Here is a 111,503-nt window from a genome sequence, read left to right on the forward strand (position 1 = left end):
GACCGAGCCGAACGCCGGCGGGTGACCCCTCTGAGGCCCTCCTCGGGCACACGGTGATCTGGATTACGGGCCGGGGTACTAAACGCCGCAAAATCGGGCATACGGCGGCCCGATCAGGTCTCATACGTCGGACCTCCACCAAGGTTGCCCTAAGGGTCCGACGTAGGCTCTGACGTGAGAAACGGAGCGGGCCGGGCCGGCGACGGACGGCCGGCGGCAGCAGCGCGTCGAGGAGGGCACGTGGCCGGGCAAGGCGAGGTCACCAACATGTTCAGCCGCCCCTGCGACGGCGCTGAGCGAAGCGAGGTGCGGGCGTGACCAAGCAGATCCGTCAGCTGGACCGGGTCGTCATCCGGTTCGCCGGTGACTCCGGCGACGGGATGCAGCTCACCGGTGACCGGTTCACGTCGGAGACGGCCCAGTTGGGCAACGACATCTCCACGTTGCCGAACTTCCCGGCGGAGATCCGCGCCCCCGCCGGGACCCTGCCGGGTGTGTCGAGTTTCCAGGTGCACTTCGCCGACTACGACATCCTGACCCCCGGCGACGCGCCGAACGTGCTGGTGGCGATGAACCCGGCGGCGTTGAAGGCGAACCTGGCGGACCTGCCGCGCGGGGCGGACATCATCGTCAACACCGACGAGTTCACCAAGCGGAACCTGGCCAAGGTGGGCTACACCACCAGCCCGCTGGAGGACGGCTCGCTCGACGGGTACGTGGTGCACCCGGCCGCGCTGACCTCGATGACGATCGGCGCGCTGGCCGAGCACGCGGTGTCCAAGAAGGACGCCGAACGGGCCAAGAACATGTTCGCGCTCGGTCTGCTGTCGTGGATGTACTCCCGCCCGTACGAGTCGACGCTGCGGTTCCTGGAGCGCAAGTTCGCCGCCCGCCCCGAGCTGGTCGCGGCGAACGTGGCCGCCTTCCGGGCCGGCTGGAACTTCGGCGAGACCACCGAGGACTTCTCGGTGCGGTACGAGGTGAAGCCGGCGAAGATGCTGCCGGGCACCTACCGGAACATCACCGGCAACGCGGCGCTCTCGCTGGGCCTGGTGGCCGCGGGCGTCCGCTCCGGGTTGCCGGTCTTCCTCGGGGCCTACCCGATCACTCCCGCCTCGGACATCCTGCACGAGCTGAGCAAGCACAAGAAGTTCGGCGTGATCACCATGCAGGCCGAGGACGAGATCGCGGCGGTCGGCGCGGCGCTCGGCGCCTCGTACGGCGGCTCGCTCGGCGTCACCACGACGAGTGGTCCGGGTGTGGCGTTGAAGGGTGAGACGATCTCGCTTGCGGTGGCTCTGGAGTTGCCGCTGGTGATCGTGGATGTGCAGCGGGCCGGCCCGTCCACCGGCATGCCGACCAAGACCGAGCAGGCGGATCTGAACATGGCCCTGTACGGCCGGCACGGCGAGGCTCCGGTCGCGGTGGTCGCGCCGAAGTCGCCGGCGGACTGCTTCTACGCGGCCCTGGAAGCCGCCCGGATCGCGCTGACCTACCGCACCCCGGTGATCCTGCTGTCGGACAACTACGTCGCCAACGGCTCGGAGCCGTGGCTACTGCCGGACATCGAGTCCCTGCCCGACCTGCGGGTGCAGTTCGCCACCGCGCCGAACGGGGAGGACGGGACCACCTTCCTGCCGTATCTGCGGGACCCGGAGACCCTCGCCCGCCCGTGGGCGATCCCGGGCACCCCAGGGTTGGAGCACCGCATCGGTGGCCTGGAGAAGGCGGACAAGACCGGCGACATCTCCTACGACCCGGCCAACCACGACCTGATGGTCCGCACCCGCGCCGCCCGGATCGACACCATCCCCGTCCCCGACGTGGAGGTGGAGGACCCCGACGGTGACGCGAAGGTTCTCGTGCTCGGGTGGGGGTCCACCTACGGGCCGATCGGCGCGGCCTGCCGGGGGCTGCGGCAGCGTGGTTTGAAGATCGCCCAGGCGCACCTGCGCCACCTGGCCCCGATGCCGGCCAACCTGGGCGAGGTGCTGCGCGCCTACGACCGGGTGGTCATCCCGGAGATGAACCTCGGTCAGCTCGCCCACGTGATCCGGGCGAAGTACCTGGTCGACGCGATCGGCTACAACCAGGTCCGCGGTCTGCCGTTCACCGCCGCCGAGCTGGAGACCATGCTGGAAGAGGTCGTGAAGAATGTCTAACCCCGTCCCGGTGAAGCTGACCGCGAAGGACTTCAAGTCCGACCAGGAAGTGCGCTGGTGCCCCGGCTGCGGCGACTACGCCATCCTGGCCGCCGTCCAGGGCTTCATGCCCGAACTCGGCATCCCTCGGGAGAACATCGTCTTCATCTCCGGGATCGGCTGCTCGTCACGGTTCCCGTACTACATGAACACCTACGGGATGCACTCCATCCACGGCCGCGCCCCCGCCATCGCCACCGGCCTGTCGGTCACCCGACCGGACCTGTCCGTGTGGGTCGTCACCGGCGACGGCGATGCCCTGTCCATCGGCGGCAACCACCTCATCCACGCCCTACGCCGCAACGTCAACCTCAAAATCCTGCTGTTCAACAACCGCATCTACGGCCTCACCAAGGGCCAGTACTCCCCCACCTCGGAGATCGGGAAGATCACCAAGTCGACGCCGGTCGGGTCCGCGGACGCCCCCTTCAACCCCCTGTCCCTCGCCCTCGGCGCGGAAGCCACCTTCGTCGCCCGCACCATCGACTCCGACCGCAAACACCTCCAGTCGGTGCTACGCGCGGCCGCCGCGCACCAGGGGTCGGCGTTCGTGGAGATCTACCAGAACTGCAACATCTTCAACGACGGCGCCTTCGACCAGTTGAAAGAACCCGCCACCCGGGACGACTACCTGATCCGGCTGGAACACGGCCAGCCGATCACGTTCGGCGCCGACGGCCAGTACTGCGTAGTCCACCCGCCGGGCGGGTTCGGCCTCGAAGTCCGCGACACCGCGGCCACCCCCGCCCAGGACATCGTCGTGCACGACGCCACCGTCACCGACCCCGCCTACGCGTTCGCCCTGTCCCGCCTGCCCGGGCTCGACCTGCGCAACACCCCCATCGGCGTATTCCGCAACGTCACCCGACCCTCCTACGACACCGTCGTGCAGGAACAGGTCACCACCGCCAAGGCCAAGGTCGACCAAACCCCGGAACAGCAACTCGCCGGCCTGCTCGCCAGCGGCGACACCTGGACCATCATGTAGCTGGACGGCGACAGCGAAAGGGCCCGCGACCGTGAGGTCGCGGGCCCTTTCCGTTCAGACGTGGTACGTCAGCCCGATCAGAAGACCAGGTTCATGGTGTTCCAGCCGACGATGGTCCAGCTGCTGCCGTTCCAGACATAGATGCCGGTGGAGATGACCTTGCCACTGGCGTTGATCCAGTTGCCCTTGCCGTCCGTGGTGTACATCCGCACCCGGTAGCTGCTGTCGACCCCGAGCATGTCCATCATGTTGTCGCCGTTCCAGTCGCCCGGCGTGATGATGTTCTTGAAGCCGCCCCAGCCGCTGCCGATCTGGGTGCCGGCCGGGTTGGTCCAGCCACCCTTGCCGTCCGTCTGGTACAGCCGCAGGTAGCCGGTGGAGGTACGACCGATGATGACCTCCAGCCCGTCACCCTTCCAGGCACCCGGGGTGAGGAACAGGTTGAACCCGTTCCAGCCGGTGCCGATCCGGGTGCCCGCCGGGTTGAGCCAGCCGCCCGCACCGTTGCTGGTGTAGCGCCAGAGCTCGCCGTTGGACTTGCGGACCATCAGGCTCGGCAGGTTGTTGCCCAGCCAGTTGTTGGTCACCATCAGGGCGGTGAAGTTGCCCCAGCCGGTGCCGATCTTCTTGGCGCCGCCGAGGAAGTTGCCCTTGCCGTCGGTGTTGTAGATGTACAGCTCGCCGAGGGTGTTGACCGCCATGATCGACGGCTTCTTGTCGCCGTTCCAGTTGTAGACCCGGAAGACGCGCTTGAAGCTGCCCCAACCCTTGTTGATGACCCGGGAGTCCCAGAAGCCGTTCAACCCGTCGTTCTCGAACCCGGTGCCCACGTGCAGCCACAGGTTGCCGCTTCCGTCCCGGGACATCAGGTCGGTGTGGCCGTCGCCGGTCCAGTCCGAGTTGACCAGCGGCGGACGGGTGAGGTCCGCCTTGATCGCGTTGGAGTAGTAGTTGATCTCCTCGTAGAAGCCCGGGTGCTCACTGCAGTAGTCGCCGTGACCCCAGTCGGTGATGCCGACCTGCTTGCCGTTCACCAGCAGCGGACCACCGGAGTCACCGAGGCAGGTGTCGGGGGCCGGCGACTGCATCGTGCCGCCGCCGGTTCCGGCGCAGAGCATCCGGCCGGCGTCGTATCCGATCGAGTCGGTGGCGGCGTCGGCGGCGCAGTCGGCATCGGACCGGATCGGCACCGAAGCCTTGCGGAGCTTACTGTCCTCCACCACCACGGGAATTCCGTCAGGCCCGGTCTCGTAGGCTTGGCCGTACCCGATGGCGTCCGCCATGTCGTTGACCGCGTACGCGGCCTCGCCCTGCCCGGCCAGGGTGACCGGGGTGTACGCCGAAGGCAGGTTCGTCTTCAGCGTCAGCACGGAGACGTCGTCGAGAATCGTGTTGGCGGTGCCGTCGTACTGGGCGGCGATGTTCCAGCCCTGGTGGGTCCAGGTGGAACCGACCTCGGCGATGTAGCCGACGTTGGTGATGAGGTTCTTGTTGTCGTCGAACAGCCGGTCGTGCCCGGCGACGACCCGGGTCGTACCCGGCCCGTCCCCGGTGCAGTGCGCGGCCGTCAGGATCTTGTTGGGGGCGATGACGGTGCCGGTGCACCAGTAGTAGCCGGCGTTGTTGTCCAGGTAGGTGACGACGCCGACGATCCACGGGTACTGCGAGGCGCTGACGGTGGTGCCCCCGACGACCCGCGGGGTCGCGCTGGTCGTGGTCGACTGGAACAGCGGGCCTTTCAGGCCCGGGGTGGGCGGGGTGAAGTTCCCCGCCTGGAAGTGCGGCAGCTTGGCCAACCGGTCGGCCCGGACGGTCGCCGTGTCGGACGTCCCGCCGGCCGGGGCGGCCTGACCGGCCGTGCCCGGCGCGACAGCCGCCGCACCACCGAGGGCGAGACCGGCAGCCAGGATTCCGGCCACCCGCCGCCGTCGGCTTCGTGCGATGTTTGCCTCTTCAGCCACTAGTTTTCCCGTCGTTCGGTTATCGAGGCACTCGAAATTGCCGATGTGACGGGGTGCCGCACAAGCTGACGACGAGATTCGAGGCGCGTGGCCTCGCGTGACAGTGGATCCCCCGTGTCGCAGCCAATCAGGAGGCGCCGGCGACAGATCGGGCACCGCGCCCATTGGCAATTCCAAGCGGCCTGACGGTAGCAAGCCTTGAGAAAGAATTAAAGATCCGAGCGGTCGATTCTTCGATGTCCGACCCGCAGCTCACCACCGTGCCGAACGGCCATGGTCGCTCGGCGACGGACAGTCACGGCAACGCGCTGGTCGTCGGCCGGTCGTCGCGGACGTGGACCAGCATGTCGCCGGTCTCGATCACCGCGCCGGCCCTGTCGTTCAGCGTGACCACCTTGCCCCGCCGGACCAGCGCGATGACCAGCGAGTCCAGCTCGCGCGGCGACCTGCCCACCTCGTCGCGCTCGGCCGAACGCATGGCCAACGCCATGCCCTGCCCCGGGGTGAGCAGGTCCTCGACCACATCGATCAGGGGCGGCGCGGAGGTGGAGAGTCCGAGCAGCCGACCGGCCGTCGCCGAGGAGACGATGACGTGGTGCGCCCCGCTCTGCTTGAGCAGCGGCGCGTTCTCCGCCTCGCGGACGGCCGCGATGATCCGGACCTGGCCGGCCGTCAACTGCCGGACGGTGAGGGCCACCAGCACCGAGGCGTCGTCGCTGTCGGTCGCGATGATCACCGCCTTGGCCGTCCGGACGTGCGCCTCCTCCAGCACGGACGAGCGGGTCGCCGAGCCCTCGATCGCGACCAGCCCGGCCGAGGTGGCCTGCCGCAGCGCGGCGCCGCTGCGCTCCACCACCACGATCCGGGACTTGTCCGCGCCGTTCTCCAGCAGGGCGGAGACGGCGCTGCGGCCCTTGGTGCCGTAGCCGCAGATGATGACGTGGTCCTTCACGGTCCTCCTCCACCGCGACAGGCGACGGCCGGTCCGGTACTGCTCGGTCAGGACTTCCAGGGTGGTGCCGACCAGGATGATCAGGAAGAGCACCCGGGCGGGGGTGACGAACAGGACGTTGACCAGGCGCGCCGAGGGGGCGGCCGGGGTGATGTCGCCGTATCCGGTGGTGGAGAGCGAGACCACCGCGTAGTAGAAGCAGTCGAGGAGGGTGAGGCCGTCCTCGTTGACGTCGCGGTAGCCGTCCCGGTCGAGCCAGACCACGGCCACCACGGCGAACACCAGGCCCAGGGCGGCGAGTAGGCGCAGACTCAGCGCGCCCAGCGGCCCCCGCCGTTGCGCGGGAAAATGGATCACCGTCGGACCTGCTCCGCCGCCGTCGCCTGCACGTGCACAACATAGCGGGTACGCCGCATCCCGACCTCCCGGGCCACGGTCGGGGTCGAACCATGCGCCAGCGGTAAGGATCTCGTCACATTCATCGGCGCCGTACCGGGCGAAACTCGGGGAATCTATCGTCCTGACGAGGGAGAGCCCGGATGCGGACACGTACGGCACTGGCCACGGGGGGCGTGGTCCTCGGGATGCTGCTGGCCGGCACCTCACCGGCGGTGGCGAGCCGCGCCGACGGCGGGCCGCTGCCCCGGCCTACCAAGACCATCCGGCCACCACGGCCCACGCCCTCCATCTCACCGACCGCCTCGCCGTCGCCGTCGCCGACCAGCGCGCCGTCGCCGACCGCCTCACCGTCACCGACCGGTACGCCGTCGCCCACCGGCACGCCGACGCCGACCACACCGGCCCCGATGCCGACGGCGGACCGGACCATCGTCGTACTGCCCGCGCTCGACGGCCTCAGCACCTCGGCGTCGGACGTCAACGGGCAGGGAGTGGTGGCCGGGTCGGCCCGGCTGGCCAGCGGGTACTGGCACGCGGTGCGCTGGGTGGACGGCCGGATCGAGGACCTGGGCACCCTCGGCGGGCTGAACAGCCAGGCCGAGGCGATCGACGAGCAGGGCCGCATCGTGGGCAGCAGCCAGGACGCCGAGGGCCGGAGCCACGCCGTCGCCTGGGTGGACGGGAAGATCCAGGATCTGGGCCTGACGGGCGGGATCTCCGCCATCGCGTACGACACGGCCGGTGACCGGGTGGTCGGTGTCTACCACGTCACCGACAGCTTCTCCGGCCGGCGGGCGTTCGTCCGGACCGGGAACACGGAGATCACCATTGACGTACCCCCCGGGGCGAGCGCGACCGCGGTGAACGAGGCGGGCCTGGTCGCGGGCACCTACGGCTGGCAGGACTGGGACGACCCGGCGCCCGACGACTACCAGGCGTTCGTCTGGCAGGACGGGGTGACCCGGCCGCTCGGCACCCTCGGCGGCGCCACCAGCACGGCGAACGGCATCAACGACCACGGCCAGGTGGTGGGCACCAGTTGGACCGCCGACGGCGCGTTCGCCGCCTTCTTCTGGGACGGCGCCGCCATGCACCGGCTGGCCACCACCGCCGTCTCCCCGACCGCACAGGCGGTCAACGACTCGGGCCTGGTGATCGGCACGGAGGGCCACGGGGACCGGGCGATGATCTGGCCCGACCCGTCGTCGACCTCGCAGCTGCTGCCCATGCCGGACGGCGCGGTGGGCAGCCGGGCGATCAACGTGAACGACCAGGGCCTGATCGTCGGCCAGGTGGACTACCTCTCGCCGAGTTGGCACAGCCGGGCGGTGGTCTGGCGCTGACCCAGGGTCGGCCCGGTCGGCGGCACGGGGGCCGACCGGGCCCGTCCCCGTCGCCGGGACGGGGCATGATGGGAACGTCCCGGGACGACGACCGCGAGGAGGCCCGCATGTCGTTGCTGCGACGGGTGATCGGCGGGGTGCTGCGCCGGGTACGGCTGCGGCAGGGCCGCACGCTGCGGGAGGTCGCCCAGGCGGCCGGGGTCTCGCTGCCGTACCTCTCGGAGGTGGAGCGTGGCCGCAAGGAGGCCTCCTCCGAGGTGCTGGCCGCGATCTGCCGGGCCCTCGGCATCCACCTCTCCGACCTGCTCGAGGAGGCCCGCGACGAGCTGCGCCGGGCCGAGCGCCGCACGCCGGTGACCTCGGGCTCGGGCCTGGTCCGGCTGGAGCGGGCACCCGCCGGCCGGGGGGACGTGCGCCTCCAGACCGGGTCGCGCCCGGGCCGGCCCCAGCCGCACGTGCTGCGCCGGCCGCGCCTCGGCGGAACGCCACTGCTCGGCACCCGCGGGACGATCATGGGCCTCGGGTTGCCGGCCGCCGGGCCGCTCGGCGCCGGGATCGGGTCCGCCCCGCCGGCGATGCTGGGCACGGGCACCCGGATCTGGCTGTTCCCCACCCCGCAGCCGGCCCGCCGCCGGCCGCGTACCGCCCGGTCGGTGGTGCGGCGGCGGACCGCCCGCGTCTGACGGAGCGGCCGCTGCCGGCGGCCCGTCGTCGCGCCGTATCGATCTCCCGCGCCAGTGTCCCGGCAGCTACCGTGTGTGCCATGACCGGCGTAGCGCCCCTCATCGACGCCCTCATCGGCTTGGGTCTCACCCAGTACGCCGCCCGTGCCTACCTGGCCCTGGTGGCCCGCGACCGGTACACCGCGGCGGAGCTGGCCCGCGCCTCCGGTGTCCCCCGGCAGCGGATCTACGACGTGCTCAACTCGCTGAGCGAGCGGGGTCTGGTCCGGGTGCGCCCCGGCCCGGTGGTGCGCTACGCGGCCGTGGACCCGCAGGCGGCGGTCAGCCGGATGATGGAGGTCCACCGCAGCGCGTACGAGCAACGGGAGCGGGCCGGCGCCGAGCTGATCGACCAGCTCGCTCCGCTGTGGACACGCGGGCGGTCCGAGGACGATCCGTTCGACTACGTCGAGGTCATCCGGGACCGGGAGCTGCTCGGCGAGCGCTTCGCCGAGCTCCAGTCGAGTGCCCGGCACCAGCTGCTGACGCTGGCCAAGATGCCGTACCTGGTGGTGGAGAACCCGGCTGGCATGGAGGCGGCCCGCCGGCTGGCCCGCGAGGGCGGGGACGTCCGCTGCGTCTACGAGCACGCGATGCTCGACGATCCGGCCCTGGTGGCCCACACCCAGGGGTTCGTGGACGCCGGCGAGCGCGCCCGGCTGGTCGCCGAGGTGCCGATGCGGCTCTGCATCGCCGACGGGGCCCGGGTGCTGATGTCGATGCGGGACCCGCGCGCGGACGGGGCGTCCAGCACGTCCCTGCTGATCGAGCACCCGGCGCTCGCCCAGCTGCTCATCCAGGCGTACGAGTCGATCTGGTCCAGCGGCGAGGAGTTCGCGACGGCGGCGCTGGCGGCCCGCTGACCCGCCGTGGCCGGCCGTGGGCTTCTGCCCAGGGCGGATCTGCCGCCGGCAGAATCCCTGGGCTGTCGGCCACCGCCCGCCGGACGCTGGAGATCGCCGGTTCCCGGGCGGCCCGTCGCCCGCCGGCGGCACGGAGGGTGGTCAGGTCATGGGGTACGGCATCTGGATGCTCGACGAGGGGCAACCGTCGTTCGGCGACCGGGTCTTCGAACGGCTGCTCAAGGAGCGCATCATCTTCCTCGGCACCGAGGTCACCGACGCCTCGGCCAACCAGATCTGCGCGCAGATCCTGCTGCTGGCCGCCGAGGACCCGGAACGGGACATCTTTCTCTACATCAACTCACCGGGCGGTTCGGTCAGCGCCGGGATGGCCGTCTACGACACCATGCGGTACGTCAAGAACGACGTCGGGACCCTGGCGCTCGGGCTGGCCGGCTCGATGGGGCAGTTCCTGCTCTGCGCCGGCACGGCCGGGAAGCGCTTCGCGCTCCCCCACTCGCGGATCATGATGCACCAGCCCTCCGGCGGGATGGGCGGCACGGCCGCCGACATCACCATCCAGGCGGAGAACATGCTGCACGTGAAGCGGACCATGCAGGAGCTGATCGCCCGGCACAGCGGGCGCACGCTCGACGAGATCCAGCAGGACTGGGACCGGGACCGCTGGTTCACCGCCGAGCAGGCCCGCGAGTACGGCCTGATCGACCGGGTGATCACCTCGACCGAGCAGCTCCCCGCCTGAGGGCGGCCGGAGACGGGGGCGGCCGGCGGGGTGCACCCGCCGGCCGCCGGTCGTCCGGAACCGTCAGGGCAGGTCGACGAACCCGGCGAGGAAGTCCCGGGCGGTGGGACTGTCCATCCGGTACGCCACGTTGGTGGCGTAGCAGGGGGAGTCGCCGGTGATGGTGGTGCCGGCGAGCACCAGCTTGCCGGCGAGGGTGACGAAGTTCGGGCCACCGGAGTCGCCGTAGCAGGCGCCGCCGTAGTCCCGGCTCTCGTTCATCGCCAGGCGTACCCAGGTGTTGTTGAGGGCGTCGAAGCCGAGTTCGGCCTTCATCCGGACGCCGCCACCCGGGTGGGTCTGGCCGCCGGGGCCGTTCAGCGCCTCCTCGGTGCCGTAGCCCATGACCTGCCACGTCGCCTCGTCGAGCGCGCGGGAGCCGAGGGCGTCGAGCTGCCCGGCGGTGGGCAGGTTGGCCGGGGTGAAGTCCCAGCGGTCGGCGAGCTCGGCGGCCTGGGCGGCGTTGAACTCGATGACCGCGATGTCGTGCGCGTCCGCCGAGTTGCCCGGGTATGCCGGGTCCCAGTGGGCCACGCCCTCGACGCCCACCCTCGCCGCGATCTCCTCCGGTGTCCCGCCTGCGGCGTTCGAGGCGTCGATGGCGGCCTGTACGTCCTGGTCGAGCGAGACGTAGAACCTGGCGCCGGCTGGCCGGTTGGCGGTGCAGTGAGCCGCGGTGAGGAAGATGTTTGCCGAGATCATGGTGCCCGAGCAACTCCACCGGACGACGTCGGGAGTGGCCGGGTTGCCGTCGCGGTCGTACTGGACCACGAGGGCGCCCACCTCCGTGCGCTCGGGCGCGGGCTGGGCGTTGTAGGTGTTGATGGCCGATGCCGGGGTGGCACCGGCCATGACCACCGCGACCGCGGCGGTGGTCAGGGATGCGAGTAGCGCGGAACGACGCAAAGGGTCCTCCGTGGTGAGAGCGGCTGTCGGGGACCGGCGACGGCCGGCGTCGGACGCGCCCCCTCGATCGCGTCCGTCGACCGCGTGGCGTGGCCGTGGACTGCCGGGCCTCGATGTAGGGGCGAGCCTATGACCGGCCGACCCACCGCGCACCGGGTGACGGGCGCAGCGCCTTCCGGCGATTTCTTGTTACATCACCGGCACGGGCCCGGCATCCCGGGTCAGGGGTAGCTGACCACCGGGCTGGTGCCGTACGAGCCGACCACCGGGGTGCCGGCCTCGTTGATCGTGCGTTCGATGCCGCCACTGCCGTCGAGGAAGACGGTGATCGCGTCGTGGAACCGGACGCCGGCCCGACGCGGCGCCTCGATCGCCCGGGCGCAGCGGATGTCCACGCCCTGGTTGAAGTACGAGTAGACGCCCAGCCCCCACGCCTCGTGCTCCCGCACGTGCGGGGCGACCTTGTAGGACGCCCAGCCGTTGCCGGTGGGGCTGCGCCAGGCCGCCTGGCTCGGCGGGTCGTACGGCAGCTCGCTCTGGTAGAAGACCGTCCGGCCGCGCTCGCCGTTCCACACCGTCTGCCAACGCTGGTAATGCTCGACGAAGAGCCCGTACGCGGTCACGTCGTCGCCGTTGACGATCACGCCGGTGCCGGCGGTGTTGACGGACCAGCCGATGGTGCCCGCCTTGCCGTGGTCGCCGCGCCAGGCCCAGATGTTGTCGATCAGGGTGTGCCGGCTGTTCACCACCAGGCTGGTGACCGCCTTGCCGACGTTCGGGCCGCCGATCCGGAAGAAGACGTCCTGGAGTGAGATCGGGTTGTCCGCGTGCGACCGGTGGCTGTGCGGCCTGCCGACCTCGACCAGTACCTCCGACTCCACCGGCCCGGCGTCGACCAGCACCCCGGCGATGCGGACACCGTCGACGTCCTCGATCCGCAGCGCGGCGTCGCCGGTGGTCGGCGCGAGGCTGGGCATGCCGAGGCCGAGCACCACGGTGTCCGGGTGCTTGACCCGCAGCGCCCGGTCCAGGTGGTAGACGCCGGGGGTGAGGAGCAGGTGCCGACCGCGGGACAGCTCCTGGTTGATCCGGGTGGCCGAGTCGGTGGGTTTGGCGACGAAGAAGTCGGCCAGCGGCAGCGAGGGCACCGTCCCGGCGCCCGCGCCCCAGGTGGTGCCGGCGGTGTCGTGCCGCAGCGCGGGCACCGCCACCCGCCAGCCACCCGCTGCGTCCACGAAGAGGTACGGCTTCTCCCGGGTCACCGGGCTGGTCGCCAGGGTGGTGTACGGCGGGTTCGGGAAGCCCTGCGCGGGCGCCCCGAGGACGCCGGAGAAGACCTGGTTCCAGACGCCGTTGGTCCAGTCGCCGCCGAGTTCGCTGTCCCGGGTCAGCCACTGCTGCTGGGAGCCGTTGATGGTGATGCCGTCCACCTTGGAGTCGGCGATGTAGCCGCCGCTGGAGTAGCCGCCGTTGCCGGGCTCCAGCCAGAGGATGCCCTTGATGTGCACCCGGCGCATCGGGGACGCCTGGGAGACCGCCCACTGGTTCGACCAGTCGGTCGGGGTGACGGCGAGGTTCTCCACCGAGCGCCAGAAGTTGGTGAGGGCGGAGATGCCGGCGGGCGAGTTCGGGTCGGGCTGGCCGACCACCCGGACCGCGCCGTGGATCTCCACGTCGTCGGGATGGGCGCCGAGGCCGGCCACGGTGGTGTAGTAGCCGAGCTTCGCGTTGACCTCGTACCGGCCGGGCTTGAAGAGCACGGCGTACCGGTCGGCGCCCATCTCGTTGTGTTCCTGGGCGGCGAAGATCCGGTCCAGGGTGGACTGGATCTCCTCGACGGGGGTGCTCGGGTCGTACACGAAGACGTTGGGGCCGAAGTCGGGCTCGACGGCGGTGTCGGGGCCGGCCGGGGACGCGGCGGCCGGCAGCGCGGGGAGCCCGAGGGCGGTCAGTGACGCCGCCGAGGCGGCGGTGACGGTGAGGAATCGGCGGCGGGAAGGGTCGAGTGGTCTCATCTGCCTGCCTGTCGGTGGTGGGGTACGGGGCGGCCACGAGGCGTGAGAGCGCTCTCTGGCCGGACGTCCTGTTCCTACCCCATCGACCCCGATCGCGCCAGAGTCCGCAGGTTCCGGAACCGTCAGCGGGCGTCGTAGCGGGCCCGGGCGGCCTCCACCTCGGCGAGGTGGTCGGTCGCCCACGCCTCCAGGCCGGCGACCAGGTCGAGCAGGCTCCGGCCGAGGTCGGTGAGCGCGTAGTCCACCCGGGGCGGCACGGTCGGGTGCACGGTACGGGTCACGATGCCGTCGCGCTCCAGCCCGCGCAGGGTCTGGGTGAGCATCTTCTGGCTGATCCCGTCGACCCGCTCGGCGATCTCGCCGTAGCGCCGGTCCCCGCCGGCCAGGGTGAGCACGATCAGCACGCTCCAGCGGTCGCCGATCCGGTCGAGGACCTTCCGGCTGCCGCAGTTCCGGTTGAACGGGTCCGCCTGCACGGGCTCACTCTCTTTCAGTGCGTATCGAACTTGAAGGTGCCTACTCTCCAACGGGAAGTAAGGCTGCGATGTTCCCGTTGCCGTGGGAGGACAGTTCATGACGCAACCACAGGGAGTCCTCATGTCCATCGTCGTCACCGGCGCCACCGGGCCGCTCGGCCGGCTGATCATCTCCTCGCTGCTCGACCGGGGCGTACCCGCCGACCAGATCGTGGCGGTCGGCCGCGACATCGACCGGCTCGCCGAACTCGCCGGGCGCGGCGTGGTGACCCAGCGCGCCGACTACGACGACCCCGAGTCGCTCCAGGCGGCCTTCGCGGGCGCCGAGAAGCTGATGTTCGTCTCCGGCAGCGAGGTCGGCAAGCGCGTGGTGCAGCACGGCAACGTGGTCACCGCCGCCAAGGAGGCCGGCGTCGGCCTGATCGTCTACACCAGCATCGCGAACGCCGACACCTCCAGCCTGGTGCTCGCCGCCGAGCACAAGGCCACCGAGCAGCTGATCAAGGACTCCGGGCTGCCGTACGTCTTCCTGCGCAACAGCTGGTACGTGGAGAACTACACCGCCCAGCTCCCGACGTACCTGCAGCACGGGGTGGCCGGCGCGGCGGGTGAGGGGCGGGTCAGCGCCGCCACCCGCGCCGACTACGCCGAGGCCGCCGCCGTGGTGCTCACCACGGAGGGTCAGGCCGGCAAGGTGTACGAGCTGGGCGGGGCGCCCTTCACCCTGACCGAGCTGGCCGCCGAGATCTCCCGGCAGACCGGCAACCCGGTCTCCTACCTCGACCTGCCCGTCGACAAGTACACCGAGCTGCTGGTCGCGGCCGGCCTGCCCGAGGGGTACGCGGCCGTGCTCGCCGACGGCGACCGCGGTCTCGCCCAGGGTGAGCTGGAGGTCGGCGACGACCTGGCCCGGCTGCTCGGCCGCACGCCGACCACGCTCGCCGAGGCGATCCGCGCGGCGCTCTGACGGCCACCGGCGCCGCCCCGGCCGGTCCGGGGCGGCGGCGGACCGGGTCAGCTCCGCTCGGCGCGCAGCTTCACCAGGTCGTCGACCAGGGCCTCCACGTAGTCGGCGGTCTCCTCCCACCGGGTGACGGCCACGCAGTGGATCCCCATGTCCTTGACCGGGTAGTCGTTGCCGCCCACGTCGAGCCGGTCGCCGACGAAGAGCACGTTGTCGATCTTCAGGTCGAGGCACTCCAGCAGCTTGCGCATGCCGTACGCCTTGTCCACGCCCTTGCGGGTCACGTCGATCGAGGTCGACCCACCGCCCCGGACCTCCAGGTCGGGCAGCTTCTCGGCGACCGCGTCCCGGAGCCGCTTCTTCTTGCTGCCGTCCGGGTCCCAGCCGTACTTCTCCGCCGGCGGGGCGGACTGGCCCAACGCGGAGAAGGTGATCTGGCTGCCCCGGTCCTCGATGATGTCGCCCCAGGTCTTCGACTCCCACAGACCCAGCGTTTGTGCCGACTCGGTGAGCGCCGCGACGACGCGGGCCTTGTCCGCCTCGCTGAGGTCCTCGGCGTAGACCTGCCGCCAGTCGCCGTCCCGCCAGCGGTAGTAACGGGTGCCGCAGGTGGGCATCAGGTGCAGTCGGCTCCGCTGCTCCTCGGTGAGGTCGAGGTGGCCCAGCACCTGCGCCTCGAACTGCTCGAACCGGCCCCCGGAGATGATCAGCACGTCCACCTCGGTGAGCAGGTGGCCGAGGAGTTCCGCCATCCGGCGATCGATCTGGGACTTGGAGACAGCCAGGGTGTCGTCCAGGTCGAACGCCACCACTCGAAGATCCTTCATCAAGTACCACCATGTCGTCGCGGGCAGGCCAGGACTTAGCAGGGTACCCACGGTGACCACCCGGCACCGGCCAGCCCCGATCGTCACACTGCCGCACTGCTCCCTCGCGGAGGGTAGCAACGTACGCCGAGCAGCACCGCGGGTTCGCGCACCGGCCCCGCGTCAGAAGTCGAACCGCATCACCACACGGCGCGGCGTCGGGTGGCTGACCTCGACGAACCCGGCGTCGGCGAAGATGCTCCGGCTGCCCACGTACAGCTCTCCCCAGCTGGCTTCCCGTCCGGGCGGCAGGATCATCGGATAGCCCTCCACGGCGCGGGCGCCACGGGACCGGGCGAAGTCGACGGCGGCCCGGGCGAGGGCCCGGCTCACGCCGCGGCGCCGGAAGCCCACCCGGGTGACGAAGCAGGTCACCGCCCAGACACCAGGGTCGTCCCGGTCCTCGTCCCGGCCGGTCCACGGCACCCGCGTGAACCGCAGGCGCGGGTACGCGGTGCGCGGCTCGACCGCACACCAGCCGACCGGCTCACCGTCCAGGTAGGCGACGAGGCCGCTGGTGTCGCCGGCACCGGGATCGCCACAGTCGGTCTGGTCCCGCAGCCGCTCGGCCCGCACCTCGACCGGGAGCGACGCCCAGTCCCGGTCCCGGACCTTGAACCATTGGCACTGGCAGCGGGCGGCCTCACCGCGCCTGCCGAAGACGGCCTGCAGGTCGTCCCAGCTCGCCTCGTTCGCCGGCATGACGACGATCGACATCAGGCGGTCCCCCCGCTCACCGGCCCGAGCCAGCCGGCCGTGCCCACGCACGCCTCGTTCCCCTCCGGGTCGGTCAGCACCCACCACGACGGGGCGTGCGAGTCGTCGACCAGGCGTCCGCCGGCCGCGAGCGCCGCCGCGATCCGGGCCTCGGCCCGGTCGTACGGGACCCAGACGTCGACGTGCATCCGGTTGCGCTGCGGTCGCGGCACGTCCATCCGCTGGAACCAGAACGCCGGCCCGCGCCCGTGCGGGTCGACCAGGTCCTCGGGACTGGCGGCGCGGTACTCGTACCCGAGCAGCGCCCGCCAGAACGGCGTGACCTCGGGCAGGCGCAGCGCGTCGATGCTCACCTGCACACTCTGCACGGCCGACGGGTCGGCCGGCACGCCCAGCTCGCGGGCCGCCGCCGAGATCTGCCGGGCCAGGGCCAGGTCCCGCCCGGTCAGGCCGTAGTGCTCGGCGGTCAACGTGACCAGGCGGACGGCCACCCCGTCGGGCCGCAGGTCGACGTCCGGCTGGTGGTCGTCGAGGCCGGGCAGCTCGCCGATCGCCCGTACCAGCCGCACCCCGGCCGCGAACGACCCGGTACGGAACCAGGCGCACGCCCCCTCGCCCAGCACCCGCCAGTCCGCCACCCCGTCGGCCGTGTGGAACTGCTCGGCCGTGATCCGCTCCGTCAACGTCACTCCCCTCGTCGGTACGGCCCAGTCTGCCGCCAGTTCCCGACACCCTCTGTCGTATATGTGGGCGATCATGGAGAGGTGCGAGCGTCCCGGATGATGACCCTGCTGCTCCAGCTCCAGGTGCGCGGCCAGGCCAGCGCGCGGGAGCTGGCCCGGCTGCTGGAGGTCAGCGAGCGTACGGTCCAGCGGGACGTCGAGGCGCTGGTCGGGGCCGGGATCCCGGTGCGGTCGGCCCGGGGTCCGGCGGGTGGCTACCGGCTGGACCGCGGCTACCGCACCCGGCTCACCGGGGTGGGGCTGGACGAGGCCGGGGCGCTGGCCTTCCTCGGGTTGGCCGGTCCGGCCGAGCAGCTCGGCCTCGGCGAGCTGCTGGAAGGCGCTCGGGTCAAGGTCTGGGCCAGCCTCACCGGGGAGGCGCGGGAACGCGCCGGCCGGACCGCCGAACGCTTCCACCTCGACCCGTCCCGCTGGTACGGCACCCCCGAGCCGGTGCCGTGCCTGCCCCAGCTCGCCGACGCGGTGTGGCGCGACCGCCGGGTACGCCTCGACTACGTCCGGGACGGGCGGGCGACCAGCCGCGAGGTGGATCCGCTGGGGCTGGTGCTCGCCGCCGGGGACTGGTATCTCGTGGCCCGGCGGGACGGGCAGCGGCGCACCTACCGGGTCTCCCGGGTGCGCGCGGTGGCGCCGCTGGACGAGCCGGTGACCCGCCCGCCCGGCTTCGACCTGGCCGGATCGTGGGCCGAGGCGCGCCGGGCGCTGGAGGACGAGGCGGTCGCCGTCGAGGTCACCGTACGCGTCCTGCCCCGGGCGCTGCCGCGCCTGCGTCGCCTGGTGCCGGTGCCCGGCAAGGACCGGGTGTCGGTCACCGCCACCGGGGAGGTCGAGCTGACCGTACCGTTCGAGAACGTCGGCTGGGCGGTGTCGGCGCTGCTCAGCCTCGGCTCCGCCGTGGAGGTGCTCACGCCGCCGGAGCTGCGGACGCGGGTGGCCGAGGAGGCGCGAGCGGTCGCCGACCGCTACTCCGACGTCCGTCCGGAACGTGGCGCGGCGCCGGAAATCGGTCGACAACGGTCAGATTCATGACCATCGTCGGCAGCATGCTGAGTCAGGAGGAACTCTGGGACGCCGCGACGGCCCAGCGCTATGACACACCCGGCAGCGGAATGTTCGCGCCCGAGGTCCTCGGGCCGACCGTGGACCGGCTCGCCGAGTTCGCCGGCAACGGGCGGGCGCTCGAGTTCGCCATCGGCACCGGCCGGGTGGCCGTCCCGCTCGCCGAGCGGGGCGTACCCGTCACCGGCATCGAGCTGTCCCGGCCGATGGTCGACAAGCTCCGGACGAAGGTCGACGCGGCCACCATCCCGGTGACCATCGGGGACATGGCGACCACCCTCGTCCCGGGCAGGTTCTCGCTCGTCTACCTGGTCTACAACACCATCTCCAACCTCCAGACCCAGGCCGAGCAGGTCGAATGCTTCCGCAACGCCGCCCGCCACCTCACCCCCGGCGGACGGTTCGTGATCGAACTCTGGGTGCCAGAGTTGCGCAAGCTCCCACCCGGCCAGCAGGCCACCGTCTGGCACGCCGAGCCCGGCTACATCGGCCTGGACACGTACGACGTGCTGCACCAACGCGCCGTGTCGTACCACTTCCATTTCGGGGAGGGCACCGAGGCCCAGCTCTTCCGCAGCCCGCACCGCTACATCTGGCCCGCCGAGCTGGACCTGATGGGACAGTTGGCCGGGTTCGAGCTGGAGTCCCGGCACGCCGACTGGTCCGGGTCGGAGTTCACCGCCGACTCGCGGTCGCACGTCTCGGTCTACCGCCTACCGCAGTAACCCGCTCGGGGCACCGGCCGCTGGATCGCCGTCCCCGGGGATCGCAGGAGCGCGCTGCCTCGGCCGGGTAGCCGCCGTGTCCCGATCGCCGGCGGTGGCGGCAATGCGGATCGGGTCGATGTTGACGCCGGCCGCGCCGCTCGTCGCCGTACGGCCCGCGTGATGGAGGCGGTGGCGGTCGGCGCCGGCGGTGCGGCAGCGGTCCTCGCGACCCGCATGGAAGAGAACCTTCGCCGCGAACGGCACGGGCAGCCGCTGGACGCGACAAAAAGTATGCTGCGCCCCGGACGGAAGCGAGGGATCAATGAGTGTGGCTGCTCGGATGCGCGGCGGGGCCTTTGTCGCGGGCGTCCTGGTGGTAGCGGGACTTGCCGGCTGCGTGAAACAGGCCGCCCCGCCACCACCCCCACCGCCGGTGAACCCCGCGCCATCGGCACCGGCCAACGAGCCCGAGGCCCTGATGGCGGCCCTTCGCGGGCTGGTCGAGCAGGCCGGTGTCGGCGACGACATCCGGGAGCGCGAGATCGAAGCCGGCGACGCGTACGAACCCTGCGACCTGCTCATCGCCGACCCCGACCAGGTGAAGGGGGGCGGGTTGGAGATCGATCAGGTGTGGGGCGCCGGCCTCGAGGTCAACCCCGTGTCGTCCTTCACCGACATCCAGCGCCCGACGACCCTCCTGGACGTCACAGTGATTGGTCTGCCCGATGCCGCCGCGGCCGTCGCGGCCGCCCGTGCGGCACGCACCGCACCGTGCCCGAGGGAGGCTTTCCGCCTCAACATCGGCATGGCGACTGCCCGGTGGGACGCACGCACGGTGACCATCGAGTCGACGAGCGCGCGGCTGACCACGGCGACGGTGAGCCGGGTGGACCCGGAAACCGCAGGCGGAATGACATTTCTGCCCGGCGATGCGCGGCTGATCTTCGCGCACGGCCGGCTGCTGATCAGCATCGAGGCGCTCACTTTCCGGCCACGCAAGCTGAACACCGCTGCGGAGGTCACCGCCATGGCTCAGGGAACGGTGACGTCCCTTGCCACGGCGATCGTGAAGACCCTCCCGACGGCAAGCGAGGGTTGAGCCGTGCGTCGCGGTTTGGGCTGGTGACAGCGTCCCATTCCTCGGCACGGGAGATCGCCTGCCCACATGTTCTGAGCGACGACGGGTCACGAGTCGGGCTCCACGACGCGGTCGCCACCCCGCGGCACTGCCCCTCCGACCTGGTCGCGACCTGCGAGAAGTAGCGGCTTCCGGTGGCCTACGGCTGCACAGGCCGATCGATCGAGCCCCGTGCATGTTGCCAGCTCAGGCAGCATTTTGAGGTGCCCCCGGCAGGATTCGAACCTGCGACACACGGTTTAGGAAACCGTTGCTCTATCCCCTGAGCTACGAGGGCGCGAGCGCTCAGTCTAGCGACCTGCGCATTGACCCAGGGTGGCAGGGACTGCCCCGCGTTGACGTGCACTGTCCCAGCCCACGGGGCCAGCCGATGACCACACCTCGACCACCCGGGTCGCGCCGGCGGCCGTGATCCCTGACCCGCGTTGACCAGGAGTGGCACCGGTTGACCCACGACCGCACCCGCTGGAGAACACACAACGCGCACATCGTCAAGATCAGCCGTCGCTGCTTCGGGCAGCGCAGCACGCCCGCCGTCGAACTGACCCTGAATCTTGCAGCGCAGTACGGGCTGACGATCTACGACCCGCAGGGCGATGAGGTGACCCGGCCTCACCGTTGATGTCTGAGCACGGGCGGCGCAGGTGGCTGTCGGATCGCGGATGTGGGGGTTGCCTCCGGATAGACGACGCCGAGAACGCCGATCAGCCAGGAGAGGTGCCCGGGCTTGCGGCCGGCACCCGGCGTTTGTGCGATTCTCGTCGGCGTCACCGGGCGATGCAGCCATCGACCCCTAGCTGCCGTGGGATGGCTGATCGGGCCCGTTCGGCAGCGGCTCGGGCGAGCTGAACAGCCGTCTACGGTCGTTTTCACTGACGACTGCGGCAAGTTAGCGCTCCGCTACTAGCCGCTACCGGGCCCTGCTGATAGTCCTCAAGGGACTCGCCGCAGTCCCGCTGAGAGGACTGCGGTCGCGACCGCCAGGAGAGGCAGGTCAGGCTGTGCAATCTGTCGACTTTCCCCAAGCCACCAGTCCCGCCGCCCCATCCCGTCGCCTCGCGAGGAGGCCTGGCATTGGAGCGAGGCTAGTCCGTCGACTCGTTGGCGCCGTCGCGCTGGCCATGGTCGTTGCCGTCGGCGTCGTACTACCCGTCTCGCCGGCCGCCGCTGAGGAAACCGTCTGCGGCCCCTGGTCGAATGAGCAGGACTTCGTCGACACCGTCGGCGAATGGTGCCGTAGTACCTGGCTTGTCGACCCTGGAAAGGGCAACCTGAACAGCCGCCAGCAGCTGCTCGACAACGCCGACCTGTACGCGGCGTACGGATTCTCCCGGCAATGGTTGTGGTACGCCCACGAACGAACCCTGGTGGTGCCGGCCGGCTCGTCGCAGGAGTGGGTGAGCTGCACACCCGGGCACGCCGGCCCGGTGTGCCCGATCGGCTCGCTCCAGCAGCCGCCGCATCGGATCCTCAGCAACTTCACCGGCGGGCCGGTGGAATTCCACGTGCTGGAGTTCGCAGGCTCCGTCATCGCCCGTGCCTGCGGCAACTTCTGGCACCCGCCGAACGTCACGGAGCCCGTCCCGTGGCTGACGGTAGACAAGTACGACGACCGCAACCGCAACGGCGTCCGGGACACCGGTGAAGGCCCCTTGTCGGGGTGGAGCTTCCGGATCAACCGCATCGGAAGCCGGGTCGGACAACCCAACGGCCCCGTCGGGAGCGTCGTCACTGGCGCCGACGGCCTGGCACGCTTCGACTTCGCCGGCTCCGGCCCAGGCACCTACCTGGTCGAGGAGGTCGGGCAGGACGGTTGGGCACCCACGACGCCGGCCACCCGGGTCGTCGAGGTCCCCGAGGGCATCGGGAACGCCCAGGTCGGCCACGTGCAGTTCGGCAACGCCGAAACACGCGCCGACCTGGTGAAGGCGGAGTTCGGGCTGGTGGATCCGCCGCAGCGGCTGGAGGCCGGGGAATCCACCGACCTAACCGTTCGCGCGCTGGTGCGCAACGACGGCCCCGCCGACGTCACCATCGACGACGCCATGACCGTCGAGGTGCCTGCCGACTGCGTTGCCGAGCCGGCGCAGGCCAACGTCAGCCGGCCGTTGGCCCGCGGGCAGTCGGTGACGCTCGACTTCCGGGTCCGAGTGCGTTGCACACAGCCGTCGTTCCATCCGATGACATTCACCGACCGGCTGACCGTGGCCACCGGAGGAGTCATCGATCCGGATCTCGGCAACAACACCGTGGCGTTCGAACATACCTTCCCGGTGTTCCACCGCGCCGACATCCAGCTCGGCGATACCGAGATCACCTGCGCGGAGCGGGCAGACGTCGGTGAGCAGTTCCAGTGCTCGATCACGGCAGTCGTCACCAATGCCGGCCCCTACGGCCCAGTCGATACCACCGTCAGCTTCGACCTGCGCCCGCCGGCCGACTGCGAGGCGACCAGCGACGACGCCAATACCCGCCTGACCTTGCCCGTCGCCCAGCCGCGCACGGTCACCTCAACATGGCGGCTGAGCTGCACCCAGCGCAGCTACCACCCCATCACAGCGGAAGCATCGGCCGCGCTCGAGCACCTTCATGTGGAAGACCCGATCACCGGCAACGCCGCCGCGACCGCGACGACCGTAACCGAGATATTCCAACCGGCCGACCTGTCCGTCGATGCCCTCGACGTGAGTTGCACCGAACGAGAGGCGAACACCAACGCCTCTGCCTGCACCGCCCGCGCGCTGATCCGCAACGCCGGCCCGGCCACCGCCGTCAATACCCGCACCGATCTCACCATCGACACCGCGAACGACTGCACCGCCCTCACCGAAAGCGCCGACAGCCACCTCGTCACCCTCGACGAAAGCGCGACGACGACGGTCACCACGGCCTGGCGGATCACCTGTACCGAGACCAACCGGCACAGCGTCTCGGTGACCGCCCGGATGACGACCGACGAACCACACGCCGAGGACCGGTCGCTGGCCAACAACACCACCACGACGGTGTGGAACCCGGTGGACGCCAAACCGCGGAGCCTGCCCAGCGCGGTCAACATCGGCAAGGAAGGACTACTGCCCTTCGCCGTCCTGTCCACCGCCGACGTCAACGCGCTCACCGACGTCGACCGCGACAGCCTCCGCTTCGGCCGAACCGGCACGGAGGACAGCGTCATCTCGTGTGCCCCGGAAGGCGAGGACGTCAACGACGACGGCCGCCTCGACCTGATCTGCCGGGCCGACACCCAACGCACCGGCATCACCTGCGACACCACCGTCGCCCTGCTCACCGGCCAGCTCACCACCGGCGCACGGCTCGCAGGCGAGGACGACATCAAGGTCGTCGGCTGCAAGAAATAAGCCCTGGCTCAACGACAGGACGGGCGGAGTTGCCAGGTACGGCAACTCCGCCCGTCCTCTCGCCTAGTTGTGCCGACCGGCTTCTGACCTGCGCCATCGTCGGGTCGTCCACCCGGCCCGGCGCGCCGTACGACTCCCCCGCGTCGGCTCTGGCCAGCCAGGCGGTGCCGGCGGTGCCGAGACTGCAGCGCCCACCGACGTAGCTGCTTGCGCTCTCGGTAGCGGGCCGACAACGTGGCATCCGGGCCCTCAGCGGTGACGGACGAGGCGACGCTTGACCAACCAGAGCATGACCGAAACGGTCGTCGATCCGGCTGGCCGGGTCGACCGGCTCGGGGTGGCCGATGCCGACGCGACCGGGACGGGCCCGGCGACCATCACCGCCGTCACTGCGGCCACGACGGCCGAGGGCGTAGCCTGCACGGGGCCGCCTCGTGGAGTACGGCCCCGTGCGTGTCGGTGCGTCAGTTGCGGCCCGCGCCCGGCCCAGACCGGTGCGGCGCGCCCGAAGCGAGCGCCAGGTCCTGCTGGAGCACGTGATACTGCGACTTGGGCTTCAGGGTCGCGTCGTACAACAGGGCGGCGCCCTCCTGCGGGTTGCGGAACCAGCCGGGGATCCAGGAGTACGTGTCGCCGAAGCCCCACGGGGTGAACGAGATGCACTCGCGCACCGCCAGGCAGGCCTGCAGGGCGCGGGACCAGTAGCTCTCCTGGGCGTACCGGGCCAGCGGGTTGGTCGGGGTGTTCTCGTTGGGCGGCGCCTGGGTGAAGGTACGGACGTCCACCTCGGTCTCGGCCACCTTCAGGCCGAGGTCCGCGAAGCGCTGCAGGTTGTTCTGCAGGTCGGGGAAGCCGTACTGGGTGGACAGGTGGCCCTGGAAGCCGACGCCGTCGACCGGCACGCCCTGGGCCTGCAGGGTCTGGACGAAGGCGTACACGGCGTTGCTCTTCGGGCCGGTGAACTCGAGGTTGTAGTCGTTGTAGAAAAGCAGGGCCTGCGGGTCGGCCTCGTGGGCCCAGCGGAAGGCGTCGGCGATGTAGCCCAGACCGCCCCACGCCTTGTACCAGATGGTCTGGCGTGGCTGCCCGTTGTCGTCGAACGCCTCGTTGACCACGTCCCACTGCCAGATGTCGCCCTTGAAATGGGTCACCTGATCCTGAATGTGCTTCTTGAGCAGGGCCTTCAGCTCGTCATTCGAGAGGGTGGTGGTGTAGCCGTCGGAGGAGAGCCAGGTGGGCAGCTGGCTGTGCCACACCAGCGTGTGGCCGCGGACCAGATGCTTGTTGTCCTTCGCGAAGGCGACCAGCCGGTCGGCCGGCGCCCAGTCGTATGCGCCGCGGGTGGGCTCCACCAGCTGCCACTTCATCACGTTCTCGGGAGTCACGCTGGAAAACTGCTCGGCCGTGATCCTGGTGTACTCGGCGTTGCTGCCGAGCTCGTCCATGTTCACGGCGGTGCCCGATCCGCAGACCGACCTGCGCACCGAGGGCGCGAAGCGAGTCCGCGGGGTAGTCGGTGGCCTGGGACTGCGCCGGGGCGGCGCCCGGTTCGGCCGAGGCCGAGCCGGCGAGAGCCATCCCGCCCAGCAGGGCCGTGGCGCCCACGAGGCCGATGGACAGTGGGGAACGACGCACAGGAACTCCTCGGGTTGGTCGCGAGGGGGTGCTTACGTACGGCGTCAGCCGCGGCGGGTGGGCAGCGAGAAGTGCCAGCCCTCCGCCCGGAGCGCGGGGATGACGGAGGCGACCGCGTCGACGGTCTGACTCCGGTCCCCGCCGCCGTCGTGCATCAGGACCACCGCGCCCGGGGTGATTCCCTCTTCCAGACGGCGGATAAGTTCGGCGGTGCCCGGCGGGTCCCAGTCGCCGATGGCCAGCCGCCAGCCCAGCGCCTGCATGCCGAGTTCGGCCGCGACGCTCGGCGTCGCCCCCCAACTGCCGTACGGGGCACGGAAGTACGGGATGTGCGCCCCAGGCACCGCCGCGCGGATGGCGGCGCTCGTCTCCAGCAGGTCGGCGCGGATCTGCTCCGCCGACCAGGTCGCCATGTCGTCGTGGTGCATGCTGTGGTTGCACAGGGTGTGCCCGTCGGCGGCGATCTGCCGGACGACCTCCGGGTACTGGCGCACGTGGTCGCCCCAGAGGCAGAAGACCGCCTTCACGTGGTGCTCGCGCAGCACGTCCAGCAGGCGCAGCGTATCGGCCGGGTTCGGGCCGTCGTCGAAGGTGAAGCTGACCGACTGCCCGCCGCTGCGGGTCGAGTCGACTACCGCCGGCGTCGGGTTGTCTGCCAGGGCTGGATGCGCCGTGCCGAGCACCAGGCCTGCCGCGGCCAGTGGGAGGGCGAGAAGACGTGACCGGCGTCGACGCCGGTTCCGGTTGACCACGATGACTCCTCGATCGACGGTGAGACCTTCTTCCGAAAGTTTCAGTGGCGTTACGGAAGCAATGCCGACCATAGGAAGCCGCCTGCCGCACGTCAAGGGTCACAACCTCTGGGAGTTACGGCAGCATGAGCCCTGCGGCGAGGAATCGGTGAACACCTATTGACGGACGTGTTCGCCCCTCCTACTTTGGAGCCAGCAGCAGCCTTTTCCGGAACTTTTCGGTGACTCGTGTCTTCCATCGAGAAGGGACACGGTTGTGAGAAGTGGCCTGGCAAGCAGGATCACCGCCGCGTTGCTGGCGGTGGTCGCCATGATCAGCACAGGGGCGAAACCGGCATCGGCGGCGCCGGAACGCTCCGCGACGGTGACCGCCGACGTCTCGATCCCCGTGGTGCTGTACCACGTCGTCACGACCAACCCGACCGGCCGGTACCAGCACGACCTCGCGAAGTTCACGGCGGAGATGGCCTACCTGCACGACAACGGCTACACGCCGTTGAGCGCGGACGAGTACCACAGCGTGATGACGTCGCGGACCGCGCCGCCGGCGAAGCCGATCCTGCTGACCTTCGACGACAGCACCGCCGACTTCGCGAGCAACGTCGTGCCGGTGCTCCAGCGGTACGGCTTCCCGTCCATCCAGTTCGCGGTCTCCGACTGGGTCGACACCGCCGGGCATCTCACCTCGGCACAGCTGGCCACCCTGAGCAACCAGCGGGTCGCCATCGAGAACCACACGAAGGACCACCAGGACCTGTCGACGCAGACCTACGACCAGGCGTACGCGTCCATCGTCGCCTGCGACACGTTCATCACCGCGGTCACCGGCCGCAAGCCGACGTTCCTGGCCTACCCGTACGGGCGCACGGACGCCGACGCGCAGGCGGCAGCCCGCGCGGCTGGGGTCACGATGGCGTTCACCGTCGCCAGCGGCAAGACGACGCCGGCCGACAACTTCCTCGCCCTGAACCGGATCCTGATCACCAGCAGCGACACGGTCGACACGTTCGCGAAGAAGATCGGCTGAGACGAGGGGCGCGGAATCCATCGCGCCCCTCACCCACCACGGCCATCCGGAAGTAAGGAGTCACCCGTGCGACGCTCGACGATCCGCAGACTCCCGGTCGTTCTCCTGCTCCTGCCCCTGCTGGCCATCTTCACCCCGACACCGGCTCAGGCCGGTATCGCAACCGGCCCAAAGTTCCTCGGCAACGTCATCAACGGGGGGACCGCCCCCGCCACGTTCACCACGTATTGGAACCAGGTGACACCGGAGAACGACGGCAAATGGGGCGTCGTCGAGGCCACCCGGGGCACGATGAACTGGGCCAACCTCGACGCGATCTACGACTACGCCGGGACCAACAACCTCCCGGTACGCTTCCACACCCTGGTCTGGGGGCAACAGCAGCCGGCCTGGCTCAGCGCCCTGCCGGCCGCAGACCAGCAGGCGGAGGTCACCGACTGGATAGCGCAGGCCGGCGCCCGCTACGGATCGCGCACCGCCTTCGTCGACGTGGTCAACGAACCCCTGCACAACCCGCCGGCCTACGCCGCCGCCATCGGCGGCACCGGCAGCACCGGCTGGGACTGGGTGATCTGGTCCTTCGCGCAGGCCCGTGCGGCGTTCCCGAACGCCAAGCTCCAGCTCAACGAATACGGCATCATCAACGACCCGAACGCCACCGGCAAGTACGTCCAGCTCGCCAACCTGCTCAAGGCACGCGGCCTGATCGACTCCATCGGCATCCAGTGCCACTACTTCAACCTCGAACGCGCCTCGGTGAGCACGATGCGGACCGTCCTCGATCAACTCGCCACGACCGGCCTGCCGATCTACGTCACCGAGTTGGACCTCACCGGCACCGACAACACCCAACTGAGCAAGTACCAGGACAAGTTCCCGGTGCTCTGGACACATCCGGCCGTCGCGGGCGTCACCCTCTGGGGCTACGAGTACGGCAAGACCTGGTCCAACCGGGCCGAACTGCTGCACGCCGACGGCACCGAACGGCCGGCCCTGCAGTGGCTGAAGACCTATGTAGCCGCGACCGGATGAGCCCACGGCAGACCAGCGTCTGAGGAAAACGTTGCCCGGGTGGCAGGGAGCGGCCCGCTCCGGCGCGCCCGGCGGTCGATGGGTTACCGTCGGCGGGTGATCCCGGTGGAGGCCGTCGCGGCCGCGTACGCGCAGTGGATCACGCCCGCCCTGCCGCTGTACGGCAACGACCACGAGCGGGCCGACTTCGCTCCCTGATCCGCTCCCGGATCCGAACGCCTCCTCCAACCCGAAGCGTCCACCGGGAGCGATGCCTCATGTCCGTCGACAGTTCCGGGATCCGGATGGTGCTGCGCGCACCCCAGGTCCTGCGGGTCCTCGTCAGCAGCCAGGTCGGTCGGCTGCCCACCGCCAGCGGGCCGCTGGCCCTGCTGCTGTTCGCCCGGCAGTCGCTGAGTCTGGCCACCGCCGGCCTGCTGGTGGCCGCCTACACGGCCGGGATGGCGGTGGGCACGCCGCTGCTGGCCCGGGCGGTGGACCGGTGGCGGCAGCCGCCGGTGCTGTGGGGGTCGGCGGTGCTCTCCGGCCTCGGGTTCGGCGCGGTGGCGCTGACCGGCGGCCACCTGGCCGGCGCGGTGGTCGGTGCGGCGGTGGCCGGGCTGGGTACGCCGCCGCTGGAGGCCTGCCTGCGGACCCTCTGGCCCAGCCTGCTCCCGGCGACCGCCGTGCCGACGGCGTACACCCTCGACATCGCCGTGCAGGAGGTGATCTTCGTGGTGGGCCCGCTGGTCACCCTGCTCGCGGTGACCCTGGGCGGGCCGGCCGCCGGGCTGGTCGCCGCCGCGCTGGCGCAGCTGGCCGGCACGGCGGCGTACGCGATGGCACCGGCCGCCCGGGCGTGGCGCGGGGTGCCGGCGGCGCGGCACTGGGCGGGCCCGCTGCGCGTACCCCGGTTCGCGGTGATGGTGGCCGGGGTGGTCGGCGTCGGCGCGGCGGTCGGCAGCATCGCGGTCGCGGTGACCGGCTACGCGGAGGCGGCCGGCGACCGGCGGCTGAGCGGCTGGCTGCTCGCCGCGCAGGCGGCCGGCGCGCTGGCCGGCGGGCTGCTCTACACCCGGGCCCGGCCGGGTGGTCCGGGCCGGCTGCCGCTGCTGGCCGCCTGTCTGGCCGTGGGGTACCTGCCGCTGCTGCTCGCCCCGGGGCCGGTGGCGATGGCCGGCCTGCTGGTGGTCAGCGGGTTGGCGTTGCCGCCCGTGCTGACCGCGATCTTCCTGGCCGCGGAGCGGCTGGCGGAGCCGGGCACGGTGGCCGAGGCGTTCGCCTGGGTGGCCACCGCGTTCGTGATCGGCAGCGCCGCCGGCTCGGCGCTCGCCGGCCCGCTGGTGTCGACCGGCCTCCGGTACGGCCTGGCCGTGGCGCCCGCCGCGGCGCTGCTCGGGACGCTGGTGCTCGGGGCGGTCTCGGCGAGTGACCGGCGGGACCACGGTGGCGCACGGCCGGACGGTCAGAGCCAGCCGCGGCGTTTGAAGAGCAGGTAGAGAGCCGCGCAGACGGCGGCCATCAGGACGAGGGCGAACAGGTAGCCGTAGCGCCAGCCGAGCTCGGGCATGTGGACGAAGTTCATCCCGTAGACGGTCCCGATCAGGGTGGGCGCGAAGAGGATCGCGGCCCACGCGGAGACCCGCTTGATCTCCTCGTTCTGCGCGAAGCTCGCCGCGGTGAGACTGCGCATCTCCTCGTTCTGGGCCTGCGAGACGAGGGTGGCGTTGACCGTGAGGATGTTCTGCAACAGGTGCCGGAACCCGTCGACCCGCTCCACGACCTGGGTGAGGTGGTCGGTCACGTCCCGCAGCCGGCGGCGCAGCTCCTCGTCGGTGCGGTACCGGTCGAAGCCGGCCGCGAGGGCGTCGAGCACCTTCAGCAGCGGGCCGGCGGCGCGCTGGAACTGGATGACCTCCCGGCTGAGTGCGTAGATGCGCCGGCTGGCGTTGGGATCGCCGCCGAACACCTCGGTCTCGATCTCGTCGATGTCGTTCTCGAGGCCGGCCACCACCGGGGCGTAGCCGTCCACCACCTGGTCGAGCACGGCGTACAGGACGGCTTCCGGGCCGAGGGCGAGGACCTGGGGATCGCCTTCCATCCGGCGCCGTACGGCGGCCAGGTCGGGCGCCTCGCCGTGCCGGACGGTGATGACGAAGTTCGGCCCGAGGAACAGGTGCAGCTCGGCGAACTCGACCTCCTCGCGCTCGTCGAGGTAGCGGGCGGCCCGCAGCACCACGAACAGGGTGTCGCCGTAGCGTTCCAGCTTGGGCCGCTGATGGGCGTTGATGGCGTCGTCGACGGCCAGTTCGTGCAGTTGGAACTCGTCGGCCAGCGAGTGGAGCTGTGCGCGGTCGGGCCGGCGCAGCCCGATCCAGGCCATCCCCCGGCCGAGTTCCTGCAGGCAGCGGTAGGTGTCGGCGAGCGTGGCCGGGGAGGCGTGCCGGTGGCCCTGGACGTAGACGGCGCTCTCGACCAGGTCACCCCGGTCCCGCGACGGTCCCGCCGCCTCGTGCTCGTGCGCGTGCTCGTCGAGGCTGCGACCGAACCCTCCCGACGGCGACGTCCACCGGTTGTCCCCCATCGACCTCTCCCGACCGCGCCGGCCGGCTCCGGCGACCCCGCCGGAGTCCCCGGGACCGGGGCGGCGAAACCCGCCCGGTGACGCCGGCCGGACCGGGGCCGCCGGGGCGCCGCCACGGAGGAGGCGTCAGGGGCGGTAGCGGTCAGCCGTCCAGGCGGCGGACCATGTTCATGATCGTCTCGACCTGGTAGCCGCCCTTGATCGGGTAGTTGGTGGCGCCGAGGTAGCCCCACCAGTCCCAGCAGCCGTTCGGGTTCACCCCGGTCGCGATCGCCTGCGGGTAGAGCACGATCAACCGGTTGGTGTCGGCGTACTGGTTGAGGTTGGCCCGGTCGACGAAGGCGGTGCCCACCTTGGCGTACCCCTGGGCGCAGCCGTGCAGGGCGACCAGCAGGCGGCAGGTGTTCCCGGCGGCGCAGGCGCTGGGCACGTACGCGAAACCGCTGGAGTCCATGCTCAGCCCGTTGGCCCAGCCGTTGGTGGCGAAGGTGTCCTGGCTGAACCGGATGAGCGTGCCGCCGAGCGGGCCGGTGTTCGGCGCGGAGACCGAGCCGAGCAGCTTGCCGAGGAAGGCGCCCTGCGGGTCGGTACCGCAGTCGTTGAGGAAGGGCGAGGCGGTCGCGGTGCAGCCGACCGTGCCGTACGGGGTGACCCAGGAGTGGCCGGCGGCGCTGCCGGAGTCGTACCGGACGCTGGCCCCGAAGTCCTGGTAGTAGCGGACCAGGTCGTCGGTGACGGACTTCTTCACGGTGCTGTCGCTGCCGCCGTGGTAGACGTACACCGGCTGGCCGGCGAGGTTGCCGGTGCCGTCGATCCAGCCGTAGGACGCCCAGGTGCGGGTGTAGCTCTCCAGGGTGGACACGTACGTCGGGTAGATGTTGTCACCGCAGCCGTAGAGCGCCTGGTTGACGTTGTTCTGGGCGCAGTAGTACGGGCCAGCGGCGAAGACCGCCGCGCCCCGGATCCGCGCCGAGTAGGCGACCTGGAGCTGGGTTGCCATGTACCCGCCGGAGGAGACCCCGGCGACGTACACCGCGGAGATCGGATAGCTGCGGAGCGAGCCGGAGACCGGTGTCTTGGTGTACGGCGTGCCGGCGGCCCGGGCGGCGGCGCCGCCGGGCAGGACCAGGAGGAGGGCCGCGGCGAGGGTGGTGGCGGCTTTCCACGGTGTCTTCATGGCGTTCTCCCGTCGGAGCGCCGGCGGGACGGCCGGCGTGCGGGAACGCTAACGTGACATAGACCACAGCAGATATCCGTCCGGCCGACACCTCGACGGCGCCGACGGTGTGGGCGGCCCACTGCCGCCGCCGGCGCCGCTACAGGGCCTCGGCGAGTTGGGTCGTCGCGGCGACGAGGGCCTGGTAGCCGGCGGCGCTGAGCCGATTCGCCGAGCGGAGTTCGACCAGCGCCGCGGTGAACTCGCGCAGCTTCTGCCGGGTCCGGCCCACGTCGCCGGAAGCGAGCGCCCGCTCCGCGTCCCGCAGGCGCCGCTGCAGGTTCTGGCCGTCCTTACGGCGCAGCTCCCCCTGCTGCATCAGCCCGTCCAGCCTGCTCTTCAGCGCGGCGAGGAGTTTCGCCGCGTCGGCACCGGGCCGCGGCGCGGCGGACGACGGCGACGGTGAGGCGGTCGGCGTGGGCGAGGGTTCCTCGCTCACCGACGGGTCGACGGGCGGATCGGACTCGGTGGCCACGGCGTATCCGGCCCCGGGACGCGCGCCGTCGCCGTCCCCACCCCCGGCCAGCACCAACGTCAGCGTGGCGACCAGCACGACGACGGCCGCTCCGGCCACCGCCAGCCACATCAGCCGGTGGCCGTCCTCGGTCGCCCGGTGCTGGCCCCGCGTCGGGCGGAACAGCGGAAACGCGGCCCGGGGCGGGTCGGCGTGCGGCGGATCGGGAAGGGCGGACACGCCGGACATCATGCCAACCAGGCAGGTTGCCCGCAGCCCGTGCCCCCGGCCGGGGATATTCGCTGGTCGTCCCGTCGGATGACGGCTAGCCTCGCCGCAACGTCACTCCGAGACCGCGAAGAGGGTGTTTTGGTGCCCGTGCCGACTGTGCCGATCCGAGCCGATCTGCGTCAGCCCGTTCCGACACCGACAACGCATCCCAGGAGTGACCACATTGGATCTGCCACGTAGCTTCACCATCCGCGAGGGCGACCTCCGGATCATCAACCCGTTCGACGCCGGCAAGCTGGCCACGCTGGGCCGGGCGATCAAGCTCGAACCCGGCACGTCGATCCTCGACCTGTGCAGCGGCAAGGGCGAGCTGCTCTGCACCTGGGCCCGGGACCACGGCGTCACCGGCACCGGGGTGGACATCAGCACCGTCAACACCGCCGCCGCCCGGGAACGCGCCGCCGAGCTGGGCGTCGCCGACCGGGTCCGGTTCGTGCACGGCGACGCCGCGACGTACGTCGCGGACGAGCCAGTCGACCTGGCCGCCTGCGTCGGCGCCACCTGGATCGGCGACGGGGTGCCCGGCACCCTCGAGATCCTCCGCCGCAGCCTGCGCCCCGGCGGAATGGTCCTGGTCGGGGAGCCGTACTGGCGGCTCGACCCGCCCGATGAGGAGGCCGTGATCGGCTCCCACGCCCGGTCCCGGGACGAGTTCCGGGATCTGCCCGGGCTGGTCCGGCTCTTCGGCGAGTGCGGCTGGGACCTGGTCGAGATGGTCCTCGCCGATCAGGACAGCTGGGACCGGTACGCGGCCGCGCACTGGCTCAACCTGCGCCGCTGGCTCGACGCCAACCCGGACGACGAGTTGGCCGGGCAGCTGCGCCGGGAACTGACCGAGGACCCGCTGCGGTACGTCCGCTACCAGCGGGAGTACCTCGGCTGGGGCGTCTTCGCGCTGCTGCACCGCTGACGCCCGGGTCGGCTCCCCGGTGTTCCGGCAACTCCAGGTCGCGGCGCGTCGCGGCCGCGGAGCCGTCGTCGGGGAGCCGGCCCGCCGGCGTGGCCGGGTCTCGGCCCGACGCGGCCGGCTTGGCGGGCGGCTACGCAGGGTACAGCGAGACCATGGGACAGCTGCGTACGTCGCCGCCACCGCCACGGGCCACCGAGCTTGAGCGGTGGGTGCTCGACACGCCCGCCGAGCTGCGCGACCTGCGCGCCTCGCTGCGGTACGCGCTGAACCGGCACGGCCTGGTACAGGGCGAGGAACTCGACGAGGTGCCGCACCTCGTCGTGCTCGTCGCCACCGAACTGGCCACCAACGCGCTGCGGCACGGTCGCCCGCCGACCATCGTCACCCTGCTCCGCGCCGACCACTGCTTCCTGCTCGTCGTGACCGACCACGACGTGAGCAGCGTGCCCGAGCTGACCGACGTCCACCCGCTCGACTCGGGGGGTCGGGGGCTGTTCCTGGCCCAGTCGGTCTCGCTGGCCGTCGGCTGGTACGCCACCGAGGGCACCAAGAACATCTGGGCCTCGTTCCCCCGCTGACCCCGCCCGGCGGGCGCGCCGGTCAGGCCCGGATAGTCTGCCCGGATGATCAACTCGTACGCGGGCCTTGACGATGCCGGGGTCGCGGTGGCCGCGGCACGGGCCGGCGCCGACGTGGTGCGCGGCAGGTACGGCCAGCGGCTCGCCCGCATCGACAAGGGTGGCGGGGACTTCGCCACCGCGGCCGACGTGGCGGCCGAGCAGGCCATCCTCGGCGTCATCCGCGCCGCCCGGCCCGATGACGCGGTGCTCGGTGAGGAAGGCGGGCAGCAGGGCGCGGCCAACGCCGTACGCCAGTGGTTGGTGGATCCCCTCTGCGGCACGCTGAACTACGCCGTCGGCAACATGCTGGTGGCGGTCAACGTGGCGCTGCGCGACGGGGCGGCGGCGGTGGCCGACCCGTTCAGCGGCGAGGTCTTCGTCACCGACGGTGCGACCGCCTGGGTACGGCACGACGGGGCCGACACGCGGCTGGCGCCCACGCCCGCCACCCGGCTGGTGGACGTCAACCTGGATCCGCCGTTCCCGAGCGCGCCCGCCCTGCGGGCCGTGGACCTGCTGGCCCACCCCGAGTTCGTCGCGCGGTTCCGGCCGCGGGTGGTGTCCACGACGCTGGCGCTGGCCTGGGTCGCCGCCGGCAAGCGGGCCGCGTACGTGACCGACGGCGGTGACCTGTCGCAGAGCGTGCACTTCGCCGCCGGTATCGCGCTGTGCCGGGCCGCCGGCTGCGTGGTCACCGGGCTCGACGGCGGACCGATCGGGCCGGCCGGCCGCGGGCTGGTGGTGGCCGCCGACGCCGAGACCCACGGGCTGCTGATGTCGATGATCCGCGGCCGGGCCTAGCGCGCTGCCGCCCCTAGAAGCCCGCCACCGGGTGCGGGACGTACGGCGCCTCCAGCGCGGCCACTTCCTCGTCGGTCAGCTCCATCGCCAGCGCCGCCACCGCGTCGGTCAGGTGGTGCGGCTTGGTCGCGCCGACGATCGGCGCGGTCACCGCCGGGTTGCGGGCCACCCAGGCCAGCGCCACCTGCGCCCGGGGTACGCCCCGCTCCCGCGCGATCCGGGCCACCGCCTCGACCACCGCCCGGTCCGGCTCCTCGGTCCGCGCGTAGAGGCCCTTGCCGAACTCGTCGGTCTCCGTCCGGGCGGTGCGCTCGCCCCAGTCCCGGGTCAGCCGGCCCCGCGCGAGCGGGCTCCACGGGATCACCGCGATCCCCTGGTCCAGGCAGAGCGGCAGCATCTCCCGCTCCTCCTCGCGGTAGAGCAGGTTGTAGTGGTTCTGCATGGAGACGAACCGGGTCCAGCCGTGCCGCTCGGCGGCCCAGAGGGCCTTGGCGAACTGCCAGGCGTACATCGAGGAGGCGCCGAGGTAGCGGACCTTGCCGGCGCGGACCAGGTCGTGCAGCGCCTCCAGGGTCTCCTCGATCGGCGTGGTCGGGTCGAGCCGGTGGATCTGGTAGAGGTCCACGTAGTCGGTGCCGAGCCGGCGCAGGCTGGCGTCGATCTCGCTCATGATGTGCTTGCGGGACAACCCGCCGCGGTTCGGCCCGGGGCCCATCCGGCCGTGCACCTTGGTCGCGATGACCACGTCGTCCCGGCGGGCGAAGTCCTTCAACGCCCGGCCGACGATCTCCTCGCTGGTGCCGTCCGAGTAGACGTTGGCGGTGTCGAAGAAGTTGACCCCCAGCTCCAGCGCCTGCTGGATGAACGGCCGGCTCTCCTCCTCCGGCAGCGACCACGGGTGCGGGCCCCGGCTCGGTTCGCCGTAGCTCATGCAGCCCAGGCAGAGCCGGGACACCTCCAGGCCGGTCGACCCGAACTTCACGTACTCCATCCGGTCTTCCTCCTCCGCCCCCGGCGCCGCGCGTCCGCCGTCCATCTCATCACCGACGGGCGCGCGGCGCAGGCGCGGGTCAGTCGCCGTCACCCTCGCCGTGCCCGGCGGTCGCCGCCGGGGTGTTCCCCCAGACCGCCTTCGCGCCGGTGTCCCCGACCCGGTAGAGCTGCACCAGGTTCGCCGCCGCGACGACCACGGCCAGCACCGCGACCACCACACCGACCGCGCCCGGCCCCGAGGTACGCCGGGTCCCGGCCGGGTCCGCGGCCGTCCCGGCGGCGGACCGGCGGTGCAGCCCGTACAGCGCGAGCGCGACGACCAGCAGCGGCACCGCGAACCAGATCAGGGTGTCCCCCAGCTCGGCGTGCCGGCCCGGGTCACCTACCCGGCGCTCCAGGTTCTCGCCGCTGGAGGTGGCGAGCGGGATCGCGACCGTGGCCAGCGCGGCGACCAGCAGCACGAGCCCGCCGAAGCGGCCCCGCCAGGAGGGTCGGACGGCCAGCGCGACGACGCCGAGCGCGGCCAGCGGCAGGAGGACCACGACGGCGTGCACCACGAGCGGGTGCACCGGCAGTCCGTTGACGTTGTCGGGCACGATCTCTCCTCAAGATCGGGGGACTTCACTCTGCGTGCCACACAGTGCCCGCCGTTTCTTGGGAAGTTCTTGCCCGCCGGCCGCCGCCCGCCGGCACACGCCGGCGCTCAGGCCGGTGGCAGCAGGAGGGTGAAGGTGGCCCCCGCGCCCGGGGCGCCGGTCACCTCGACTGAGCCCCGGTGCGCCCGGGCCACGTGCTGCACCAGCGCCAGGCCCAGCCCGAACCGCCGCCCGGCCCCCGACGTGCCGTGCGCGAACCGGTCGAAGAGGCGGTCCGCCTCGGCCGGGTCCAGCCCCACCCCGTCGTCGGCGACCTCGGCCGCCACCCCGCCGTCCCGCCGGTCGACCGTCACCGTGACGTGGCCGCCCTCCGGCACGTGCCCGACGGCGTTGTCCACCAGCGCGGTCAGCGCCCGGCGCAGGGCCGTACGGGCACCCCGCACCAGCACCGGCGCGGGCGCCTCGACCCGCAGGTCCACCTCCCGGCCCTGGGCGTACGCGGACATGCTGGCCACCACCTCCCGGGCCACCTCGGCGAGGTCGACCTCGGTGTCCGGGAGCGGCTGGTGCTCGGCGGCGGCGGACACCAGCAGGTCCTCGACCACCTCGCCGAGCGCCCGGGTGTCCGCGACGAGCTGGTCGAGCTGCCCGGCGAGCCGCTCGGGCGGCTGGGTCCGGACCCGCCGGGCCAGCAGCTGGGCCCGGGTGTGCAGCACGGTGAGCGGGGTGCGCAGCTCGTGCGAGGCGTCGGCGACGAAACGGCGTTGCAGGGTGAGCGCGGTGGCCAGCGGCGCGACCGCCCGCCGGGCCAGCAGCGCGGCGGCGACCAGCGCGCCGGCCAGGCCGGCCAGCTCGGCCACCAGCAGCGCGAGACCGAGCTCCTCCTGCTGGCGACGCAGCGGAGCCAGGTCGGCGGCGACCGCCCAGCGGCTGCCGTCCGCCCGGCGGGCCACCAGCACCCGGAGCGGCCGGTCGTCGCCGACGCCGGTGTCGTACCGGCCCGGGCGCCGGCCGACCGCGTCGTGCAGGACGCGGACCAGCGCCGGGGACGCCCCCGGGGTCACCTCGACCGGGTCCGCCCCCGGCCGCTGCCGGGCGAGGACCTGGCCGGGTGGCGGGTCGTCCACGTCGTCGGCGATCGCCAGCACCCTGGTCAGCCCGTTGTCCAGCGCCCGGGACTCCTGCCCAATGGTCAGCACGTACATCAGCGCGCCGACCAGCAGCAGGACCAGCCCGATCGCCCCGCCGGTCTGGGCCACGCTGCGCCGCCGGGCACGGGTCAGCCGGGCCTCGTCCACGCCGCCCGCCTCAGCCGGGGCCGAGCCGGTAGCCGAGCCCGTGCACCGTACGGACGGCGTCCCGGCCGAGCTTGCGGCGCAGGTGGTGGACACAGGCGTCCACGGTGCCCGGGGCGTCGGCGTGGTCGAACGCGGCGCTGAGCAGCTCGGCCCGGGTGAAGACCTTGGTCGGCCGGCCGGCGAGGGCGTGCAGCACGGCGAACTCGCGGGCGGAGAGCGGGATCTCCTCGGCGCCGTCGACCACCCGGCGGTTGTCCACGTCCAGCCGGCGCCGCCCGAGCGGCAGCCAGCCGGCCGCGTCCGGGTGCCGGCGGCGCAGCGCCCGCAGCCGGGCCAGCAGCTCGGCCACCTCGAACGGCTTGACCAGGTAGTCCTCGGCCCCCGCGTCCAGCCCTTCCACCCGGTCATGGACCGCGCCCCGGGCGGTGAGCAGCAGCACCGGACAGGTCACGCCCCGGGTCCGCAGCCGGGTGACCAGCGCCAGGCCGTCCAGCGCCGGCAGCCCCCGGTCGACCACCATGAGCTGGTAGTCGCGGGTGAGCCCCCGGTGCAGCCCGGTGTGCCCGTCGCCGGCCACGTCGACCGCGTACCCCTCCTCGGTGAGCAGGTCCGCGAGCAGGTCGGTGAGGGCACGGTCGTCCTCGACCAGCAGCAGGCGGGGCGGGGCGCTCTCCACCCGCCCAGTATTCACCCGCCCGCGACGGCGCCGTCCTCGGCGGGAATCGGATCGTCGTACTGGCCGGACGGGCCGGTGAGCAGGGCGTCGGCCACCCGCGGCCACGGGTTCGGCGTGCAGCCGTGCAGGGCGAGGGTCTGCTGGAGCATCACCGGCGCCGGGCCGCCGGCCCGGGGGCAGAGTTCGTGGCCCCGGCCCAGCCGGTGCCCGACCTCGTGGTTGAGCAGGTACTGCCGGTAGGCGCCGAGGTCGGGGAAGTGCGGCACGCCGTGCACCCAGCGGGCCACATTGATCACCACCTGGTCCCCGTTGCGGCAGGAGGTGTAGCGGTCGGTGGGGTCGGCGCAGAGCCGGCCCCGGGTCATCGGGGTGGTCAGCAGCACGGTGAAGTCGGCCGGATCGTCCCGGCCGACCCGTTGCAGCCGCCACTCGCCACCGCCGGTCCAGCCGCGCGGGTCGGCCAGGATCGCCGCCACCTCCCGGGCGAAGCGTTCCACGTCGAGGTTCCCGATCCCCTCCTCCACCGCCACCCGGTAGCGGAGCAGCCGGCCGGCATGCCCGGCCACCGCTCCGACGGCGGTGGCGGTGCGGAAGGCACCCGTGCCCCGGGCCGGGTAGGTGATCGCACCGGTGGCCCAGCCGGCCCCCGGAACGACCGGCGCGGCCGGGGACCCGGTCGGCGCCGGGCGCGCGGTGGCCACCCTTCCGCCGGCCGCCGCCGGCTGGGTGGGGAGGCCGCGCCGGGCGGCGTACGCGCCACCGGCGGCCACCCCGACCGCGACGACCAGCGTCAGCAGGGCCACGGTGCCGGCGCGGGACGCCCGCCGCCGGTGCAGCCCACGATCCCGCGCCCCGCGCCCACCCACCACGGTCTCCGTCCGTCGCCCGCCCCGGTCCGCCCGGAGGTACGGACGCCGCGCCCCCACGGTTGAACGGTGACCCCACTCACCGGCGGCCGGCCCGCCCACGCCGGTACCGTTCCTCCTCTGGCCGGCGGGTTGCGGCATCGCGCGATGTCCCGCGGCAGGCCCGGTCCGCCGCGTTCCGAGTGGGGCGTGCGCGCCCCGCCCGGCGCCCTGGCCGGACGACGACGATCTTGAGGAGGCCGACCGTGTCGGACGCCGAGCGGCTGCTCGCCGACGCCCTCACGGCGGCCCACGGCACCGACGTACGGGCGGCCGAGCGCGCGCTGGACCGGCTGGTGGTCGGCGACCCGTCGGCGGTGGACGCGGCGCTGCTGGCCCGCCTGGTGCGCGCCGTCGGTCGGCTCTGGCCGCGCGGCTGGCAGCCGGTCGACCTGGACCGGATCGCGACCCGGCGGCTGGCGCCCCGGGGCGCGCGGCTGCTCCGGAACGTGCTGGCCGCCCAGCGCCGGGAGCTGTCCGGCCCGGTCCCGCAGTGGTTCGACGACCAGCTCGCCGAACTGGGCGCGGGGTGGGACGCCGACGCGGGCTGGCTGGACCGCCGGGCCGAGGGCGACCGGATCACCGCGCTGCGGGACGCGGTGGACGCGCTCGGGCTGGTCGAAGGGCTGCCGCCGATCGCCACGCTCCGCCCGCCACCCGGCGTGCCGGCGGCCGCCCCGCGCGCCGCCGCACCGGCCACCGGCTCGCGCATCCTGGACCGGGTCCGCGCGCTGCTGGCCAAGGCCGAGTCGACCACCTTCCCCGCCGAGGCGGAGGCGCTGACCGGAAAGGCCCAGGAGCTGATGGCCCGGCACAGCATCGACGCGGCGCTGCTCGACGCGACCGCCGAGCGCCCCGACCAGCCGAGCGGGGTGCGGCTGGGCACCGACGCCCCGTACGCGGCGGCCAAGGCGCTGCTCATCCAGGAGGTGGCGGCGGCGAACCGCTGCGAGTCGGTCTGGTCCGACCACCTGGGCTTCGCCACCGTGCTCGGCTTCCCCGCCGACCTGGCCGCGGTCGAGCTGCTGCACACCTCGCTGCTGGTACAGGCGACCGCCGCGATGCTGCGCGGGCGGGGCGAGCGCCGGGCGGGCAGCGGCCGGCGGACCAAGGGCTATGACGAGTCGTTCCTCAACGCGTTCGCGCTGCGGATCGGCGAACGGCTCCGGGCGGCCACCGCGGCCGAGGAGCGGGCGGCGGCCGAGGAGCGGGGCGACGACCGGCTGCTCCCGGTACTCGCCGCCCGCTCGGACGCCGTCCGGGAACGCGTCGACCAGCTCTTCCCCGGCGTCACCCGGCACCGCCTCCAGGTGCGCGACGCCGAGGGCTGGACCTCGGGCACCTCGGCCGCCGACCGTGCCTCGCTCGACATCGGCGCGCCCGGCCGCCGCGCGGTACACGGTCGCTGACTTTTTCTCAGGGAAGATGTCGGATCGGATGTCCCGGCTCCGACCCGTCTGCGAGAGGCGCCACCACCGGTGGCCCGTACCCGAGGAGTGGACCGTGAAGTACATGCTGCTGATCTGGAACCGGCCCGGCTTCGTGGAGGAGCTGTCCGAGGAGGAGCGGAACGCGATCTTCGGCTCGGTCGACAAGATCATGAAGGAGCTGACCGAGTCCGGGGAGTTGGTCGGCGGCGAGGCGCTGGCCCACCCGTCGCAGACCCGTACGGTCCGGCGCGGCGCCGGCGGCGTCGAGATCACCGACGGGCCGTTCATGGAAAGCAAGGAGCAGTTCGCCGGCTACCTGACGGTCGACTGCGAGACCCCGGAACGGGCCGCCGAGATCGCCGCGAGCTGGCCGGACGTCACGCACGGGGTCGGCGTGCTGGAGGTGCGGCCGGTGATGGAGCAGGCCGGGACGGAGATGTGACGTCGCCGCTCGTCGAGGACCTGCTGCGCACCCTCGCGCCGCAGGTCCTCGGCGTGCTGGTCCGCCGGCACGGCCAGTTCTACGCCTGCGAGGACGCCGTCCAGGAAGCGCTGCTCGCCGCCGCGACCCAGTGGCCGGCGCAGGGCGTCCCCGACCATCCCCGTTCGTGGCTGGTCACCGTGGCGACCCGCCGGCTCACCGACGAGTGGCGCAGCGAGCGGGCCCGCCGGGACCGCGAGGTCGCGGTGGCGGTCCGGGAGCCGGCGTACGCGGCGGTCGCCCCGCCCGCCGACGAGGAGCCGCCGGCCGGGGACGACACGCTGAAGCTGCTCTTCCTCTGCTGCCATCCGGCGCTGACCGGCTCCGCCCAGGTGGCGCTGACGCTGCGCGCGGTGGGTGGGCTGAGCACGGCGGAGATCGCCCGGGCGTACCTGGTGCCGGAGGCGACGATGAGCCAGCGGATCCGCCGGGCCAAGCAGAAGATCGAGGCGGCCGGGGCCCGGTTCGTCCTGCCCTCGGCCGCCGATCGGGACGAGCGGCTGCGGGCCGTGCTGCACGTGCTCTACCTGATCTTCAACGAGGGGTACACCGCCTCCAGCGGTGGCGAACTGCACCGGACGGAGCTGACCCAGGAGGCCATCCGGCTGGCCCGGGAGCTGCACCGGCTGCTCCCCGACGACGGCGAGGTCTCCGGCCTGCTCGCGTTGATGCTGCTCACCGACGCGCACCGGGCGGCCCGGACCGGCCCGGGCGGGGAACTCGTCCCGCTGGCCGAACAGGACCGCGGCCGCTGGGACCGGGCGGCGATCGAGGAGGGCATGGCCCTGGTGACCGAGGCCCTGACCTGGTCGCCACCCGGGCCCTACCAGGTGCAGGCGGCGATCGCGGCGGTGCACGCCGAGGCGCCGTCGGCGGCGGAGACGGACTGGCCGCAGATCGTCGCGCTCTACCGGGTGCTCGCCCGGATCGCGCCGAACCCGATGGTCACGCTCAACCAGGCCGCCGCGGTGGCCATGGTGGACGGTCCCCGGGCCGGGCTCGCCCTGCTCGCGCCGCTCGACGCCGACGACCGCACCGCCGGACACCACCGGCTCGCCGCCGTCCGCGCCCACCTGCTGGAGCTGGCCGGCGAGCGGGACGCCGCGCGGGCGGCGTACCTGGCCGCCGCCCGGGCCACCACCAGCCTTCCGGAACAGCGTTACCTGGAGGTACGGGCCGCCCGGCTCGGCACCGACCGATGAGTTCCACCGGCCTGGGGAGTCCACCGGACATGAAACAGGTGACCAGCCAGATCTCGGTGTCGCTGGACGGCTACGTCGCGGCGCCGGAGCAGAGCAGGGCGGATCCGCTGGGCCGGGGCGGACTGCGGCTGCACGAGTGGTTCTTCGCCACCGAGAGCTGGCGCGCGCAGCACGGGCTGGCCGGTGGTGAGCGCAACGTCGACGCCGAGGTGGTCGACGAGATGACCGCCGGCATCGGCGCGTACGTGATGGGCCGCCGGATGTTCGGCGGCGGTGAGGGTGCCTGGGACCGGGAGTGGACCGGTTGGTGGGGTGAGGATCCGCCGTTCCACGTGCCGGTCTTCGTGCTGACCCACCATCCCCGCGAGTCGCTGGTGAAGGGCGGGACGGAGTTCCACTTCGTGACCGACGGCGTCGAGGCGGCGCTCGCGGCGGCCCGGGCCGTGGCCGGCGACCGGGACGTCGCGGTGGCGGGCGGGGCGAGCGCGATCCGGCAGTACCTCGCGGCCGGGCTGCTGGACACGCTCTGGCTGCACGTGGTGCCGATCGTCCTCGGCGGTGGCACTCCCCTCTTCGGCGGGCCGCTCGACGTCACCCTGGATCCGGTGCGGGTGGTGCCCGCACCGACCGTCACCCACGTGAAGTACCGGGTCAGACCCGGCACTCCCGGGTCAGCCGCTGCGGGATCGTCACGAACGTCGAGCTGAGCCACTTCACCGGGCTGGCCGACTTCGCGCCGCTGTCGATCTTCTGCGCCGTCTCGGTGACCAGCGCCTTGATCTCCGGGTCCTCGGCCTTGGCGGCCTGGCCGCGTACGTCGTCGGCCAGGTCGGCCAGGTCCGCCTTGACCTGCGCGTTGAGCTGCTCGGGGGTGAGCTGACGAGTGGTGGCCGCCGCCGAGTCGGCGGCGATCTCCTTGCTCTTGGCGATGATGAGCTTGTCCACCGCGGCGCAGACCGCGGCGGTGTTCGCCGCGGTCACCGGCGAGGCCGCGACGGTGCTCGGGGCGGGCTCGGCGGAGACGGTCGGTACCGGACTCTGCCAGGCTCCCGGGGCGGCGGTGTCCTCCCCGGCGGGCTGGCAGGCCCCGGCGAGCGCGGTCATGGTCACCAGGGCGGCGGCACGGATGGCGGTGGTGGCGGACATCGTCCTCCCCGTACGGTCGTCGGCCGTCGGTCACGGCCGGTGGTCAGCCGGGGCTTCCTCACGGTGCGGCCGCCCGCGCCCCGGACGGATCGGACGGCGACGGATCGAGTGTGCCAAGGACCGGCGCTCCCCGCCGGACACGCGGTCCGCGCGCAGCGCGCCGGGCCGGCGAGGTGCCGGCCCGGCGTCGCGCACGAGGCTGTTCAGCTCTTGAAGGCGTCCTTGATCTTCTCGCCGGCCTGCTTGAGGTTGGCCTCGGCCTGGTCGTTGCGGCCCTCGGCCTCGAGGCGCTCGTTGTCGGTCGCCCGGCCGACGCCCTCCTTCACCTTGCCGGCGGTGTTCTCGGTCGCGTTTCCGATCTTGTCGTCGTAACCCATCGGAACCTCCACTCAGCAGTACGTCCTGACGATGTGGAGGTACCCCGCCGTCCGCCGGCTCAACCCGCGGACCTCACCGAGGGTGAACGGACCCGCCGCCGGCCCCGGTTGGACCGGGACCGGCGGCGGGAGGTTGCCGGCGATTCAGCCGACCGGGCGGAACCGCCGCAGCCGGAGGCTGTTCGCCACCACGAAGACCGAGGAGAAGGCCATCGCGGCACCGGCGATCATCGGGTTGAGCAGACCCGCGGCGGCCAACGGCAGCGCGGCCACGTTGTAGGCGAAGGCCCAGAACAGGTTGCTCTTGATGATGCGCAGCGTGCGCCGGGAGAGCCGGATGGCGTCCACCGCCGCCATCAGGTCGCCCCGGACCAGGGTGAGGTCGGACGCCTCGATCGCCACGTCGGTGCCCGTGCCCATGGCCAGCCCCAGGTCGGCCTGGGCCAGCGCGGCGGCGTCGTTGATCCCGTCGCCGACCATCGCCACGGTCCGCCCCTCGCCCTGGAGGCGCCTCACCACGTCCACCTTGTCGGCCGGCAGCACCTCGGCGATCACCTCGTCGATGCCGACCTCGGCGGCCACCGCCCGGGCGACCGTGGTGTTGTCGCCGGTGAGCAGCACCGGGGTGAGCCCGAGTTCGCGCAGCCGCGCGACCGCCGCCCGGCTGGTCGGCTTCACCACGTCGGCCACCGCGAGCACGCCCCGCGCCCGGCCGTCCCAGCCGGCCAGCACCGCCGTCCGACCGGCGGCCTCCGCGTCGGTCGCCGCCCGGACGACCTCCTCGGGTACGTCGAGGCCCCGCTCCCGCAGCAGCCGGAGCCGCCCGACAACCAGGTCCCGGCCGTCGACCGATCCGGTCACGCCGAGCCCTTCGGCGTTGGCGAAGCCGGTGACGGTTGGCAGCGGGCCGCGTGCGCCGGCGCCGTCGGCGACGGCCCGGGCGATCGGGTGCTCGGAGGCGGCCTCCAGCGCGCCGGCCAGCCGGAGCAGCTCGTCGGCGTCCTCACCGGCGGCGGGGAGCACGTCGACCAGCGTCATCTTCCCGGTGGTGACGGTGCCGGTCTTGTCCAGCACCACGGTGTCCACCTGGCGGGTCGACTCCAGCACCTCCGGGCCCTTGATCAGGATGCCCAGCTGGGCGCCCCGGCCGGTGCCGACCAGCAGCGCGGTCGGCGTGGCCAGGCCCAGGGCGCACGGGCAGGCGATGATCAGCACGGCCACCGCGGCGGTGAACGCGGCGGTCGTCCCCGCCCCGGTGCCGAGCCACCAGCCGAGCGTGCCGGCGGCCAGGGCGATCACGATCGGCACGAAGACCCCGGAGATCCGGTCGGCGAGCCGCTGCACGGCCGCCTTGCCGGTCTGCGCCTGCTCCACCAGCTTCGCCATCTGGGCGAGCTGGGTGTCCCCGCCGACCCGGGTGGCCCGGACGACCAGCCGGCCCCCGGCGTTGACGGTCGCGCCGACCACGGTGTCCCCCGGCCCGACCTCGACCGGCACGGACTCGCCGGTGAGCATGCTGGCGTCGACCGCCGAGGTGCCGTCCTCGACGACGCCGTCGGTGGCGACCTTCTCGCCGGGGCGGACCACGAACCGGTCCCCGACGACGAGCTGGTCCACCGGGATCCGGGTCTCCCGGTCGCCGCGCAGCACCGCGACGTCCTTCGCGCCCAGCTCGAGCAGGGCGCGCAAGGCGGCGCCAGCGGTCCGCTTGGAGCGGGCCTCGAAGTAGCGGCCGGCGAGGATGAAGACGGTCACCCCGGCGGCCGCCTCCAGGTAGATGTTGCCGGCGCCGTCGGTGCGGGTGATGTCGAAGCGGAACGGGTGGGTCATCCCGGGCATCCCGGCGTCGCCGAGGAAGAGCGCCCAGAGCGACCAGCCGAACGCGGCGAGGGTGCCGAGCGACACCAGGGTGTCCATGGTGGCCGCGCCGTGCCGCAGGTTGATCCAGGCGGCCCGGTGGAACGGCAGCCCGCCGTAGACCACGACCGGGGCGGCCAGGGTCAGCGACAGCCACTGCCAGTAGTCGAACTGCCAGGCCGGCACCATGGCCAGCAGGATCACCGGCACGGCCAGGGCCACCGACACCCACAGCCGGGTACGCAGCCCGCGCAGCTCGTCCACCGGCTCGGCGGCCGCCTCGCCGGCGGCCTGCGCGGGCGGGGGCGGCACGACGGCCGTGTAGCCGGTCTTCTCCACGGTGGCGATCAGGTCGGCCGGGGTGACGTCGTCGACGAACCGGACGGTGGCCTTCTCGGTGGCGTAGTTGACCGTCGCCTCGACGCCGTCCATCCGGTTGAGCTTCTTCTCGATCCGGGCGGCGCAGGAGGCGCAGGTCATGCCGCCGATCGCGAGTTCGATCTGGTTCGGCGCGACCGGCAACGACTTCGCGGTCGAGGTCATCGCGGCACCTCCTGTCAGCTGTGTCCGTGACCCGGGGTGCCGTGGTCGGCGTCCGGGGTCGGTGCGGTGGTGGTGGCCGGCGCGGCCGGCGGCGGGACGTCGCCCGCCACCACGGTGAACTCCGCGGTGTGCACCGCGTCGCCGTGCCGGAAGTCCAAGTAGAGGCGGTACGTCCCGGCCGAGGGCACCTCGGCGGAGAAGGTGACCGCCGGGCCGGCGGGGGTCCGCCCGTCGCCGGGGGCGCCCTCCGGGTGCACGTGGAGGTAGGCCAGGTCGCCCTGGCGCAGCGCCACCAGGTGCCCGTACGCCCCCAGGTAGGGCTGGAGGTCGGTGACCGGCCGGCCGTCCCGGCTGACGGTCAGGGTGAGCCGGCTGGACTGCCCGGGCTGCGGGGTGCCGGCGAGGGTGACGGTGTAGCCGTCAACGGTGGTGCTGCTGGCGGGCGCCGGCAGCGGCCGTTCGGCCAGCGCGCCGGGGACGGTGACGTCGACCCCGAGGGTCAGCGGCTCACCGCCGGTCGGGGTGAAGTCGGCGAACGCCCGCCAGACGCCCGGCCCGGCGAGCGGCGAGGCGACCCGCCAGGTGCCGTCGGCGGCCAGGTCCGGGTGGACGTGCCGGAAACCGGAGAGGTCGCGGCGGGCGACGATCAGGTGCATGCGCTTGTCGTGCGCCACGTCGAAGCGGGTGACCGGCCGGCCGTCCGGGCCGGTGATGCGGAAGGCGAACGCGCCGGTGTCGGCGGTCACCGGTTGCAGGGTGTAGCCGCGGTCGGAGACGAGCAGCCCGCCGGGCAGGTGGCTCGTGGCGGCCCCGCTCGCGTGGCCGTCGCCGTGGCCGGCGGCGGTGTCGTGACCGGCGCTGGTGGTGTCGTGGCGGGTCTCGGCGGCGGGGACGGGGCCGGCCAGGTGACCGACCCCGTACGCCGCGCCGAACACCGCCGCGAGGCCGAGGGCGAAGCCGCTCAGCTTCGTCGCCGTGTTCATCGTGGTACCTCTGTTCCTTCGGGTCTGCGGACCCGTCACGCCCCGACGAGGTCGTAACCGGCCTCGTCGACGGCGGCGCGGACGGCGTCCGTCTCCAACGGGCTCTCACTGGTGACGGTGACCTGGCCGGAGGCCAGATCGACCTGCACGTCGGTGACGCCCGGGAGGGCGCCCACCTCGGTGCTGACCGAGTTGACGCAGTGCCCGCAGGTCATGCCCTGGACCTGGTACGTGGTGGTGACCATCGCTGCTCCCTTCCGCCGCCCCATCCTATACCCCCCAGGGGTAGCAGGAAGAGAGACGGCTGCCACTCTTGTCGTCACCAATACCCGGAGGGGGTATCGGCCGATGACAGGACAGTACCATACCCCGGAGGGGTACGCTATCCTTGATTTCATGACCGCACCGACGACCCCGACCCGGGGCTACACCGCCAGCAAGGACCAGCTGCTCGCGCGGCTCCGCCGTATTGAGGGCCAGGTCCGCGGCATCGAGAAGATGGTCGAGGACGACCGCTACTGCATCGACGTGCTGACCCAGATCTCCGCCATCCAGGCCGCCTTGGACAAGGTCGGCCTCGGCCTGCTCGACGGGCACGCCCGGCACTGCATGCACGAGGGCGCCGCCGAGGGACGCGCCGACGAGATGGCGACCGAGATGATGGCCGCCGTCGGCCGGCTGATGAAGCGGGGCTGACCAGGACTTCCGGCCCGTAGGTCAGGTCGCCCGACCCGACCCGCACGGGTCGCTCCCGGCGTACGGTCGAGGTGGCGACCGGGGCCGGCGCCACCCTCGCGCCGGACCGGCCGACCCTCGGGTACGGACGGGAGGGCGGCCAGATGATGTGGAACGGCCCGATGATGGGCTGGATGTGGATCTGGTCCCTGGTGGGGCTGGCGGTGCTGGTCGCGCTGGTCTGGCTGCTGTTCCGGCTCACCGCGCGCGACCGCACCGGCAACGCCCCCTCCTCGGCCCGGCGCATCCTCGACGAGCGGTACGCCCGCGGCGAGATCGACGAGGAGGAGTACCGCCACCGCCGCGCCGACCTCACCTGACCGCGGGGAGGGGCGCGGCCGGGCGGGATCGCGCCGCATCCGGGAAGTAGTGGCATCGGAGTGGGCCCGACACCACTACTTCCCGGATCGAGCACGACCCCGCGAATCAGAGCCGGTCGAGCAGCTTCTTCATGGTGTCGATCTCACCCTGCTGGGCGGTGACGATCTGCTGGGCGAGCGCCTTGGCCTCCGGGTTGGCGCCCTGGGCCAGCTCGTCCTTCGCCATGGTGATCGCGCCCTCGTGGTGGGCGATCATCATGGTCAGGAACTGCCTGTCGAAGTCCGTGCCGGACGCCGCCGCGAGCTTCGTCATGTCCGCGTCGGACATCATCCCGGGCATGCCGTGATCCATCCCCGGCATGCCGTGACCGGCGCTCGCCGAGGGCACCGGCCGCCCCCAGGCGGTCAGCCAGCCGGTCATGGCGGCGATCTCCGGCGCCTGGGCGCCCTTGATCTGCCCGGCCAGCTTCTTGACCTCCGGATCGGCGGCCCGGGTCTCGGCCAGCTCGGCCATCTCCACGGCCTGCTGGTGGTGCGGGATCATCATCTGGGCGAACATCACGTCCGCGTCGTCGAACGAGGCCGAGGCCCCGGCGGTGGGCGTGCCGGTGCCGCCGGCGCCCGGCATGTCGTGGTCGGCGTCGGCCGTCGAGTGGTCGCCGCCGCAGGCGGCCAGGACGAGGGCGGCGGTGACGGTCGCGCCGGCCAGGGCGGCCCGACGCGCGAGGGTACGAGTGAACACGGTGAAAGCCTTTCGGTGTCGGAACGTACGCAGCGGGCGGGGACGCGGGTCACCGGTGTCCGGTCCACCCGCGTCGGGCGCTCCTATCTGCGCAGCACCGACGCCGCGGCGAGGCGTAGCCCGTACGGCCGGGTGGGCGGGGCGCGCGACCCGGAGGCGACGCGGAACGGCCCGTCGACGGTCGGGCCGGCCGTGTGTGAGCGGGCCCGCAGCAGCACGGCGGCCAGCAGCGCGACGGCGAACGCGCCGAGCACCGCCAGGCAGACGCTCCAGCCGGACGGGTCGCCGCCGAGGTGCCCGAGCGGGAGGGCGCGCACCGCGCAGCCGTCACCCGCGCAGTCCGGAGCCATGCCGGCGAGCCCCGGATGAACGGCCATCCCGGCGATGGCCGGCAGATCCGCCATCGCGGCGAGGCCCGCAGGGGTGGCCGGCTCGACGGGGGCCGGGTGGTGGGCGATGCCGTGCCCCGTGTCCTGGTCGGCCGGGGCGTGCCCGCCGTGGCCGAGGGTGTGCATCGCGGTCAGCCCGACCAGGGTGCAGAGCAGCAGCAGGAGCCGGACCCACCGTCCGGTCACCGCCGCCTCCGTCGCCACGGCCACCACGGTAACCGGTGCCGCCGGCCGGGCCGGCCGGAACCGCCGGGCCCGGCCCGGGTCGGCCGCGCCCCGAGGCCGGGTGGCTACCATTCCCGACGACGACCAGGCCTGCGACATCCCGCGGGCACCCCGGCCGGTGAACCGGACGACCGGGTGACACGTATCCCGCTGTGAATCGTTGGGAGACTCGCCATGGGCGCCGACCACACCCGTTCCGTTCCGCCCGCCCCGCCGGGCGTACGACGGCTGCTCATGGCGACGGTGCTGCCGCTCTTCGCGCTCACGGTGATCGCCGCGCTGGTGCTCTGGCCCCGCGACACCCCGGAGCCGGCCGGCGGCCCGGAACTGCCGCGCTACCACGGCACGGTGACCCGGGTGGTGACCGAGCCCTGCCCGGTGACCCCGGAGACCCCGGAGGGGGGTCCGGGCGGGTCGGCGGGTCCGTGCGGCACGGTCACGGTCGCCGCCGAGCAGGGGCCGGACGCCGGACGCCAGGTCGAGGCGCCGGTCCCGTCCGGACCGGGCGCGCCCCGGGTCGAGGTCGGCGACAAGGTCATCCTGGTCGAGCTGGTGGACCCGGCCGACCCGGCGACGAAGAGCTACAACATCGCCGAGCACCAGCGCGGCACGCCGCTGGTCTGGCTGGCCGCGCTGTTCGCCGTCGCCATCGTGGCGTTCGGCCGCTGGCGCGGGCTGGCCGCGCTGGGCGGCCTGGTCGCGAGCTTCGCGATCCTGCTCGGCTTCGTGCTCCCCGGGATCGGCGCCGGCCAGCCACCGCTGCTGGTGGCGATCGTCGGCGCCGCGCTGATCATGTTCGTGGTGCTCTACCTCACCCACGGGATCACCGCGCAGACCTCGGTGGCGGTCCTCGGCACCCTGGGCAGCCTGGTCCTCACCGGGGTGCTCGGCACGCTGGCCACCGCGGCCACCCACCTCACCGGCTTCGGCAGCGAGGACGCCACCACGCTGTCCATGTTCCAGCGGGACGTCGACCTGCACGGGCTGCTGCTGGCCGGCATCATCATCGGCTCGCTGGGCGTCCTGGACGACGTCACGGTCACCCAGGCGGCCACGGTGACCGAGCTGGCGCAGGCGAACCCCGGCCTGTCGCGGGTGCAGCTCTACCGGGCGGCCACCCGGGTGGGCCGGGCGCACATCGCCTCCACGGTCAACACGATCGTGCTGGCGTACGCGGGGGCGTCGCTGCCGCTGCTGCTCCTGCTGGTGGCCGACTCGCGGCCGGTCAGCCAGATCCTCACCAGCGAGTTCATGGCCCAGGAGATCGTCCGCAGCGCGGTGGCCACGCTGGGGCTGATCGCCGCCGTACCGCTGACCACCGGGCTGGCCGCGGTGGTGACCACCGCCGGCCGGGGCGGTGCCGCCGCGCCGGCCGGCGCGCCGCCGGAGCCGACCACGCCACGCCCGTCGGTCGGGCGGGACGATGCCCTGGCGGCACTCGGCGGGCGGCGCGGGCCGGAGAGGACCACGGAGGCCGCATGGTGACACTCCGCAGCGTGACCACCGGGTTCAAACGCGATGCTGGTCACGCAGGGCCACGACGAAATAGGGCTTCTGGTCGGCTTCCGGACGTAGATCCCCGCCCGGACTCTCAGGTAACCTCGCTGCCGGTTACCGCCGAAGGCGCGCAGCGGCGCCAGCGGTGCCACCGCCCAATCGCCCACGGGCGAGCCGGGGAACCAGGTATCTGGGGTGAATCCGCGCGAGCGGTAGGGGCCGCTTCCGTCCCGAACCCGGCAGCTAACCCGGTCGGCGGTCGACGGAAGGGAACACTGTTGACGGCACCCCTGCGCCGCTGGTTGACACCCGTGGTGGCCGTGTTCGCCGCATGCGCCGTCTTCGCCGGGCCCGCCCCGGCGCTGGCCGCGCCGAACACCCCCACCCCCTCGGGGCACGCGGAGGACGACGATCCGCCGCTGATCAGCGAGGCCATCGCCAACGCGAACCGCAACTTTCTCCAGGCCAAGACCAAGCTGGAGAAGTCGAAGAAGCGCCAGCTCCAACTGGCCCTGGAGGTCCGGGCGGCGCAGCAGGAACTCGACGCGCTGAGCCCGCAGGTCACCGCGATCGCGGCGCAGTCCTACCGGACCGGCCGGCTGGGCGTGATGACCGTGCTGTTGGAGAGCAGATCGCCCGACTCGTTCGTCCGCCGGGTCGCCGTGCTGGACGAGCTGAACATGGTCAACGCGCAGAAACTCGCCGCGGTCAACGCGGCGAAGACCCGCGCCGAGCGGGCCAAGCTCGCCCTCGACGCCGAGGTCCGGGAGCAGCAGAAGCAGACCAACGTGATGGCCCGCGAGAAGGCCGAGACGGAGAAGGCGCTGAAGCTGGTCGGCGGGATGGGTTTCACCGGCGGCCTGGTCTCGGCCACCTCGCCGGTCGCCCGGATCGGTCCCGGCCGGACGGCCGACGGTGACTGGAAGCCCGAGTCGTGCAGCGAGAACGACCCGACCACCTCGGGCTGCGTCACTCCGCGCACGCTGCACGCCTACAAGGAGGTCAGGCGGGCCGGCTTCAACCGCTTCGCGGGCTGCTACCGGCCGGGCGGGCCGTGGGAGCATCCGAAGGGCCGCGCCTGCGACTGGTCGCTGCAGAAGAGCGGCTTCTCCCCCTGGCACAACAACGACATGCGGATGTACGGCAACAACGTCGCCGCCTTCCTCATCCGCAACGCCGACCGGCTGGGCATCTACTACGTGATCTGGAACCGGCAGATCTGGTTCCCGGCGACCGGCTGGAAGTCGTACAGCGGACCCTCCAACCACACCGACCACGTGCACATGTCGCTGCTGTAGCCGACGTACGCCGACAGGGGCCGTCCCGCGTTCGCGGGACGGCCCCTCGTCGTTCGGGCGTGGGTCAGCCGGCCAGGGCGGCGGGCGCCTGGTCCGTGGCCTCGACGGGCAGCGCCGTGGCCGGCGTGCGAGCCGGCACCTCGGCCACCGTCCGCACCTCGCCCGCGCTGAGCCGGTACGACATGCCGACCACCCCGCACCGCCCGGCGGACACCCGCTCGGCGACCACGGCGGAACGGGCCAGCAGGGCCTCCACGGTCTGCGCGATGTGGATGTCGACGATCCCGTCGACGTCCTCGACGCCCTCCCGCGCGGCCCGCAGCAGGCTGGGCGCGACCGCGTCCACCAGCGCGCCGAGATGCCCGGCCGGGGAGGTGCCGGTGCGCACCGACTCGCGGGCGGCCTGCACCGCGCCGCAGGAGTCGTGGCCCAGCACCACGACCAGCGGGGTGCCGAGCACGGTGACCGCGTACTCGACGCTGCCGAGCACCTCGGGGCCGACGGTGTGGCCGGCGGTCCGTACCACGAAGAGGTCACCGAGGCCCCGGTCGAAGATGATCTCGGCGGCGAGCCGGGAGTCGGAGCAGCCGACGATCACCGCGAAGGGGTGCTGGCCGTCGGCGACGGCGGCCCGGTGTCCGGCGTCCTGATTGGGATGGCGGGGAGCACCGGTGACGAACCGGCGATTGCCGGCGTAGAGCTCCGCGAGCGCCTGTTCGGGAGTGGTCGGCGTCAATGGCTTGCCTTCCTTCGTCCTCGCGCGAAACGACCTGGTCGGCCCGGCCGGCGGCGAAGGCGGCCTCGCGACCACCGTCACACGCAGCACAAGGCACGTCAAGATTTACGTGATACGGATTTCGTGCGTTCAGCCACACCTGATCGGGACCCGGCCCCGGTCCGGGCCAGGACCGGCCGACGCGGCGACGGGCCATACCATGACCACCATGGCGACGACAGCGGGCGAGAACGGGAGCCCCCGGAACTGGACCTTCCTCACCAACCACGGGCACGTGCTGCTGGCCATCGCGCGCAACCCCACGGCGCGGCTGCGTGACGTCGCCGACGAGGTGGGCGTGACCGAACGGGCCGCCCAGGCGATCGTCGCCGACCTCGAGGCCGGCGGCTACCTCCGGCGCACCCGGGTGGGCCGGCGCAACGAGTACACGATCAACCCGAGCGGCCACTTCCGCCACCCTGCCGAGGCCGACCAGCAGGTCGGCGCGTTGCTGGCGCTCTTCGCCACCGAGCCGGACACCGAGCCCGCCGAGAGCTGACCCCGCCCGCCGCGCCCGTCACCGCGCGTCGCGCGCGGCGGCGGTAGTCTCACCCGCGTGCACGACAGCTTGCGGCCGGACGGGACGACGGTGAACGCCGGTACCGGACACCGGTTCCGGTCCCTCCTCAGTGGAACGCTCGCGGCGCTGCTCGGCACCGTCCTGGTGGCGCCCGCCCCGGCCGCGGCGGCACCGAAGTGCGGTCCACCCGGCAACCCCGCCCCGACCGGGGCGACCTGGGCGCTGGACCGGCTCGCCCCGGCCACGGCCTGGCGGGTCACCAAGGGACGGGGCGTCACCGTGGCGGTGATCGACTCCGGCGTCTCGCCCCGCCACCCGCTGCTGCGCGACAAGGTGCTGCCGGGCACCGATTTCAACCACCTGGTGCAGCTCCAGGGGCAGTGTGACCTCGTCGGTCACGGCACCCTGGTGGCGGGCATCATCGCCGGCCGGGAAGGCACCGGCGTGCCGTACAGCGGGATCGCGCCCGAGGCGAAGATCCTGCCGATCCGCATCCTCGCCGACAACCAGCGGACCTTCGACGAGTCGATCCCGGCCGAGATCGGCAAGGCGATCAGGTGGGCGGTCGACCACGACGCCGACGTCATCAACCTGTCCCTCGTGACGCTGAACAAGCGCGAGCTCAAAGATGCCGTCGACTACGCCCTGAGCAAGAACGTGGTCCTGGTGGCCGCCGCCGGCAACCGGCAGGAGAACCAGCAGGACCAGCCGGCGTACCCGGCCGCGTACGACGGCGTGATCGCGGTCGCCGGGATCGACGACAAGGGCGGGCACGTCGGCAGCTCGGTCACCGGTGACTACGTGGACATCGGCGCGCCCGGCCTGAACATCGTCGGGCCGGCCCCCGGCGGCTCGGGATACCTCTACGAGCCGCAGGGCGGCACCAGCTTCGCGGCCGCGTACGTCTCCGGGGTGGCCGCCCTGATCCGGGCCGCGCACCCGGACCTCACCCCCGAGCAGGTCGCCTACCGGCTGACCCGGACCGCCGACAACCCGCCCGACGGGCACAACGCCGAGGTCGGGTACGGGATGGTCGACCCGTACCGGGCAGTGACCAGCCTGCTGGGTACGCGGGCCAATGCGCCGCTCGGCGCGATGCCGGAGCCCGCTCCGCCGGCCGACCCGCTGGCCTGGCAGCGGGCCGTGGCGATCTGGGTGGCCGTGGTCGGCGCGGTGCTGGCCGGCGTCCTGCTGACCCTCCGGCCCATCCTGATCCTCGGCCGGCGGCGCGGCTGGCGCCCCGGGCGCCGCTCCACGCCGCAGGACGCCTGACCGCGGCCGGCCCGGCCGACGGCCGGCCGACGCCTCCCGGCGGCCCACGGCGACGGCCCCCGAACGCACTGCGGCTCCGCACCGGCAGAGCCGGGCGGAGCCGCAGGAGGCGGGATCAGCTCACTCCCAGACCTTGGAGTTGCTCATCTCGGTGGTCATGTAGTTCTCGCGGGCGATGCCGACGGCGTGGCCGATGTCGTTCAGGACCTTGTTGATGTCCCGGACGGCGGCGTCCCACTGGGCCTGGTGCTGCTCGTAGGCGACGCGGTCCTGACCCTCCCACTCGAGCTTGGTCAGCATCGACCGCAGCGTGTCCAGCTTCTCGTCGATGGTCCGCGAGATGGCCTGCATCTGCTGGTTGCTGCTCTCGAGAACGGCGTAGTCAACCTTGATGCTCATCAGTTCCTCCTCTGCCTGTCTTCGCGGATCACGGGTTGAGAGCAGCGTGGAACTTGTCCAGCATCTGCTGCTGCTCTTCGTCGTTGACCTGGTGCGTCGTGCCCGACTTGTCGAGCAGGTCGGCGATGTTGTCCATCGCCGTCAGCAGCTTGACCGTGTCCTCGTTCCAACGCGTCATCAGCGACTGGAAACCGGTCGACGCCTGGCCCTTCCAGGCCATCGCGAGGTCGTCGACGACGTTCCACAGCTTCTTGAGCTCGCCGTCGACGTCGCTGCGCGTGGACCGCACGTCACTCGCGGCGGTGTGCAGAGTCGCTGCACTGACCTCGAACGCCATGCTTCACACCCTTCCGTCATCTTCGTGGCGGCGGATCCGCCGCGCCCCTCCCCCGCGGCAAGGCGTACACACCCCACCGACGGACACTTCAACCGAACCGTAGCGGACGATGTCCAACCCGCGCAGCCCTGCTTTCGGACCGTCCTGTTGGCGCAGGCCCAGCAGCCGCAACGCATCCTGCCGTCGACAGTACGACGTGGACGGACCGGCGATCCGCCCGGGGTCGACCGTCAGGACGGCGACCGGTACGACCTGACGTGCATCACCACCCCGAACACCAGCGCGACCGCCAGCAGCGCCACGGCGGGCCAGAGCACCGGCTTTTCGACCGCCCGCTGCACGACCACGACCAGGAGCGCGACGACCCCGGTGAGCAACACCACCTCGGCGCCCCGGCGGGCGCGTGCCGACCGGCCGAACCGGGCGACCAGGGCGAGCCCGAGGAAGCCCGGGATCGTGACCAGGAAGTACAGGAACAGCCAGGAGTCCAGGCTCACGTGCTCCTCCCCGCACTGGTGACGGACGTACGGACGCCAGCCCAGGCGATCGACGCCGGCTGGTTCCTCAAGCCGGCTCCGTCCACGCGGTCTGGATGAGCTGCTGCCCGTCCCGGCGGCGGACCAGGGTGCCCCGGCCCGGCGGCTGCGGGCTCGGCCGCAGGTTGCCGAAGACCGCCCCCTCCTCCCGGCTGCCGGACATCAGCAGGCCCGGCGAGTCCAGCTCGCGCAGGCGTTGCAGCACCGGCTCGTAGAGGGCCCGCGCCACGCCGCCGACCCGCCGCGTGATGATCAGGTGCAGGCCGATGTCCCGGGCCTGCGGCAGCAGCTCGTGCAGCGCGCTCAGCGGGTTGTTGCCGCCGGACGCGACCAGGTCGTAGTCGTCGACCAGGATGTAGAGGTCCGGACCCTTCCACCAGCTCCGGTCGCGCAGCTGGGCGGTGGTCACGTCCGGCCCGGGCAGGCGGTTCTGCAGGGCGTTGCGGATCGAACCGAGGCCCTGGCTGAACACCTGGTTGGAGGGCGCGTAGTCGAGCAGGTGGTCGCCCTCCACGGCACCGAGCAGGCCACGCCGGTAGTCGGCGATGACCAGCCGGGCCTGCGCCGGGGTGTACCGCTCGGCGATCCCCCGGGCGATCAGCCGGAGCAGGTTCGTCTTGCCGCACTCCGCGTCGCCGAACACCGTCAGGTGCGGCTCGTTCGCCAGGTCCAGGTAGACCGGGGCGAGCGCCGACTCGTTGACGCCGATCGGGATGCCCGGGACCGACCGGTCGATGACCCTGGCCAGCTCGGCGACCGGCAGCTTGCGCGGCAGCAACCGGACCTTCGGCGCCGGACGGCCCGGCCAGTTGGCCGCGACGTGCCCGGCCAGGGCGACCGACGCCTCGGCCAGGTCCTCGATCTCGCGCTTCCCGTCGATCCGGGAGATGGCGGTGAGGAAGTGCAGCTTGTCACGGGTCAGACCACGGCCGGGCGAGCCGACCGGCACGTTCTGCGCGGCCCGCCGGTCGATCTCCGACTCGGCCGGGTCGCCGAGCCGCAGCTCCAGCTTCGTGCCGAGCAGGTCGCGCATGTTGATCCGGATCTCCGCCCACCGCACGGCGGTGACCACCACGTGTACGCCGAAACCGAGGCCGCGGTTGGCCAGGTTGGTGATGGTCTGCTCCAGCTCCTCGTACTCCTGGCGCAGGGTGTTCCAGCCGTCGACCACCAGGAAGATGTCGCCGAACGGGTCGTCGGCGAACTCCCCGGCGGCCCGGCGACGGCGGTAGCTGGCCACCGAGTCGATGCCGTGCTGGGTGAAGCGCAGCTCCCGCTCGTCGATGATCGCGACCACCTCGGCGATGGTCCGCCGGACCGCCTCGGTGTCCCGCCGCCCGGCCACCCCAGACATGTGCGGCAGCCCCTCCAGGCTGCGCAGCGCGCCACCACCGAAGTCGAGGCAGAAGAACTGCACCTCGCGCGGGGTGTGGGTGAGCGCCAGCGAGGCCAGCATCGAGCGCAGCATGGTGCTCTTGCCGCTCAGCGAGGCGCCCACGATGACCACGTTGCCGCCCGCGCCGGCCAGGTCGACCATCATCGGGTCGCGCCGCTGCTCGTACGGGCGGTCGACGATGCCGACCGGCACGGTGAGCCGGCCGCGCCCCGGCCAGTCGGCGGTGGTCAGGCCGTACGTCGGGTGCACCTTCAGCGGCGGCAGCAGCTCGCCCAGGCCCGGCGGTTCGGCCAGCGGCGGCAGCCAGACCTGGTGCGCCGCCCGACCCTGGCCCTTGAGCCGGTCGATCAGCACGTCCAGCATCGCCACGGCCTTGCCGTCGCCGGTCTGCTCCGGTTCGGGGGCGGTCTCCACCGGGGCCGGCGCGGCCGGCACCGGCACGTAGTCGATGCCGTACGGGACGATCCGGCGCTGCACCTGCGCCCGGGTGGACCGCTGCACCTGCCCCGGCGCCCGGTACGGCCCGGAGACGTACGCCGCCCGGAACCGGAGCATCGTGCTGGTGTCGGTCTTGAGGTAGCCGTGGCCGGGCGCGTTCGGCAGCTCGTACGCGTCCGGCACGCCGAGCACGATCCGGCTCTCCACCGCCGAGAAGGTCCGCAGACCGATCCGGTACGACAGGTGGGTGTCGAGACCCCGCAGCTTCCCCTCCTCCAGCCGCTGGGAGGCCAGCAGCAGGTGCACGCCGAGCGACCGGCCGAGCCGGCCGATCATGACGAAGAGGTCGATGAAGTCCGGCTTGGCGGCGAGCAGCTCGCTGAACTCGTCACAGATGATGAGCAGGCTGGGCATCGGCTCCAGCGGCTCGCCGTTCGCCCGGGCCTTCTCGTAGTCGTACCGGGAGACGTAGTTGCCGGCCGCCCGCAGCACCTCCTGGCGGCGGTTCATCTCGCCGGCCAGGGCGTCCCGCATCCGGTCGACCAGCGGCAGCTCGTCGGAGAGGTTGGTGATCACCGCGCTGGTGTGCGGCAACGCGTCCAGCGAGGCGAAGGTGGCGCCGCCCTTGAAGTCGACCAGGACGAAGTTGAGCTCCTCGGACGAGTGGGTCACGGCCAGCGCGGCCACCACCGTACGCAGCAGCTCGCTCTTGCCGGAACCGGTCGCGCCGATGACCAGGCCGTGCGGGCCCATGCCCTCGTGCGCGGACTCCTTGAAGTCCAGCTCGACCACGTTGCCGTCCGGTCCGACGCCGAGCGGGATGCGCAGCCGGTCGCGGTGGCTGCGGGGCCGCCAGGTCTGCCGGACGTCCACGGTGGCCGCGTCGCCGACGCCGAGCAGGTCCGGCAGCTCCATGCTGCGGGCCAGTGGCTCCTCGGTGCTGGCGCCCTGCTGCTGGGAGAGCCGGTACGGCGCGATCTGCCGGGCCAGCCCCTCGGCGGCCGCCAGGCTGAGCCGGTCCGGCTTGCCGAGCCGGGACGTCGTCGCGCCGCGGACCAGGTCCAGCCCGGTGCCGTCGCCGGCGTCCAGGCAGAGCAGCCAGCGGCCGGCGTCCCGGGGCACCGTGCCGGAGAGGTCGATGACCGTGGCGCCGAGCAGGCCCGGCCCCATCAGCGCGCAGGTCGGCGAGACCTCGCCGCCGTCGAGCACCACCACCAGGTGCGGGGCGGTGGTGAGCGGCTTCGCCTCCGGGGCGAAGCGGGGGCGGCCGCCCAGCTCGTTGGCGAGCGCCGCCTCGGCCTCGGCGAGGCTGGCGAAGACCATCCGGCGGGCGCCCGCCGCGTCCGTACGCCCCGGGTGCTGGGCGTGCGGCAGCCACTTCACCCAGTCCCACGCCGGCTGCCGGTCGTGGGCGGCCACCACCGCGACGATCAGGTCGTCCGGGGCGTGGAAGGTGACCAGCTGGCCCAGCGCGGCCCGGGCCAGGTCGAGCACCGCCTCCCGCTCGCCGCGCAGCGCGATCCGGCTGAACGCGCGCAGCGACAGCGCGGTGGGCAGGTCCGGCACGCTGGAGTGGGCCCGGACGAACCGGCGCAGCGCGATCGCGCTCATCGGCTCCAGGTCCTCCACCGGCTTGGTCTCCGGCGGCACGATCTCCACGGCCAGCCGCTGCGGGCCGAGCGCGATCCGAACCTCACCGAAATCGTCCTCGGTGATCCGCCGCTCCCAGAGCCGGCGGGAGGCGGCGATCGACCAGAGCGAGTCGGGCTCCGGGTGGCGCCAGGTCATCGCCGCCCGCTGCTGCTCGGCGGCGCGCCGGGTGCGCTTGCGCATCTGGGCCAGGTAGCGCATGTAGTCGCGCCGCTGGGCGTTCAGCTCGGCCTTGTCGTTTCCGCCGTTGCCGAGGGTGCCGACGGCCATGCCGAGCATCGACACGCCGAAGAGGCCACCGGCGACGTACGTCATCATGCCGCCGCCGCGGCCGGCGTACAGGAAGGCCATCGCGCCGACGCCGCAGAGCATCGGCAGGATCATCAACACCTGGCCCATGCCCTTGGCCTGCGGCTCCGGCAGCTCGGGCGGGGACTCCAGCAACACCTCGCCGCGCGGCAGCGCGGGCCCCGGTTGACGCGGAAGCCGGCGGAACACCACCGTACTCACGGCTCTCCTCCCCAGAAGTGGCCCTGATCGTGGTCTGCCAACGGCCCGAGACGTCGGGTGGGCAACCTGTGCGACCGCCATCGTAGGTAATCTCCCGGGGGCGTCGTGGACCCACGGGGGCGACGTCACCGGCCGAGGTGGATCGTAGGCGAGCACGAGGAGGCCACTGTGGCGACGAAGGCGGCGACCGGCGGGCTGAGCCGGATCACCATCGTGGCGCCCCGGACCAGGATGGATCTGGCGTTGCCGTCGGATGTCCCACTGGCCGATCTGCTGCCCACCCTGCTGCGGTACGCCGGCGAGGACCTCGCCGACGAGGGCGTACGGCACGGCGGGTGGAGCCTGTCCCGGCTCGGCGGGCCGCCGCTGGACGGCGGGCGTACCGCCGCGCAGCTCGGCGTCCGGGACGGCGAGGTGCTCTACTTCAACCCCCGGGCCACGGCCGCCCCCGAGATCGTCTTCGACGACGTGGTGGACGCTGTCGCCACCGCCACCAACCAGCGTCCCGGCACCTGGCAGGTCGGCACCACCCGCTCGTTCGCCGTGCTCTTCGCCGGGGCGGCGCTCGCGGCCGGCGCGGTGGCGGCGCTCTTCACCGGTCCGCCGCAGCTGCCCGGCGCGCTGGCCGCGCTGGTGGTCGCCCTCGCCCTGCTGGTGACCGCCGCGGTGCTGTCCCGGGCGGCGGGTGACAGCCGTACCGGCGCCGTGCTGGCCATGGCCGGCCTCGGTTACGCGGCGATCGGCGGCCTGCTGGTGCTCGCCGGGGACCGGAAGCTGGCCGACCTGGCCAGCCCGCATGTGCTGATGGCCGCGACCGCGGTGGTGCTCTTCGGCGCGGTGGCCGCGCTCGCCGTCGGCGACCGGCTGCCGCTCTTCCTCGGCGCGGTCGCGGTGGGCGTGGCCGTCGGCGTCGGCGCGGTCCTCTGCCTGGCCTTCGGCATCGGGGCGGCGGCCGCCGCGGCGGTGATCGCGACCATCGCGTTCGCCGCCCTGCCGGCGCTGCCGATGGTCTCCTACCGGCTGGCCCGGCTGCCGGTGCCGTCGATCCCGACCGGCCCGGACGACCTGAAGACCGACACCGAGTCGGTGGACGGCCCGCAGGTGCTGCGCAACAGCGAGCGCGCCGACGCGTTCCTGACCGGCCTGCTGTGGACCGTCTCGGTGCTGGTCCTGGGCGGCCAGATCGTGCTCGCCGACAACGGCCGGCTCCCGTCGGTGCTGCTCTGCCTGGTGCTGGCCCTGCTGTCGCTGCTGCGGGCCCGCCCGTTCATCGGCCGCGCCCAGCGCACGCCGGTGCTGCTGACCGGCACCGTCGGGCTCGGGCTGGCCGCCGCGGCGACCTTCGGCGCCGGCTCGCTCCCGGTCCGGCTCGGGCTGATCCTGGGCGGCCTGCTGCTCGCCGCGCTGATCAGCCTGATCTACGGGCTGACCGTGGCAGGCAAGCGGATCTCGCCGGTCTGGGGACGCACCCTGGACATCGCCGAGATCCTGCTGATCGTCGCCCTGGTGCCGCTGGCCGTCTGGGTCTGCGGCCTCTACGGCTGGATCGTCAACCTTCGGCCGTGACCGTGCCCATCACGGTGGCCACCGGAGCGGTGGCGTAGACGCCGGGGCCGTGCTGCCCGTCCAGCGGGCGGGCCGGCACGCCGCAGCGCTTCGCCACGTCCCGGACGACCTTCACCAGCGCCGCGGCGTGCCCGTCCATCGCCGCCACCCGCAGCAGCGGGGGCACCCGGCGACCGCCGGGCAGCACGACCGCCGCGACCGTGTGCGACGGCGCGGAGGTGGCGGTCACCGCGTCCACCAACGCGCCCAGCGAGCCGTTGGGACGGACCCGCAGCGCCAGGCAGCGCTGCGTCCAGCCGCCGCCGCTCAGGCTGGTCCAGCTCTCCACCGGCGCCTGCGGCGCCAGGTCCAGCCCGGCCCCGGAGACCACCGCCGCGTGCAGCTCCTCCCGGCCAAGGACCCGGTGGTTGAGGCCGGCGGCGTTCAGCGCCTTGCCGAGCCGGCCCATGCCGGCGGCGACGGTACGGTGCACACCGCGCATGCCGCCGCCCCGGCTCACCGTCTCGGCGCGGGCGTCGGCCACGGAGAGGCGCAGCGCCACCCAGACCGTCCGGTGCGCGGCCGGCGGGGCGCCCGGCGCCGGGTACCAGACCAGGGTGTGCGAGACGACCTGGGTCTGGGTGACCGGACCGGCGAAGTCGGCGAGGACCGCCAGCGCGCGGTCCACCACGGCCGCCTCGATCGAACCGGCGGGCGTGCCCGGCCGGCCGGTCAGCGCGACCGCCGCGAACCAGCCCCGCTCGTCCTGTCCGACGCCGATCCGGGTGCCGCGCTCGGTCAGTTCGACCACGCTCAGCTCCGGCGCGAGCGCGGCCAGCCGCGGGTCGCCGGCGGGCACCGCGCCCTTCGCCCGGCCGCGGCGGCGGCGCATCCGCCGGCGGAGCATCAGGTCCTCGTACCACCAGCGGCCGCCGCGCCGGGCGAAGGCGGCCACCACCGCGAGCAGCGCCAGCGCGCCGACGGCCGGGAGCAGCCAGGCGGGGCCGCCGGTGGCGAACCACACGGCGAGCGCGGCGCACTCCAGCACCACCAGCTGGCCGACGACGACCGGGCCGAGCCGGCCGCGCCGACGGCTGTCGGCCGGGGTGACCGGGCGGTCGTCCGGGGCGGCGGGAGCGGCGGCCGTACGACCGGGTGGCGCCTGGACCTGCGTCATCGGTGAGCGTCCCTTCTGGACATCCTGGGCATCCGCCGGATCGGTGCGACGTCGGAGGACGGACGGGGTCCCGGTGGACCCCCGCCGGCCCCTTATCGTAGGGAAGCCCGCGGCGGAGTTCGGACCTGATCGTCGCGGGATCCACCCCCGCCGGAGGTTAGTCATGCGGACCCGCCGCGATCAGGTGCAGGCGTACCGCTTCGTCACCCGCCGCATCGTCTCCGCACTGCTCTCCGGTGATCCGGAGACCAACGACCTGCCGATGCGGCGGCTCGGCATGGCGGTGTTCGGCAGCATCATCGCCGCCGCCGTGGTGCTCGGCGGCGCGGGCGCGTACGGGCAGTTCACCGGCAACGCCGCGCCCCTGGAGCCGAACACGCTGGTGATCGAGCGGGAGACCGGCGCCACGTACGTCTTCACCGATGACGGGCTGCTGCACCCGACGCTCAACTACGCCTCCGCCCGGCTCATCCTCAACGAGGCGGACCCGCCGGTACGCACCATGTCGCAGGCCTCCATCAAGGACCGCCCGCGCGGCCGGACCGTCGGCATCGTGGGCGCGCCGGACGACGTGCCGGGCCGGAAGTCGCTGGTCGGCCTCCCCTGGTCGGTCTGCGACGTGCCCGACCCGGTGGACCCGCAGCGCTCGACCACCCGGCTGGTGATCGACCGGCCGCTGCCCGGCGGCACCCCGCTCACCGACCAGGCGGTGCTGGTCCGGGTGGACGGCACCCGGTACCTGCTCACCGGGGGTTCGCAGCTGCGCGTCGTCGGTGACGAGCAGGCCCTGGTCGCGCTGAAGATGGCCGGCGCGCCCACCCTCACCGTGGGTCAGCAGCTGCTCAACGCGGTGCCGGTCGGGCCGGAGCTGCGCAAGCCGAGCATCGACGGGTACGGCGGCGGCGGCTTGTCGGTCGCCGGCCGGCCGGCCCGGATCGGCCAGGTCTTCCGGGCCGCCGACCAGTACTACGTGCTGATCCGGCAGGGGCTCGTGGCGGTCACGGAGATGACCGCGCTGCTGCTGCTCGGGGACGGCGGGCAGGTCACCGACATCACCCCGTCCCAGGCCGGTGAGCTGCTCACCGACCGGCGACTGGACGCCGAGGGGCTGCCGCAGAAGCTGCCCGCGCTGCACGAGGTCCGCGCCGGACGCACCGTGCTCTGCGCCAGCTACCGGTCGGGCGGGCCGGGCCAGCCGCCGACCACCACGCTGGAGGTCTTCGACCAGCCCCCGCCCGAGCTGACCGCGTCGACCGGGGTCGCCGCGCGGCAGGGCGCCCGGGACGCGGTGCGTACCGCCGAGAGCGTGCTGCTGCCGGGCGGCAAGGGGGTGCTGGTGCAGGCCGCGGCCGGGGACACCGGCAAGGCGGCGGCCGGCTCCACGGTCTACCTGATCACCGCCCAGGGGGTGCGCTACCCGCTCGGCACCGCCTCCGGGGACGCCCGCACCGCCCTCGGCTACGGCGGCGTGTCGCCGCTGGCGGTGCCCGCGTCGCTGCTGGCCCTGGTACCGACCGGGCCGGCGCTGGAGCGGCAGGACGCGATGAGCTACTTCGACCCCGGCGCCGGTACGGCCGACGCCGCACCGGAGAAGCCGGACCAGCCGGCCACCACGGCGCCGTCGGAGTCGTCGTCCCCCGCACAGGGCGGATGAGGTCGGCCGGCAGTCCGATGTGGAACACCACGCGGGTACGGGTCGCACCGGCTGGCCCGGGTCGACTAACCTGAGCGTGGCCAACGGTTATCGACGATGACTACGGGGATGCAGCCATGAGCGGGCGCACGACAGTAGACGTACTGTCCCTGGAGGACTTCCACCAGCGGCTGGAGCAGCGACTCAGCGAGGCCGAGTCGGTGTTGAAGAAGCTCAACACCGAGATGCAGTGCCGACCGCCGGCGCTGGGCACCTTCACCGACGCGACCGACAACGCCCGCCGCTACGCCGAGACGCACGCGAGCTTCGCCAGCCACGCCGAGCGCCTGCGCCGGGCGATCGTGGCCGCCCAGAAGGCGACCAAGACGATCATGACCAACTACCGGACCGCCGAGGCGCGCAACGCCGCCGCCGCGGCCGACATCATCGCCGCCCTCTCCGGGGTCAGCGAGGCGATGAAGGCGCCGAAGGGGGAGGATCCGCGTGTCTGAGTACACCCAGCGCTACCAGCACGTCAGCCACAAGGAGCTCTACCAGGGCGTCACCGCCGGTGACCCGAAGCAGATCGACGGCCTCAGCGCCCAGTGGAGCTCGCTGAAGGACACCCTGGAGGGCCTCGGCCGGGATCTGACCAAGGACCTGGACGCGCTCGCCAAGACCTGGACGGGCGACGCCGCCCGGGAGTTCCACCAGCGGTTGAACCTGGTCGTCGACTATTCCGGCAACCTCGCCGAGGGCATGGCCGGCATCCGGCAGGCGCTCGACATGATGGCCACCGAGTTGCGCACCGCCCAGTCCAAGGCGGAGAGCCCGGAGGAGACCGACGACAACGACAAGCTGGTTGACGGCGCCGTCAAGGGCTTCCTGATGGGCGGTGCCGCCGGCGCGGTGATCGGCGGGTTCGTCGGCCACAAGCAGGACGAGGCCGAGCAGGAGAAGGCGCACCAGCGGATGGTGCAGGTCGTCGCGAACCTCGCCGAGGGCTACGACTTCTCCGCGTACGGGCGGATCGTCGTGCCCGAGGAACCCGACAAGCGCCTGCCGGGTCACACCGACGGCACCGGGCCGACGCTGGGCAACGGCCCCTCCGTGGGCACGCCCTCCGCCGGGCCGACCTCCGGCACGTTCGGTCCGAGCGCCGGGGCCACCGCGACCACCACGGGCGTCCACCACACCGGGCCGACCAGCGGCACGGCCGGCACCGGCACCGGCACCCCCGGCGCGGGCGGCCCGGGCGGCGTCGGCTCGGTCGGCATCACCGACCCGGCCGGCACCTCGCTCGCCGGCGCGGCCCCGCTGACCCCCACCACCGGCCCGATGACCGGCCTCGGCGGCACCAACCTCACCGGCGCCCCTTCCACCGTCCCGACCAGTGGCGGCAACTCGTTCTTCGGGGTGCCTGGCGTGGGCACCGGCTCGCTGGCCGGCTCCACCGGCGGGGTGACGGGTCGCCCGGGCGGGCTGGAAAACCGCTCCGCGGCCGGCACCGGTCGGCTCGCCGGCGGGCGGGGCGTCGTGGTCGACGCCGAGGGTCGGTCCAACGGCGGCAAGGGCACCGGCGCGCGTTCCGCCATGCCGGGTCGCAACGGGGTGCTGGGCAAGCACGGCCAGCACGACGAGGACGAGTCGGACGAGCACCTCACCTGGCTGACCGAGGACGAGATGGTCTGGGGCGACGGCAGGTCGGCTCCGCCCTCGGTGCTCGGCACCGACTGATCGCACGCTGACCGACGGCGCGGCACCCTCCGGTGAGGGTGCCGCGCCGTTGTCGTACCCGGCCGTCGCGGTATACCTACGTGGTATACCTGATGTGTATAGTCGCGCCATGTCGATCGGTCACACCTTCCTCGGCTTGCTGGAGTCCAGCCCCCGGCACGGATACGACCTCAAGCGGGCGTACGACGAGCGGTTCGGGCACGCCCGCCCGCTCCACTTCGGTCAGGTCTACTCCACCCTGTCCCGGCTGCTGCGCAACGGCCTGGTGGCGGTGGACTCGGTGGAGCCCGGCGAGGGCCCCGAGCGCAAGCGGTACGCGATCACCGAGGCGGGGGTGACCGACGTCCAGCAGTGGCTGTCGCAGCCCGAGAAGCCGGAGCCGTACCTGCAGAGCGTGCTCTACACCAAGGTGGTGCTCGCGTTGCTCACCGGCCGGCCTGCCGCCGACCTGCTGGACACCCAGCGCGCCGAGCACCTGCGGCTGATGCGGGAGCTCACCCGCCGCAAGACCCACGGCGACCTCGCCGAGCAGCTGATCTGCGACCACGCGCTCTTCCACCTCGAGGCGGACCTGCGCTGGCTGGAACTCACCGCGGCCCGCCTGGACGAGCTGGCGAAGGAGGTGCGGGCATGACCGCCGAGCCGCTGCTGACCGGCGAGGACCTGCACCGGTCCTTCGGCCCCACCCCGGCCCTCGCCGGCGCCTCGGTGTCCGTACGTGCCGGCGAGGTCGTCGCCGTGATGGGGCCGTCCGGGTCGGGCAAGTCCACCCTGCTGCACTGCCTGGCCGGCATCGTGCGCCCCGACCGGGGCCGGGTCCGCTACCGGGGCACCGAGCTGACCACCCTCTCGGACGCGGGCCGCAGCGCCCTGCGCCGCCGCGAGTTCGGTTTCGTCTTCCAGTTCGGACAGCTCGTACCGGAGCTGACCTGCCTGGAGAACGTCGCGCTGCCGCTACGGCTGGAGCGGGTGCCCCGACGCGAGGCGGAACGACGCGCCACCGAGTGGCTGGAGCGGCTGGAGGTGACCGACGTCGCCGGCAAGCGCCCGGGTGAGATCTCCGGCGGCCAGGGGCAGCGGGTGGCGGTGGCCCGGGCGCTGGTCACCGGGCCCCGGGTGGTCTTCGCCGACGAGCCCACCGGCGCCCTGGACTCGCTCAACGGCGAGCGGGTGATGCGCCTGCTGGCCGGGGCGGCGCGGGACGCCGGAGTCGCCGTGCTGCTGGTCACCCACGAGCCCCGGGTGGCCGCGTACTCCGACCGGGAGGTGATGGTCCGCGACGGCCGGGCCCGGAGCCTGGAGCAGGTGGCGTGACCGGGGCGGACCCCCGACGGCGCGGCGGCCGGCTGCGGGCCGGGCTGGGCGACCTGCTGATGGGCGCCCGGATGGCGGTGACCGGCGGCCGGGCGGGTTGGACGCGGACCGTGCTGACCGCGCTCGGGGTCGGCATCGGCGTGGCGATGCTGCTGCTCGCGGCGGCGGTGCCCGGCGCGATCGACGCCCGCGCCGCGCGCGCGGCGGCCCGCAACGACATGGGGCCGCCCGGGACGGGACTGTCGGCGGCGGCGAACACGTTACTGGTCGTCCCGGTGGACACCGTCTTCCGGAACCACCCCGTGCGGGGGCGGATCCTCCATCCGGAGGGCCCGGACGCTCCCCTGCCGCCGGGACTGACCGCGTTCCCCGGCGACGGCGAGGTGGTGGTCTCCCCGGCGCTGCGGGAACTGCTCGACTCACCCGACCGGGCCCTGCTCGCGCCCCGCCTGGGCGGCGCCCGGGTCGCCGGCACCATCGGCCCCGAGGGCCTGGCCGGTCCGCACGAGCTGGCCTTCTATCTGGGCCGCGACAGCCTGCCGGCGGATCGCGCGATGCGGTTGGACCACTTCGACGCAGGCGGCCCGGGCGAGGAGTTCGGCCCAGTGCTCTGGCTGCTCGTGGTGGTGGTCGTGGTGGTGCTGCTGCTGCCGATCGTGGTGTTCCTCGGGGCGGCCGTCCGCTTCGGCGGCGAGCAGCGCGACCGCCGGCTCGCCGCGCTCCGGCTGCTCGGCGCCGACGCGGGCATGGTCCGCCGCATCGCCGCCGCCGAGGCGGGGACCGCGGCGCTGCTGGGGCTCGCCGTGGGCGCCGGGTTCTTCCTCGCCGGCCGGCAACTGGCGCAGCTGGTGTCGCTGTACGACATCAGCGTCTTCCCGGGCGACCTGCGGCCCGTGCCGTGGCTGGTGGCGGTGGTGGCGCTGGCCGTACCGCTGCTCGCCGCCGGGATGGCGCTGCTGGCCCTGCGCCGGGTCGTCGTCACGCCGCTGGGCGTGAGCCGGCAGGCCACCCCGGCCCGGCGGCGGCTCTGGTGGCGGCTGCTGCTGCCCGGCGCCGGGCTCGCGCTGCTCCAGCCGCTCGCCGACGTGCGGACCGCGCGTACGGTTGCGACCGACAGTCAGGTGGCGGCCGGCTCGGTGCTCCTGCTCATCGGCACGGTCACCCTCCTGCCGTGGCTGGTCGACGTGCTGGTACGCCGGCTGCGCGGCGGCCCGCCGCCCTGGCAGCTCGCGGTCCGGCGGCTCCAGCTCGACAGCACCGCCTCGGCCCGGCTGGTCAGCGGGGTGGCGGTGGCCGTGGCCGGCACCATCGGCCTCCAGATGCTGGTGGCCGGGGTGCAGGACGAGTTCCGGCAGGCCAGCGGCCAGGACCCGAACCGGGCTCAGGCGATGGTCTCGCTGTACGGCCCGCCGGAAGCGCGGCAGGCACTCGCCCGGATCGCCGCCGTACCGGGCGTGGCCCGGAGCCTCGTCACCGTGTCGTTCGTGGCGTTCCCGGCACCCGCTGGGGTAGCCGCCGCCGACACCTCGCCCGTCGAGGTGCGGGTCGGCGACTGCGCGGCCCTGGCCGAATACGCCGACCTGGGGGGCTGCGCCGATGGGGACGTCTTCCTGGCCTGGCGGGACAGCCCCGTACCCGGCGTCGGCCCGGGGACCCGGCTCGGGTTCGGCGGCGGCGCGCCGCCCTGGCGGGTGCCGGTGGCCACCCGCACCGTGCCGGTGCGGGACGATCCGGCCGGCGGGCGGGGCAACGGTCTGCTGGTGACGCCCGGCGCGCTGGCGTACCTGCCGCCGCAGGGAGCCTCGGCCACCGCGCTGGTCCGCCTCGACCCGGCGGACCCGGACGCGGTGGAACGGCTCCGCAGCGGCGTCGCCGGGATCGACCTGACCGCCTCGGTCCTCACCCTGGACTCGATCCGGGAGAGCCGCCAGTTCGCCAACGTCCGCCGTGGGTTGCTCATCGGCGCGGTGGTCACCCTGCTGCTGATCGGGATGAGCATGCTGGTCGGCGTCCTGGAGCAACTCCGGGAACGACGCCGGCTGCTCGCCACGCTGGTCGCGGTCGGGACGCCCCGGGGCACCCTCGGCTGGTCGGTGCTCGGGCAGACCGGGGTGCCGGTGCTGGCCGGCCTGGTCCTCGCCACGAGCATCGGGCTGGCCATGGGCGCGGCGCTGCTCCGGATGGTCGGCGCACCGGTGGTGGTGAGCTGGCCGGTGGTGGGGCTGGGCGTGGGGCTCGGCGCCGCGGTGGTGCTGCTGGTAACCGGGGCGAGCCTGCCGGTGCTCTGGCGGTTGACCCGGCCGGACGGGTTGCGCGCCGAATGAGCCGGCGGCCCACCCGGTGGTACCGGGGGCACCGGGTGGGCCGTCGTCGCCCGACGCGGGTCCGTCCACAACGCATGGTGGGGCGGGTCACGTCACCCGATCTGCCAAGGCGGGTGCACGACGCGGATCCGACCGATAGGTTGAAACGGTGCAGTCCGTAGCGTTCGCTCCGCCCGTCTGGGCGGCCACGCTGCGCAGCCTGCGCCGGCTCACCCGGATGGCGGCGACCGCGCTGGTGCTTGTCGTCGGGCTCAACGGCCTGACCGCTCCCGTCACCGCCGATCCGCTCGGTCCGGTCTCGACGATCCGCCCGCCGGCCCACCTTCAGGTCTCGGCCGCCGCTCCGGCGGGCCGGTCCGTGGCCGGTTCCGTCGACGCCCGGCCGGGCCGGGGCGCGACGAGCGTCGCCTGGGCCGCCGGGGCGGGGGCGAGCACCGCCGACTCCGCCCACCGGCTGCCCCGGGCCACCTCGACCGCGCCGACCACCGGCGTACCGGCACGCCAGGCCGACCCCGACGTCGCGACGTCGCCGGCGGACGCCGCCGCCGTCGTGCCCGCCGCCGATCCCGGCCGGGACCCGGTCGCCCGTCGCGGCCCGCCGCGCGCCTGATCGCGCGGCCGCCCCCGCGCGGCCATGCATTTCCCGCCGCCCATCGGGGTACGGCTCTCCCGTGCCCGGCGGCTCCTCCGCCCGTCGCCCGGGCCCAGACCGTTGACCTCCCGAACGTCCCACCACGAGGTGCTGGTGATGCAGACCGTCTTCTCCGCAGTCCTGTACGACGTCCCCCAGGCCGCCGTGATCTGGCTGGCCCTGATCGCCGTGGCGGCGATCGTGATCGCCGCCCTCATCGTCCGCCCGGACCGGTTCCGCTCGGTGTTCGGCGAGCGGATCAGCGAGGCGGCCCGGCCGAGCAGCCTGGACCTGGCCGCGGAGGCCCGCGAGCGGTCCCGCGAGCGGGCCCGGTTCGCGCAGGAGGTGGAGGTGGCCGCGGCGCGCGCGGCGGCGACCGCCGAGCGGCGGCGGACCGAGTGGCTGGCGGCTCAGGACGAGGTCGAGGCGGCGTGGCAGGCGTACGAGGCGGCGGAGGAGGACGTCCGCCGGCTGGCCGCCGCCGCCGCGCTGCCGCTGCCCCGGACGGCCCGGACCCCCGCCGAGTACGCGGACCGCGAGCGCTGGCTGCACCGGGCGGCGACGGCCGCACAGGAGCGTGGCGAGATCACCGTGGCGCAGCTCAGCGACATCCTCGGGCACCGGGGCTGGGACCCGCGCCGGCACCCGGTGGAGCAGGAACTGCTGCTGCGCCGGCTGATCCGGGACAACGTCCGGGCCCGGCACGAGGCCGCCCGGGCGAAGGAGCAGGCCGCCTGGCGGGCCGCGGAGCTGGCCGCCGCCGCCGCGCGGAGCCTGCGGGACGAGGCGTACGCGGCGACCCGGCCCGACCCGGAGCCGCAGGCCGCGCTCTCCATCGTGGACCTGGGCGGGCCGGAGACCACCCGGGAGCTGCCGGCCCCGGCCCGGGCGGAGTCCGCGCCGGTGGCCCGGGGCCGGGCGGCCGTGCCGGCGTTCTGAGCGTCGGGCGGAGGTGGCCCGGTTCGGCTAGCGTGACCCTCGTGTCCCGCGAGGCCTGGATCCTGGTGGCGCTCGCCGGCGTCGTCGTGCTGGCGACGCTGGTCGGCGCGGTGCTGCTCGCCGTACGGGTGGTCCGCACCCGCCGGCTGCTCGGCGCGCTGGGCGTCGGCGGCAAGGTCGCCTTCTACGGCGCACTGATCTACGCGATCCTCCCGGTCGACCTGCTTCCCGACCCGATCTACCTGGACGACATGGGCGTGCTGGCCGGCAGCCTGTTCTACCTGGGCCGCCTGGTCGCCCGGCACCGCGCGGCGCAGCGCGGCCCGGCCGACCGGTCGCAGTCCCCGGCGGCTCCGGGCCGCCCGCACCGGCCCGTGTCATGATCTCCGACCGGGCCGGCGGTCGGCCCGGACCGACGTACCGAGGACGGAAGATGGCGGGCGCGCACCGGCTGGACGCACACGACACGCGGGTCACCCGGTTCTTCCGGGCCCGGCACCTGGCCACGCTGACCACGCTGCGGGCCGACGGCACCCCGCACGTCGTCCCGGTGGGCGTCACCTTCGACGCGGACGCCGGGCTGGCCCGGGTGATCACGTCGGGTGCCTCGGCCAAGGCCCGGCACGTCGGGGCGGCCGGCGCGGTGGGCACCCCGGTGGCGGTCTGTCAGGTGGACGGCCGCTGGTGGCTGACCGTCGAGGGCCGGGCGGTGCTGCGCCGCGACCCGGAGGCCGTGGCGGAGGCCGAGCGCCGGTACGCCGAGCGCTACCGCCGGCCCCGCCCCAACCCGGAACGCGTGGTCATCGAGATCGCCGTCACCCGCCTCCTGGGCAGCCTCCCACCCGCCTGACCGCGCCGCGCCCTCCCCACGGCGGGCCAGGAACCACGCCTTTCCCGGGAGCCTCCCGAGTCGTCGGCCACCCGGACATTGCGACCTTCGATCAACCTTCTGTGCCGGATGTCCGGTTAGCGGGTGGGCGAGGCCACAGCAGGAGCGGAATCGCCGAGGGTGACGAGCCGTTGCACATCCCGTGAGCGAGCGGGGGCCTCCCGCCCGCGTCCCCTGAGAACAGCCGAGCGCCAATCCCGGTGCTGCTGCGTCCCCGTGACGGGGACGGCAACCCCCGAATGGAGCTTCGACATGAACTCGATCTTCCGTAGGAGCATGCTGTCCGTCGCCGGTCTCGTGATGTCCGGCGGCGTCGTGGCCGGCCCGGCCGTGGCCGCGCACGCCGCCCCGGTGCAGGCCAAGCCGGTCAGCACGAAGGCCGCGGACAAGGGCGCCAAGGGCGAGCGGAGCGCGAGCTTCGACTACCAGGCCCAGCCGAACTACTACTACTGCGGCCCGGCGTCGACCCGGATCGCCCTGTCGGCCGAGGGCAAGGCGGTCAGCCAGGACGAACTGGCCGCCAAGCTGGGTACGACCGAGAACGGCACCGACTCGGCGATCGACATCACCCGGGTGCTCAACGAGTACACCGGTGGCAAGTACAAGACCACCGAGATCCGGGACGACGTGGCCACCAAGGAGCAGGTCGAGCGCCTGCGGGTGGACGTCAAGACCGCCGTCGACCAGGGTCGCCCGGTCGTGGCCAACATCATCGGCAGCGCGGTGGACATCGACGGCGTCGCGCACAGCTACCCGGGGCACTACCTGACCGTGGTGGAGTACAAGGACGACGGCAACACGGTGCTGATCGCCGACCCGGCCAGCCCGAACGAGCCGACGTACTGGATGAACGTGGCCGACCTGGCCAACTGGATCGCCAGCCGCGGCTACAGCTCCTGACCGAGCAGCGTGAAGGGCCGGTCTCCCCTGCGGGAGGCCGGCCCTTCGGCGTGTCAGGGGCTCGGGGGGTACGGGTCGAGGGGGCGCTCGAAGAAGCTCTCCAGCACCACCACGGTCTGCGTGCCGGTGACGCCCTCCACCTCGAACAGCCGGCGCAGGCTGGCCTGGAGCTGCTCCGGCGTGCCGACCCGGATCTTGACCAGCAGCGAGGCGGGGCCGGCGATGACGTGCGCCTCCTCGACCTCGGGGAGTGCGGCCAACGCCTCCCGGGTAGGCGAGTCACCCATCCAGGCGTTTGCCTCGACCAGCACGAACGCCAGCACTCCCCGGCCGACCGCGGCCGGGTCCACGTCCACCGTGGTCCGCCGAATCACCCCCTGCTCGCGCAGCTTGCGTACCCGTTCGTGGACGGCTCCGGTGGAGAGCCCGACCGCGCCGGCCAGCGCGGCGTATGACTGGGTGGCGTCGCGTTGCAGCGCGGCCAGCAGCTTCCGATCCACCTCGTCCACCGGCAACCTCCGTTCGGCACTTTCTCCCACTCACCAATTCTCGTTCGGTCATGCTAGCTTGACGCCAAACGACAGTCACGAGCGGAGGCGTTCATGGTCGATCGGTTCAGGACGCGGTTCGAGGTGCTCGACGAGCGGTTCCGCCGGGTGAACGGCGACGAGTGGGTGGAGTGCCTCTGGACCGGTGGCCGCTGGCTGGAGGGCCCGGCCTGGTTCTCCGCCGGGCGGTACCTGGTCTTCAGCGACATCCCCAACGACCGGCTGCTGCGGTGGGACGAGACCACCGGCGCGGTCGGGGTGTTCCGCCAGCCGGCCGGGTACGCCAACGGGCACACCGTCGACCGGCGCGGGCGGCTGGTGAGCTGCGAGCAGGGCCGGCGGCGGGTCACCCGGACCGAGCCGGACGGCACCGACACGGTGCTGGCCGAGCACTGGCGGGGCCGGCGCCTCAACAGCCCGAACGACGTGGTCGAGCGCTCCGACGGATCGATCTGGTTCACCGACCCCAGCTACGGCATCGACAGCGACTACGAGGGGCACCGGGCGGAGAGCGAGATCGGCGGTAACCACGTCTACCGGGTCGACCCGCAGGACGGCGTGGTGCACCGGGTCGCCGACGACTTCGGGCAGCCCAACGGGCTGGCCTTCAGCCCGGACGAGTCCGAGCTCTACGTGGTCGACACCCGGGCGAAGCACCTGCGCCGGTTCCAGGTGACCGACGGCGGCACGCTGCGCGGCGGCGACGTCTTCGCCACCTGCGACGCCGGCTCGTTCGACGGCGTACGGCTCGACGACGCTGGGCGGGTCTGGGCGGCGGCGCACGACGGGCTGCACTGCTTCGACCCGGACGGCACGCTGCTGGGCAAGCTGCACCTGCCCGAGGTGGTGGCCAACTTCACCTTCGGCGGCCCGCAGCGCAACAACCTCTACATCTGCGCCTCGAGCTCGCTCTACAGCATCCGGGTGAACATCAGCGGGGTGCGCTACCCCGGCTGGTGATCACTCCTCCGGGGCGACCCGCCGGAGGGTGTCCACGTCGGACACGATGACCGCCTCCATCGGGCAGGAGTCGGCGGCGTCGAGCACGGCCTCCACCGCCGCGACCCGCTCCGCCCGGGGGCGGGACAGCCCGTCGACCAGCACGAAGTGGTCGGGCGCCACCCCCGCGCAGATGCCCGACCCGATGCACCGCGCCGGATCGACGTGCAGCCGCCACACCGCCTCCTCGCTCACCCTCGCTCCTTCCGCTCCGCCCCGGTCACCAGGCCACCGGCATCGCCACCAGGCCCCGGACCAGCAGGCCCCGCTTCCAGGTCAGCTCCTCCTCGGGTACGGCCAGCCGGAGCCCCGGCGTCCGGTCGAGCAGGGTCTCCAGCACCACCCGCAGCTCCATCCGGGCCAACTGCGCGCCGACGCAGTGGTGCACGCCGTGCCCGAAGCCGAGGTGCGGATTGACCTCGCGGGTCAGGTCGAGCCGGTCGGCGTCGGGGAACACGCTCTCGTCCCGGTTGGCCGCCGGGATCGACACCACCACCGGTTCGCCCGCCCGGACCAGCACCCCGCCGAGTTCGACGTCCTCCGTCGCGTACCGGGCGAAGGCGGAGGTCGCGCCCAGCGGGATGAACCGCATCAGCTCCTCGACCGCCGTGGGCACCAGCTCCGGCCGGTCCCGCAGCGTCTCCCAGCCACCGGGGGTGGTCAGCAGGACGTACAGCATGTTGGGGATCTGGGTCACGGTGGTCTCGTGGCCGGCGGCGAGCAGCCCGGCGGCGAGGGTGACCATCTCCTCCTCGGTGAGCCGGTCGGCGTGCTCGTCCCGGGCCCGCACCATGGCGCTGAGCAGGTCGTCGGTGGGCTCGACCCGGCGCCGCGCGACCAGCGCACCCATGTAGGCCAGCAGGCTGTCGAGGTAGTGCTGGATCACGCCCGGTTCCAGCGAGGTGGTCGAGACGATCGCCTCCGACCAGGTGTGGAAGCGGTCCTGGTCGGACACCGGCACGCCGAGCAGGTCGCAGATGACCCGGATCGGCAGCGGCGTGGCCAGGTGTGCGACCAGATCGGCGGGCGGCCCGGCGGCGAGCATGCCGTCGACCAGCTCGTCCGCCACCGCCCGGGTACGCGGCCGCAGCTCCTCGACCCGGCGCGCGGTGAACGCCTTCGCCACCAGCCGGCGCACCCGGGTGTGTTCCGGCGGGTCCATCGACAGGATGCCGGTCTCCTGCTGCCGCGGCGTGTTGCGGGGCTCGTCGCGGCCGATCGCGGCGGCCCGGCTGAACCGGGGGTCGCCGAGCACGGTCCGCACGTCGGCGTGCCGGGTGGCCAGCCACGCCGGTTCGCCGTACGGAAGTTGGACCCGGATCAGCGGCTGCTCGCGCAGCGCGGCGTAGCGCGGGTCCAGGTCGAGTCGGTCGGGGGCGCTGAACGGGTAGCGCTGCGGGATGGTCGCCTGCGAAGTCTCGGTCACCGGCTGGCTCGCTCTCGTCCACGGCACCGGCGGGCGGTGCGGGTCGGGCTCCGCACGACTCGACGGTGAGTCATGCCCCGATTGCGGATGGTAGCGAGATTGCTCGATGCCTGCCAGGGGTCCACACCCGAAACGCCGCACCCGAAACGCCGCTCCCGGGCCGTCCACCATGGACTCCCCGGGAGCACGGCCTCGGTCAGCGGTCGCGGTCGCCCTGGCCGGTACGCTGCTGCGCCATGTCGACGCCCTTGTCGATCTGCTCTTCGTACTTCCCGCCGGTGCGCCGGTCCATCTGTTCGCCGGCCTTCTGGATGCCCTGGTCGATCTGCTTTTCATGCCGGTCGGCGAAGTCCTTGGCCTTGTCCATGAAGTCACGCATGTCCGGTCTCCCTTCGTGACGTCAATGCCTTCCCGGAGGCCGCGAGCACAAACGGGGGTGTCGGATCGGAGCCGGTCGGGTACCGAGGGGCCACGACCGAGGAGGGCGACGTGGACGAGGACGGTGGAACGCCCGGGGCAGCGGAGCCCACCCGCGCGGCGGGACCTCGGCAGGCGTGGGCGGGCCTGCCCTGGCCGGTCCGGACGGCCGTGACGTGGAGCGCGTGCCTGGTGGTCGTGGCGACCGCACTGTGGCTGCTCGGGAAGATCGTGGTGCTGCTGGCGCCGCTGGCCGTCGCGTTGGCCGGCACCCTCTTCCTCGCCGCGCTGCTCGACCCGGTACGGCAGCTGCTCCGCCGGATCCGGGTGCCCGCCGCGCCGGCCGCCCTGTGCACCGTCCTGCTGCTGCTCGGCGTCCTGACCGGTGTGGGCGTGCTGGTGTGGAACCTGACCGCCAGCCAGTTCGGCGAGCTGAGCCAGCAGCTCGACCAGGGGCTGGAGCGCAGCCGGGACTTCGTCACCACCAACCTGCCGATCACCGAGGCCCAACTCGACCGGCTCGTGCAGCAGACCCGCGACGGGGTGCGCGGCAGCACCCCCGATCCGGTGGCCGGCGCGCGGACCGCCGCCGAGGTGGCCGGCTCGGTGCTGTTCGCCCTGGTGCTGCTCTTCTTCCTGCTCAAGGACGGCCGGTCCATGTGGCGCTGGGTGCTGCGCCGGATGACCGGCCCCCACCGGGACCTCGTCGCCGAGGCGGGCCGGGCCGGCTGGCGGACGCTCGGCGCGTACAGCCGGGGCACGCTGATCATCGCGGCGATCGACGCGACCGGGATCGGGCTGGCGCTGGTGCTGCTCGGCGTACCGCTGGCCCTGCCGCTCGCCCTGATCACCTTCATCGGCGGGTTCGTCCCGATCATCGGCGCGACGGTGGCCGGGGCGATCGCCGTACTGGTCGCCCTCGCCGCCAACGGCCCGACCACCGCCCTGCTCACCCTGGCCGCCGTCATCGCCGTGCAGCAGATCGAGGGCAACCTGCTGGAGCCGCTGGTGATGAAGCGGCAGGTGCAGCTCCACCCGGCGGTCATCCTGGTGGTGGTCACCGCCGGCACGCTGGTCGCCGGCATCGCGGGCGCGTTCGTCTCGGTCCCGATCGCGGCGGTCACCTGGCGCGTCCTGGACACCGTCCAGCGCCACCGGGCGGCCGTCGCCACCTGACGCCACCGGCCGTCACCGCCGCCCGGCGCGGACCTCCGCGCCGGGGGCTCCCGGTCAGGCCGGATGCGGGGTACGCAGCCGCGTGGTGAACCAGGTCCCCGCCTCGTCGGCCACCTGCTCCAGGGTGCCCGGCTCCTCGAACAGGTGGGTGGCGCCGGGGACGATCCGCAGCTCGGCCATGTCCCCCAGCACCGCCCTGGCCTGCTCGTTGAGCGCGATCACCTGCTCGTCCAGGCCGCCGACCAGCAGCAGCGTCGGGGCGCGTACCGCCGACAGGGAGCTGCCGGCCAGGTCCGGGCGGCCCCCGCGGGAGACCACGGCGCGGACCCGCTCCGGCCGGGCGGCGGCGGCGACCAGGGCCGCGGCGGCGCCCGTGCTGGCCCCGAACAGCCCGACCGGCAGCGGCCCCAGGGCCGGGTCGGCGGCCATCCAGTCGACGATGGCGGCCAGCCGCTCGGCGAGCATCCCGATGTCGAAGCGCAGCTCGGCGGTTATCTCGTCCCGCGCGTCCTCGTCCGGGGTGAGCAGGTCGATCAGCACGGTGGCCAGCCCCCGGTCGTTGAGCTCCTGGGCGACGGCCACGTTGCGCGGGCTGTGCCGCGAGCTGCCGCTGCCGTGCGCGAAGAGCACCACACCGATCGCCCCGGAGGGCACGATCACGTCGGCGGCCAACCCGCCCTCCACCACCGGAACCGTCACCTCACGCGTGTCCATCCCGCACACCTCCCACCGGCCCGCATACCCACCCCCGCCCCCACCTCACCCGGCGTTGCCGGCTTGCCTTGACGTCGGCGGCAAGGTTTAGCGTGGGCGGCACGGGCAGGTCAGGGAGGTCGGGATGCGGATCGGGGAGCTGGCGGAACGAGCCGGAACGAGCACCCGGACGCTGCGGTACTACGAGACCCAGGGGCTGGTGCGACCACGCCGTTCCGCGAACGGTTACCGGATCTACGACGAGGCGGAGCTGCGCGTCGTGCACGAGATCCGGTCCCTGCTGGCGGTCGGCTTCGGGCTGGACGACATCCGGCCGTTCGTGGCGTGCCTGCGGGCCGGCCACAGCTCCGGCGACGTCTGCCCGGATTCGGTCGCGGTGCTGCGGCGCAAGCTCGCCGAGGTGGACGACTACCTCGACCGGCTCGGCGCGGTCCGCCGACAGCTGCACGACCAGCTCGCCCGCGCGATCGCCCACCGGGAGGAAACATGCCTCAGGACACGCAAGAGAGCCGACTGACCGCGGTCACCGACGGGACCTTCGCGGCCACGGTGCTGGCCGCCGACCGGCCGGTGGTGGTCGACTTCTGGGCGGAGTGGTGCCCGCCCTGCCGGACGGTCTCCAGGCACCTCGCGGAGCTGGCCGAGGAGTTCGGCGACCGGCTGCGCTTCGTCACCCTCAACTCCGACGAGAACCCGGAGACCACCCGGGCGTACCAGGTGATGTCCATGCCGACCATGCTGGTGTTCCGGGACGGTCAGGTGGTCGGCTCGATCGTCGGCTCCCGGCCGAAGAACCACCTCCGGCTCAGCTTCGCGCGGCACCTGGACGGTTGAGCCGCCGCCGAGCGGGAACGCGCGGGGTGACCACGGACCCCGACGGATCGCGAGGACGTCATGGCGAAGCAGGACAGGCCCCGTGAGCAGGAGCTCACCGACCAGAAACGCCGCGAACAGGAGCTAGAGCGCTCACCGGACTGGGCGGACCGGGCATCCCTGGCGCGTACCGCCGACGACCCGCAGGCCACGGCGCCCCGGGACGCCGGTGGCCGGCCGTCCAACGGCCGCCAGTTCTGACGTACGGGTGGAATGGCCCGGCCCCCGGCGGGCCGGGCCATCTCACGGGGCGCTCTCCGGCAGGTGCAGCAGGGGCGCCCGGCCCGGCGGCTGCTCCGGCTGCGGCCCGGACGGGTGCGCCGGCGGCACCGGCACGGTGACCGGCTGCGCGCCGGTGACCCGGAGGCGCTCGCCGTGGTGGCGCAGCTCCAGCACCGTGTCCGGTCCCGCCTTGCGCAGCGAGTACGTCGTCTGGTGCGGCCGGACGTCCACCCGCAGGTGTATCGACCGCCACTGGAGGGAGAACTCCAGGCGGCTGAGCCGGCTGGAGAGCCGGGGCGAGAAGGAGAGCCTGCCGTCGTGGTCGCGCAGGCCGCCGAAGCCGGCCACCAGGGCGATCCAGGCCCCGGCCAGCGAGGCCATGTGCACGCCGTCGCGGGTGTTCTCGTTCAGGTCGTGCAGGTCCATCAGCGCGGCCTCGCGCAGGTAGCGGTGGGCCAACTCCGGGTGGCCGACCTCGGCGGCCATCACCGCCTGGGTGCAGGCGCTCAGCGAGGAGTCCCGGACGGTACGCCGCTCGTAATAGAGGAAGTTGCGCAGCTTCTCCAGCCCGCTGAACGCGTCCCCGCGCCAGTGCATGGCCAGCACCAGGTCGGCCTGCTTGACCACCTGCTTGCGATAGAGGTCGAAGTACGGGTAGTGCAGCAGCAACGGATACTTCTCCGGCGGGGTGTGCTCGAAGTCCCACTCCTGCAACCGGGTGAAGCCCTCCACCTGCTCGTGGACCCCGGCCTCCTCGTCGTACGGGAGGTGCATGGCGTGCGCCGCGTCCCGCCAGGCGGCCGCCTCCTCCTCGGTGACGCCGAGGTCGAGGGACTGGTCCCGGTAGCGCATCGCGCACTCGGCGGCGGTGAGCAGGTTCCGCTGCGCCATCAGGTTGGTGTAGATGTTGTCGTTCTTGACCGCCGTGTACTCGTCCGGCCCGGTCACCCCGTCGATGTGGAACTGCCCGTTGCGGTCGTGGTGGCCGAGCGAGCGCCAGAGCCGGGCGGTCTCGATCAGCAGCTCCAGCCCGATCTCCTGTTCCAGCACCAGGTCGTCGGTGGCCAGCACGTACCGGCGCAGCGCGTCCGCGACGTCGGCGGCGATGTGGAACGCGGCGGTGCCGGCCGGCCAGTACGCCGACGACTCCGGGCCCTCGATGGTGCGCCACGGGAAGGCGGCTCCCGCCAGGTTGAGCGTCCGGGCCCGCTCCTGCGCCTGCGGCAGGGTGGCGTGGCGCCAGTACAGCGCGTCCCGCACCGCCGACGGCTGGGTGTACGTGAGGACCGGCAGCACGAACATCTCGGTGTCCCAGAACGCGTGCCCGTCGTACCCGGGGCCGGTGAGCCCCTTCGCGGAGATCGGCCGGCGCTCCGCGCGGGCACCGGCCTGGAGCACGTGGAAGAGGCCGAACCGGACCGCCTGCTGCACCTCCGGGTCGCCCTCCACGCGCACGTCGGCGGCGTCCCAGAACTCGTCCAGGAACTCCCGCTGCGCCCGGCGCAGCCCGTCCCAGCCGTCCAGGCGGGCCGCGGCCAGGGCCGCCCCGACCTGGTCCCGCAGCGCCGGCAGCGAGCGCCGGCTGGACCAGCCGTAGGTCAAATACTTGACCACCCGCAGCGTCTGCCCCGGCTTGAGCACGCAGCCGACGGTGGTACGGACCCAGTCCTCGTACCCCTCGGACTCGATGGTGGTGCGCTCCGGGCCGTACACGTCGTGCGCCATCTGCGCGGCGACCCGCAATCCGCTGACCTTGGTGCGGTGGATCAGCAGCCCACCGTCGTCGGTGGTCAACTCCTCCTCGGACTGCAACGGCGATTCCAGCACGGCGGCCACCCGGGGGTCGCGGCTCTGCGGCGGCAGGGTCTCGTTGGCCACCAGCTCGGACTGGAGGATCAGCCGCAGCGGCCCCTCCAGCGCCTCGACCTCGTAGTTGATCGCGCCGACCGCCCGCTGGGTGAACGACACCAGCCGGGTGCTGCGGACCTTGACATCGCGGCCGGCCGGTGAGCGCCAGTGCAGCTCCCGGTGCAGGGTGCCGGCCCGCAGGTCGAGGACTCGCTCGTGGGAGAGGAGTTCGCCGTACCGGACGTCGAGCGGCTCGTCGTCGACCAGCAGCCGGACCAGCTTGCCGTTGGTGACGTTGACGATGGTCTGGCCGGACTCCGGGAAGCCGAAGCCGGCTTCCGCGTACGGCAGCGGCCGCAGCTCGTAGAAGGAGTTCAGGTAGGTGCCGGGGAGGCCGTGCGGCTCCCCCTCGTCCAGGTTGCCGCGCAGCCCGATGTGCCCGTTGGAGAGGGCGAATACCGACTCGGACTGGGCGAGCACGTCCATGTCGAGCTGGGTCTCCCGGACATGCCACGGCTCGACCGGGTACGCCCGTTCCCGGATCACGCCGCGGCCCCGGTCAACAGCTCGGCGAGGTCGGTGACGACGACGTCCGCGCCGTGCGCCCGCAGGTCATCGGCCTGGCCGACCCGGTCGACGCCCACCACGTACCCGAAGCGTCCGGCCCGGCCGGCCTCGACCCCGGCGAGCGCATCCTCGAAGACCGCGGCCTGCTCCGGCGGCACGCCGAGCAGCTCCGCCCCGGCCAGGAAGGTGTCCGGGTGCGGCTTGCCGCGCAGGCCCCGCTCGCGGGCCAGCACCCCGTCCACCCGGGCCTCCAGGAACCGCTCCAGCCCGGCGCCCTGCACCACGGCCGCGCAGTTGGCGCTGGCCGAGACGACCGCCCGGCGCAGCCCGGCGCGGACGGCGGCCTCCAGGTAGCGCACCGAGCCCGCGTAGACCTCCACCCCGTCGGTGTGGATCCGCTTGAGCAGGATGACGTTCTTCCGGTTGCCCACCCCGTTGACCGTGTCCATCTCCGGCGGGTCGTCGGGCGAGCCCTCGGGCAGCGTGATCCCGCGGGAGGCCAGGAAGGAGCGCACGCCGTCGGCCCGCGGCTTCCCGTCCACGTACCGGTTGTAGTCCGGCCCGGGGTCGTACGGGCGGAACGGCTCGCCGGTGGCCGCCGCGCGCTGCTTCAGGAACGCGTTGAAGGTCTCGGTCCAGGCGGCATTGTGCACCTTGGCGGTCTGCGTCAGCACACCGTCCAGATCGAAGAGACAGGCGGTCACGTGAGCGGGTAGGCCCAGCACGGTACGAATCTATCCAGCGGACCGGCCGGGGAAACCCGATTCGGACGTCAGCGGTTCGGGCGGAGCGTCCAGACCACCGTCAGCGCCGAGGTGGGGGTGCCGTCCTCGGTGCCGATCTCCACCTCGACCGGGAACTCCGGCCGCTGCCCCGCGTCCAGCTCGGCGATCACCTCGGCCGGGGTACGCCCCAGCCGGGCGGTGGCCAGCACCGGCCCCAGGGCGACCTTCTGGTAGCGGATGGTGGCCGTCACGGCCAGCGGCACCGCCCGGTCGAGCACCTGACCGAACGCGGCGAGCACCACCGCCCCGGAGGCGGTCTCCCCGAGCGTGAACATGGCGCCGGCGTGCGGGCCGCCGACGTGGTTGTGGTGCTCCGGGGCGTCGGGGAGCCGGACGACTGCCCGTACCCCGCCCTCGGCCTCGGGGGCGACCTCGACGAATTCGATACCGAGCGTGCGGGCGAACGGCACGGCTTCGAGCAGACCGGCCGCCACCTGGCGAGAGTCGATGGACATGCCCGAACGCTACTCGCCGGTAACTTTCCGGGCAAGGGGCTGCGGGCCGCTCGAAGAATTGCGGCAAGTCGGCCCATCCCCTGACGAGATGAGGCCGACTTGCCGCAGAACGAGTTGGTCCTGGCCGCGGCCGGCTGGGCTCAGCGCCAGCCGACGTCGATCCGGTCGCCGCGCTCGTCGAAGAAGTGCAGCGCGTCCATGCGGACCTGGACGGCCAGCGGGTGCCCCGCCGTGACGGCCGGGTACGGGGCGAGCCGGACGGCCAGTTCCGCCGGGCGGCGGTGGTGCCGGCCGGGGTCGGGCAGCACGCTGGTCCGGTTCCCGCCGCCGCTCGGCGCGGAGACCGGGGCGTCCACCGACCGCCCGGTGAGCCGCTGCATGACGTGCCCGAACCGGCGCAGGCCGCGCTGGCCGGGCGCCGCGTTCTCCACCGGCGTGCCCATCTCGTCCACCACGATCGCCGTGGCGCCGATGTCGAGGAAGGCCAGCGACTCGTGGCCGTGGTGCTCCAGGTAGCGGATCCGCCCCTGGAGCACGTCGCCGGGGGTATCCGGGGCGACCGGGGTGAGCGCCTCGGCCCGCATGCCGATCACGATCCGCTCGCCGTGGTAGTGCGCCACCGCCCGGCTGCGGATGTCGTCCCAGGGCAGGTAGAGCGACTGCTCGCCGAGGTTCAGCGCCACGTAGCGGTCGAGGTGGACGTAGACCGACGCCTCCAGCAGGTTCATCCGGGGGCTGCCGAGGAAGGCGGCGACGTAGAGGGTCGCCGGCCGGCCGTACACCTGGGTCGGGGTGCCCACGTCCTGGAGCACGCCCTTGCGCATGATGGCGACCCGGTCGGCCATGGTCAGCGCCTCGGCCTGGTCGTGCGTGACGTAGACGGTGGTGACGCCGAGCTCGCGGGTCAGCCCGGAGATCTCGGCGCGCAGTTCGGCGCGGAGGCCGCTGTCCAGGTTGGAGAGCGGCTCGTCCATCAGGAACAGGCCGGGCCGGCGCACTATCGCCCGCCCCATCGCGACCCGCTGCCGCTGGCCGCCGGAGAGCTGGCTGGGTTTGCGGGCGAGCACGTCCCCGATGCCGAGGGCGCTCGCCACGTCCTGGATCCGCTCCCCGCGCGGGCCCGGCTCGACGCCGGACAGGCGCAGCGGGAACCCGATGTTCTCGCCCACGGTCATGTGCGGGTACAGGGCGAAGTCCTGGAAGACCATGGCGATCTTCCGCTCCCGGGGCGGCAGGTCGTTGGCCACCTCTCCGTCGAGCATCACGGCGCCGGAGGTCGGGTCCTCCAGCCCCGCCACCATCCGCAGCACGGTGGACTTGCCGCAGCCAGAGGGGCCGAGCAGCACCATGAATTCGCCGTCGTTGACGTCCAGATTGATGGTGTCGACCGCGACTGTCCCGTCCTGGAACACCTTGGTGACATCCTTGAGCGCGACGGTGGTCACCGTCTCCTCCCCAGCTCCTAGGCCGAACCCGGGATTGACTGTGACGAGGATCATCGGATTCGCACATCGGGTAAACGTGCCATGTTGCTCCCGTGACAGACCTATTACGGCGGATCGGTCGGCGCCGATCAGTAAGGTGACCGGCGAGTAGCCTCTGTTCCGGCCGGCTCGTCCAGGAAGACCCGGCGTACCACCCGCTCGGCGGCGTGCCCGTCGTCGAGGGCGCAGAACCGCGCCCGGAACCGCTGCCGGTGCTTCTCGGCCTCCGGCGAGCGCAGCGCGTCCGAGCGGAACAGTTCCAGCAGCGCGGGAAAGTCCAGCGCCACCGGGCCGGGCGACTCGGCGATCAGGTCGAAGTAGACACCCCGGGCCACCCGGTACGCGTCCCAGTCCGGCGCGTACACGACGATCGGCCGGTCCAGCACGGCGTAGTCGAACATCGCCGACGAGTAGTCCGTGACCAGCACGTCCGCGGCGAGGTAGAGGTCCTCCACCCGGTCGTGGGTGCTCACGTCCAGCACCCCACCGGCGAGCGGGCCGCGGGGTCGCCGGTCCCGGTCGTGGAAGTAGTGGCTGCGCATCAGCAGCCGGCCCGCCGGCCCGAGCACCTCGCACATCCGGTCCGGGTCGAACGGCGGCCGCCACCCGGGCAGGTGCTCCCGGTGCGTCGGCGCGTAGAGCACCACGTGCTCGTCCAGCCCGATGCCCAGCTCCTTCCGGACCTGGCGGCACTCCTCCGGGGTGGCCAGCGCCAGCCGGTCGTTACGCGGGTAGCCGACCTCCAGCGTGGTGTACGTGGCCGGGTACGCCCGCTCCCACATCTGCGTCGAGAAGCTGTTCGAGGAGACGCTGAAGTCCCACCGGTCGACCCGGCTCAGCAGCTTGGCGAAGTCCATCCCCCGCGCCCCCATCGGGTACCGCTGCTGGTCCAGCCCCATCACCTTCACCGGGGTGCCGTGGTGGGTCTGCAGGTGCACCGTGCCGGGCCGCTTGCGGACGAAGTCCGGGAAGTTGACGTTGTTCACCAGCCAGCGGGCCCGGGCCAGCACCCGGTAGTACTCGCGGGTGCCGGCGACCACGTACTCCACCCCGGGCGGGAGGGTGTCGACCCGGTCCCGCCGGACGATCCACACCCCACGCACCTGGGGGGCGAGGCGGCGGGCGGCGGCGTAGATCGCGGCCGGGTTGCAGGCGTACCCCCGGTACCAGTACGCGGCGAAGACGGCGAGCGTCGGGTCCAGCGGCCGGTGCAGCTCGCCCCGGTAGTACTCGCGCAGCGCGGCGTTCCGGGCCTTCCGCGCGGCACGCCGGGCCACCGGCAGCACCCGCCGCTTGACCTTGCGGGCGGTGCGCCGGGCCGTCTCCGCCGCCTGGTTGGCGTCGCGGAGCGCGCTGAACGTCCGCCACCGCCCGGCCGCCACCAGGCGGTGCTTCAACCCGTCCACCCCGGGCGGGACCGGGTAGCCCTGCGGCGGCAGGAAGCGGACGTAGTCGGCGTGGATCTGGGCGAAGAACGCGGGCCGCAACTCGGGGGCGATCCGCTCGCCGTTGCCGAGCACGGTCAGGTAGTGCCAGATCATCCGCTCGAAGACGTCCGGGCGCAGCGCCTCGACCGTGGCGTCCCAGCGGTCCATCAGCCGGAACACCCGGTGCCACTGGGCGAACACCTCGAAGTGCCGGTCGCCCCGGGTCCGGGTGATCGCCCCGGTCCGGCGCTGCCGGTAGTTGAGGCAGATCCGGTCCAGCACGCCGATCCGCTCGGCGACCATCAGCACCGGGTAGCTGAACGAGACGTCCTCGTACCAGCCCGGTTCGAAGCGCAGCCCCCGCTCGACCAGGAACTCCCGCCGCACCAACCGGTTCCAGGCGGTGTGCAGCAGCCGCATGGTCTCCGGCCGTTCCACCAGCCGGAAGGTCGTCTCGCCGGGCGGCTCCGGGAACACCTCGCGCATCGCGCTGCGGGTGCCGACGTTGTTCCAGTGCGCCCGGACGTGGTCGACGATCAGCACGTCCGGGCGGGTGGCGTCGAGCCGGTCGACCACGTGCGGCAGGCAGCCCGGGACCAGCCAGTCGTCGCCGTCGACGAACCAGACGTACTCGCCGGCGGCCCGGTCCAGCCCGATGTTGCGGGCCGGACCGAGCCCGACGTTCTCGGCGAGGCGGACCGGGCGGACCCGGGGGTCGCGCTCCGCGTACTCGATCAGGATCTCGCCGCTGTCGTCCGGCGAGGCGTCGTCGACCCCGATCACCTCGAGGTCGTCGTACGGCTGCTCGAGGATCGAGTCCAGACACTCCCGCAGGTAGCCCTGCACGCGATAGGCCGGTACGACGAAGCTGAGCAGAGTCATCCCGGCCGGCCCTCCGTCAGCCCGGCGAGCGGACACCCCCGCCCGTCGGGGCCGGCGTCCGCCGGGCGCGAGCCGGCAGGACCACCCAGGCGAGAACCACGCTCGCGACAAAAACCACGAGAAGGTACGCACCGAGTGTAGCCAGAGCGATACTCGCAATTCCGGCGATTGCCGCTAGACCCAGCAGCACCGACCGCCCCTCCCAACCCAACGAGGCGGCATGCAGCGGCGGCGCCACCTGCCGCTTCTCCAGCCGGGCGGTCAGGTCGTAGTGGTGCAGGGTGAGCACGAAGACGTACCCGAAGATCAGCCAGGCGGGCGCGCCGCCGACCACCCCGACCGCGATGGCGAACAGGTACTCCCCGGCCCGCAGCGCGGCCGGGATCAGCCAGTCCAGCGGCCCGTCGGGCGTCGCCCGGACGCCGAGCGCGGCGAGCAGCCAGACCAGCAGGGCCACCACGACCACCCAGCGCGGCGTATCGCTGCCCCACCTCCAGGCCAGGAGCAGCAGTACCGCCGGCGCCACCGCCGGCAGCACGGCCAGCCACAGCACCCCGACCCCACGGCGGGCGCCCCGGAGCAGGAGGCGTTCCAGGCCGGACGGGCGGGCCGCCGCGAACCGCCGGACCACCGGACCGTCGTCCCGGTGCAGAATCACGTCGACCGTGGTCATCACCGGCACCCGCATCCACCAGGCCCGCAGCGTCCGCAGCGCCCCGGTGTACGCGAACGCCAGCGTCCCCCAGACCAGCACCGCGCAGAGCGCGACCAGCGGACCGAAGAGCGCGGCGGCCAGCGCCATCAGCGCCCACCGCTCCCCGATCGGGAAGACCACCGTCCGCTTCAGCCAGTACGACACCGAACCGGTGTCCGCCTGCACCTTCGTCGAGGCGGCGTTCAGCTTCCCGCCGATGCCGGCCTCCTCGACCGCGGCACGGGGCCGCCGGGCCGCCTCGTCGTGCAGCACGCCGTACCAGGTGTCGGTCATGTGCCGCACGGTCTGCAGCGTCATCGCGGCGATCGCCAGCGCCCAGCCGTAGCGGAAGCCCGCGTGCGTGGCGCCGTAGCCGAGGCCGGCGTAGACCACGTACTCCTTGGCCCGGTCGGCCATCGTGTCCAGCCAGCCGCCCCAGGCGCTGAAGTTCCGCGTGTAGCGGGCCAACTGCCCGTCCACGCAGTCCAGCACGAAACCGAGGTAGAGCAGGACCCCGCCGGCGACCAGCGCGGGCCGGCCGCCGACGCCGAAGAGCACGGCGGCGGCCACCGCGAAGGCCACCGAGATCATGGTCACCCCGGTCGGGCTCAGCCCGAGCCGGGCGGCGGCCTTCGTGACGTACGGGGACCAGGTGCTGACGAAGAACGTGGTGAAGAAGTCGTCCCGCTCCTTCACCGAGAGGCGCAGCTCCGCCTTGTCCTCGTCGACCGCGGCCACCGCCGCCTCGGCCGCGCGCAGGTCCGCCTCCGTGCCGACCCGGTGCGCCACGAGCAGGCGTACCCGATGGGCGAAGATCAGCGACCCGCGCGCGGCGAGGCCGGCGAAGAGCTGGTCCAGCGCGGACGCCGGGTCCACGGCACCCGCCGCGGCCCGCTCGGCGGCGGCGATCAGGTACGGCAGCTCGGCCGGGCCGACCCGCAGCGCGCCGCCGAACACGCCGGTCGCGCCCGCCGGGTCGTCGACCGCTACCACCTGGCCCCGGTCCTCACGGACCGTCGCCCGGCCGGGTGCCGGCGGGTCGGTGAGCACCAGGGCCACCGTCGGCCCCACCGGGCTGGTCGCCAGGTGCTTCAGTACGGCGGTGTGCGCCATCAGGTCGGCCCCGCTGAGCAGCACCGGGGCGGTCGCGGCGGCCAGCAGCGCGGCCAGCTCGGCCAGGTCGGCGGCCACCCGTACCTCGGTCACCCCGGCCCGCCGCCACTGCCCGGCGAGCCGGTCGACCAGGCGTTCCCCCGAATCGGTGGTCAGGCCCGCCGCCGGCCCGGCGGCGAGCACGATCGCGAGCGTCACCGCGGGGAAGCGCTGGCGTACGCCCGCAGCGCCTCGTCGATGGTCCCGTCGACGGTCAGCCGTCCCGCGTCGAGGTAGAGCCCCCGACGGCAGAACCGGGTGAGGTCCTTTTCGTTGTGTGACACCAGCACCAGCGTGCGCCCTTCCGCGAGAAGTCGCTCGATGGTCGCATAGCACTTCGCGCGGAACTCCGCGTCCCCGACCGCGGTCACCTCGTCCATCAACAGGATGGGGTGGGGCAGGTGAGCGATGATCGCGAAGCCGAGCCGCACCTTCATGCCGGAGGAGTAGTGCCGGACCGAGGTGTCCACCGAGCGCTCGACCTGCTCCCCGGCGAACGAGACGATCTCGTCGAAGTGCCGCCGCAGGTACGTCGTCGACAGCCCGTGCAGCCCGCCCACCAGGTACAGGTTTTCTCGCCCGGTCAGGTCGTTGGAGAAGCCGGCGGAGAGCTCCAGCAGCGGGGCGACCGCGCCGCGTACCCGGATCCGGCCCTCGTCGGGGATCAGCACCCCGGCGATCAGCCGCAGCAGCGTGCTCTTGCCGGTCCCGTTGCGCCCGACCACCCCCACGGTCTCGCCCGGCTCGATCCGGAACGACACGTCCCGCAGCGGCCAGAACTGGTCGGTGGCGGCGCTCCGCCGGCCCCGGTGGATCAGCAACTCCCGCAGCCGCAGCTGGCGCCGCCGGTTCCGGACGAACCGGATGCCGAGCCCCTCCGCCTCGATGATCGCCGGCATTCAGAGTTCCTTGAGCACGGCCGGTTCGAGCCGGCGGAACGACCACCAGCCGGCCGCCAGCACCAGCAGGCTGCCCAGCACGGTCACGGCGAGCAGCCGGGCGTCGGGGAACTCGTCCGGGTACCAGATGGCGTGGTGCAGCTGAAAGATGCCGACCAGCGGGTTCAGCTCGTACGCGACCTTGATCCAGGTCGGCATGCCGGAGTCCCGGACCAGGGCGAGCGGGTAGATGATCGGGGTGGCGTAGAAGAGCACCCGGATGATCAGCCGCATGAACCGCTCGATGTCCCGCATCAGCACGTTCCACGCCGACAGCAGCAGGGCGACCCCGACGAGCAGGACGAACTGCACCGTCACGGCCAGCGGCAGGGACAGCAGCGGCCACCAGCCGGGGTGGATCTTCCCGTGCGCCACGTAGATCGCCGCGATGCCGACCAGGATGGGCAGCCCGGCGAGGTACTCGGCGAACCGTCCGGTGACCCGGCCGATCGGGAAGACCTGCCGGGGCACGTTCATCGTGGTGATCAGCCGGGCCTGCCCGGTGAGCGCGTTGGTCGCCTCGGTCAGCGCCGAGCTGGCCCACATCCAGGCGAAGATGCCGGTGATCAGGAAGAGCGGGTACGAACCGGCCGCCTCGCCCAGGTGGCGGCGGGTGGCGCCGGAGTAGAGCACGCCGAAGACGAACCAGTAGATCAGGCCCATACCGAGCGGTTCGATGAGCGACCAGAAGTAGCCCAGCACCGACTGCTGGTACTTCACCGCGAGGTCCCGCTTGACCAGGATGCGCAGCGAGTTGCGGGCCGACCAGAGCGCGGCGACTCCTGCCGTCACCGTCCCATCCTCGCCTCCGCCGTTCTCGGTCGACACGGGTACCCCCGGGGTCACCCCTTCGGGTTCAACACTCGATGACGTTGACCGCCAGGCCGCCCCGCGCGGTCTCCTTGTACTTCACCTTCATGTCGGCGCCGGTCTCCCGCATGGTCTTGATGACCTTGTCCAGCGAGACGGCGTGCACGCCGTCGCCGCGCAGCGCCAGCCGGGCGGCGGTGATCGCCTTGATGCTGGCCACCGCGTTCCGCTCGATGCACGGGATCTGCACCAGGCCGCCGACCGGGTCGCAGGTGAGCCCGAGGTTGTGCTCCATGCCGATCTCGGCCGCGTTCTCCACCTGCTCGGGCGTGCCGCCCAGCGCCTCGGCGAGCCCGGCCGCCGCCATCGAGCAGGCCGAGCCGACCTCACCCTGGCAGCCGACCTCGGCCCCGGAGATCGAGGCGTTCTCCTTGAACAGCACGCCGATCGCGCCGGCCGCGAGCAGGAACCGGATGACCCCCTCGTCGGAGGCGCTGGGCACGAACCGGGTGTAGTAGTGCAGCACGGCCGGGATGATCCCGGCGGCGCCGTTGGTCGGGGCGGTCACCACCCGGCCGCCGGCGGCGTTCTCCTCGTTGACCGCGAGGGCGAAGAGGGTGACCCAGTCCATCGCGCGCAGCGGGTCGGTGGCGTCGGCCTCCGCCTCCAGGCTCCGGCGCAGCTCGGCGGCCCGGCGGCGGACCTTCAGCCCGCCCGGCAGCACGCCGTCCCGGGCGCAGCCGTTCTCCACGCACTCCCGCATGACCCGCCAGACCTCCAGCAGCCCGGCCCGCACGTCCGCCTCGCTGCGCCAGGAGAGCTCGTTGGCGAGCATCACCTCGCTGATCGACAGCCCGGTGTCGGTGGTGACCGCCAGCAGCTCCGCGCCGGTGAGGAACGGGTACCGCACCCGGGTGCTGTCCGGCTTGATCCGGTCCGCCCCGGCCGCCGCCTCGTCGACCACGAACCCACCACCCACCGAGTAGTAGGTGCGGGTCCGGACCTGGTTCCCGGCCCCGTCGAAGGCCGCGAAGGTCATGCCGTTCGGGTGGTACGGCAGCGAGCGCCGCCGGTGCAGCACCAGGTCCCGGTCCGGGTCGAAGTCGATCTCCTGGGTGCCGAGCAGGCCGAGCCGCCGCTCGGCCCGGATCCGCGCCACCCGCGGCCCGACGCTGTCCGTGTCGACCGTCTCCGGGGCCTCGCCCTCCAGCCCGAGCAGCACGGCCCGGTCGCTGCCGTGGCCGTGCCCGGTGGCGCCCAGCGAGCCGAACAGCTCGGCCTGCACCCGGACCACGTCGGTGAGCAGCCCGTCGGCCTTGAGCCCGGCCACGAAGGTCCGCGCGGCCCGCATCGGGCCCACGGTGTGCGAGCTGGACGGCCCGATGCCGACGCTGAAGAGGTCGAAAACACTGATCATGGCTGCACTTTCCTCGCCGTCGTACCCGTTGTGCGGATCCGGACCGGTGTGTGCCGCTCCCGGTCCGGGGACGGCGGGTGGACCCCTGGGTACGGGGCCCGACCGGCGAGCCTACCCGCCCAGGTCAGTACCCGCCCCCACCCCGCCGGCACACTCACGCCACCCCACCCTCCACCCCGTCCGTCTCGCCACCGTCACCACCGGACGTCCCGCCCGCGCGCCGCTCGCCAACGCCGGGGCACGACCACGTGAGCCCGCCTTTGGAGCTGATATCACCAACGACTCATCGGCCCATTCCGCGGTGGCGCGGTCAGGCCCGGACGGGCGCGCGGCCCCCGGTCCCGATATCACGAACGACTCAGCTCCACAGCCACCCGGGGGCAATGTTCGAGCAGCCCCGCGACCGCCCGCAGGATCGGGCCCGAGCAGCCCCGAGACCACCCAGCGGGCCAGGCTCCGGCCGAAAAGCGGAGGGCTGTCGACCGCGGCGCCACGCGGGCGGGTCGGCGGGGACCCGGCGGGGTAAGCACCTACGGGTGCCCTGGTCGCCGATCCTCCTCGGGGCCGAGGGCGCGGCGCGCACCCGTTCCTAGCGTGGAATTCAGCGCGGCGGATCGCCGCAGAAGTGGGAGTACGACGATGAGTCGCAAACTGGTCCGGCCCCGCCAGGGGCGCATGTTCGCCGGCGTCTGCGCCGGCCTGGCCCAGCGGTTCGGCATGTCGGCCGGCATGGTCCGGCTGCTGTTCCTGCTGTCGCTGCTGCTGCCCGGCACCCAGGTGATCATCTACCTGATCCTCTGGATCCTGATGCCCGACGAGGACCGCGTCCGCTACTGACCCCACCACCGCCGGACAGCACGGCGACGCCCGCCCGGGGAGACCGGGCGGGCGCCGGGGCGTCGAGGGCTCAGGGGGCCGTGTAGGTGACGGTCACCTTCTGGTAGCCGAGGGAGCGGAGCAGGCCCTCCAGCATCTTGCGGGTGTTCTCCTCCGCCCGGGCGGTCAGCCCGCTGTCCCGGGCGGCGGTGGTGATCCGGTCCTCGGCCAGCTTGTAGACCGCCTGCTGCCGGTTGGGGTCGCCGGCCACCAGGTCGTTCAACCGGTTGAGCAGGCCGCGCTCCTCGGCGAAGACGTAGCTCTTCTCCAGGTCGAGGTTGGTCTCCCCGAGCTGCGGCGCGGGCAGCTTGATCTCCACCGACTTCCCGTCGTCGGAGACCACCACCGCCCCGTCGGCGATCTTGGCGAAGTCCACGTACGCCTCGACGCTGCCCGCCCCGACGAAGAGGGTCCGCTCGTTGAGCAGGAAGTCCGGCACGTTCCTCCGGTCCTTCTGCAGGTCGACGACCACCTGGAAGTTGCCCTCGGCGGCCACGTACCGGCTGAGGTCCCGGATCGACTTCAGCAGCGGCGGCTGGCTGCGGTCGGTCTGCTGCTGCGCGAACGGGTTGCGGAAGTCCGGCAGGATGCCGGCCGCCTGCACGCCGAGCAGCGCCACCACGACCAACGCGGCCGCGCCGAGCACCCAGAGCAGGCCCCGGACCGGGCGCGAGTCGCCGGTCGGGTACTCCGGGAACTCCCTGGTGGGCTCGTTGATGTCACCGTCGCGGGCCATTCGCCCTCACCGTCCTCGTCAGACACATCGACTGATGATGACGGTACGGCCACCGTGCGACACTCGCGCGGCGAGCCGCCCGAAGGGGTGAATCCGCAGCTCAGGCGAAGGCGGAGAGCCCGGTGAGCTGCTGCCCGATGACCAGCTGGTGGATCTCCGAGGTGCCCTCGTAGGTCAGCACGCTCTCCAGGTTGTTGGCGTGCCGCATCACCGGGTATTCCCCCGAGACGCCGTTGGCGCCGAGGATGGTCCGGCACTGCCGGGCGATGGCCAGCGCCTCCCGCACGTTGTTCAGCTTGCCCACGCTGACCTGCGCCGGGCGCAGCTTCCCGGCGTCGGCGAGCCGGCCCAGGTGCAGCGCCAGCAGCAGCCCCTTGTTCCACTCGACGGCCATGTCGGCGAGCTTGGCCTGGGTGAGCTGGAAGCCCGCGAGGGGCCGGCCGAACTGGGTCCGGGTGGTCGCGTACGACAGGGCGGTCTCCAGGCAGTCGCGGGCCGCGCCGAGCGCGCCCCAGACGATGCCGTGCCGGGCCTCGGTGAGGCAGCTCAGCGGCGCCTTCAACCCGATCGCCTCGGGCAGTCGGGCGTCCGCCGGGAGCCGGACGTCGTCGAGGGCGACCTCCCCGGTCAGCGACGCGCGCAGGGACATCTTGTGCCGGATCTCGCGCGCCGTGACCCCGGGTGTGTCCATCGGTACGGCGAAGCCGCGCACGCCCTCGTCGGTGCGCGCCCAGATCACCCCGACGTCGGCGATCGGCGCGTTGGTGATCCACATCTTGGTGCCGTTGAGCACCCAGTCGTCGCCGTCCCGGCGGGCCCGGGTGGTCATCGAGGCGGGATCGGAGCCGTGGTCCGGCTCGGTCAGCCCGAAGCAGCCGATCGCCTCGCCGGCCGCCATCGCGGGCAGCCACCGCTGCTTCTGCTCCTCGCTGCCGTAGCGCCAGATGGCGTACATGGCGAGGGAGCCCTGCACCGAGACCAGCGAGCGGACACCCGAGTCGCCGGCCTCCAGCTCCAGGCAGGCCAGCCCGTACGCGACGGCCGACGCGCCGGCGCAGCCGTACCCGGTCAGGTGCATGCCGAGCAGGCCGAGCTTGCCGAACTCGCGGGCCAGCTCGCGGGCCGGGACCTGGCCGTCCTCGTACCAGCCGGCGACGTGCGGGCGGACCCGGTCGTCGACGAGTTGGCGTACGACCGCGCGGATCTGGCGCTCCTCCTCGCTCAGCGACGCGTCGATGTCCAGCAGGTCGAGAGGGGTCATGCCGTCACCTTAACGAAGACTCAGGATGAGGTCACTCGCCCTGCGGGCTGAGCACCAGCACCCGGGCGTGGATCTGGTTGCGCTGCTGGAGCGCCGCGCGCAGCGCCCGGTGCAGGCCGTCCTCCAGGTAGAGGCCGCCGTTCCACTGCACCACGTGGGGGAAGAGGTCGCCGTAGAAGGTGGAGTCCTCGGCGAGGAGCTTGTCCAGCGCCAGCTCCCGCTTGGTGGTGATGAGCTGGTCCAGCCGCAGCGGACGCGGTGGGATCTCCGCCCACTGCTTGAGCGTGAGGTTGTGCTCCGGGTAGGGACGCCCGTCCCGGACCGCTCTGAAGATCAAGGCGCGCTCCCCTCCCCCTGGCCCGGCTGGTGATGTCGCTGCCAGCCTAGCCGCACCCGCCACACCGCGTTTTGCTCCCTCATGTCGGTTTCGTCACCACCGATTCCCGCCGGCCCGGACGAACCACGCTCAGCTCCAGCGGCCCCGCCGGACCACCTCGTCCACCGGCCGCCGCCCCCGGCGCAGCGACGGTGACCGGTGGTCGGGAGCCCGGTAACCGATCGTGATCGCGCCGATCGGGTGGTAGTCCGCCGGCACCCCGAACGCCGCCCGGTACGCGTCGAGCCGCTGCGGCGGGATGCCGAAGAAGCACGCGCCCAGCCCCTCGTCCACGGCGGTGAGCAGCATCAGCAGCGCGGCGAAGCCGGTGTCCACGTACCAGTACGGCACCGGCCAGCGCTCGGTCGACCGGTCCGCCCAGCCCTTGTCCGCCTCGGCGTACCGGTCGAGGTAGACGGAGCGGTTGGCGTGCGGCACGACGATCAGCGGGGCCCGGCGCATGCCGGCGAGCCAGCGTTCCCGACCACCGCCGCCCGGGGTGGCCGCCGCCCAGAACCGCTCCCGGTCGGCCGGCTCCTCCAGCACCAGGAAGCCCCAGCCCTGGGCGAAGCCCGCCGAGGGCGCCCGGACCGCGTGCGCCAGCAGGCGGTCCACCACCTCGGGCGGGACCGGCCGGTCCGGGTCGTAGTTGCGTACCATCCGGCGCCGCCGGACGACCTCGGCGAACTCCATGCTCAGGCTCCGGGCCGGATGCCCCAGGAGCCCCGCCAGGTCTCGCCGGGGGCCAGCGTGATGAGGTCCCTGCCGGAGCGGAACGCGTCCGCCGGGCAGGTCATCGGCTCGACCGCGACCGAGCGGCGGTGCCGTTCGCCGGTGAGGGTGTCCCCGGTGAACACCTGCCACCAGCCGAACTCGCGGTCCGCCCAGACGTGCACCGCGACCGAACCGTCCGGCGCGGCGAGGGTGACCGCCGAGCCGCCGTCGTCGTCCCGGACGACGTCGCCGAAGGCCACGTCGAGCACCAGGTCGCCGATCGCCCGGGGCGCGGTGAAGTCGTACTCGGTGCCGGCCACCTCGGTCGCGGCGACCGGCAGCAGCCGGTTGTCCAGCAGCACCCGGGTCCGCCCGGGCACCCGCATGGTCAGCTCGTCCACGCCGACCTTGGGCAGTTGCAGGTAGGGGTGGACCGAGAAGCCGAACGGGGCCGGCTCGCCGGACAGGTTGGTCACCTCGTGCTCGGCGCGCAGCCCGTCGGTGCCGACGCTCCACCGGCTCCGCAGCCGCAACGCCCACGGGTAGCCGGGGCTGGGCGGCAGCTCGTAGCCGATCGTGACGCTCTCCGGCGACTGCTCGACGAGCTGCCACCGCACCCAGTTGACCAGGCCGTGGATGGCGTTGTGCCGGGCCGGCTCGGTCAGGTCGAGCTGGAACGACCGGTCGCCGAAGGTGTACACGCCGTCCCGGATCCGGTTGGGCCAGGGGGCCAGCACGTGCCCGGCCGAACCGGGGGCCAGCTCGTCCGCCGCGTACCCGTCGAGGTAGTCGATCCCGTCGTGCCGGTAGGTCCGCAGACCACCGCCGACCTCGACCACGACGGCCTCGTGGCCGTCGGCGGCGATGGTCCACTGTGCCCCGGAGGGTGACGGGTGGGTGCCGTTCTCCATGCCGGCGACCTTAGCCCGTCCCCCTTCGACTCCGCTGGACCCGATGATCGCGTCCCGGCCGGTGGGTCAGTCCCGGTCCGACGCGCTCGCCGCCCGGTAGCGGAGCAGCGCGGGGAAGGCGACCACCAGGAGCACGGCCAGGACGGCGGAGGCGAGGCCGCCGCCGACCATGGCGACGCCGGTGCCGAACGCCGCCGCGCTCGCGCCGGCCCGCAGGTCGCCCAGGCGCGGGCCGCCGGCGACCACCACGGTGTTCACCCCCTGGAGCCGGCCACGCATCCGGTCCGGCGCGTAGACCAGCAGCATCGACTGTCGCAGGGTCGCGCTGACCAGGTCGGCGGCGCCGGCCACGCCGAGCAGCACCACCACCAGCCAGAGCTGGCGGGCCAGGCCGGCCAGGCCGATCGCCACGCCCCAGCCCACCACGGCCAACACGAGCGCCAGGCCCTGCCGGCGTACCCGGCCGATCCAGCCGGAGGTGAGGCCGCCCAGCATCGCCCCGATGGCGATGGCGCTGTAGAGCCAGCCGACCGCGGCACCGCCGCCGAACCGCTGGTGCGCCAGCTCGGGGAAGAGCGCCCGGGGCATGGCCAGGATCATCGCGATCAGGTCGATGGCGAAGGAGAGCAGCAGCACCGGCGTGGTGGCCAGGTAGCGGAAGCCGTCAACGATGCTGGCCAGCCCCGCCCTGCGCGGCGTGCCGTCACCGTCCGGATCCGGCTCGGGTGGCATCGCCGGCAGCCGGAGGGTGGCCCAGAGCGAGACGGTGAACAGCAGCGCGTCCACCGCGTACGCGATGGGCAGCCCGACGTCCGTGGGCCAGGCGACGAAGATCAGGCCCGCGGTCAGGGGCCCGAAGACCGAGGTCGCGGTGAACGTGGTGAAGTTCAGTGTGCTGGCCGCCGGGACCAGCTCGGCCGGCACCAGGCGGGGCAGGATCGCGCTGCGGGCCGGCGAGGTGATCGCGAACGCGATCGACTGCACCGCCACCAGGGCGAGCAGCAGCACGGGGCTGCCCACCCGCAGCAGCGACTGGAGCAGCAGCGACAGGGTCGACGCCCAGAGCAGGGCGCCCCCGGCCAGCAGCACCCGGCGCCGGTCGCGGGCGTCGGCGACCGCCCCGCCCCAGAGCCCGAAGACCAGCAGCGGCAGAAAGCCGGCGACCCCGAGCAGGCCGACCCAGAACGAGCCGCCGGTCAGGTCGAACATCTCCACCGGCACCGCCACGGCGGTGAACTGGAAGCCGAACATCGCCACGCCGTTGCCGAGCCACACCCGCCGGTACGCGGGCACGCCCAGCGGGCGCAGGTCGATCGCCCAGCGGCGCGCTCCGCGCGGCCGGGCCTCCTGCACCCCCGTCACGGCGCGAGCCGCTCGACGACCCAGGCGCCCTCGTCGGTCCGCCGGTAGCGCAGCCGGTCGTGCAGTCGGCTGGCCCGGCCCTGCCAGAACTCCACCGTCTCGGGGCGGACCCGGAACCCGCCCCAGTACGGCGGTGCGGGAATCTCGTCGACCTCGGCGAAGCGCTCGGCCGCCGCCCGGTACGCCGCGTCGAGCGCGGCCCGGTCCGGGACGACCTGGGACTGCGTGCTGGCCCAGGCGCCGAGCTGGGAGCCGCGCGGCCGGCTGGCGAAGTACGCCTCGGTCTCGGCCCGGTCGACCGGCTCCACCCGCCCGGCGACGACCACCTGGCGCTGCATCGGGAACCAGGGGAAGACCAGGCTGGCCCACGGGTTGGCGGTCGCCTCGGCGCCCTTGCGCGACCCGTAGTTGGTGTAGAAGACGAAGCCCTCCGCGTCGTACCCCTTGAGCAGGACCGTCCGGCCGCTGGGCCGCCCCTCGGCGTCGGCGGTGCCCACCACCATCGCGTTCGGTTCCGGCAGCGGGTACGCCACCGCGTCGGCGAACCAGCGGGCGAACTGGGTCGGCCAGTCCGGTGCCAGGTCGGATTCGGAAAGGCCCAGGTCGGCCGCGTACTCGTTACGCATGCCGGCCGGAGTGGGTGTGTTGCCCGTCACAGTCGTCGTCTCCCTCGTCGGGGCGGCCCCGTCCCCCGACGCTGGCCAGACCCCACCGCCAAGTCTGTCCCAGGCCGTGAGCTTGTCCACCCGTGGGGATGTCGCGTGGCGCACAGTGGCGGTGGGTCGCGCACTCGGTTACCCAGCAGGCAAGATGTCACGAACCACATCCCTGAGAGCGTCGCCCGGGTCGTGAGGCCGGCTGAGCCCGCCCGGACGCACCACCGCCGGAAGCCAGGAGACGACATGTCCGACTTCAAACCGGGCCTGGAGGGCGTCGTAGCCTTCGAGACCGAGATCGCCGAACCGGACCGCGCGGGCGGCTCGCTGCGCTATCGCGGCGTGGACATCGAGGATCTGATCGGTCAGGTCTCCTTCGGCAACGTCTGGGCGCTGCTGGTCGACGGCCGCTTCGGCCCGGGCCTGCCGCCGGCCGAGCCGTTCCCGGTGCCGGTGCACTCCGGTGACATCCGCGTCGACGTGCAGTCCGCGGTCGCCATGCTCGCCCCGTACTGGGGGCTGAACCAGCTCCTCGACATCTCCGACGAGCAGGCCCGCGAGGACCTGGCCCGGGTGTCCGTCACCGCGCTCTCCTTCGTCGCCCAGTCCGCCCGCGGCCTCGGCCTGCCGGCCGTGCCGCAGAAGGAGATCGACAAGGCGGAGACCATCGTCGAACGGTTCATGAAGCGGTGGCGGGGCGAGCCCGACCCGCGGCACGTCAAGGCCGTCGACGCGTACTTCATCTCGGCCGCCGAGCACGGCCTGAACGCCTCCACCTTCACCGCCCGGATCGTCGCCTCCACCGGCGCCGACGCCGCCGCCTGCATCTCCTCCGGCATCGGCGCGCTCTCCGGCCCGCTGCACGGCGGCGCGCCCTCCCGGGTGCTCAGCATGCTGGAGGCCGTCGAGCGCAGCGGCGACGCCGAGGGGTACGTCAGGGGCGTGCTCGACCGGGGCGAGCGGCTGATGGGCTTCGGCCACCGGGTCTACCGGGCCGAGGACCCGCGCGCCCGGGTGCTCCGCCGCACCGCCAAGGAGCTGGGCGCGCCGCGCTTCGAGGTCGCCGAGGCGCTGGAGAAGGCGGCCCTGGCCGAGCTCCAGGCCCGCCGCCCGGACCGGGTGCTGGCCACCAACGTCGAGTTCTGGTCGGCCGTGGTGCTCGACTTCGCCGAGGTGCCGGCGCACATGTTCACCTCGATGTTCACCTGTGCCCGGATGGGCGGTTGGTCCGCCCACATCCTGGAGCAGAAGAAGCTCCAGCGGCTGGTCCGCCCGTCGGCCCGGTACGTCGGGCACGGCCCGCGCAAGCCGCAGGAGGTCGAGGGCTGGGACGCCATCCCGCACGGCGTCTGATCCCCGCGTACGCCGCGAAGGGCCCGGTCCGCGACGGACCGGGCCCTTCGCGCTGTGGCGCATCCCTCAGCCCCGGTCGTGGGACCAGCCGCCGGCCGGGCCGGCCAGGGTGCGAGGATGAAGGCCGGCAGTGCCGCCGGACCGGGCTCGGATCCCGGCTCCCCCGCGCGCCCGCGCGGCAGGCGTCGGTCCGCGCCCGCATCAGGGCCCGTCCCCGCCCACGCGGAAGGATCGAGACAACCGTGGCTGACGCACCGACCATCCGGATTCCCGACGACATCAAGCCCGCCGACGGGCGCTTCGGCTGCGGGCCGTCCAAGGTCCGTCCGGCGGCGGTCTCCGCGCTCGCCGACGTCGCCACCAGCTACCTGGGCACCTCGCACCGGCAGAAGACGGTCCGCGACCAGGTGGCCCGGCTGCGCCGGGGCATCGCCGAGTTCTTCTCCCTGCCCGAGGGTTACGAGGTGGTGCTCGGCAACGGCGGCACCACCGCCTTCTGGGAGGTCGCCACCTTCGGCCTGGTCCGCGACCGGGCCCAGTTCGCCAGCTTCGGCGAGTTCGGCGCGAAGTTCGCCAAGTCGGTCAAGGACGCCCCGTTCCTGGGCGAGCCGACGGTCCGCAAGTCCGAGCCGGGCAACGCGCCGACCCTGGTCGCCGAGGCCGGCGTGGACGTGTACGCCACCCCGCACAACGAGACCTCGACCGGCGTGGCCGTGCCGATCAGCCGGGTCGCGGGTGCCGACGAGGGCTCGCTGCTGCTGGTCGACGCCACCTCCGGCGCCGGCGGCCTGGAGGTCAACGTCGGCGAGACCGACGTCTACTACTTCGCCCCGCAGAAGTGCTTCGGCTCCGACGGCGGCCTGTGGCTGGCCCTGATGTCGCCGGCCGCGCTCGCCCGGGCCACCGAGATCAAGGAGTCGGGCCGCTACATCCCGGCCTTCCTCGACCTGGTCACCGCGATCGACAACTCGCGGCTGGAGCAGACGTACAACACCCCGGCGCTGGCCACCATCTTCCTGGCCGCCGAGCAGACCGACTGGATGAACGCGCAGGGCGGCCTCTCCTGGGCGGCCAAGCGCACCGCCGAGAGCGCCGGCATCGTCTACGGCTGGGCCGAGCGGGCCGAGTTCGCCACTCCGTTCGTGGCCGACCCGGCGCTGCGCTCCAATGTGGTCGCCACGATCGACTTCGCCGACGGGGTGGACGCCTCCGCGATCGCCAAGGCGCTGCGCGCCAACGGCATCGTGGACACCGAGCCGTACCGGAAGCTGGGCCGCAACCAGCTCCGCGTCGCGCTCTTCCCGGCGATCGAGCCGGCCGACGTCGAGGCGCTCACCGCGTCCATCGACTACGTGGTCGAGCGACTCTGATCACCTCGTGACGGTGGGTGGTCGTCGGGGCTCCGACGACCACCCACCGTGATCATCGCCGCAGCTCAGTCGCGACATGCCGGGTGTCGCATCCCCCACCTCTGGGTAGATGAGCGTACGGTGGTGCGAGACGCCCGGGTGGCCGGCTCGTGGCGTGACGGCCAGCGAAGCGGGACGGAGGCAAGCACATGCGCCCAGTACGCTTCGTCGCCCTCTCCGAGGACGGCCAGGCTCTGGTGCTCGCCGACGAGGTCGGGCGCCTGCTCGCCCTCCCCATCGACGAACGCGTCGCCACGGCGCTGCACGCCGAGCCCGGCGCGGCACCCCTCGCGGTGGTGCCGACCGCCGCCGACCCGACGCCGTCACTCTCCCCGCGGGACATCCAGGCCCGGATCCGCTCCGGCGAGTCCGCCGAGGACGTCGCCCGGATCGCCGGCGTCCCGGTCGACCGCGTCCTGCGGTACGCGGGACCGGTGCTCCAGGAGCGGGCCATGCTCGCCCAGCACGCCCGCCGGACCAGGCTCAAGGGTGCGGAGAAGCCGACCCCGCTGGCCGAGGTCGTCAACGGCCGGCTGGCCCAGCACGGGATCGACACCGAGAAGATCTCCTGGGACGCGTACCGGCGCGACGACGGCACCTGGCGGATCATCGCCACCTGGCCGTCGGGCAAGGCCACCGCGCAGGCGGTCTGGGACCTCGACAAGACCCGGCAGCACGTCGCCCCGCACGACGACATGGCGCAATACCTCTGCGCCGAGCGCCCCACGCCGATCCTCGGCCAGGAGCCGGCGCCGGAGCGGGGCGGCCACGCGCTGCCCGGCCCGTCGCGCGGCGAGCCGAGCCGGGGCGGGCACGGCCTGCCGGCGCCGGCCGAGCACGCCCGCCCGGGGCGGGACCCGATCCGCGCCGGCCGGGACGCCCTGCTCGCCTCGCTGGACCGGCCGCTCGGCGGCGCGTCCGGGCGAGGTCTGGAGACCCGGTCCCCGGCCGCCATGGCCGGGCCCGACGCGCCCCGGCAGCGGGCCGTCTCCGGCGGGGCGGCGGCACTGCTCGGCGGCGGCCAGGGCTCGGCGTTCGACGACGACTCGGACGCGCCGAAGGAGATCCCGGCCGTACCCTCGCTGGCCGTGCTGCGGCCGCGCCGCACGGGCGCCGCGGCGGCGGCCGGTGGCGGCGACTCGGCGGAGGCCGGCGGCAAGCCCCGCAAGCGGCTGCCGAGCTGGGACGACGTCCTCTTCGGCAGCGGCCCGGCGGCCCGCGAGTCCTCCTGAGCCACGGTCCACCCTGGCGACGACGAGGCACTCTAAGTGCCCGCGTGCCAGGGTGGACCCATGGAGTACACGAACCTGGGACGCACCGGTCTCTCGGTGAGCCGGCTCTGCCTCGGCACCATGAACTTCGGGCCGCAGACCGACGAGCCGGACAGCTTCGCCATCATGGACCGGGCGCTGGAACACGGGATCAACTTCTTCGACACCGCCAACGTGTACGGCTGGAAGCTCGGCGAGGGCGTCACCGAGCAGATCATCGGCCGCTGGTTCGCCCAGGGCGACGGGCGCCGCGACAAGGTCGTGCTGGCCACCAAGGTGTACGGCAAGATGGGCGAGTGGCCCAACGAGCAGGGCCTGAGCGCCCGGCACATCATCCGGGCCTGCGAGGATTCGCTGCGCCGGCTGCAGACCGACACCATCGACCTCTACCAGATGCACCACATCTCCCGGACCACCCCGTGGGAGGAGATCTGGCAGGCGATGGAGACCCTGGTCGCCCAGGGCAAGGTCCTCTACGTCGGATCGTCCAACTTCGCCGGTTGGCACATCGCCCAGGCGCAGGCCGCGGCGGGCCGGCGCAACTTCCTCGGCCTCGTCTCCGAGCAGTGCATCTACAACCTGATGACCCGGCACGTCGAGCTGGAGGTGATCCCGGCCGCGCAGCACTACGGGCTGGGCATCATCCCCTGGTCGCCGCTGCACGGCGGGCTGCTCTCCGGAATCATCCGGAAGATGGCCGAGGGCAGCGCGGCGCGCGGCACCAGCGGCCGGTCGGCCGACGCGCTCGCCGCGCACCGGCCCACCATCGAGGCGTACGAGAAGCTCTGCGCGGACCTCGGCCACGACCCGGCCGACGTGGCGCTGGCCTGGCTGCTCTCCCGCCCCGGGGTGACCGCCCCGATCGTCGGCCCGCGCACCATGGACCAGCTCGACCGCAACCTCGGCGCGCTGGACGTCCACCTAGACGAGGAAACCCTGAAGAAGCTCGACGAGCTCTTCCCGCCCGTCGGCAACGGCGGCCCCGGCCCGGAGGCCTGGGCCTGGTAACCCGCTCACTCCGCCTCCCGCTCCCGCTCCCGCTCCCGCTCCCGCGCCGATCTTGCACTGTGGGTTGTTGAATTGCGCGCCTATGCGCCTTTCGCCGGCACCACAACTGCAAGATCGGCGGGGACGTTGGGGGCGGGACGGGGGGCGAGGGCGGGGCGGGGCGGGGGCGGGTTAGAGGGGCCAGGCGGCCAGGCGGTCGTAGGTGGGGCGGGGGCCGGGGTGGCTGCGGACCAGGACGAGTTCGTCGGCGGGCCATTCGGGGCCCTGGTAGTCGTGGAGGGTCTCCCGGTCGGCCAGGATGTCGGCGCGGTCGATCCGGTCGCCGGGACGGGCGATGGTGAGGTGCGGCCGGAACGGCTTCTCGTCGTGCGGCAGCCGGGCCCGGCGCAGCCCGAGCCGGATCAGCCGGGAGAGGGTGGCCAGAGCCGCCACGTCGCCGCGCAGGTCCACCCAGAGCACGGTGAACCGGCCGCGCCCGAAGCTGCCGCCACCGCCGAGGCGCAGCCGGACCGAGCTGTCCCGGCCGTCCCGGAACGTCTCCGCGGCCAGGCCGAGCGTGCTCTCCACCTCCACCAGCCGCTCGTCCTCGACGTCGCCGAGGAAGGCGAGGGTGAGGTGGGCGTTGGCCGGGTCGGCCAGCCGTACGTTGGTGCCGGCGGCGAAGGCGGCGCCGACCCGGAGCCGGGTGACCTGGGCGGTCAGGTCGTCGACCACCGGCCGGGGCGGGTAGACCGCGACGAAGAGCCGCACCGGTCAGCGGTGCCGCTGGTGGTGACCGGGGCGGGCGGCGGGCAGGGTGAGCCCGGCCGCGTGCAGCAGCCCCTCCACCCGGACCCGCTCGATCTCCCGGTCGACGCCGTCCACCTCGGCCAGGTGCTCGACGATGCCCAGCGCCTGGCAGGCGGCGCGCAGCCGCTCGTCGTACGCGTCGATGACCGCGCCGTGCCAGACCACCGACCGGTCCGCGGCGGCGAGCCGGTGGCCGCCGAGGCGGCGCAGGTCGGTGGCGAGCTGTTCCAGCGGTCGCCGGCCGTCCCGGTCGAACTCGGTGAGGTCGATGTCGCGGGTCAGGGCGTCCGCCTCGATGGCCCGGTCCAGCCGGGCGATGGTGCGCCGTTCGCGGCGTTGCTCCCGCCACTCGGCCCACCGGCAGGCCACCCGGTCGAGGATCTCGTCGGCGCAGAAGAGCAGCGCGAAGAGGGCGGGCAGGCAGCAGACGGCGAGGATCGCCAGCACCAGCAGCAGTCCCCGCCCCACTCCCACATATCGACGCTAAGCCGCGTGGCCGTCGACCGCCACCCGATTGCCGACATCCGGACGCGAATGAATGAGGAAGGACCGGTCCCCGGGACGGGAACCGGTCCTTCGGACGATTTCACTCCGCGCCGGGCGACACCACGTAGAAGCGGGGCATCGGCAGCATCCGGAGCCGCAGCCGGGCACCGGAGCGGCGGAGCTGCCAGGTGAGGGCGAGCAGCGCGGCGGCCAGCGAGATCAGTCCGCCGATCCAGATGCTCGCCCCGGCGCCGTAGGTCTCGGCCACCCAGCCGATGATCGGCGCGCCGACCGGGTTGGTGCCGAGGAAGACCAGCACCCAGAGGGCCATCACCCGGCCCCGGAAGGCGGCGTCCACGCCGAGCTGGACCCGCTGGTTGGCGGCCTGGGCGAAGAAGACCATGAAGAACCCGGTCGGCAGCAGCAGCGCCACGACCAGCCAGTACGACGGGGCGAGCCCGACCAGCGTGCCGAAGGTGGCGCAGCCGACCGCCGCGCCGAGCACCAGCCACACGGTGGGGCGGCTGCGCCGCCCGGTGCCGGCCAGGGCGCCGGTCAGCGCGCCGACCGCGAGGGCCGTGGTGAACAGGCCGAACGAGGCGGCACCGGTCTTGAACACGGTCTTGGACAGCGCGGCGAGGGTGAGCTGGAAGTTGAACAGGGTCATCCCGGTCACCGACATCAGCGCCATCGGCAGCAGGATGTCCGGGCGGCGGGCGACGTACCGCAGGCCGTCCACGACCCGGGCCTGGTCGCGCTGGCCGGCCGCCGGCAGGTCCTTGCGGTACAGCTCGCTCGTCCGCATCCGCACCACATTGACCAGCGGCGCGATCGAGCTGAACGCGGTGATCAGGAAGACCGGGCCGACGTCGAAGGCGGCGATGGCCAGGCCGGCGACGGCCGGGCCGAGGATCCGGGCGGAGTTGAAGGTGGCCGCGTTGAGCGAGAGCGCGTTCGGCAGCAGCGGCACGCCGACCAGCTCCGAGACGAACGCCTGCCGGACCGGGGTCTCCACCGCGTTGAACACGCCGAGCAGGAGGGCGAACACGTAGACGTGCCAGAGCTGGACCAGTCCGGTGACCACCAGCAGGCTCATCGCCAGCGCCAGTACGGTCCAGAACGCGTTGGCGATGAACAGCAGCATCCGCTTGTCGTACCGGTCGGCGAGCCGGCCGGAGAACAGGGTCAGCAGCAGGACCGGGGTGAACTGGAGCGCGGTGACCACGCCCAGCGCGGTGGCCGAGTTTCCGGTGAGCTCGAGGACGAGCCAGTCCTGGGCGATGTACATCATCCAGACGCCGATCAACTTGATCAGCTGTCCGGTGGCGAAGAGTCGGTAGTTGCGGACTCGTAGGGACTGGAACATCGTGCTGAGCTTGGCCTGCACTCTAGGTGCGCCTCCTCGCGTCGGGTACGCCTCATCCACAGCGGACGGTGCGGACCGCGCGACGCGGGTCGCGGTCAGGCGCGAGCGATCCCCTGGAGGATCTCCGCGGCCCGCCGCAGCGTGTCGCGTTCCTCCTCGGTGAGCGCGGCGAGCCGGCTGGCCAGCCACTCGTTGCGGGCCCGCTCGAACTGCTCGAGCACGGCCCGGCCTCCCTCGGTCGCCGCCAGGATGACCTGCCGTCGGTCGGTCGGGTGAGGAGTCCGCTGCACGAGGCCGCGCTCCTCCAGCTTTCCGACGATCTTGGTCATCGTGGGCGGCTGCACCCGCTCGATGTCGGCCAGTTCCCTGGGCGTCAGGGCGCCCGCCAGCTTGAGGCTGGTGAGCGCGGAGAGCTGGCTGCCCGTCAGGTCGCCGACCGGGCGGGCCTGCCGGACCCGCCGGTTGAGTCGGGTGATCGCATTACGCAGCTGAGGGGCCAGCTGCGCCGGTGGCACGCGTTCCGCCGTCACCGTCCGCTCCGTCACAGTAGTTAGCTTAACTAATGAGCCTGGCTAACGACATGCGATATGACCAGGCTCACCAGAGGGAATTTGCCCTGCTCCCGGCCGGGAGACCCGAATTTCCGGGCCCTCGGTCGAGGCGGGTGTCACATCACCACGGACTCGATCGGCCCGCGCAGGAAGTACAGGATGAAGAGCGCGGCCACCCCGTACAGCAGGGGGTGGATCTCCCGGGCTCTGCCCCGTGCCAGCTTCACCAGCACGTAGCTGATGACGCCGGCGCCGATCCCGTTCGAGATCGAGTAGGTGAAGGGCATCAGCACGATGGTGAGGAACGCCGGGATGGCGATCTCGTAGTCGGTCCAGTCGATGGTCCGCACCGCGGTCATCATCAGGAAGCCGACCACCACCAGCGCCGTCGAGGCCGCCTCGAACGGCACGACCACCGCCAGCGGCGCCAGGAACATGGCCAGCAGGAAGAGGCCGCCGGTGACCAGGTTGGCCACCCCGGTCCGGGCGCCCTCCGCGACCCCGGCCGCGCTCTCGATGTACGACGTGTTGCTGGAGACGCTCGCCGCGCCACCGGCCGCCGCGGCGATCGAGTCGACCAGCAGGATCTCCCGCGCCCGCGGCGGGGTGCCCCGCTCGTCGAGCATCTCCCCCTCCTGGCCGATGGCGACCATCGTGCCCATCGTGTCGAAGAAGTCCGTGATCAGGAGGGTGAAGACGAACATCAGCGGGACCAGCCAGCCCACCCGGCTCCACGAGCCCAGCACGTCGAAGTGGCCGAGCAGCGAGAGGTCCGGGATGTCGACGATCTTCTCCGGCAGTTCTGGCACGTTCAGCGCCCAGCCCTTCGGGTTGGGCCTGCCGTTGACGAAGGACGGGCCGATGTGCCCGACCGCCTCCACGATGATCGCCAGCACCGTGGAGGCGAGGATGCCGATCAGGATCGCGCCGCGGACCCGGCGTACCACCAGCACCACGGTGAGCAGCAGGCCCACCACGAAGACCAGCATCGGCCAGCTGACGATCTTGCCGTTGATGCCGAGCCCGACCGGCACGGTGGTGTTCGCGATGTCCGGCACCCGCCGGACGAACCCGGCGTCGACCAGGCCGATGAGGGTCAGGAAGAGGCCGATGCCGACGCCGATCGCCGTCTTCAACTGGGTCGGCACCGAGCGGAACACCGCGGTACGCAGCCCGGTGAGCACGAGGATGCCGATGACCACCCCCTCGATCACCACCAGGCCCATCGCGTCCGCCCACGTCATCTCCGGCGCGATCTCGAACGCGACCAGCGCGTTCACGCCCAGCCCGGCGGCCAGCGCCATCGGGAACCGGGCCACCACTCCCATCAGGATGGTCATCAGGCCGGCCACCAGCGCGGTGGCGGCGGCCAGCGCCGGGATGGCCAGCTTGCGGCCGTCGCCGTCGACCGCGCCGCCGAGGATCAGCGGGTTCAACACCACGATGTACGCCATCGTGAAGAAGGTGGCCAGGCCACCGCGTATCTCCCGGCTCGGATGCGAGCCGCGGGCGGAGATCTCGAAGAAGCGGTCGAAGGCGTTGCGTGGGTGAGCGGGATCGGGTGGAGCGCCGTGGTCCGGCGGGGGCGCAATGGCCATCAGGTCCTCGCAGGGTGATCGACGGCTGTCGCGCGCATCGTCCCAGATCACCGGCGGGCAGGGAAGGACGATCGCGTACGCTGTGCCCGTGCCCCAGGAGCAACCGCCGCGGCCCGAGCCGCTCGACCCGCCGATGGTGCCGTTCGCCGTCGCCGGCCTGATCATCTGGGCGGTGGTCGGGCTGGTACTGCTGGTCTTCTTCCGCGGTTGGCTCACCGAGCACGGGCACCAGAACTGGCTCTGGACCTGCCTGGCCGGATTCCTGTGGGGCTTTCCCGGTCTCGCCGTGATGATGCGCCACGACGCGAACCGGCGCCGCCGCCGGGAGGCCGCCGCCCGTCAAGGCTGAACCGGACCGCCCGTGCGGGCGGGGCCGTCAGGGGTGGCCGTAGGGCTCCGCCGGCTCGGCCGCCTCCACGGAGCCCGGGGACCGGCTCACCGACACCGCCTCGACCGCGCTGTCGTCGTAGACCGTGGGCAGCTCGTCGACCGGGGTGTCGGCGGCCGCCTCGATCAGCGTCTCCGAGTGCGCGCCGCAGCCGTGGTCGGCGCTGACCACCCGGCCGTCGTCCGGAGCGTAGAAGTTGCCGCAGGCGCCGAAGGCCTGCCGCAGCGCGCCGGCGAGGGGCAGGTAGAAGCCGCAGGTGCCGCAGCGGGCGGCGGCCGGCGCGGCCACCGAGATCGGCGCCGACGGACCGTGGTCGCCGTCGTACCAGCGCTGGGCGGCCTCCGAACGGCCCTCACGGGACAGCACCCGGGCCCGGCCCAGGCCGAGCTCCCAGGCGGTGTCCTCCACCGCCGGGTCGTCGGAGAGTACGTACCCGGGGGCGAGGCGCTCGTCGTCCGGCGGGGTGGGCAGCAGGTCGCCCGGGCCCAGGTCGCCCGGCTTGAGCCGCTCCTGCCACGGCACCCAGCCCGGCGCGAGCAGCGCGTCGGGGCCGGGCAGCAGGACGGTCTCGCAGACGGTGACGTGGCGACTGCGCGGCACCCGGGTCACCGTGACGGCCCACCGCCAGCCGCGGTAACCGCCGAGGCGGCACTCGAAGTAGTGGGTGACGAGCCGGTCGCCCTCGGCGACGGCCTGGAGGTGCTCGCCGACGCTGTCGGGCTCGACCTCGGTGATGGCCGCGCGGGCCACCTCGACGGCGGCGGCGCAGACCTGGTCGAGCCGGGGAGCGCGGGCGGAGGCGGGCCTGGTCACCCGCCCATTGTTCCCCATGCCCGGGGCCGACTGACAGGCACTCCCCGGAGTCGTTCTCTTCGGCTGGTGGGGCACGCGTGGAGGAGATGGGCGAGGATGGGGGGCATGCCGCTGTCCTCCCGCTCCGGGCGGTCCGTCCTCGGGCGGACCGTCGGCACGGGCATCCGCGCCACCCGCCTGCTGCTCCGCGGCTCGCTGCGCAGCGGACGGTGGATGACCCGGCGCGCCGGGTCGGCCCGGGCCCGCAGCGCCGGCAACGAGGCCGGCATGGTCCGCATGTTCGACCTGCACGCCCTCTCCTGCGCCGGGGACACCCTGATCGCCATCGGGCTGGCCGGGACGATCTTCTTCGACGTACCGCTGGGCGAGGCCCGGAACAAGGTCGCGCTCTACCTGCTGGTGACCATGGTGCCGTTCGCCATGCTCGCCCCGGTGGTGGGCCCGCTGCTGGACCACTTCCGACACGGCCGCCGGTACGCGCTGGCCACCACCATGCTCGGCCGGGCGTTCCTGGCCTGGCTCATCTCGGACTACATCGGCAGCTTCGGGCTCTATCCGGCGGCGTTCGGCGTGCTCGCCCTCTCCCGGGCCTACGGCGTGGCCCGCTCGGCGGCGGTGCCCCGGCTGCTGCCCGAGGGGCTGGGGCTGTCCCAGGTGGGGGCCCGGGCGAGCGTCTACGGCACGGTGGCCGGCGCGCTGGTCGCCCCGCTCGGGCTGGCCACGTTCTGGTTCGGCGCGCAGTGGCCGCTCCGGGTGGCCTCGCTGATCTTCCTGATCGGCATGGTCATCGCGCTGCGGCTGCCGCCGAAGGCCGACTCGGAGCCGCCGGAGCGGGTCCCGCGCCCCCTGCGGGCGCTACGCCGCCGGGAGGGCGAGCGGCCGCTCGGCCGGGGTCGCCCCGCCGGCCGCCTGGTGATCGCCACCCTGATCGGCGCGGCGGCGCTGCGCGGCCTGTACGGCTTCCTGCTGCTCTTCCTGGCGTTCGCGATCAAGGCCGGCGACCTGACCACCGACTTCTTCGGCCGGACCCTGGGCGCCCAGGCCGCGCTGGGGCTGGTCGGCGGGGCGCTCGCGGTGGGCAGCTTCCTCGCCACCGCCGTGGGCACCCGGCTGCGGATCCACCGGCCCACCGCGATCCAGTCCAGCGGCACGATCATCGTGGCCGGGGTGGCGGTGCTGGCCGCGTTGAAGTTCTCGCTGCCGCTGGTGGCCCTGCTCTGCCTGGTCGCCTCCCTGATCAGCGGGATCTCCAAGCTCGCCGTGGACGCGTCGATCCAGGAGCGGATCCCGGAACGGCTGCGGGCCAGCTCGTTCGCGCACTCGGAGACCGCGCTGATGCTCGCCTTCGTGGCCGGCGGCGGCCTGGGGCTCGTGCCGTTCACCGGCCGGGTCGGGGTGGCGGTCGCCGCCTGCGTCGCGGCCCTGGTGGCCGCCCGCGGCGTGCTCGTGGCCAGCCGGCTGCGCCGCGAGCACCTGGTGGGACGGCCGCTCGGCGACGACGAGCTGGACACCGAACAGGTGGACGAGTTGGGCGACGCCGCGCCCACCTCGCCGGCCCCCTCGCACAACGGCACCCCCGCCCGGCTCGAGGACGACGGGCTGGCGCCGCCCGGCTTCCACATCTACCGGCCCTCCTCGGCCGTGGGCGGCCCCGGCGGGGCCGAGGACG

111 protein-coding genes, 1 tRNA gene and 1 riboswitch (2 of these 113 running past the window's edge) are annotated in these 111,503 nt (G+C 73.0%); of the genes, 53 read left to right on the forward strand and 59 right to left on the reverse strand.

Annotation, left to right across the window (positions count from 1 at the left end):
- From ACGFI9_RS07240 to ACGFI9_RS07250, 3 genes are all read left to right on the forward strand, one after another.
- Positions 1-25 carry the 3' portion of a hypothetical protein gene (locus tag ACGFI9_RS07240; RefSeq protein WP_393175936.1) on the forward strand. It extends 1,361 nt beyond the left edge of the window, so the window shows 25 of its 1,386 coding nt (coding positions 1,362-1,386); the start codon falls outside the window, past its left edge; the stop codon is at positions 23-25.
- Between the two features lie 289 nt (positions 26-314).
- Positions 315-2,162: a 2-oxoacid:acceptor oxidoreductase subunit alpha gene (locus ACGFI9_RS07245; protein WP_393175938.1), complete on the forward strand. Its 1,848-nt coding sequence runs from the start codon at positions 315-317 to the stop codon at positions 2,160-2,162.
- Positions 2,155-3,189, forward strand: coding sequence for a 2-oxoacid:ferredoxin oxidoreductase subunit beta (locus ACGFI9_RS07250; protein WP_393175940.1), 1,035 nt, complete (start codon positions 2,155-2,157; stop codon positions 3,187-3,189). Before ACGFI9_RS07245 ends, ACGFI9_RS07250 begins: the two co-directional genes overlap by 8 nt.
- Positions 3,190-3,266: 77 nt before the next feature.
- On the opposite strand, the gene ACGFI9_RS07255 is transcribed toward ACGFI9_RS07250, so the two are convergent.
- Positions 3,267-5,108 carry a trypsin-like serine protease gene (locus ACGFI9_RS07255; RefSeq protein WP_393175942.1) on the reverse strand — a complete coding sequence of 614 codons (1,842 nt, stop codon included), beginning with the start codon at positions 5,106-5,108 and terminating at the stop codon, positions 3,267-3,269.
- Positions 5,109-5,445: 337 nt separating this feature from the next.
- Positions 5,446-6,459: a potassium channel family protein gene (locus ACGFI9_RS07260; RefSeq protein ID WP_393175944.1), complete on the reverse strand. Its 1,014-nt coding sequence runs from the start codon at positions 6,457-6,459 to the stop codon at positions 5,446-5,448.
- Positions 6,460-6,641: 182 nt separating this feature from the next.
- On the opposite strand from ACGFI9_RS07260, the gene ACGFI9_RS07265 reads away from it, so the two are divergent.
- From ACGFI9_RS07265 to ACGFI9_RS07280, 4 genes are all read left to right on the forward strand, one after another.
- The gene (locus ACGFI9_RS07265; protein ID WP_393175946.1) at positions 6,642-7,844 is read left to right on the forward strand and encodes a hypothetical protein; all 1,203 of its coding nucleotides are present in this window, start codon (positions 6,642-6,644) and stop codon (positions 7,842-7,844) included.
- 107 nt (positions 7,845-7,951) lie between these two features.
- Complete coding sequence (locus ACGFI9_RS07270) at positions 7,952-8,527, forward strand: helix-turn-helix domain-containing protein (protein WP_393175948.1); 576 nt, start codon at positions 7,952-7,954, stop codon at positions 8,525-8,527.
- An 80-nt stretch (positions 8,528-8,607) separates the two neighbouring features.
- Positions 8,608-9,429, forward strand: a complete 822-nt coding sequence (locus ACGFI9_RS07275) for a TrmB family transcriptional regulator (protein WP_393175950.1) — start codon at positions 8,608-8,610, stop codon at positions 9,427-9,429.
- 148 nt (positions 9,430-9,577) lie between these two features.
- Positions 9,578-10,171, forward strand: coding sequence for an ATP-dependent Clp protease proteolytic subunit (locus ACGFI9_RS07280; protein ID WP_393175952.1), 594 nt, complete (start codon positions 9,578-9,580; stop codon positions 10,169-10,171).
- Between the two features lie 63 nt (positions 10,172-10,234).
- Here ACGFI9_RS07280 and ACGFI9_RS07285 read toward each other — a convergent pair whose 3' ends face one another.
- From ACGFI9_RS07285 to ACGFI9_RS07295, 3 genes are all read right to left on the reverse strand, one after another.
- Positions 10,235-11,116 carry a trypsin-like serine protease gene (locus ACGFI9_RS07285; protein WP_393175954.1) on the reverse strand — a complete coding sequence of 294 codons (882 nt, stop codon included), beginning with the start codon at positions 11,114-11,116 and terminating at the stop codon, positions 10,235-10,237.
- 221 nt (positions 11,117-11,337) lie between these two features.
- Entirely contained in the window at positions 11,338-13,131 is a 1,794-nt protein-coding gene (locus ACGFI9_RS07290; protein ID WP_393175956.1) for an adenylyl cyclase, read from the reverse strand.
- Positions 13,132-13,253: 122 nt separating this feature from the next.
- Positions 13,254-13,607: a winged helix-turn-helix transcriptional regulator gene (locus ACGFI9_RS07295; protein WP_393175958.1), complete on the reverse strand. Its 354-nt coding sequence runs from the start codon at positions 13,605-13,607 to the stop codon at positions 13,254-13,256.
- Between the two features lie 121 nt (positions 13,608-13,728).
- Between ACGFI9_RS07295 and ACGFI9_RS07300 the strand changes: the two genes are divergently transcribed.
- Positions 13,729-14,574: an SDR family oxidoreductase gene (locus tag ACGFI9_RS07300; protein WP_393175960.1), complete on the forward strand. Its 846-nt coding sequence runs from the start codon at positions 13,729-13,731 to the stop codon at positions 14,572-14,574.
- A gap of 47 nt (positions 14,575-14,621) precedes the next feature.
- On the opposite strand, the gene ACGFI9_RS07305 is transcribed toward ACGFI9_RS07300, so the two are convergent.
- The 3 genes from ACGFI9_RS07305 to ACGFI9_RS07315 all read right to left on the reverse strand — a co-directional run bounded on the left by ACGFI9_RS07305 (position 14,622) and on the right by ACGFI9_RS07315 (position 16,843).
- On the reverse strand, positions 14,622-15,398 hold the full coding sequence (locus ACGFI9_RS07305) for an HAD-IIB family hydrolase (protein WP_393175962.1): 777 nt from the start codon (positions 15,396-15,398) through the stop codon (positions 14,622-14,624).
- A 162-nt stretch (positions 15,399-15,560) separates the two neighbouring features.
- Complete coding sequence (locus tag ACGFI9_RS07310; protein ID WP_393175964.1) at positions 15,561-16,154, reverse strand: GNAT family N-acetyltransferase; 594 nt, start codon at positions 16,152-16,154, stop codon at positions 15,561-15,563.
- A complete protein-coding gene (locus tag ACGFI9_RS07315) occupies positions 16,154-16,843 on the reverse strand; it encodes a VOC family protein (RefSeq protein ID WP_393175966.1) in 690 nt (229 codons plus the stop codon). The genes ACGFI9_RS07310 and ACGFI9_RS07315 overlap by 1 nt, the downstream gene beginning before the upstream one ends.
- A gap of 75 nt (positions 16,844-16,918) precedes the next feature.
- Between ACGFI9_RS07315 and ACGFI9_RS07320 the strand changes: the two genes are divergently transcribed.
- From ACGFI9_RS07320 to ACGFI9_RS07330, 3 genes are all read left to right on the forward strand, one after another.
- The gene (locus ACGFI9_RS07320; protein WP_393175968.1) at positions 16,919-17,926 is read left to right on the forward strand and encodes a helix-turn-helix transcriptional regulator; all 1,008 of its coding nucleotides are present in this window, start codon (positions 16,919-16,921) and stop codon (positions 17,924-17,926) included.
- On the forward strand, positions 17,923-18,681 hold the full coding sequence (locus ACGFI9_RS07325; protein WP_393175970.1) for a class I SAM-dependent DNA methyltransferase: 759 nt from the start codon (positions 17,923-17,925) through the stop codon (positions 18,679-18,681). The genes ACGFI9_RS07320 and ACGFI9_RS07325 overlap by 4 nt, the downstream gene beginning before the upstream one ends.
- 310 nt (positions 18,682-18,991) lie before the next feature.
- Positions 18,992-19,762: a hypothetical protein gene (locus ACGFI9_RS07330; protein ID WP_393175972.1), complete on the forward strand. Its 771-nt coding sequence runs from the start codon at positions 18,992-18,994 to the stop codon at positions 19,760-19,762.
- A 243-nt stretch (positions 19,763-20,005) separates the two neighbouring features.
- Here the strand turns inward: ACGFI9_RS07330 and ACGFI9_RS07335 are convergent.
- A tRNA-Arg gene (locus tag ACGFI9_RS07335) sits at positions 20,006-20,078 on the reverse strand.
- A 168-nt stretch (positions 20,079-20,246) separates the two neighbouring features.
- Between ACGFI9_RS07335 and ACGFI9_RS07340 the strand changes: the two genes are divergently transcribed.
- Positions 20,247-20,423 (forward strand): hypothetical protein, encoded by a 177-nt coding sequence (locus ACGFI9_RS07340; RefSeq protein ID WP_393175974.1) that lies wholly within the window; start codon positions 20,247-20,249, stop codon positions 20,421-20,423.
- Positions 20,424-20,922: 499 nt separating this feature from the next.
- Positions 20,923-23,160, forward strand: a complete 2,238-nt coding sequence (locus ACGFI9_RS07345; protein WP_393175976.1) for a hypothetical protein — start codon at positions 20,923-20,925, stop codon at positions 23,158-23,160.
- A 464-nt stretch (positions 23,161-23,624) separates the two neighbouring features.
- Here ACGFI9_RS07345 and ACGFI9_RS07350 read toward each other — a convergent pair whose 3' ends face one another.
- Positions 23,625-24,605: an endo-1,4-beta-xylanase gene (locus ACGFI9_RS07350; RefSeq protein WP_393176648.1), complete on the reverse strand. Its 981-nt coding sequence runs from the start codon at positions 24,603-24,605 to the stop codon at positions 23,625-23,627.
- A 234-nt stretch (positions 24,606-24,839) separates the two neighbouring features.
- A complete protein-coding gene (locus tag ACGFI9_RS07355) occupies positions 24,840-25,547 on the reverse strand; it encodes a polysaccharide deacetylase family protein (protein WP_393175978.1) in 708 nt (235 codons plus the stop codon).
- A gap of 310 nt (positions 25,548-25,857) precedes the next feature.
- Between ACGFI9_RS07355 and ACGFI9_RS07360 the strand changes: the two genes are divergently transcribed.
- The 3 genes from ACGFI9_RS07360 to ACGFI9_RS07370 all read left to right on the forward strand — a co-directional run bounded on the left by ACGFI9_RS07360 (position 25,858) and on the right by ACGFI9_RS07370 (position 29,084).
- A complete protein-coding gene (locus tag ACGFI9_RS07360) occupies positions 25,858-26,574 on the forward strand; it encodes a polysaccharide deacetylase family protein (protein WP_393175980.1) in 717 nt (238 codons plus the stop codon).
- 66 nt (positions 26,575-26,640) lie between these two features.
- On the forward strand, positions 26,641-27,606 hold the full coding sequence (locus ACGFI9_RS07365) for an endo-1,4-beta-xylanase (protein WP_393175982.1): 966 nt from the start codon (positions 26,641-26,643) through the stop codon (positions 27,604-27,606).
- A 257-nt stretch (positions 27,607-27,863) separates the two neighbouring features.
- Positions 27,864-29,084, forward strand: a complete 1,221-nt coding sequence (locus tag ACGFI9_RS07370) for an MFS transporter (RefSeq protein WP_393175984.1) — start codon at positions 27,864-27,866, stop codon at positions 29,082-29,084.
- Here ACGFI9_RS07370 and ACGFI9_RS07375 read toward each other — a convergent pair.
- The 3 genes from ACGFI9_RS07375 to ACGFI9_RS07385 form a co-directional block, all read right to left on the reverse strand.
- Positions 29,051-30,169 carry a magnesium and cobalt transport protein CorA gene (locus ACGFI9_RS07375; protein ID WP_393175986.1) on the reverse strand — a complete coding sequence of 373 codons (1,119 nt, stop codon included), beginning with the start codon at positions 30,167-30,169 and terminating at the stop codon, positions 29,051-29,053. The genes ACGFI9_RS07370 and ACGFI9_RS07375 overlap by 34 nt on opposite strands.
- A gap of 142 nt (positions 30,170-30,311) precedes the next feature.
- On the reverse strand, positions 30,312-31,346 hold the full coding sequence (locus ACGFI9_RS07380) for a poly(3-hydroxybutyrate) depolymerase (RefSeq protein WP_393175987.1): 1,035 nt from the start codon (positions 31,344-31,346) through the stop codon (positions 30,312-30,314).
- Between the two features lie 139 nt (positions 31,347-31,485).
- On the reverse strand, positions 31,486-32,079 hold the full coding sequence (locus ACGFI9_RS07385; RefSeq protein WP_393175988.1) for an FIMAH domain-containing protein: 594 nt from the start codon (positions 32,077-32,079) through the stop codon (positions 31,486-31,488).
- A 205-nt stretch (positions 32,080-32,284) separates the two neighbouring features.
- Between ACGFI9_RS07385 and ACGFI9_RS07390 the strand changes: the two genes are divergently transcribed.
- The 3 genes from ACGFI9_RS07390 (at position 32,285) to ACGFI9_RS07400 (ending at position 34,461) form a co-directional block, all read left to right on the forward strand.
- Positions 32,285-33,040, forward strand: a complete 756-nt coding sequence (locus ACGFI9_RS07390) for an SAM-dependent methyltransferase (protein WP_393175990.1) — start codon at positions 32,285-32,287, stop codon at positions 33,038-33,040.
- A 152-nt stretch (positions 33,041-33,192) separates the two neighbouring features.
- On the forward strand, positions 33,193-33,618 hold the full coding sequence (locus ACGFI9_RS07395) for an ATP-binding protein (protein ID WP_393175992.1): 426 nt from the start codon (positions 33,193-33,195) through the stop codon (positions 33,616-33,618).
- Positions 33,619-33,663: 45 nt separating this feature from the next.
- Positions 33,664-34,461, forward strand: coding sequence for an inositol monophosphatase family protein (locus tag ACGFI9_RS07400; protein WP_393175994.1), 798 nt, complete (start codon positions 33,664-33,666; stop codon positions 34,459-34,461).
- Between the two features lie 13 nt (positions 34,462-34,474).
- Here ACGFI9_RS07400 and ACGFI9_RS07405 read toward each other — a convergent pair whose 3' ends face one another.
- The 5 genes from ACGFI9_RS07405 to ACGFI9_RS07425 all read right to left on the reverse strand — a co-directional run bounded on the left by ACGFI9_RS07405 (position 34,475) and on the right by ACGFI9_RS07425 (position 38,950).
- Positions 34,475-35,452, reverse strand: coding sequence for an aldo/keto reductase (locus ACGFI9_RS07405; RefSeq protein ID WP_393175996.1), 978 nt, complete (start codon positions 35,450-35,452; stop codon positions 34,475-34,477).
- Positions 35,453-35,531: 79 nt separating this feature from the next.
- The gene (locus ACGFI9_RS07410) at positions 35,532-36,050 is read right to left on the reverse strand and encodes a DUF2231 domain-containing protein (protein WP_393175998.1); all 519 of its coding nucleotides are present in this window, start codon (positions 36,048-36,050) and stop codon (positions 35,532-35,534) included.
- Between the two features lie 107 nt (positions 36,051-36,157).
- Complete coding sequence (locus tag ACGFI9_RS07415) at positions 36,158-37,348, reverse strand: sensor histidine kinase (RefSeq protein WP_393176000.1); 1,191 nt, start codon at positions 37,346-37,348, stop codon at positions 36,158-36,160.
- Positions 37,349-37,358: 10 nt separating this feature from the next.
- A complete protein-coding gene (locus ACGFI9_RS07420) occupies positions 37,359-38,024 on the reverse strand; it encodes a response regulator transcription factor (RefSeq protein ID WP_393176002.1) in 666 nt (221 codons plus the stop codon).
- 11 nt (positions 38,025-38,035) lie between these two features.
- Complete coding sequence (locus ACGFI9_RS07425) at positions 38,036-38,950, reverse strand: DUF3152 domain-containing protein (RefSeq protein WP_393176004.1); 915 nt, start codon at positions 38,948-38,950, stop codon at positions 38,036-38,038.
- Positions 38,951-39,135: 185 nt separating this feature from the next.
- On the opposite strand from ACGFI9_RS07425, the gene ACGFI9_RS07430 reads away from it, so the two are divergent.
- The 4 genes from ACGFI9_RS07430 (at position 39,136) to ACGFI9_RS07445 (ending at position 42,749) form a co-directional block, all read left to right on the forward strand.
- Positions 39,136-40,338, forward strand: a complete 1,203-nt coding sequence (locus ACGFI9_RS07430; protein ID WP_393176006.1) for a DUF2786 domain-containing protein — start codon at positions 39,136-39,138, stop codon at positions 40,336-40,338.
- Between the two features lie 103 nt (positions 40,339-40,441).
- Entirely contained in the window at positions 40,442-40,801 is a 360-nt protein-coding gene (locus ACGFI9_RS07435; protein ID WP_393176650.1) for a YciI family protein, read from the forward strand.
- Positions 40,798-42,042, forward strand: a complete 1,245-nt coding sequence (locus ACGFI9_RS07440) for an RNA polymerase sigma factor (protein WP_393176008.1) — start codon at positions 40,798-40,800, stop codon at positions 42,040-42,042. Before ACGFI9_RS07435 ends, ACGFI9_RS07440 begins: the two co-directional genes overlap by 4 nt.
- A 29-nt stretch (positions 42,043-42,071) precedes the next feature.
- Positions 42,072-42,749 (forward strand): dihydrofolate reductase family protein, encoded by a 678-nt coding sequence (locus tag ACGFI9_RS07445; RefSeq protein WP_393176010.1) that lies wholly within the window; start codon positions 42,072-42,074, stop codon positions 42,747-42,749.
- On the opposite strand, the gene ACGFI9_RS07450 is transcribed toward ACGFI9_RS07445, so the two are convergent.
- From ACGFI9_RS07450 to ACGFI9_RS07470, 5 genes are all read right to left on the reverse strand, one after another.
- On the reverse strand, positions 42,694-43,188 hold the full coding sequence (locus ACGFI9_RS07450) for a hypothetical protein (protein ID WP_393176012.1): 495 nt from the start codon (positions 43,186-43,188) through the stop codon (positions 42,694-42,696). The two genes, ACGFI9_RS07445 and ACGFI9_RS07450, sit on opposite strands and share 56 nt — an antisense overlap.
- Positions 43,189-43,391: 203 nt before the next feature.
- A complete protein-coding gene (locus tag ACGFI9_RS07455) occupies positions 43,392-43,565 on the reverse strand; it encodes a CsbD family protein (protein WP_393176014.1) in 174 nt (57 codons plus the stop codon).
- 144 nt (positions 43,566-43,709) lie between these two features.
- Positions 43,710-45,965, reverse strand: a complete 2,256-nt coding sequence (locus tag ACGFI9_RS07460; protein ID WP_393176016.1) for a heavy metal translocating P-type ATPase — start codon at positions 45,963-45,965, stop codon at positions 43,710-43,712.
- Between the two features lie 14 nt (positions 45,966-45,979).
- Positions 45,980-46,948 carry a hypothetical protein gene (locus ACGFI9_RS07465; RefSeq protein ID WP_393176018.1) on the reverse strand — a complete coding sequence of 323 codons (969 nt, stop codon included), beginning with the start codon at positions 46,946-46,948 and terminating at the stop codon, positions 45,980-45,982.
- 35 nt (positions 46,949-46,983) lie between these two features.
- Positions 46,984-47,193, reverse strand: coding sequence for a heavy-metal-associated domain-containing protein (locus ACGFI9_RS07470; RefSeq protein ID WP_393176020.1), 210 nt, complete (start codon positions 47,191-47,193; stop codon positions 46,984-46,986).
- 151 nt (positions 47,194-47,344) lie between these two features.
- Here ACGFI9_RS07470 and ACGFI9_RS07475 point away from each other — a divergent pair, with 151 nt between their 5' ends.
- On the forward strand, positions 47,345-47,644 hold the full coding sequence (locus ACGFI9_RS07475) for a metal-sensitive transcriptional regulator (protein WP_046568942.1): 300 nt from the start codon (positions 47,345-47,347) through the stop codon (positions 47,642-47,644).
- A 71-nt stretch (positions 47,645-47,715) separates the two neighbouring features.
- Positions 47,716-48,003, forward strand: coding sequence for an SHOCT domain-containing protein (locus tag ACGFI9_RS07480; protein ID WP_393176022.1), 288 nt, complete (start codon positions 47,716-47,718; stop codon positions 48,001-48,003).
- A 106-nt stretch (positions 48,004-48,109) separates the two neighbouring features.
- Here the strand turns inward: ACGFI9_RS07480 and ACGFI9_RS07485 are convergent, their stop codons facing one another.
- The gene (locus ACGFI9_RS07485; RefSeq protein ID WP_393176024.1) at positions 48,110-48,745 is read right to left on the reverse strand and encodes a DUF305 domain-containing protein; all 636 of its coding nucleotides are present in this window, start codon (positions 48,743-48,745) and stop codon (positions 48,110-48,112) included.
- An 83-nt stretch (positions 48,746-48,828) separates the two neighbouring features.
- On the reverse strand, positions 48,829-49,338 hold the full coding sequence (locus ACGFI9_RS07490) for a hypothetical protein (RefSeq protein WP_393176026.1): 510 nt from the start codon (positions 49,336-49,338) through the stop codon (positions 48,829-48,831).
- Between the two features lie 195 nt (positions 49,339-49,533).
- On the opposite strand from ACGFI9_RS07490, the gene ACGFI9_RS07495 reads away from it, so the two are divergent.
- The gene (locus ACGFI9_RS07495; RefSeq protein ID WP_393176028.1) at positions 49,534-50,844 is read left to right on the forward strand and encodes a YibE/F family protein; all 1,311 of its coding nucleotides are present in this window, start codon (positions 49,534-49,536) and stop codon (positions 50,842-50,844) included.
- A gap of 154 nt (positions 50,845-50,998) precedes the next feature.
- A riboswitch (cyclic di-AMP (ydaO/yuaA leader) is annotated at positions 50,999-51,129 on the forward strand.
- 5 nt (positions 51,130-51,134) lie between these two features.
- Positions 51,135-52,154: a coiled-coil domain-containing protein gene (locus ACGFI9_RS07500; protein ID WP_393176030.1), complete on the forward strand. Its 1,020-nt coding sequence runs from the start codon at positions 51,135-51,137 to the stop codon at positions 52,152-52,154.
- Positions 52,155-52,218: 64 nt separating this feature from the next.
- On the opposite strand, the gene ACGFI9_RS07505 is transcribed toward ACGFI9_RS07500, so the two are convergent.
- Entirely contained in the window at positions 52,219-52,890 is a 672-nt protein-coding gene (locus tag ACGFI9_RS07505; protein WP_393176032.1) for a carbonic anhydrase, read from the reverse strand.
- A 199-nt stretch (positions 52,891-53,089) separates the two neighbouring features.
- Between ACGFI9_RS07505 and ACGFI9_RS07510 the strand changes: the two genes are divergently transcribed.
- On the forward strand, positions 53,090-53,428 hold the full coding sequence (locus ACGFI9_RS07510) for a helix-turn-helix transcriptional regulator (RefSeq protein WP_393176034.1): 339 nt from the start codon (positions 53,090-53,092) through the stop codon (positions 53,426-53,428).
- A gap of 57 nt (positions 53,429-53,485) precedes the next feature.
- On the forward strand, positions 53,486-54,721 hold the full coding sequence (gene mycP, locus ACGFI9_RS07515; RefSeq protein WP_393176036.1) for a type VII secretion-associated serine protease mycosin: 1,236 nt from the start codon (positions 53,486-53,488) through the stop codon (positions 54,719-54,721).
- Between the two features lie 120 nt (positions 54,722-54,841).
- Here the strand turns inward: mycP and ACGFI9_RS07520 are convergent, their stop codons facing one another.
- From ACGFI9_RS07520 to eccCa, 4 genes are all read right to left on the reverse strand, one after another.
- On the reverse strand, positions 54,842-55,120 hold the full coding sequence (locus ACGFI9_RS07520) for a WXG100 family type VII secretion target (protein WP_393176038.1): 279 nt from the start codon (positions 55,118-55,120) through the stop codon (positions 54,842-54,844).
- Positions 55,121-55,148: 28 nt separating this feature from the next.
- Complete coding sequence (locus ACGFI9_RS07525; RefSeq protein WP_393176040.1) at positions 55,149-55,457, reverse strand: WXG100 family type VII secretion target; 309 nt, start codon at positions 55,455-55,457, stop codon at positions 55,149-55,151.
- 230 nt (positions 55,458-55,687) lie between these two features.
- Complete coding sequence (locus ACGFI9_RS07530; protein WP_393176042.1) at positions 55,688-55,954, reverse strand: hypothetical protein; 267 nt, start codon at positions 55,952-55,954, stop codon at positions 55,688-55,690.
- A gap of 67 nt (positions 55,955-56,021) precedes the next feature.
- Positions 56,022-59,987, reverse strand: coding sequence for a type VII secretion protein EccCa (gene eccCa / locus ACGFI9_RS07535; RefSeq protein WP_393176044.1), 3,966 nt, complete (start codon positions 59,985-59,987; stop codon positions 56,022-56,024).
- Between the two features lie 168 nt (positions 59,988-60,155).
- On the opposite strand from eccCa, the gene eccD reads away from it, so the two are divergent.
- Positions 60,156-61,553 (forward strand): type VII secretion integral membrane protein EccD, encoded by a 1,398-nt coding sequence (eccD, locus tag ACGFI9_RS07540; RefSeq protein ID WP_393176046.1) that lies wholly within the window; start codon positions 60,156-60,158, stop codon positions 61,551-61,553.
- On the opposite strand, the gene ACGFI9_RS07545 is transcribed toward eccD, so the two are convergent.
- Positions 61,537-62,709 (reverse strand): type VII secretion protein EccE, encoded by a 1,173-nt coding sequence (locus ACGFI9_RS07545; protein WP_393176048.1) that lies wholly within the window; start codon positions 62,707-62,709, stop codon positions 61,537-61,539. The genes eccD and ACGFI9_RS07545 overlap by 17 nt on opposite strands.
- Before the next feature lie 163 nt (positions 62,710-62,872).
- Here ACGFI9_RS07545 and eccB point away from each other — a divergent pair, with 163 nt between their 5' ends.
- From eccB to ACGFI9_RS07600, 11 genes are all read left to right on the forward strand, one after another.
- Positions 62,873-64,363, forward strand: coding sequence for a type VII secretion protein EccB (gene eccB / locus ACGFI9_RS07550; protein WP_393176050.1), 1,491 nt, complete (start codon positions 62,873-62,875; stop codon positions 64,361-64,363).
- A gap of 116 nt (positions 64,364-64,479) precedes the next feature.
- Positions 64,480-64,854, forward strand: coding sequence for a hypothetical protein (locus tag ACGFI9_RS07555; protein ID WP_393176052.1), 375 nt, complete (start codon positions 64,480-64,482; stop codon positions 64,852-64,854).
- Positions 64,847-66,079, forward strand: a complete 1,233-nt coding sequence (locus ACGFI9_RS07560; protein WP_393176054.1) for a WXG100 family type VII secretion target — start codon at positions 64,847-64,849, stop codon at positions 66,077-66,079. Before ACGFI9_RS07555 ends, ACGFI9_RS07560 begins: the two co-directional genes overlap by 8 nt.
- A 109-nt stretch (positions 66,080-66,188) precedes the next feature.
- Positions 66,189-66,713, forward strand: a complete 525-nt coding sequence (locus tag ACGFI9_RS07565; protein ID WP_393176056.1) for a PadR family transcriptional regulator — start codon at positions 66,189-66,191, stop codon at positions 66,711-66,713.
- Entirely contained in the window at positions 66,710-67,393 is a 684-nt protein-coding gene (locus ACGFI9_RS07570; RefSeq protein ID WP_393176058.1) for an ABC transporter ATP-binding protein, read from the forward strand. The genes ACGFI9_RS07565 and ACGFI9_RS07570 overlap by 4 nt, the downstream gene beginning before the upstream one ends.
- Positions 67,390-69,717 (forward strand): FtsX-like permease family protein, encoded by a 2,328-nt coding sequence (locus ACGFI9_RS07575; RefSeq protein ID WP_393176060.1) that lies wholly within the window; start codon positions 67,390-67,392, stop codon positions 69,715-69,717. The genes ACGFI9_RS07570 and ACGFI9_RS07575 overlap by 4 nt, the downstream gene beginning before the upstream one ends.
- A gap of 148 nt (positions 69,718-69,865) precedes the next feature.
- Positions 69,866-70,327: a hypothetical protein gene (locus ACGFI9_RS07580; RefSeq protein ID WP_393176062.1), complete on the forward strand. Its 462-nt coding sequence runs from the start codon at positions 69,866-69,868 to the stop codon at positions 70,325-70,327.
- 138 nt (positions 70,328-70,465) lie between these two features.
- Positions 70,466-71,287 (forward strand): hypothetical protein, encoded by an 822-nt coding sequence (locus tag ACGFI9_RS07585; protein WP_393176064.1) that lies wholly within the window; start codon positions 70,466-70,468, stop codon positions 71,285-71,287.
- A 41-nt stretch (positions 71,288-71,328) separates the two neighbouring features.
- Positions 71,329-71,670, forward strand: coding sequence for a DUF1232 domain-containing protein (locus tag ACGFI9_RS07590; protein ID WP_393176066.1), 342 nt, complete (start codon positions 71,329-71,331; stop codon positions 71,668-71,670).
- A gap of 50 nt (positions 71,671-71,720) precedes the next feature.
- A complete protein-coding gene (locus ACGFI9_RS07595; RefSeq protein ID WP_393176068.1) occupies positions 71,721-72,137 on the forward strand; it encodes a pyridoxamine 5'-phosphate oxidase family protein in 417 nt (138 codons plus the stop codon).
- A 291-nt stretch (positions 72,138-72,428) separates the two neighbouring features.
- Entirely contained in the window at positions 72,429-73,076 is a 648-nt protein-coding gene (locus ACGFI9_RS07600; RefSeq protein WP_393176070.1) for a C39 family peptidase, read from the forward strand.
- Between the two features lie 53 nt (positions 73,077-73,129).
- On the opposite strand, the gene ACGFI9_RS07605 is transcribed toward ACGFI9_RS07600, so the two are convergent.
- Entirely contained in the window at positions 73,130-73,585 is a 456-nt protein-coding gene (locus tag ACGFI9_RS07605; RefSeq protein WP_393176072.1) for an Lrp/AsnC family transcriptional regulator, read from the reverse strand.
- Between the two features lie 93 nt (positions 73,586-73,678).
- On the opposite strand from ACGFI9_RS07605, the gene ACGFI9_RS07610 reads away from it, so the two are divergent.
- Entirely contained in the window at positions 73,679-74,584 is a 906-nt protein-coding gene (locus ACGFI9_RS07610; protein ID WP_393176074.1) for an SMP-30/gluconolactonase/LRE family protein, read from the forward strand.
- Here ACGFI9_RS07610 and ACGFI9_RS07615 read toward each other — a convergent pair whose 3' ends face one another.
- The 3 genes from ACGFI9_RS07615 to ACGFI9_RS07625 form a co-directional block, all read right to left on the reverse strand.
- A complete protein-coding gene (locus ACGFI9_RS07615; RefSeq protein ID WP_393176076.1) occupies positions 74,585-74,818 on the reverse strand; it encodes a ferredoxin in 234 nt (77 codons plus the stop codon). It abuts the gene before it with no gap.
- A gap of 25 nt (positions 74,819-74,843) precedes the next feature.
- Positions 74,844-76,049 carry a cytochrome P450 gene (locus ACGFI9_RS07620; RefSeq protein ID WP_393176078.1) on the reverse strand — a complete coding sequence of 402 codons (1,206 nt, stop codon included), beginning with the start codon at positions 76,047-76,049 and terminating at the stop codon, positions 74,844-74,846.
- 196 nt (positions 76,050-76,245) lie between these two features.
- On the reverse strand, positions 76,246-76,428 hold the full coding sequence (locus ACGFI9_RS07625) for an antitoxin (RefSeq protein WP_393176080.1): 183 nt from the start codon (positions 76,426-76,428) through the stop codon (positions 76,246-76,248).
- 110 nt (positions 76,429-76,538) lie between these two features.
- On the opposite strand from ACGFI9_RS07625, the gene ACGFI9_RS07630 reads away from it, so the two are divergent.
- Positions 76,539-77,642, forward strand: coding sequence for an AI-2E family transporter (locus ACGFI9_RS07630; protein WP_393176082.1), 1,104 nt, complete (start codon positions 76,539-76,541; stop codon positions 77,640-77,642).
- Between the two features lie 54 nt (positions 77,643-77,696).
- On the opposite strand, the gene ACGFI9_RS07635 is transcribed toward ACGFI9_RS07630, so the two are convergent.
- On the reverse strand, positions 77,697-78,356 hold the full coding sequence (locus ACGFI9_RS07635) for a dienelactone hydrolase family protein (protein WP_393176084.1): 660 nt from the start codon (positions 78,354-78,356) through the stop codon (positions 77,697-77,699).
- A 124-nt stretch (positions 78,357-78,480) separates the two neighbouring features.
- Here ACGFI9_RS07635 and ACGFI9_RS07640 point away from each other — a divergent pair, with 124 nt between their 5' ends.
- The 3 genes from ACGFI9_RS07640 to ACGFI9_RS07650 are packed head-to-tail and all read left to right on the forward strand — an operon-like array spanning position 78,481 to position 79,430.
- Positions 78,481-78,873, forward strand: a complete 393-nt coding sequence (locus ACGFI9_RS07640) for a MerR family transcriptional regulator (RefSeq protein ID WP_393176086.1) — start codon at positions 78,481-78,483, stop codon at positions 78,871-78,873.
- Positions 78,843-79,190, forward strand: coding sequence for a thioredoxin (trxA, locus tag ACGFI9_RS07645; RefSeq protein ID WP_393176088.1), 348 nt, complete (start codon positions 78,843-78,845; stop codon positions 79,188-79,190). The genes ACGFI9_RS07640 and trxA overlap by 31 nt, the downstream gene beginning before the upstream one ends.
- Positions 79,191-79,250: 60 nt before the next feature.
- Positions 79,251-79,430, forward strand: coding sequence for a hypothetical protein (locus ACGFI9_RS07650; RefSeq protein ID WP_393176090.1), 180 nt, complete (start codon positions 79,251-79,253; stop codon positions 79,428-79,430).
- 42 nt (positions 79,431-79,472) lie between these two features.
- Here the strand turns inward: ACGFI9_RS07650 and ACGFI9_RS07655 are convergent, their stop codons facing one another.
- The 9 genes from ACGFI9_RS07655 to ACGFI9_RS07695 form a co-directional block, all read right to left on the reverse strand.
- Positions 79,473-81,845: a glycoside hydrolase family 65 protein gene (locus ACGFI9_RS07655; protein WP_393176092.1), complete on the reverse strand. Its 2,373-nt coding sequence runs from the start codon at positions 81,843-81,845 to the stop codon at positions 79,473-79,475.
- Complete coding sequence (locus tag ACGFI9_RS07660) at positions 81,842-82,591, reverse strand: HAD family hydrolase (RefSeq protein WP_393176094.1); 750 nt, start codon at positions 82,589-82,591, stop codon at positions 81,842-81,844. The genes ACGFI9_RS07655 and ACGFI9_RS07660 overlap by 4 nt, the downstream gene beginning before the upstream one ends.
- 47 nt (positions 82,592-82,638) lie before the next feature.
- The gene (locus tag ACGFI9_RS07665) at positions 82,639-83,106 is read right to left on the reverse strand and encodes a DUF4442 domain-containing protein (protein ID WP_393176096.1); all 468 of its coding nucleotides are present in this window, start codon (positions 83,104-83,106) and stop codon (positions 82,639-82,641) included.
- Between the two features lie 140 nt (positions 83,107-83,246).
- Complete coding sequence (locus ACGFI9_RS07670) at positions 83,247-84,551, reverse strand: ABC transporter ATP-binding protein (RefSeq protein WP_393176098.1); 1,305 nt, start codon at positions 84,549-84,551, stop codon at positions 83,247-83,249.
- A gap of 128 nt (positions 84,552-84,679) precedes the next feature.
- On the reverse strand, positions 84,680-86,899 hold the full coding sequence (locus ACGFI9_RS07675; protein ID WP_393176100.1) for a CDP-glycerol glycerophosphotransferase family protein: 2,220 nt from the start codon (positions 86,897-86,899) through the stop codon (positions 84,680-84,682).
- A gap of 16 nt (positions 86,900-86,915) precedes the next feature.
- Entirely contained in the window at positions 86,916-88,904 is a 1,989-nt protein-coding gene (locus ACGFI9_RS07680; protein ID WP_393176102.1) for a DUF5941 domain-containing protein, read from the reverse strand.
- On the reverse strand, positions 88,901-89,644 hold the full coding sequence (locus ACGFI9_RS07685; RefSeq protein WP_393176104.1) for an ABC transporter ATP-binding protein: 744 nt from the start codon (positions 89,642-89,644) through the stop codon (positions 88,901-88,903). Before ACGFI9_RS07685 ends, ACGFI9_RS07680 begins: the two co-directional genes overlap by 4 nt.
- Positions 89,645-90,475 carry an ABC transporter permease gene (locus ACGFI9_RS07690; RefSeq protein ID WP_393176106.1) on the reverse strand — a complete coding sequence of 277 codons (831 nt, stop codon included), beginning with the start codon at positions 90,473-90,475 and terminating at the stop codon, positions 89,645-89,647. It abuts the gene before it with no gap.
- Between the two features lie 64 nt (positions 90,476-90,539).
- A complete protein-coding gene (locus ACGFI9_RS07695; RefSeq protein ID WP_393176108.1) occupies positions 90,540-91,910 on the reverse strand; it encodes an L-serine ammonia-lyase in 1,371 nt (456 codons plus the stop codon).
- Positions 91,911-92,549: 639 nt separating this feature from the next.
- On the opposite strand from ACGFI9_RS07695, the gene ACGFI9_RS07700 reads away from it, so the two are divergent.
- On the forward strand, positions 92,550-92,747 hold the full coding sequence (locus tag ACGFI9_RS07700) for a PspC domain-containing protein (protein WP_393176110.1): 198 nt from the start codon (positions 92,550-92,552) through the stop codon (positions 92,745-92,747).
- 70 nt (positions 92,748-92,817) lie between these two features.
- Here ACGFI9_RS07700 and ACGFI9_RS07705 read toward each other — a convergent pair whose 3' ends face one another.
- The 7 genes from ACGFI9_RS07705 to pdxH form a co-directional block, all read right to left on the reverse strand.
- Positions 92,818-93,522, reverse strand: a complete 705-nt coding sequence (locus tag ACGFI9_RS07705; protein WP_393176112.1) for a DUF4230 domain-containing protein — start codon at positions 93,520-93,522, stop codon at positions 92,818-92,820.
- A gap of 100 nt (positions 93,523-93,622) precedes the next feature.
- On the reverse strand, positions 93,623-94,783 hold the full coding sequence (locus ACGFI9_RS07710) for an acyl-CoA dehydrogenase family protein (RefSeq protein WP_393176114.1): 1,161 nt from the start codon (positions 94,781-94,783) through the stop codon (positions 93,623-93,625).
- 31 nt (positions 94,784-94,814) lie between these two features.
- Positions 94,815-95,120, reverse strand: coding sequence for a type II toxin-antitoxin system VapB family antitoxin (locus ACGFI9_RS07715; RefSeq protein ID WP_091113285.1), 306 nt, complete (start codon positions 95,118-95,120; stop codon positions 94,815-94,817).
- A gap of 129 nt (positions 95,121-95,249) precedes the next feature.
- Positions 95,250-95,852 (reverse strand): nitroreductase family protein, encoded by a 603-nt coding sequence (locus ACGFI9_RS07720; protein WP_393176116.1) that lies wholly within the window; start codon positions 95,850-95,852, stop codon positions 95,250-95,252.
- 2 nt (positions 95,853-95,854) lie between these two features.
- On the reverse strand, positions 95,855-96,784 hold the full coding sequence (locus tag ACGFI9_RS07725; RefSeq protein WP_393176118.1) for an aldose 1-epimerase family protein: 930 nt from the start codon (positions 96,782-96,784) through the stop codon (positions 95,855-95,857).
- 66 nt (positions 96,785-96,850) lie between these two features.
- Entirely contained in the window at positions 96,851-98,146 is a 1,296-nt protein-coding gene (locus ACGFI9_RS07730; RefSeq protein ID WP_393176120.1) for an MFS transporter, read from the reverse strand.
- Complete coding sequence (gene pdxH, locus ACGFI9_RS07735) at positions 98,143-98,772, reverse strand: pyridoxamine 5'-phosphate oxidase (RefSeq protein WP_393176652.1); 630 nt, start codon at positions 98,770-98,772, stop codon at positions 98,143-98,145. The genes ACGFI9_RS07730 and pdxH overlap by 4 nt, the downstream gene beginning before the upstream one ends.
- A gap of 276 nt (positions 98,773-99,048) precedes the next feature.
- Here pdxH and ACGFI9_RS07740 point away from each other — a divergent pair, with 276 nt between their 5' ends.
- The 4 genes from ACGFI9_RS07740 (at position 99,049) to ACGFI9_RS07755 (ending at position 103,843) form a co-directional block, all read left to right on the forward strand.
- On the forward strand, positions 99,049-100,155 hold the full coding sequence (locus ACGFI9_RS07740; protein ID WP_393176122.1) for a citrate synthase 2: 1,107 nt from the start codon (positions 99,049-99,051) through the stop codon (positions 100,153-100,155).
- Between the two features lie 242 nt (positions 100,156-100,397).
- Positions 100,398-101,525: a phosphoserine transaminase gene (serC, locus tag ACGFI9_RS07745; RefSeq protein ID WP_393176124.1), complete on the forward strand. Its 1,128-nt coding sequence runs from the start codon at positions 100,398-100,400 to the stop codon at positions 101,523-101,525.
- 188 nt (positions 101,526-101,713) lie between these two features.
- Positions 101,714-102,796 carry a septation protein SepH gene (gene sepH / locus ACGFI9_RS07750; RefSeq protein WP_393176126.1) on the forward strand — a complete coding sequence of 361 codons (1,083 nt, stop codon included), beginning with the start codon at positions 101,714-101,716 and terminating at the stop codon, positions 102,794-102,796.
- 60 nt (positions 102,797-102,856) lie between these two features.
- Positions 102,857-103,843, forward strand: a complete 987-nt coding sequence (locus ACGFI9_RS07755) for an aldo/keto reductase (protein WP_393176128.1) — start codon at positions 102,857-102,859, stop codon at positions 103,841-103,843.
- Between the two features lie 171 nt (positions 103,844-104,014).
- On the opposite strand, the gene thpR is transcribed toward ACGFI9_RS07755, so the two are convergent.
- From thpR to ACGFI9_RS07780, 5 genes are all read right to left on the reverse strand, one after another.
- On the reverse strand, positions 104,015-104,593 hold the full coding sequence (thpR, locus tag ACGFI9_RS07760) for an RNA 2',3'-cyclic phosphodiesterase (RefSeq protein ID WP_393176130.1): 579 nt from the start codon (positions 104,591-104,593) through the stop codon (positions 104,015-104,017).
- A 3-nt stretch (positions 104,594-104,596) separates the two neighbouring features.
- On the reverse strand, positions 104,597-105,106 hold the full coding sequence (locus tag ACGFI9_RS07765; protein WP_393176132.1) for a hypothetical protein: 510 nt from the start codon (positions 105,104-105,106) through the stop codon (positions 104,597-104,599).
- Positions 105,107-105,218: 112 nt separating this feature from the next.
- Positions 105,219-106,505: an MFS transporter gene (locus tag ACGFI9_RS07770; RefSeq protein WP_393176134.1), complete on the reverse strand. Its 1,287-nt coding sequence runs from the start codon at positions 106,503-106,505 to the stop codon at positions 105,219-105,221.
- Positions 106,506-106,579: 74 nt separating this feature from the next.
- Positions 106,580-107,029: a MarR family winged helix-turn-helix transcriptional regulator gene (locus ACGFI9_RS07775; RefSeq protein ID WP_393176136.1), complete on the reverse strand. Its 450-nt coding sequence runs from the start codon at positions 107,027-107,029 to the stop codon at positions 106,580-106,582.
- Positions 107,030-107,151: 122 nt separating this feature from the next.
- The gene (locus ACGFI9_RS07780; protein ID WP_393176138.1) at positions 107,152-108,633 is read right to left on the reverse strand and encodes an NCS2 family permease; all 1,482 of its coding nucleotides are present in this window, start codon (positions 108,631-108,633) and stop codon (positions 107,152-107,154) included.
- Between the two features lie 88 nt (positions 108,634-108,721).
- Here ACGFI9_RS07780 and ACGFI9_RS07785 point away from each other — a divergent pair, with 88 nt between their 5' ends.
- Positions 108,722-108,982, forward strand: coding sequence for a DUF2530 domain-containing protein (locus ACGFI9_RS07785; RefSeq protein ID WP_393176140.1), 261 nt, complete (start codon positions 108,722-108,724; stop codon positions 108,980-108,982).
- A gap of 27 nt (positions 108,983-109,009) precedes the next feature.
- On the opposite strand, the gene ACGFI9_RS07790 is transcribed toward ACGFI9_RS07785, so the two are convergent.
- On the reverse strand, positions 109,010-109,852 hold the full coding sequence (locus ACGFI9_RS07790; RefSeq protein WP_393176142.1) for a DUF3027 domain-containing protein: 843 nt from the start codon (positions 109,850-109,852) through the stop codon (positions 109,010-109,012).
- Between the two features lie 87 nt (positions 109,853-109,939).
- Between ACGFI9_RS07790 and ACGFI9_RS07795 the strand changes: the two genes are divergently transcribed.
- A protein-coding gene (locus ACGFI9_RS07795) for an MFS transporter (protein WP_393176144.1) crosses the window boundary here: on the forward strand, positions 109,940-111,503 show its 5' portion. The gene runs 35 nt beyond the window's last position; the window shows 1,564 of its 1,599 coding nt (coding positions 1-1,564); the start codon lies at positions 109,940-109,942; its stop codon lies off the right edge, out of view.

Origin of the sequence: Micromonospora sp. NPDC048930 (genome assembly GCF_043197935.1) — a bacterium.
Lineage (GTDB): Bacteria > Actinomycetota > Actinomycetes > Mycobacteriales > Micromonosporaceae > Micromonospora.

Excerpts from the sequence above, each read along its gene's own strand:
- ACGFI9_RS07250 (WP_393175940.1), top strand. The coding sequence starts at position 2,155 with ATGTCTAACCCCGTCCCGGTGAAGCTGACCGCGAAGGACTTCAAGTCC.
- ACGFI9_RS07265 (WP_393175946.1), top strand. The coding sequence starts at position 6,642 with ATGCGGACACGTACGGCACTGGCCACGGGGGGCGTGGTCCTCGGGATG.
- ACGFI9_RS07270 (WP_393175948.1), top strand. The coding sequence starts at position 7,952 with ATGTCGTTGCTGCGACGGGTGATCGGCGGGGTGCTGCGCCGGGTACGG.
- ACGFI9_RS07275 (WP_393175950.1), top strand. The coding sequence starts at position 8,608 with ATGACCGGCGTAGCGCCCCTCATCGACGCCCTCATCGGCTTGGGTCTC.
- ACGFI9_RS07280 (WP_393175952.1), top strand. The coding sequence starts at position 9,578 with ATGGGGTACGGCATCTGGATGCTCGACGAGGGGCAACCGTCGTTCGGC.
- ACGFI9_RS07290 (WP_393175956.1), bottom strand. The coding sequence starts at position 13,131 with ATGAGACCACTCGACCCTTCCCGCCGCCGATTCCTCACCGTCACCGCC.
- ACGFI9_RS07300 (WP_393175960.1), top strand. The coding sequence starts at position 13,729 with ATGTCCATCGTCGTCACCGGCGCCACCGGGCCGCTCGGCCGGCTGATC.
- ACGFI9_RS07305 (WP_393175962.1), bottom strand. The coding sequence starts at position 15,398 with ATGAAGGATCTTCGAGTGGTGGCGTTCGACCTGGACGACACCCTGGCT.
- ACGFI9_RS07310 (WP_393175964.1), bottom strand. The coding sequence starts at position 16,154 with ATGTCGATCGTCGTCATGCCGGCGAACGAGGCGAGCTGGGACGACCTG.
- ACGFI9_RS07325 (WP_393175970.1), top strand. The coding sequence starts at position 17,923 with ATGACCATCGTCGGCAGCATGCTGAGTCAGGAGGAACTCTGGGACGCC.
- ACGFI9_RS07345 (WP_393175976.1), top strand. The coding sequence starts at position 20,923 with ATGGTCGTTGCCGTCGGCGTCGTACTACCCGTCTCGCCGGCCGCCGCT.
- ACGFI9_RS07350 (WP_393176648.1), bottom strand. The coding sequence starts at position 24,605 with ATGGACGAGCTCGGCAGCAACGCCGAGTACACCAGGATCACGGCCGAG.
- ACGFI9_RS07360 (WP_393175980.1), top strand. The coding sequence starts at position 25,858 with ATGATCAGCACAGGGGCGAAACCGGCATCGGCGGCGCCGGAACGCTCC.
- ACGFI9_RS07370 (WP_393175984.1), top strand. The coding sequence starts at position 27,864 with ATGTCCGTCGACAGTTCCGGGATCCGGATGGTGCTGCGCGCACCCCAG.
- ACGFI9_RS07375 (WP_393175986.1), bottom strand. The coding sequence starts at position 30,169 with ATGGGGGACAACCGGTGGACGTCGCCGTCGGGAGGGTTCGGTCGCAGC.
- ACGFI9_RS07380 (WP_393175987.1), bottom strand. The coding sequence starts at position 31,346 with ATGAAGACACCGTGGAAAGCCGCCACCACCCTCGCCGCGGCCCTCCTC.
- ACGFI9_RS07395 (WP_393175992.1), top strand. The coding sequence starts at position 33,193 with ATGGGACAGCTGCGTACGTCGCCGCCACCGCCACGGGCCACCGAGCTT.
- ACGFI9_RS07400 (WP_393175994.1), top strand. The coding sequence starts at position 33,664 with ATGATCAACTCGTACGCGGGCCTTGACGATGCCGGGGTCGCGGTGGCC.
- ACGFI9_RS07405 (WP_393175996.1), bottom strand. The coding sequence starts at position 35,452 with ATGGAGTACGTGAAGTTCGGGTCGACCGGCCTGGAGGTGTCCCGGCTC.
- ACGFI9_RS07435 (WP_393176650.1), top strand. The coding sequence starts at position 40,442 with ATGCTGCTGATCTGGAACCGGCCCGGCTTCGTGGAGGAGCTGTCCGAG.
- ACGFI9_RS07445 (WP_393176010.1), top strand. The coding sequence starts at position 42,072 with ATGAAACAGGTGACCAGCCAGATCTCGGTGTCGCTGGACGGCTACGTC.
- ACGFI9_RS07450 (WP_393176012.1), bottom strand. The coding sequence starts at position 43,188 with ATGTCCGCCACCACCGCCATCCGTGCCGCCGCCCTGGTGACCATGACC.
- ACGFI9_RS07455 (WP_393176014.1), bottom strand. The coding sequence starts at position 43,565 with ATGGGTTACGACGACAAGATCGGAAACGCGACCGAGAACACCGCCGGC.
- ACGFI9_RS07460 (WP_393176016.1), bottom strand. The coding sequence starts at position 45,965 with ATGACCTCGACCGCGAAGTCGTTGCCGGTCGCGCCGAACCAGATCGAA.
- ACGFI9_RS07465 (WP_393176018.1), bottom strand. The coding sequence starts at position 46,948 with ATGAACACGGCGACGAAGCTGAGCGGCTTCGCCCTCGGCCTCGCGGCG.
- ACGFI9_RS07470 (WP_393176020.1), bottom strand. The coding sequence starts at position 47,193 with ATGGTCACCACCACGTACCAGGTCCAGGGCATGACCTGCGGGCACTGC.
- ACGFI9_RS07475 (WP_046568942.1), top strand. The coding sequence starts at position 47,345 with ATGACCGCACCGACGACCCCGACCCGGGGCTACACCGCCAGCAAGGAC.
- ACGFI9_RS07495 (WP_393176028.1), top strand. The coding sequence starts at position 49,534 with ATGGGCGCCGACCACACCCGTTCCGTTCCGCCCGCCCCGCCGGGCGTA.
- ACGFI9_RS07510 (WP_393176034.1), top strand. The coding sequence starts at position 53,090 with ATGACCACCATGGCGACGACAGCGGGCGAGAACGGGAGCCCCCGGAAC.
- ACGFI9_RS07520 (WP_393176038.1), bottom strand. The coding sequence starts at position 55,120 with ATGAGCATCAAGGTTGACTACGCCGTTCTCGAGAGCAGCAACCAGCAG.
- ACGFI9_RS07525 (WP_393176040.1), bottom strand. The coding sequence starts at position 55,457 with ATGGCGTTCGAGGTCAGTGCAGCGACTCTGCACACCGCCGCGAGTGAC.
- ACGFI9_RS07545 (WP_393176048.1), bottom strand. The coding sequence starts at position 62,709 with ATGACGCAGGTCCAGGCGCCACCCGGTCGTACGGCCGCCGCTCCCGCC.
- eccB (WP_393176050.1), top strand. The coding sequence starts at position 62,873 with ATGCGGACCCGCCGCGATCAGGTGCAGGCGTACCGCTTCGTCACCCGC.
- ACGFI9_RS07555 (WP_393176052.1), top strand. The coding sequence starts at position 64,480 with ATGAGCGGGCGCACGACAGTAGACGTACTGTCCCTGGAGGACTTCCAC.
- ACGFI9_RS07565 (WP_393176056.1), top strand. The coding sequence starts at position 66,189 with ATGTCGATCGGTCACACCTTCCTCGGCTTGCTGGAGTCCAGCCCCCGG.
- ACGFI9_RS07570 (WP_393176058.1), top strand. The coding sequence starts at position 66,710 with ATGACCGCCGAGCCGCTGCTGACCGGCGAGGACCTGCACCGGTCCTTC.
- ACGFI9_RS07585 (WP_393176064.1), top strand. The coding sequence starts at position 70,466 with ATGCAGACCGTCTTCTCCGCAGTCCTGTACGACGTCCCCCAGGCCGCC.
- ACGFI9_RS07595 (WP_393176068.1), top strand. The coding sequence starts at position 71,721 with ATGGCGGGCGCGCACCGGCTGGACGCACACGACACGCGGGTCACCCGG.
- ACGFI9_RS07600 (WP_393176070.1), top strand. The coding sequence starts at position 72,429 with ATGAACTCGATCTTCCGTAGGAGCATGCTGTCCGTCGCCGGTCTCGTG.
- ACGFI9_RS07610 (WP_393176074.1), top strand. The coding sequence starts at position 73,679 with ATGGTCGATCGGTTCAGGACGCGGTTCGAGGTGCTCGACGAGCGGTTC.
- ACGFI9_RS07625 (WP_393176080.1), bottom strand. The coding sequence starts at position 76,428 with ATGCGTGACTTCATGGACAAGGCCAAGGACTTCGCCGACCGGCATGAA.
- ACGFI9_RS07635 (WP_393176084.1), bottom strand. The coding sequence starts at position 78,356 with ATGGACACGCGTGAGGTGACGGTTCCGGTGGTGGAGGGCGGGTTGGCC.
- ACGFI9_RS07640 (WP_393176086.1), top strand. The coding sequence starts at position 78,481 with ATGCGGATCGGGGAGCTGGCGGAACGAGCCGGAACGAGCACCCGGACG.
- trxA (WP_393176088.1), top strand. The coding sequence starts at position 78,843 with ATGCCTCAGGACACGCAAGAGAGCCGACTGACCGCGGTCACCGACGGG.
- ACGFI9_RS07650 (WP_393176090.1), top strand. The coding sequence starts at position 79,251 with ATGGCGAAGCAGGACAGGCCCCGTGAGCAGGAGCTCACCGACCAGAAA.
- ACGFI9_RS07665 (WP_393176096.1), bottom strand. The coding sequence starts at position 83,106 with ATGTCCATCGACTCTCGCCAGGTGGCGGCCGGTCTGCTCGAAGCCGTG.
- ACGFI9_RS07675 (WP_393176100.1), bottom strand. The coding sequence starts at position 86,899 with ATGACTCTGCTCAGCTTCGTCGTACCGGCCTATCGCGTGCAGGGCTAC.
- ACGFI9_RS07685 (WP_393176104.1), bottom strand. The coding sequence starts at position 89,644 with ATGCCGGCGATCATCGAGGCGGAGGGGCTCGGCATCCGGTTCGTCCGG.
- ACGFI9_RS07695 (WP_393176108.1), bottom strand. The coding sequence starts at position 91,910 with ATGATCAGTGTTTTCGACCTCTTCAGCGTCGGCATCGGGCCGTCCAGC.
- ACGFI9_RS07700 (WP_393176110.1), top strand. The coding sequence starts at position 92,550 with ATGAGTCGCAAACTGGTCCGGCCCCGCCAGGGGCGCATGTTCGCCGGC.
- ACGFI9_RS07705 (WP_393176112.1), bottom strand. The coding sequence starts at position 93,522 with ATGGCCCGCGACGGTGACATCAACGAGCCCACCAGGGAGTTCCCGGAG.
- ACGFI9_RS07710 (WP_393176114.1), bottom strand. The coding sequence starts at position 94,783 with ATGACCCCTCTCGACCTGCTGGACATCGACGCGTCGCTGAGCGAGGAG.
- ACGFI9_RS07720 (WP_393176116.1), bottom strand. The coding sequence starts at position 95,852 with ATGGAGTTCGCCGAGGTCGTCCGGCGGCGCCGGATGGTACGCAACTAC.
- ACGFI9_RS07725 (WP_393176118.1), bottom strand. The coding sequence starts at position 96,784 with ATGGAGAACGGCACCCACCCGTCACCCTCCGGGGCACAGTGGACCATC.
- pdxH (WP_393176652.1), bottom strand. The coding sequence starts at position 98,772 with ATGCGTAACGAGTACGCGGCCGACCTGGGCCTTTCCGAATCCGACCTG.
- ACGFI9_RS07740 (WP_393176122.1), top strand. The coding sequence starts at position 99,049 with ATGTCCGACTTCAAACCGGGCCTGGAGGGCGTCGTAGCCTTCGAGACC.
- sepH (WP_393176126.1), top strand. The coding sequence starts at position 101,714 with ATGCGCCCAGTACGCTTCGTCGCCCTCTCCGAGGACGGCCAGGCTCTG.
- ACGFI9_RS07755 (WP_393176128.1), top strand. The coding sequence starts at position 102,857 with ATGGAGTACACGAACCTGGGACGCACCGGTCTCTCGGTGAGCCGGCTC.
- ACGFI9_RS07780 (WP_393176138.1), bottom strand. The coding sequence starts at position 108,633 with ATGGCCATTGCGCCCCCGCCGGACCACGGCGCTCCACCCGATCCCGCT.
- ACGFI9_RS07790 (WP_393176142.1), bottom strand. The coding sequence starts at position 109,852 with ATGGGGAACAATGGGCGGGTGACCAGGCCCGCCTCCGCCCGCGCTCCC.